The 115,343-nt window shown below is 71.1% G+C and carries 100 protein-coding genes and 2 pseudogenes (2 of these 102 cut by a window edge); 51 read left to right on the forward strand and 51 right to left on the reverse strand.

Annotated elements, in window-relative coordinates; all coding sequences use genetic code 11:
- The 4 genes from QSK18_RS27565 to mraZ form a co-directional block, all read right to left on the reverse strand.
- A protein-coding gene (locus tag QSK18_RS27565; protein ID WP_232812967.1) for a peptidoglycan D,D-transpeptidase FtsI family protein crosses the window boundary here: on the reverse strand, positions 1-1,851 show its 5' portion. It extends 291 nt beyond the left edge of the window; the window shows 1,851 of its 2,142 coding nt (coding positions 1-1,851); the start codon lies at positions 1,849-1,851; the stop codon falls past the left edge of the window.
- Positions 1,848-2,339 (reverse strand): cell division protein FtsL, encoded by a 492-nt coding sequence (gene ftsL, locus QSK18_RS27570; protein ID WP_232812966.1) that lies wholly within the window; start codon positions 2,337-2,339, stop codon positions 1,848-1,850. Before ftsL ends, QSK18_RS27565 begins: the two co-directional genes overlap by 4 nt.
- Positions 2,336-3,418: a 16S rRNA (cytosine(1402)-N(4))-methyltransferase RsmH gene (gene rsmH, locus QSK18_RS27575; RefSeq protein WP_232812965.1), complete on the reverse strand. Its 1,083-nt coding sequence runs from the start codon at positions 3,416-3,418 to the stop codon at positions 2,336-2,338. The genes ftsL and rsmH overlap by 4 nt, the downstream gene beginning before the upstream one ends.
- Before the next feature lie 515 nt (positions 3,419-3,933).
- A complete protein-coding gene (gene mraZ, locus QSK18_RS27580; protein WP_232812964.1) occupies positions 3,934-4,365 on the reverse strand; it encodes a division/cell wall cluster transcriptional repressor MraZ in 432 nt (143 codons plus the stop codon).
- A 585-nt stretch (positions 4,366-4,950) separates the two neighbouring features.
- Between mraZ and QSK18_RS27585 the strand changes: the two genes are divergently transcribed.
- From QSK18_RS27585 to QSK18_RS27595, 3 genes are read left to right on the forward strand one after another with little or no spacing between them, the layout of a single operon-like run.
- Positions 4,951-5,937, forward strand: a complete 987-nt coding sequence (locus tag QSK18_RS27585) for an AAA family ATPase (RefSeq protein WP_269810691.1) — start codon at positions 4,951-4,953, stop codon at positions 5,935-5,937.
- Positions 5,934-7,328: a DUF58 domain-containing protein gene (locus tag QSK18_RS27590; protein ID WP_232812963.1), complete on the forward strand. Its 1,395-nt coding sequence runs from the start codon at positions 5,934-5,936 to the stop codon at positions 7,326-7,328. Before QSK18_RS27585 ends, QSK18_RS27590 begins: the two co-directional genes overlap by 4 nt.
- On the forward strand, positions 7,325-9,736 hold the full coding sequence (locus QSK18_RS27595) for a transglutaminase TgpA family protein (protein ID WP_285624990.1): 2,412 nt from the start codon (positions 7,325-7,327) through the stop codon (positions 9,734-9,736). Before QSK18_RS27590 ends, QSK18_RS27595 begins: the two co-directional genes overlap by 4 nt.
- A 342-nt stretch (positions 9,737-10,078) precedes the next feature.
- On the opposite strand, the gene QSK18_RS27600 is transcribed toward QSK18_RS27595, so the two are convergent.
- The 3 genes from QSK18_RS27600 to dnaE form a co-directional block, all read right to left on the reverse strand.
- Positions 10,079-10,468, reverse strand: coding sequence for an SCO2097 family morphological protein (locus QSK18_RS27600; protein WP_232812961.1), 390 nt, complete (start codon positions 10,466-10,468; stop codon positions 10,079-10,081).
- 115 nt (positions 10,469-10,583) lie between these two features.
- Positions 10,584-11,897 carry a DNA polymerase IV gene (gene dinB, locus QSK18_RS27605; RefSeq protein ID WP_232812960.1) on the reverse strand — a complete coding sequence of 438 codons (1,314 nt, stop codon included), beginning with the start codon at positions 11,895-11,897 and terminating at the stop codon, positions 10,584-10,586.
- Entirely contained in the window at positions 11,894-15,976 is a 4,083-nt protein-coding gene (dnaE, locus tag QSK18_RS27610; RefSeq protein ID WP_285624996.1) for a DNA polymerase III subunit alpha, read from the reverse strand. The genes dinB and dnaE overlap by 4 nt, the downstream gene beginning before the upstream one ends.
- Positions 15,977-16,432: 456 nt before the next feature.
- On the opposite strand from dnaE, the gene QSK18_RS36070 reads away from it, so the two are divergent.
- On the forward strand, positions 16,433-17,017 hold the full coding sequence (locus tag QSK18_RS36070) for a pentapeptide repeat-containing protein (RefSeq protein WP_352396668.1): 585 nt from the start codon (positions 16,433-16,435) through the stop codon (positions 17,015-17,017).
- A 21-nt stretch (positions 17,018-17,038) separates the two neighbouring features.
- Here QSK18_RS36070 and QSK18_RS36075 read toward each other — a convergent pair.
- The 4 genes and pseudogenes from QSK18_RS36075 to QSK18_RS27625 all read right to left on the reverse strand — a co-directional run.
- A pseudogene (locus QSK18_RS36075) lies at positions 17,039-17,242 on the reverse strand (PHP domain-containing protein); the annotation flags it as partial.
- Between the two features lie 7 nt (positions 17,243-17,249).
- Positions 17,250-17,684 carry an SAV_6107 family HEPN domain-containing protein gene (locus tag QSK18_RS27615; protein ID WP_232812958.1) on the reverse strand — a complete coding sequence of 145 codons (435 nt, stop codon included), beginning with the start codon at positions 17,682-17,684 and terminating at the stop codon, positions 17,250-17,252.
- Between the two features lie 250 nt (positions 17,685-17,934).
- Positions 17,935-18,549 carry a DUF6504 family protein gene (locus QSK18_RS27620; protein WP_285625001.1) on the reverse strand — a complete coding sequence of 205 codons (615 nt, stop codon included), beginning with the start codon at positions 18,547-18,549 and terminating at the stop codon, positions 17,935-17,937.
- Positions 18,550-18,985: 436 nt separating this feature from the next.
- Positions 18,986-19,999 (reverse strand): o-succinylbenzoate synthase, encoded by a 1,014-nt coding sequence (locus QSK18_RS27625; RefSeq protein ID WP_285625004.1) that lies wholly within the window; start codon positions 19,997-19,999, stop codon positions 18,986-18,988.
- A 109-nt stretch (positions 20,000-20,108) separates the two neighbouring features.
- On the opposite strand from QSK18_RS27625, the gene QSK18_RS27630 reads away from it, so the two are divergent.
- Genes QSK18_RS27630 through QSK18_RS27645 form a run of 4 tightly spaced genes read left to right on the forward strand, consistent with a single transcriptional unit; the run spans position 20,109 to position 24,901 of the window.
- Positions 20,109-20,873 (forward strand): monooxygenase, encoded by a 765-nt coding sequence (locus QSK18_RS27630; RefSeq protein WP_232812955.1) that lies wholly within the window; start codon positions 20,109-20,111, stop codon positions 20,871-20,873.
- Between the two features lie 5 nt (positions 20,874-20,878).
- A complete protein-coding gene (locus QSK18_RS27635) occupies positions 20,879-22,114 on the forward strand; it encodes a carotenoid biosynthesis protein (protein ID WP_285625009.1) in 1,236 nt (411 codons plus the stop codon).
- A gap of 17 nt (positions 22,115-22,131) precedes the next feature.
- Positions 22,132-23,400: a glycosyltransferase family 2 protein gene (locus tag QSK18_RS27640; protein ID WP_285625012.1), complete on the forward strand. Its 1,269-nt coding sequence runs from the start codon at positions 22,132-22,134 to the stop codon at positions 23,398-23,400.
- A gap of 1 nt (position 23,401) precedes the next feature.
- Positions 23,402-24,901, forward strand: coding sequence for a phytoene desaturase family protein (locus tag QSK18_RS27645; RefSeq protein ID WP_285625015.1), 1,500 nt, complete (start codon positions 23,402-23,404; stop codon positions 24,899-24,901).
- 65 nt (positions 24,902-24,966) lie between these two features.
- Here the strand turns inward: QSK18_RS27645 and QSK18_RS27650 are convergent, their stop codons facing one another.
- From QSK18_RS27650 to metF, 3 genes are all read right to left on the reverse strand, one after another.
- On the reverse strand, positions 24,967-25,845 hold the full coding sequence (locus QSK18_RS27650; RefSeq protein ID WP_285625018.1) for an RpnC/YadD family protein: 879 nt from the start codon (positions 25,843-25,845) through the stop codon (positions 24,967-24,969).
- A gap of 81 nt (positions 25,846-25,926) precedes the next feature.
- Entirely contained in the window at positions 25,927-26,577 is a 651-nt protein-coding gene (locus tag QSK18_RS27655; RefSeq protein WP_232812950.1) for a CDP-alcohol phosphatidyltransferase family protein, read from the reverse strand.
- A 66-nt stretch (positions 26,578-26,643) separates the two neighbouring features.
- The gene (gene metF / locus QSK18_RS27660) at positions 26,644-27,561 is read right to left on the reverse strand and encodes a methylenetetrahydrofolate reductase [NAD(P)H] (RefSeq protein ID WP_232812949.1); all 918 of its coding nucleotides are present in this window, start codon (positions 27,559-27,561) and stop codon (positions 26,644-26,646) included.
- A 294-nt stretch (positions 27,562-27,855) separates the two neighbouring features.
- Between metF and QSK18_RS27665 the strand changes: the two genes are divergently transcribed.
- The 5 genes from QSK18_RS27665 to QSK18_RS27685 all read left to right on the forward strand — a co-directional run bounded on the left by QSK18_RS27665 (position 27,856) and on the right by QSK18_RS27685 (position 34,723).
- Positions 27,856-28,959 (forward strand): polyprenyl synthetase family protein, encoded by a 1,104-nt coding sequence (locus QSK18_RS27665; RefSeq protein ID WP_285625024.1) that lies wholly within the window; start codon positions 27,856-27,858, stop codon positions 28,957-28,959.
- Between the two features lie 50 nt (positions 28,960-29,009).
- Positions 29,010-30,545: a phytoene desaturase family protein gene (crtI, locus tag QSK18_RS27670; protein WP_352396669.1), complete on the forward strand. Its 1,536-nt coding sequence runs from the start codon at positions 29,010-29,012 to the stop codon at positions 30,543-30,545.
- A gap of 105 nt (positions 30,546-30,650) precedes the next feature.
- Positions 30,651-32,114, forward strand: coding sequence for a glycosyltransferase family 29 protein (locus QSK18_RS27675; protein ID WP_285625028.1), 1,464 nt, complete (start codon positions 30,651-30,653; stop codon positions 32,112-32,114).
- Complete coding sequence (locus QSK18_RS27680; RefSeq protein WP_285625031.1) at positions 32,111-33,697, forward strand: polysaccharide pyruvyl transferase family protein; 1,587 nt, start codon at positions 32,111-32,113, stop codon at positions 33,695-33,697. Before QSK18_RS27675 ends, QSK18_RS27680 begins: the two co-directional genes overlap by 4 nt.
- 75 nt (positions 33,698-33,772) lie before the next feature.
- Entirely contained in the window at positions 33,773-34,723 is a 951-nt protein-coding gene (locus QSK18_RS27685; protein WP_285625034.1) for a phytoene/squalene synthase family protein, read from the forward strand.
- Positions 34,724-34,741: 18 nt separating this feature from the next.
- Here QSK18_RS27685 and QSK18_RS27690 read toward each other — a convergent pair whose 3' ends face one another.
- The gene (locus QSK18_RS27690; RefSeq protein ID WP_352396670.1) at positions 34,742-35,098 is read right to left on the reverse strand and encodes an Rv2175c family DNA-binding protein; all 357 of its coding nucleotides are present in this window, start codon (positions 35,096-35,098) and stop codon (positions 34,742-34,744) included.
- Between the two features lie 206 nt (positions 35,099-35,304).
- Between QSK18_RS27690 and QSK18_RS27695 the strand changes: the two genes are divergently transcribed.
- The 3 genes from QSK18_RS27695 to QSK18_RS27705 all read left to right on the forward strand — a co-directional run bounded on the left by QSK18_RS27695 (position 35,305) and on the right by QSK18_RS27705 (position 39,331).
- On the forward strand, positions 35,305-36,528 hold the full coding sequence (locus tag QSK18_RS27695) for a lytic transglycosylase domain-containing protein (protein ID WP_232812942.1): 1,224 nt from the start codon (positions 35,305-35,307) through the stop codon (positions 36,526-36,528).
- 104 nt (positions 36,529-36,632) lie between these two features.
- Positions 36,633-38,807: a Stk1 family PASTA domain-containing Ser/Thr kinase gene (locus QSK18_RS27700; protein WP_232813018.1), complete on the forward strand. Its 2,175-nt coding sequence runs from the start codon at positions 36,633-36,635 to the stop codon at positions 38,805-38,807.
- On the forward strand, positions 38,804-39,331 hold the full coding sequence (locus QSK18_RS27705) for a GNAT family N-acetyltransferase (RefSeq protein WP_232812941.1): 528 nt from the start codon (positions 38,804-38,806) through the stop codon (positions 39,329-39,331). The genes QSK18_RS27700 and QSK18_RS27705 overlap by 4 nt, the downstream gene beginning before the upstream one ends.
- Before the next feature lie 40 nt (positions 39,332-39,371).
- On the opposite strand, the gene QSK18_RS27710 is transcribed toward QSK18_RS27705, so the two are convergent.
- The 3 genes from QSK18_RS27710 to QSK18_RS27720 all read right to left on the reverse strand — a co-directional run bounded on the left by QSK18_RS27710 (position 39,372) and on the right by QSK18_RS27720 (position 42,820).
- On the reverse strand, positions 39,372-40,424 hold the full coding sequence (locus tag QSK18_RS27710) for a threonine aldolase family protein (protein ID WP_285625041.1): 1,053 nt from the start codon (positions 40,422-40,424) through the stop codon (positions 39,372-39,374).
- Entirely contained in the window at positions 40,421-41,857 is a 1,437-nt protein-coding gene (locus tag QSK18_RS27715) for a class II 3-deoxy-7-phosphoheptulonate synthase (RefSeq protein WP_408623801.1), read from the reverse strand. Before QSK18_RS27715 ends, QSK18_RS27710 begins: the two co-directional genes overlap by 4 nt.
- A gap of 105 nt (positions 41,858-41,962) precedes the next feature.
- On the reverse strand, positions 41,963-42,820 hold the full coding sequence (locus QSK18_RS27720; protein ID WP_352396672.1) for a 1-acyl-sn-glycerol-3-phosphate acyltransferase: 858 nt from the start codon (positions 42,818-42,820) through the stop codon (positions 41,963-41,965).
- A 301-nt stretch (positions 42,821-43,121) separates the two neighbouring features.
- Between QSK18_RS27720 and QSK18_RS27725 the strand changes: the two genes are divergently transcribed.
- Entirely contained in the window at positions 43,122-43,928 is an 807-nt protein-coding gene (locus QSK18_RS27725; protein WP_285625047.1) for an alpha/beta hydrolase, read from the forward strand.
- On the forward strand, positions 43,925-44,560 hold the full coding sequence (locus QSK18_RS27730; RefSeq protein WP_232812936.1) for a hypothetical protein: 636 nt from the start codon (positions 43,925-43,927) through the stop codon (positions 44,558-44,560). The genes QSK18_RS27725 and QSK18_RS27730 overlap by 4 nt, the downstream gene beginning before the upstream one ends.
- Positions 44,561-44,573: 13 nt before the next feature.
- On the opposite strand, the gene QSK18_RS27735 is transcribed toward QSK18_RS27730, so the two are convergent.
- From QSK18_RS27735 to QSK18_RS27765, 7 genes are all read right to left on the reverse strand, one after another.
- Positions 44,574-45,269 (reverse strand): endonuclease/exonuclease/phosphatase family protein, encoded by a 696-nt coding sequence (locus tag QSK18_RS27735; RefSeq protein ID WP_285625052.1) that lies wholly within the window; start codon positions 45,267-45,269, stop codon positions 44,574-44,576.
- A 46-nt stretch (positions 45,270-45,315) separates the two neighbouring features.
- Complete coding sequence (locus tag QSK18_RS27740) at positions 45,316-46,299, reverse strand: ROK family glucokinase (protein ID WP_332879924.1); 984 nt, start codon at positions 46,297-46,299, stop codon at positions 45,316-45,318.
- Positions 46,296-47,246 (reverse strand): ROK family glucokinase, encoded by a 951-nt coding sequence (locus tag QSK18_RS27745; protein WP_232812934.1) that lies wholly within the window; start codon positions 47,244-47,246, stop codon positions 46,296-46,298. The genes QSK18_RS27740 and QSK18_RS27745 overlap by 4 nt, the downstream gene beginning before the upstream one ends.
- 89 nt (positions 47,247-47,335) lie before the next feature.
- Positions 47,336-47,695 (reverse strand): hypothetical protein, encoded by a 360-nt coding sequence (locus tag QSK18_RS27750; protein WP_232812933.1) that lies wholly within the window; start codon positions 47,693-47,695, stop codon positions 47,336-47,338.
- Positions 47,695-48,897 carry an ArsA family ATPase gene (locus QSK18_RS27755; RefSeq protein ID WP_232812932.1) on the reverse strand — a complete coding sequence of 401 codons (1,203 nt, stop codon included), beginning with the start codon at positions 48,895-48,897 and terminating at the stop codon, positions 47,695-47,697. The genes QSK18_RS27750 and QSK18_RS27755 overlap by 1 nt, the downstream gene beginning before the upstream one ends.
- 4 nt (positions 48,898-48,901) lie before the next feature.
- Positions 48,902-49,345 carry an SRPBCC family protein gene (locus tag QSK18_RS27760; RefSeq protein WP_232812931.1) on the reverse strand — a complete coding sequence of 148 codons (444 nt, stop codon included), beginning with the start codon at positions 49,343-49,345 and terminating at the stop codon, positions 48,902-48,904.
- 99 nt (positions 49,346-49,444) lie between these two features.
- On the reverse strand, positions 49,445-49,684 hold the full coding sequence (locus tag QSK18_RS27765; protein WP_285625056.1) for a hypothetical protein: 240 nt from the start codon (positions 49,682-49,684) through the stop codon (positions 49,445-49,447).
- A gap of 43 nt (positions 49,685-49,727) precedes the next feature.
- Between QSK18_RS27765 and QSK18_RS27770 the strand changes: the two genes are divergently transcribed.
- The 12 genes and pseudogenes from QSK18_RS27770 (at position 49,728) to QSK18_RS27825 (ending at position 64,806) form a co-directional block, all read left to right on the forward strand.
- Positions 49,728-49,874, forward strand: a complete 147-nt coding sequence (locus QSK18_RS27770; protein WP_285625059.1) for a hypothetical protein — start codon at positions 49,728-49,730, stop codon at positions 49,872-49,874.
- Positions 49,875-50,046: 172 nt separating this feature from the next.
- Complete coding sequence (locus QSK18_RS27775; RefSeq protein ID WP_285625062.1) at positions 50,047-51,831, forward strand: AMP-dependent synthetase/ligase; 1,785 nt, start codon at positions 50,047-50,049, stop codon at positions 51,829-51,831.
- 153 nt (positions 51,832-51,984) lie between these two features.
- A pseudogene (locus QSK18_RS27780) lies at positions 51,985-52,617 on the forward strand (ABC transporter ATP-binding protein); the annotation flags it as partial.
- Positions 52,618-52,733: 116 nt separating this feature from the next.
- Positions 52,734-54,134: a hypothetical protein gene (locus tag QSK18_RS27785; RefSeq protein WP_285625068.1), complete on the forward strand. Its 1,401-nt coding sequence runs from the start codon at positions 52,734-52,736 to the stop codon at positions 54,132-54,134.
- A 177-nt stretch (positions 54,135-54,311) separates the two neighbouring features.
- The gene (locus tag QSK18_RS27790; protein WP_285625071.1) at positions 54,312-54,818 is read left to right on the forward strand and encodes a TadE/TadG family type IV pilus assembly protein; all 507 of its coding nucleotides are present in this window, start codon (positions 54,312-54,314) and stop codon (positions 54,816-54,818) included.
- Entirely contained in the window at positions 54,815-56,551 is a 1,737-nt protein-coding gene (locus QSK18_RS27795) for a pilus assembly protein TadG-related protein (RefSeq protein ID WP_285625073.1), read from the forward strand. Before QSK18_RS27790 ends, QSK18_RS27795 begins: the two co-directional genes overlap by 4 nt.
- Before the next feature lie 129 nt (positions 56,552-56,680).
- Positions 56,681-57,364 carry an SAF domain-containing protein gene (locus QSK18_RS27800; protein ID WP_285625076.1) on the forward strand — a complete coding sequence of 228 codons (684 nt, stop codon included), beginning with the start codon at positions 56,681-56,683 and terminating at the stop codon, positions 57,362-57,364.
- Entirely contained in the window at positions 57,364-58,542 is a 1,179-nt protein-coding gene (locus QSK18_RS27805) for a CpaE/TadZ family protein (RefSeq protein ID WP_232812922.1), read from the forward strand. The genes QSK18_RS27800 and QSK18_RS27805 overlap by 1 nt, the downstream gene beginning before the upstream one ends.
- Positions 58,539-59,945, forward strand: a complete 1,407-nt coding sequence (locus QSK18_RS27810) for a TadA family conjugal transfer-associated ATPase (protein ID WP_285625081.1) — start codon at positions 58,539-58,541, stop codon at positions 59,943-59,945. Before QSK18_RS27805 ends, QSK18_RS27810 begins: the two co-directional genes overlap by 4 nt.
- A 4-nt stretch (positions 59,946-59,949) precedes the next feature.
- Positions 59,950-60,942, forward strand: a complete 993-nt coding sequence (locus QSK18_RS27815) for a type II secretion system F family protein (RefSeq protein WP_232812920.1) — start codon at positions 59,950-59,952, stop codon at positions 60,940-60,942.
- On the forward strand, positions 60,942-61,871 hold the full coding sequence (locus QSK18_RS27820) for a type II secretion system F family protein (protein ID WP_285625084.1): 930 nt from the start codon (positions 60,942-60,944) through the stop codon (positions 61,869-61,871). The genes QSK18_RS27815 and QSK18_RS27820 overlap by 1 nt, the downstream gene beginning before the upstream one ends.
- A gap of 7 nt (positions 61,872-61,878) precedes the next feature.
- On the forward strand, positions 61,879-64,806 hold the full coding sequence (locus QSK18_RS27825) for a hypothetical protein (RefSeq protein ID WP_285625087.1): 2,928 nt from the start codon (positions 61,879-61,881) through the stop codon (positions 64,804-64,806).
- Between the two features lie 28 nt (positions 64,807-64,834).
- Here QSK18_RS27825 and QSK18_RS27830 read toward each other — a convergent pair whose 3' ends face one another.
- Positions 64,835-65,806, reverse strand: a complete 972-nt coding sequence (locus tag QSK18_RS27830; RefSeq protein WP_232812917.1) for a DnaB-like helicase C-terminal domain-containing protein — start codon at positions 65,804-65,806, stop codon at positions 64,835-64,837.
- A gap of 96 nt (positions 65,807-65,902) precedes the next feature.
- Between QSK18_RS27830 and QSK18_RS27835 the strand changes: the two genes are divergently transcribed.
- The 5 genes from QSK18_RS27835 (at position 65,903) to QSK18_RS27855 (ending at position 71,042) form a co-directional block, all read left to right on the forward strand.
- Complete coding sequence (locus tag QSK18_RS27835; RefSeq protein WP_232812916.1) at positions 65,903-67,669, forward strand: sensor histidine kinase; 1,767 nt, start codon at positions 65,903-65,905, stop codon at positions 67,667-67,669.
- Positions 67,666-68,322: a response regulator transcription factor gene (locus QSK18_RS27840; protein WP_232812915.1), complete on the forward strand. Its 657-nt coding sequence runs from the start codon at positions 67,666-67,668 to the stop codon at positions 68,320-68,322. The genes QSK18_RS27835 and QSK18_RS27840 overlap by 4 nt, the downstream gene beginning before the upstream one ends.
- A 192-nt stretch (positions 68,323-68,514) precedes the next feature.
- Positions 68,515-68,742, forward strand: coding sequence for a Flp family type IVb pilin (locus tag QSK18_RS27845; RefSeq protein WP_232812914.1), 228 nt, complete (start codon positions 68,515-68,517; stop codon positions 68,740-68,742).
- Between the two features lie 423 nt (positions 68,743-69,165).
- Entirely contained in the window at positions 69,166-69,381 is a 216-nt protein-coding gene (locus tag QSK18_RS27850; RefSeq protein ID WP_285625098.1) for a Flp family type IVb pilin, read from the forward strand.
- 149 nt (positions 69,382-69,530) lie between these two features.
- Positions 69,531-71,042, forward strand: coding sequence for an ArnT family glycosyltransferase (locus QSK18_RS27855; RefSeq protein ID WP_285625101.1), 1,512 nt, complete (start codon positions 69,531-69,533; stop codon positions 71,040-71,042).
- Positions 71,043-71,056: 14 nt separating this feature from the next.
- On the opposite strand, the gene QSK18_RS27860 is transcribed toward QSK18_RS27855, so the two are convergent.
- A complete protein-coding gene (locus QSK18_RS27860; RefSeq protein ID WP_285625104.1) occupies positions 71,057-72,202 on the reverse strand; it encodes a glycosyltransferase family 4 protein in 1,146 nt (381 codons plus the stop codon).
- Between the two features lie 102 nt (positions 72,203-72,304).
- Positions 72,305-72,976, reverse strand: coding sequence for a gluzincin family metallopeptidase (locus QSK18_RS27865; protein ID WP_285625107.1), 672 nt, complete (start codon positions 72,974-72,976; stop codon positions 72,305-72,307).
- 377 nt (positions 72,977-73,353) lie between these two features.
- Between QSK18_RS27865 and QSK18_RS27870 the strand changes: the two genes are divergently transcribed.
- Complete coding sequence (locus tag QSK18_RS27870) at positions 73,354-74,103, forward strand: metallophosphoesterase family protein (RefSeq protein ID WP_232812909.1); 750 nt, start codon at positions 73,354-73,356, stop codon at positions 74,101-74,103.
- 54 nt (positions 74,104-74,157) lie between these two features.
- Here QSK18_RS27870 and QSK18_RS27875 read toward each other — a convergent pair whose 3' ends face one another.
- Positions 74,158-75,084 carry a C40 family peptidase gene (locus QSK18_RS27875; RefSeq protein ID WP_232812908.1) on the reverse strand — a complete coding sequence of 309 codons (927 nt, stop codon included), beginning with the start codon at positions 75,082-75,084 and terminating at the stop codon, positions 74,158-74,160.
- A gap of 1,687 nt (positions 75,085-76,771) precedes the next feature.
- On the reverse strand, positions 76,772-77,101 hold the full coding sequence (locus QSK18_RS27880; protein ID WP_232812907.1) for a hypothetical protein: 330 nt from the start codon (positions 77,099-77,101) through the stop codon (positions 76,772-76,774).
- A 172-nt stretch (positions 77,102-77,273) separates the two neighbouring features.
- Here QSK18_RS27880 and QSK18_RS27885 point away from each other — a divergent pair, with 172 nt between their 5' ends.
- On the forward strand, positions 77,274-79,031 hold the full coding sequence (locus tag QSK18_RS27885; RefSeq protein ID WP_232812906.1) for a DEDD exonuclease domain-containing protein: 1,758 nt from the start codon (positions 77,274-77,276) through the stop codon (positions 79,029-79,031).
- Positions 79,032-79,120: 89 nt separating this feature from the next.
- On the opposite strand, the gene QSK18_RS27890 is transcribed toward QSK18_RS27885, so the two are convergent.
- The 5 genes from QSK18_RS27890 to ctaE all read right to left on the reverse strand — a co-directional run bounded on the left by QSK18_RS27890 (position 79,121) and on the right by ctaE (position 84,282).
- Positions 79,121-79,903: a phosphotransferase gene (locus QSK18_RS27890; RefSeq protein ID WP_285625113.1), complete on the reverse strand. Its 783-nt coding sequence runs from the start codon at positions 79,901-79,903 to the stop codon at positions 79,121-79,123.
- A 126-nt stretch (positions 79,904-80,029) separates the two neighbouring features.
- Positions 80,030-81,694, reverse strand: a complete 1,665-nt coding sequence (gene qcrB / locus QSK18_RS27895) for a cytochrome bc1 complex cytochrome b subunit (protein ID WP_285625115.1) — start codon at positions 81,692-81,694, stop codon at positions 80,030-80,032.
- A complete protein-coding gene (gene qcrA, locus QSK18_RS27900; RefSeq protein WP_232812903.1) occupies positions 81,691-82,725 on the reverse strand; it encodes a cytochrome bc1 complex Rieske iron-sulfur subunit in 1,035 nt (344 codons plus the stop codon). The genes qcrB and qcrA overlap by 4 nt, the downstream gene beginning before the upstream one ends.
- A gap of 20 nt (positions 82,726-82,745) precedes the next feature.
- Complete coding sequence (gene qcrC / locus QSK18_RS27905; protein WP_232812902.1) at positions 82,746-83,534, reverse strand: cytochrome bc1 complex diheme cytochrome c subunit; 789 nt, start codon at positions 83,532-83,534, stop codon at positions 82,746-82,748.
- 70 nt (positions 83,535-83,604) lie between these two features.
- Complete coding sequence (ctaE, locus tag QSK18_RS27910; protein WP_408623787.1) at positions 83,605-84,282, reverse strand: aa3-type cytochrome oxidase subunit III; 678 nt, start codon at positions 84,280-84,282, stop codon at positions 83,605-83,607.
- 657 nt (positions 84,283-84,939) lie between these two features.
- On the opposite strand from ctaE, the gene QSK18_RS36080 reads away from it, so the two are divergent.
- Positions 84,940-85,338: a response regulator transcription factor gene (locus tag QSK18_RS36080; protein ID WP_408623826.1), complete on the forward strand. Its 399-nt coding sequence runs from the start codon at positions 84,940-84,942 to the stop codon at positions 85,336-85,338.
- A 5-nt stretch (positions 85,339-85,343) separates the two neighbouring features.
- On the forward strand, positions 85,344-86,384 hold the full coding sequence (gene trpD / locus QSK18_RS27920; RefSeq protein ID WP_232812899.1) for an anthranilate phosphoribosyltransferase: 1,041 nt from the start codon (positions 85,344-85,346) through the stop codon (positions 86,382-86,384).
- A gap of 121 nt (positions 86,385-86,505) precedes the next feature.
- Here the strand turns inward: trpD and QSK18_RS27925 are convergent, their stop codons facing one another.
- The 4 genes from QSK18_RS27925 to ctaC all read right to left on the reverse strand — a co-directional run bounded on the left by QSK18_RS27925 (position 86,506) and on the right by ctaC (position 91,203).
- Positions 86,506-87,732, reverse strand: a complete 1,227-nt coding sequence (locus tag QSK18_RS27925; RefSeq protein WP_232812898.1) for a L,D-transpeptidase — start codon at positions 87,730-87,732, stop codon at positions 86,506-86,508.
- A 317-nt stretch (positions 87,733-88,049) separates the two neighbouring features.
- Entirely contained in the window at positions 88,050-88,451 is a 402-nt protein-coding gene (locus QSK18_RS27930; protein ID WP_232812897.1) for a cytochrome c oxidase subunit 4, read from the reverse strand.
- Positions 88,448-90,232, reverse strand: a complete 1,785-nt coding sequence (gene ctaD / locus QSK18_RS27935) for an aa3-type cytochrome oxidase subunit I (protein WP_232812896.1) — start codon at positions 90,230-90,232, stop codon at positions 88,448-88,450. Before ctaD ends, QSK18_RS27930 begins: the two co-directional genes overlap by 4 nt.
- The gene (gene ctaC / locus QSK18_RS27940) at positions 90,229-91,203 is read right to left on the reverse strand and encodes an aa3-type cytochrome oxidase subunit II (protein ID WP_456298977.1); all 975 of its coding nucleotides are present in this window, start codon (positions 91,201-91,203) and stop codon (positions 90,229-90,231) included. Before ctaC ends, ctaD begins: the two co-directional genes overlap by 4 nt.
- 145 nt (positions 91,204-91,348) lie before the next feature.
- Here ctaC and QSK18_RS27945 point away from each other — a divergent pair, with 145 nt between their 5' ends.
- Both QSK18_RS27945 and QSK18_RS27950 read left to right on the forward strand, forming a co-directional pair.
- Positions 91,349-92,530 carry a cysteine desulfurase family protein gene (locus QSK18_RS27945; RefSeq protein ID WP_232812894.1) on the forward strand — a complete coding sequence of 394 codons (1,182 nt, stop codon included), beginning with the start codon at positions 91,349-91,351 and terminating at the stop codon, positions 92,528-92,530.
- Between the two features lie 10 nt (positions 92,531-92,540).
- The gene (locus QSK18_RS27950; protein WP_232812893.1) at positions 92,541-92,795 is read left to right on the forward strand and encodes a sulfurtransferase TusA family protein; all 255 of its coding nucleotides are present in this window, start codon (positions 92,541-92,543) and stop codon (positions 92,793-92,795) included.
- On the opposite strand, the gene aat is transcribed toward QSK18_RS27950, so the two are convergent.
- From aat to QSK18_RS27970, 4 genes are all read right to left on the reverse strand, one after another.
- Positions 92,779-93,471 (reverse strand): leucyl/phenylalanyl-tRNA--protein transferase, encoded by a 693-nt coding sequence (gene aat, locus QSK18_RS27955; protein ID WP_232812892.1) that lies wholly within the window; start codon positions 93,469-93,471, stop codon positions 92,779-92,781. The genes QSK18_RS27950 and aat overlap by 17 nt on opposite strands.
- 84 nt (positions 93,472-93,555) lie before the next feature.
- On the reverse strand, positions 93,556-94,539 hold the full coding sequence (locus tag QSK18_RS27960; RefSeq protein WP_232812891.1) for a carbohydrate kinase family protein: 984 nt from the start codon (positions 94,537-94,539) through the stop codon (positions 93,556-93,558).
- Positions 94,540-94,654: 115 nt separating this feature from the next.
- Positions 94,655-95,032, reverse strand: coding sequence for a HesB/IscA family protein (locus QSK18_RS27965; RefSeq protein WP_232812890.1), 378 nt, complete (start codon positions 95,030-95,032; stop codon positions 94,655-94,657).
- A gap of 115 nt (positions 95,033-95,147) precedes the next feature.
- Positions 95,148-96,302, reverse strand: a complete 1,155-nt coding sequence (locus QSK18_RS27970) for a glycerate kinase family protein (RefSeq protein WP_232812889.1) — start codon at positions 96,300-96,302, stop codon at positions 95,148-95,150.
- A 30-nt stretch (positions 96,303-96,332) separates the two neighbouring features.
- Between QSK18_RS27970 and nadA the strand changes: the two genes are divergently transcribed.
- Positions 96,333-97,574, forward strand: coding sequence for a quinolinate synthase NadA (nadA, locus tag QSK18_RS27975; RefSeq protein WP_285625137.1), 1,242 nt, complete (start codon positions 96,333-96,335; stop codon positions 97,572-97,574).
- A gap of 50 nt (positions 97,575-97,624) precedes the next feature.
- Here nadA and QSK18_RS27980 read toward each other — a convergent pair whose 3' ends face one another.
- Together QSK18_RS27980 and QSK18_RS27985 are read right to left on the reverse strand one after the other, a co-directional pair.
- The gene (locus QSK18_RS27980; protein ID WP_285625140.1) at positions 97,625-99,007 is read right to left on the reverse strand and encodes a dipeptidase; all 1,383 of its coding nucleotides are present in this window, start codon (positions 99,005-99,007) and stop codon (positions 97,625-97,627) included.
- An 80-nt stretch (positions 99,008-99,087) separates the two neighbouring features.
- On the reverse strand, positions 99,088-99,711 hold the full coding sequence (locus tag QSK18_RS27985; protein WP_232812886.1) for a TetR/AcrR family transcriptional regulator: 624 nt from the start codon (positions 99,709-99,711) through the stop codon (positions 99,088-99,090).
- Between the two features lie 602 nt (positions 99,712-100,313).
- Here QSK18_RS27985 and QSK18_RS27990 point away from each other — a divergent pair.
- Entirely contained in the window at positions 100,314-100,937 is a 624-nt protein-coding gene (locus tag QSK18_RS27990; RefSeq protein WP_232812885.1) for a DUF3043 domain-containing protein, read from the forward strand.
- Positions 100,938-100,973: 36 nt separating this feature from the next.
- Positions 100,974-101,999 (forward strand): aldo/keto reductase family protein, encoded by a 1,026-nt coding sequence (locus QSK18_RS27995; protein WP_232812884.1) that lies wholly within the window; start codon positions 100,974-100,976, stop codon positions 101,997-101,999.
- Positions 102,000-102,005: 6 nt separating this feature from the next.
- On the opposite strand, the gene QSK18_RS28000 is transcribed toward QSK18_RS27995, so the two are convergent.
- Positions 102,006-102,218, reverse strand: coding sequence for a hypothetical protein (locus QSK18_RS28000; RefSeq protein ID WP_232812883.1), 213 nt, complete (start codon positions 102,216-102,218; stop codon positions 102,006-102,008).
- An 83-nt stretch (positions 102,219-102,301) separates the two neighbouring features.
- Between QSK18_RS28000 and QSK18_RS28005 the strand changes: the two genes are divergently transcribed.
- Genes QSK18_RS28005 through QSK18_RS28015 form a run of 3 tightly spaced genes read left to right on the forward strand, consistent with a single transcriptional unit; the run spans position 102,302 to position 105,403 of the window.
- Complete coding sequence (locus QSK18_RS28005; RefSeq protein WP_285625146.1) at positions 102,302-103,486, forward strand: bifunctional adenosylcobinamide kinase/adenosylcobinamide-phosphate guanylyltransferase; 1,185 nt, start codon at positions 102,302-102,304, stop codon at positions 103,484-103,486.
- Between the two features lie 52 nt (positions 103,487-103,538).
- Positions 103,539-104,558 carry a nicotinate-nucleotide--dimethylbenzimidazole phosphoribosyltransferase gene (locus QSK18_RS28010; RefSeq protein ID WP_285625150.1) on the forward strand — a complete coding sequence of 340 codons (1,020 nt, stop codon included), beginning with the start codon at positions 103,539-103,541 and terminating at the stop codon, positions 104,556-104,558.
- Complete coding sequence (locus QSK18_RS28015; RefSeq protein WP_269810662.1) at positions 104,558-105,403, forward strand: adenosylcobinamide-GDP ribazoletransferase; 846 nt, start codon at positions 104,558-104,560, stop codon at positions 105,401-105,403. The genes QSK18_RS28010 and QSK18_RS28015 overlap by 1 nt, the downstream gene beginning before the upstream one ends.
- Before the next feature lie 28 nt (positions 105,404-105,431).
- Here the strand turns inward: QSK18_RS28015 and gcvT are convergent, their stop codons facing one another.
- Entirely contained in the window at positions 105,432-106,571 is a 1,140-nt protein-coding gene (gene gcvT / locus QSK18_RS28020) for a glycine cleavage system aminomethyltransferase GcvT (protein ID WP_232812879.1), read from the reverse strand.
- A 189-nt stretch (positions 106,572-106,760) separates the two neighbouring features.
- On the opposite strand from gcvT, the gene QSK18_RS28025 reads away from it, so the two are divergent.
- Entirely contained in the window at positions 106,761-108,269 is a 1,509-nt protein-coding gene (locus QSK18_RS28025) for a leucyl aminopeptidase (RefSeq protein ID WP_232812878.1), read from the forward strand.
- A gap of 72 nt (positions 108,270-108,341) precedes the next feature.
- On the opposite strand, the gene QSK18_RS28030 is transcribed toward QSK18_RS28025, so the two are convergent.
- The 3 genes from QSK18_RS28030 to QSK18_RS28040 are packed head-to-tail and all read right to left on the reverse strand — an operon-like array spanning position 108,342 to position 110,058.
- On the reverse strand, positions 108,342-108,710 hold the full coding sequence (locus QSK18_RS28030) for an oxidoreductase (protein ID WP_232812877.1): 369 nt from the start codon (positions 108,708-108,710) through the stop codon (positions 108,342-108,344).
- A 59-nt stretch (positions 108,711-108,769) separates the two neighbouring features.
- Positions 108,770-109,396 carry a hypothetical protein gene (locus QSK18_RS28035; protein ID WP_232812876.1) on the reverse strand — a complete coding sequence of 209 codons (627 nt, stop codon included), beginning with the start codon at positions 109,394-109,396 and terminating at the stop codon, positions 108,770-108,772.
- Positions 109,393-110,058, reverse strand: coding sequence for a TetR/AcrR family transcriptional regulator (locus QSK18_RS28040; RefSeq protein WP_285625158.1), 666 nt, complete (start codon positions 110,056-110,058; stop codon positions 109,393-109,395). The genes QSK18_RS28035 and QSK18_RS28040 overlap by 4 nt, the downstream gene beginning before the upstream one ends.
- A 214-nt stretch (positions 110,059-110,272) precedes the next feature.
- On the opposite strand from QSK18_RS28040, the gene lpdA reads away from it, so the two are divergent.
- The 3 genes from lpdA (at position 110,273) to QSK18_RS28055 (ending at position 114,745) form a co-directional block, all read left to right on the forward strand.
- Entirely contained in the window at positions 110,273-111,658 is a 1,386-nt protein-coding gene (gene lpdA / locus QSK18_RS28045; protein ID WP_232812874.1) for a dihydrolipoyl dehydrogenase, read from the forward strand.
- A 183-nt stretch (positions 111,659-111,841) separates the two neighbouring features.
- Positions 111,842-113,656, forward strand: coding sequence for a 2-oxoglutarate dehydrogenase, E2 component, dihydrolipoamide succinyltransferase (gene sucB, locus QSK18_RS28050; RefSeq protein WP_285625162.1), 1,815 nt, complete (start codon positions 111,842-111,844; stop codon positions 113,654-113,656).
- A gap of 198 nt (positions 113,657-113,854) precedes the next feature.
- Positions 113,855-114,745, forward strand: coding sequence for a TIGR01777 family oxidoreductase (locus tag QSK18_RS28055; protein WP_285625165.1), 891 nt, complete (start codon positions 113,855-113,857; stop codon positions 114,743-114,745).
- 330 nt (positions 114,746-115,075) lie between these two features.
- Here the strand turns inward: QSK18_RS28055 and QSK18_RS28060 are convergent, their stop codons facing one another.
- Positions 115,076-115,343 carry the 3' end of a serine/threonine-protein kinase gene (locus QSK18_RS28060; RefSeq protein WP_285625168.1) on the reverse strand. 1,517 nt of this gene lie beyond the right edge of the window, so 268 of the gene's 1,785 nt are visible here — the last part of the coding sequence; its start codon lies off the right edge, out of view; it ends in the stop codon at positions 115,076-115,078.

The raw sequence follows: 115,343 nt of genomic DNA on the forward strand, positions 1-115,343 counted from the left end.
CACCGCGGTACCGTCGTCGCTCACCACGCTCTCCAGCATCAGCCTCAGCTCCTGGGCGGTCTTGGCGCTGACCACCCGGGTCTTCTTCCCGTCGGGTTCCGCCTCGAGCCGGCCGTCGGCCCCGGTGACCGCCTTGACCAGCTTGGGCTGCACCCGCACCCCGTCGTTGGCGATGGTGGCGAACACGTCGGCCGACTGCAGCGCGGTCACCGACACACCCTGCCCGAACATCACGTTCAGCCGGGTCCGGCCGTCCCACTCCTCGGGAGTGCCCAGGATGCCGGCCGACTCGACCAGCCCGACGCCGGTCTTGCTGCCCAGGCCGAACTTGGTCAGGTACTCGTACATGGTCTGCGAGCTCATCCGCTCGCCGACCATCACGGTGCCGGTGTTCGACGAGGTGGCCAGCACCCCGGCGAAGGTGAGCTGCTCGGTCGGGTGGTCGTGCGAGTCACTGATCACCCCGGCCGCCCCCCGGTCGAGCTTGTAGGGCACCTTCAGCGGAGTGGTGGGCTTCACCTTGCCCTCTTCCAGCGCCGCTGCGGCGGTGATCACCTTGCTGGTCGAGCCGGGCTCGAACACCTCGTTCAGGGCCCGGTTGCCACGGTTCTCGGTCTTGGCCTTGCCCGGGTTGTTGGCGTCGAAGGTGGGGGCCTCGGCGAGGGCCAGGATCTCCCCGGTCTTCACCTTGGACACCACGATGGTGGCCGACTGCGCCTTCGACTTCTTCACCACCTCGCGCAGCGCCTCCTGCGACTTGTACTGCAGGTCGCGGTCCAGGGTCAGCTGCACGTCCTTGCCGTCCACCGCCTCGGTCACGGTGGTCATGCCGGTGGCGATCTGCTGACCGTCCTTGCCTCGCTCATATTTGAACTCGCCGTCGGTGCCGCGCAGCAGGTCGTCCTGGGTTCTCTCGATCCCGGCCTGGGGCTCGCCCTCACCGTTCATGAAACCCAGCACGTTCGAGGCTACGGTGGTGGCCGGGTAGGTGCGGCGACTGGCCTGCTCGCTGAAGATGCCGGGAATGGCCAGGGCCGAGACATCGCGCCAGACAGTCGGTTCCACGTCCTTGACCACATAGGCGAACGACCGGTTGCCGCCCAGCGCCTGGGCCAGGTCCGTGACCGGCATGTCCAGCACCGGGGCCAGTGCGCGGGCCGCGCCGACCACGCCCCTCTCGTTGTCCGCGACCTTGGCGTAGCGGTTGTACTGGGGCACCAGCGTCTGGTCGACAGTGATGTTGCGACGCTCCACCGTGGTGGCCAGCACACCGCCCTTGGTGTCGAGGATGTCGCCCCGGTGGGCGTACAGAGTGCGGGCCCGCAGCCGGTTCTCCAGGGCCTCGTTCGAAAGCGTCTCGGAGTCGAAGGCCTGCAGCTGCACCAGTCTTCCGGCGAAGATCACGAAGATCAGGACGATGACGACCGCGGTGAGGCGCAGCCGGGTGTCCGGGTTGCCGGCCCGGGCCGGGCCCAGGTTCAGCAGCGGCCCTCGCGGCCCCCGAGGCCCTCCTCCGCCTCGCCTTTTCGGTTGCGCGCGGGCAGATCTCACCGCCGGGCCGAGGGCCGAGCGGGTCAGCGTGCGGGCCGGCCTCGTCTTGGTTCCGGCCTGTTTACGGGCCACCGGCTTGGTTTTGGCCGTCCGCCGCGGTTCGGCCTTCTTGGCCGGGGCGGGTTTGCGGCCCTTCACCGGTTCCGGCCGGGGCTTCTGCGCCGGCGGCTGGGCCCGCTTGACCGCGGTCTTCTTCACCGGCTTGGGCCTCGGGGTGGCGGCGCTGCGGCCGGAACGACCGGTGCCACGCGGATACTCGGCCCCGGACCGGGCGGCCGCGCCGCCACCACTGGGGCTCATCGCGAGGGCTCACCCGTCGTCGGCGCGGTGCTCTTGACGGGAGCCGGCGGGGCGGTCGCGACCTCCGGCTCGCCCTTGACCGTGCCGTCCTTCGGGTCGAAGAAGGCAGGGTTGTCCACCGGGACCATGCCCAGCTCCTCGGCCGCCTCGGCCAGCTTCTGCGGCGCGCTCAGCTCCTGCACCTGCTCGGTCAGGGCCTGCCGCTGCTCGGCGAGTTCCCGCTCCTGGTCGCGCAGTTCGGTGAGTTCGTAGGCCCCCTTGCCGATGCTGATGTTCAGCAGCAGCAGCATGAGCAGACCGGCCCCGAGCAGCCCCACGCACAGCAGCGCCAGACCGGTGGCCGAACGCCGCGGCGTGGGAACCACCCGCAGTCGGGGACGCACAGCACGCGCCGGCGGCCGGGCCGGTTGACGGACCCGGGCCGCGGCCGCGGCCGCTCCCGAAAGATGGTCCGGCGCAACCTTCGCGGTCGCGGTGCTGGTGCTCATCCTGCGTCCCCTCCTCGTGGTCGGCGGTAGCCCGCCCTGCCCGGTGCCGAAGTTCTGCCGGCCGGCCGCAGCCGCTCGGCCGCCCGCAACCGGGCCGAGGCCGCCCGCGGGTTCTCGCCCGTCTCCTCCTCCGGCGGCACCTCGGCCCCTCTGGTCAGCAACCGCATCCGCGGAGCGTGCTCGGCCAGCTCCACCGGCAGGCCGGGCGGTGTGGTGCTGCGGACCTGTTCGGCCAGCACCCGCTTGACGATCCGGTCCTCCAGAGAGTGGTAGGCCAGCACGGCGATCCGGCCGCCCACGGCGAGTGCCTCCACCGCCGCCGGAACCGCCCGCTCGAGCACCTCCAGCTCCTGGTTGACCTCGATCCGCAGCGCCTGGAAGGTGCGCTTGGCCGGGTTGCCGCCGGTGCGCCGGGTCGCCGCCGGCACGTTGTCCCGGACCAGCTCGACCAGCCGGGCGCTGGTGGTGAAGGGCCGGGCCGAGCGCTCACGCACGATCGCCGAGGCGATCCGCTTGGCGAACCGCTCCTCGCCGTAGTCACGCAGGATCCGGGTCAGCTCGGCGGCCTCGTAGGTGTTCAGGACCTCCGCGGCGGGCAGGCCCACGGTCTGGTCCATCCGCATGTCCAGCGGGGCGTCGACCGCGTAGGCGAACCCGCGGTCGGCCTCGTCCAGCTGCAGCGAGGAGACCCCCAGGTCCATCAGGACGCCGTGGACCTCGTCGATCCCCAGGTCCTCGAGGACCTGCGGGATGTCGTCGTAGACCGCGTGCGCGGGCCGGAACCGCTCACCGAAGCCGGCCAGCCGACGGCCGGCCAGCTCCAGGGCCTGCGGGTCGCGGTCGATGCCGATCAGCGTGGCCTCGGGGCAGGCGCGCAGCAGTGCCTCGCTGTGCCCGCCCATCCCGAGCGTGGCGTCGACCACGACCGATCCGGGCCTGCTCAGGGCGGGCGCCAGGAGTTCGACGCAGCGGTCGCGCATGACGGGGACGTGGCGCTCGTGCGCCTGCGCCGTGTCCTGCGCCGGGTGGGACTGGTTCTCGGTGGTCACAGAGCTCTCGGGACGCTCAGGGCGGGTCATCGCGACCTCCCCTCGGGGAAATGGATCGGGCCCGGCCGTCCGTGGCCGGGCAGGTGGACTTCGGGCAGGAAGTCGAGGCTCTGATTCGCTAACCACACTCCGGGACCGACGGCCCGGGCGACCTCACGCGTCCGAGGGCGGAGCCGGGCCTCGACAGTGCGCCGGTGCGACCGGCCCGAGGTCCGCCGATCAGGTCTCCATCCGCTCCGACCGAACTGCGGCCTGACACCGGGGAAGGTGTGTCAGGACGCCTCGGGCGGCTGGAGACCTCATCGTCGGCGAGTCGGGCCGGCCGGTTGTCCAGCAACTGGATGCTCGGATTCGCTCGTCGTCCGCGGCGCCCTACCCGGCCTGTTTCCAGATGGCCGGGCGGGGCTCGGAGGTCGTGCTGGGGTCAGGAGCGCGCGGGGCGCGTCGTCGGGACAGTCGGTCGGGCAGTGGGCCGGCTGGGGCAGCGGCCGGACGGTCACATCGCGTGGTGCTCCTGCGGGGTGGCGTGTGCATCAGACGGGCCATCAGAACAGTCCCGGGACGACTTCCTCGGCCTGCTCGGCGAACGCCTGCTCCTGCTCGTTCAGGTACGACTCCCAGGCCGCCAGGTCCCAGATCTCGATCCGCTCCCCCGCACCGATCACGGCGCAGTCGCGGGTCAGACCGGCGTAGGTACGCAGCATGGCCGGGATGGTGACCCGGCCCTGCTTGTCGACCGCCTCGTCGGACGCCCCGGAGAGGAACACCCGCAGGTAGTCGCGCGCCTGTTTGCTGGTCACCGGGGCCTGCCGCAACTGGCCGGCGATACGGGAGAACTCGTCGACCGGGAAGACGTAGAGACAACGCTCCTGCCCTCTGGTCACGATCACCCCTGCCTCCAGTTGCTCGCGGTACTTCGCCGGAAGGATGAGCCGGCCCTTGTCGTCGAGGCGAGGCGTGTGGGTGCCGAGGAACACCGGCGGTCCCCTCTCCTCGCCCCTCCCTGTTCAGAGCAGCTGGAGCGTGAGGCGTCATCCGTGAAACTCCTCTCCGCTCCAGTGGCCTCCACATTACTCCACTTCCCCCCACACGCAATGGCGGAACGGCGGATTCCACCGCCGCCACCTGCACGAACGTGCAGGTCAGAGGGCCAGGGGCGGAAGTGGGGAAGGTTTGCGGCCGGGTGTCACCGCGACCTTGACAAGAGCCGCCCGATCGGTCATATGTCCCCTTCGAAGCGCCTTGGGCCCGTTCGCGGGGCCCGGCGTGGAGCAGAGTGGGGGATGCGGAAGGCTTGAGGACGCCGGTGGTGGGGGAAGGTGGGGAAGCGTGGCTCCCGCCCGGGTCGGGTCCGATCCGGGAAGGGACGCTTGCTCGGGAAGGAACGCTTACCCGGGAAGGGACGCTGCAGGATGCTTCAGCGTTTGAGAGACTGATCGGCACCAAGCACTGCACTCGTACTTGCTCGATGTAGACGCACGACTTCTGCCGGGCCTACCCGGACGACAGGCACCCCCGGCCGTGAAGGTCCGGGAGGCACGGAGGCTGCACACGTGACGACCATGGCCGGCCCGCGGGAACTGGAGTACCTCGCCGGGGTGACCGGAGCTATCAAGGCAGCGATCGAGTCGGTCATCGAGGGGAAGCCCGACGTGGTCGACCTCGCCGTCACGGTGCTGCTGGCCGAGGGGCACCTCCTGGTGGAGGACGTCCCCGGCGTGGGCAAGACGATGCTGGCCAAGGCGATGGGCCGGGCGGTCGACTGCACGGTCCGGCGCATCCAGTTCACCCCCGACCTGCTGCCCAGCGACATCACCGGGGTCAGCATCTACCGGCAGGAACGGCACGAGTTCGAGTTCAAGCCGGGCGCCGTGTTCGCGAACATCGTGGTCGGCGACGAGATCAACCGGGCCAGCCCGAAGACCCAGTCCGCGCTGCTCGAGTGCATGGAGGAGCACCAGGTCACGGTCGACGGGGTGACCCACCACCTGGAGAGCCCGTTCATCGTGGTGGCCACCCAGAACCCGGTCGAGATGGAGGGCACCTTCCCGCTGCCCGAGGCCCAGCGCGACCGGTTCATGGCCCGGGTCTCGATGGGCTACCCCTCGGCCCACGCCGAGCTGGACATGCTCGGCCACCACGGCGAGCACGACCCGCTGGCCGGCCTGCGCCCGGCCTGCGACGCCAACACGGTGCGCTCGCTGATCGCGGTCAGCCGCTCGGTCTACGCCGCCGACGGCATCAAGGAGTACGTGGTCAACCTGGTCCGGGCCACCCGGGCCAACCCCGAGCTGCGCCTGGGCGCCTCGCCGCGCTCGGCCCTGCAGCTGCTGCGGGCGGCCAAGGCCCGGGCCGCGATGAGCGGGCGCGGCCACGTCATCCCCGACGACGTGCAGGCCCTGACCCCGCTGGTGCTGGCCCACCGCCTGATGCCCAGCGCCGAGGCCCAGCTGGCCCGCCGTACCCCGGCCGACGTCCTGACCACGATCCTCGGCCAGGTACCGGTCCCCGCGCCCCGCGCCTCCACCAGCACCGCCTGGCCGGCATGAGGTCGGTGGTCTCCCGGGCCCGCGCGGCGCTGTCCGGGCTGACCACCCGGGGCCGGTCCTTCCTCTCCGCCGGGGTCGCCTCGGGCATCTGCGCGGTCGTGCTCGGCCGCCAGGACCTGCTGCGGATCGCCGTGCTGCTGCTGGTGCTGCCGCTGGCCTGCGTGTACATGCTGACCCGGGCGCACTACCGGATCGGCCTGACCCGGACCACCACCCCGGCCCGGGTGTCGGTCGGCGCCCCGATGCGGGTCCGGCTGGAGCTGCAGAACCTGGCCTCGATGCGCACCCGGGTGCTGTTGGCCGAGGACCGGGTGCCGCCCGCGCTCGGGGCCCCGCCGCGCTTCGTGCTCGACCGGATGCCCGGCGGCCAGCGCGCCGCCGTCACCTACTCGCTCACCGCCGCCATGCGCGGGCGCTACCCGATCGGGCCGTTGCGGCTACGGGTCACCGACCCGTTCGGGATGTGCGAGCTGACCCGCTCGTTCACCGGCAACGACCACGTCACCGTGGTGCCCCGGCTCTACCCCCTGGTGCCGCTGACCGCCGGCGGCACCTGGGGCGGCGCCGGCGACTCGCTGGCCCGGGCGGCCGCGGTCAGCGGTGAGGACGACATCGCCACCCGGGAGTACCGGGAGGGCGACGACCTGCGCCGGGTGCACTGGCGCTCGACCGCCAAGCGCGGCGAGCTGATGGTGCGGCGCGAGGAGCAGCCCCGGCAGATGCGCGCCACGGTGGTGCTGGACACCCGGGCCCGGGCCCACCGCGGCGAGGGCCCCAGTTCCTCGTTCGAGTGGGCGGTCAGCGCGGCCGCCTCGGTGGCCGTGCACTTCGCCGAGGAGAAGCACGGCATCCGGCTGCTGCTCGACGGCCGGCCCGCGAACTGGTCCAACCCGCACTCCGGCGAGGCCTCCGGCGAGCTGCTCGAGCGGCTGGCCATGGTGCAGACCGGCGGCGACGAGGCCCTCGACGACGCGATCGGGGTGCTGCACCGGGCCGGCGGCGACGGCCTGATCATCGCCGTGCTGGGCGAGATCGACGAGTCCACCGCGCTGCGGCTGGGTGAGCTCGGGCTGGCCGGCCGGGCCGGGATCGCGGTGCTGCTGAACACGCCGGAGTGGTCGGCCGGTGCGGTGCGGGGCTCGGCCCAGAACCGGCAGCGGGTCGCCGGCCTGCTGCGCGAGGGCGGCTGGGCCGTGGTCGAGGCCGGGCCGGAGCAGTCGATCGCCGACCTGTGGAGCGGTGCGGCGGGTACCGCCGCGGCGGCCGGGGCCGAGGTGCATGCACCGCGGGTTCCCGCCGGTGGTGCACACCCCACAGCTTCGGCGTCTACTAATGGCCATGTGAACGGTTCGGGCGGTTCTGGCGACGGCTTTGGGCGGCTGCTGGCATGAGAGACGGATCCGACGAGCGGATGGCGGTGACCGCGGCGGCTGCCAGCCTGGTGGCCGCCCTCACCCTGGCCCCGCTGATCAAGGGCACCACCTGGCTCTTCGCCGCGGCGATCATGGTGCTGACGGTGATGGTGACCGGCATCGTCGCACGCCAGCTGGCCCGCGGCTGGTGGCCGGCCGTGGTCGGGCTGCAGGCGATCACCCTGTTCCTGGCCATCGTGGTGCTGTTCGCCCGGGGCGAGCTGGTCGACCCGCCGGGTGCCGTGCGGCTGCTGTCCGACATGCTCCAGGCCGGCATGCAGGTCACCCAGAGCCAGTCCCCGCCGGTCGACGCCGAGCGCGGCATCGTCCTGCTCGTGGCCGGCGGCGCCGGGCTGGTCGCGCTCGCGGTCGACATCCTGGCCACCTCGTTCCGGCAGCCCGCGCTGGCCGGTCTGCCGCTGCTGGCGATGTACTGCGTGCCCGCCGCCCTGCTCGACGACGGCCTGCCCTGGTACCTGTTCCTGGTGGCGGCGGCCGGTTTCCTGCTGCTGCTGTCGGCCGACGCCGGCGACCGGGTGCGGTCCTGGGGCCGGGTGCTGGCCTCGGCCGGGCAGCGGTCGGCGGCCCGGTCCGGCGGTGACACCGGCCTGGCCCGGGGCGGGCGCCGGGTGGGTCTGGCCGCGGTGGCGATGGCGGTGGCCCTGCCGGCGGTGGTGCCCGGCCTGGACAACCAGCTGCTGGGCGGTTCAGGAGACGGCGACGGCGGCTCCGGCGGCACCGTGATCACCCGGATCAACCCGATCCTGGACATGCGCCGCGACCTGAACGACCCGGTCGACACCCAGCTGCTGCAGTACTCCACCACGGTGCTCAACCCGGAGCCGCTGCGGATCGTCACCGACGACCAGTACGACGGGCGCACCTGGCGGCCCAGCAACAAGGACATCCCCCGGGCCAACAACATCAACAACGGCATGCCGGACGCACCCGGCCTGACCAGCGGGGTGGCCACCACGGAGGAGGAGTCGAGGATCCGGATCTTCCGGCTGCGCGAGACCTACCTCCCCCTGCCCTACCCCACCCGGCAGGTGTCCGGGCTCGACGGCGAGTGGCTGTTCGACAAGGAGACCCTGAACGTCATCGGCAACGAGGTGGACACCACCCAGGCCGAGTACACGGCGAAGTTCCTCAGCGTCTCGCCGACCTCCGAGCAGCTGGCCGGCGCGCCCGAGCCGCCGAAGGACATCGTCGACCGCTACACCGACCTGCCCGACGACATCCCCCAGGTGGTCGAGGACACCGCTCGTGAGGTGGCCGGCAACGGCACCCAGTACGAGCAGGCGGTCCGGCTGCAGGACTACTTCTTCCGCGACGGCGGCTTCCGCTACGACACCCGGGCCCCGCAGAGCGAGGACGGCGACGGCAGCGCCTCGGCGATCGTCGACTTCCTCGACCAGAAGGTCGGGTACTGCGTGCACTACGCCTCGACGATGGCCGTGATGGCCCGTCAGCTGGGCATCCCGGCCCGGGTGGCGGTCGGCTTCCTGCCCGGCAGCGTGCAGACCGAGAACACCCGGATCATCTCCTCCCGCGACGCCCACGCCTGGCCGGAGCTGTACTTCGAGGGCGTCGGCTGGGTGCGCTTCGAGCCCACCCCGCGCAGCGGCCAGGCCCCGCCGTCGTGGACGATCCCGCAGGAGGAGGACGACGACTCGACCACCAGCGAGGACACCAGCACCACGACCGCGCCGGAGACCGACGACGAGGGTGCGAGCAGCTCCTCCGAGGCCGCGGTGCCGGACGAGCAGGAGGTGGCGGCGGGCGCCCAGCAGTCGGACGGGTTCAGCGTGCCGTGGCAGCCGATAGTGGCGCTGCTGGTCGTTCTGCTGGCTCTGGCCTCTCCCCGGGCGGCTTCCTCGCTGGCAACCCGAAAGCGCTGGCGTAGGGCCGGAACCCCGCCCGCTCTGGCAGCGGCCGCCTGGGACGACCTGCGGCTGGGTCTGAGCGATCTCGGCGTGCGCTGGGCGGCGTCCTGGACGCCGCGAGCAGTCCGGCAGCGGCTGAACGACGACTACCAGCTCTCCCCGGAGCAGGCCGAGGCCCTCGACCGGCTGGTGGAGGAGCTGGAGGACGCGTTCTACGCCCCGCCCTCCGATGCTCCGGGCCGTCCGGCTGCGGAGCGCAAGAAGGACGTAGCGCTGATCGTGGGTGCCGTGGCGGTGCAGAAGTCGTCGCAGACCCGGTGGCGGGCGCGCTTGTGGCCGGCGTCGGGAGTGAGTGCCCTGGCCGCCCTGGGGCCCTGGTTCACCTCGAGGTTCCAGCGGGGTTCGTCCGTGGACGACTCCGACGACCTCGATCCGGACACCGATGGCGCTGCCCGCCCGCCGCGCGCACCACAGCAGAAGGCCGGTAGCGGCGCTCGATAGGGCTCAGGAAGAGCTCTCAGTAAGAACTTGAGGACGTCGTCCGGCACCCGAGTCGCTCGGGTGCCGGACGATTCGCGTCCCCGGCAACCCGGGACTGGGCTCTCCAGCCGGCTATGAGGGTGCTCGTGTTCGCCCGTCCATCACCTGCGGTTCGCCCTTACGGGCGGGTGGATCGGGCATGCTCTGGTCGAACAGGCTCCACAGGGCCACTCACGGGCCAAACAGCACTTGGCGGTACCGCGTGCTGCGGTACCGCCCATGAACCCTGCATTCAGCTTGAAGGCCCCGCCAGGCGGGGCCCCTTGCTATCAAGCATCTTTCATGCTGTGCTGCGGCGCCGGGTCAGCGTTCGTCCCGGCGACGATCCCACCGCTGTTCAAGGCGCTGCATGAAGCCCGCCTTGTTGCGGTTGTTGCGTTTCACCGGGGGACGGACCGTACCGGCCGCATTGACAACGCCTACTGGACCTCTGCGCTTGCTGGACACGGCATACGCCGTACCACCCAGCATGCAGACGAAGCCGAGCACCCCGATCGGGATGTTGTTGTTGGCTACGCCAAAGACGAGCACTACGAGCCCGAGCACGATACCCGTGCCCCCAATAGCAAGCCGCCGACCGGCCCCTGGCCGTCGGTTGGCGCCACGCATTGCCGAGGCGAACTTCGGATCCTCGGCATAGAGCGCGCGCTCCATCTGCTCAAGCAGACGCTGCTCGTTATCGGAGAGCGGCACTTCGACCTCCTGACGGTCACACCGGTCGTTCCACATGCGTTCCGGCGATGGTCACAGAATAGGTCGCACTCGCCTACCGCGAAAGCCGATCGGCTATCCCACCCGGATGGTCTCCTCATTCTCGGCCGTCCGGAGGTAGGGCTTGATAGCGGCCGGGAGCACGTGCGGGGGTGGACCGGGGGGCCTGACGTGGTCGCGCAGTGTCCTCCTCCGAGGCAGGTTGCGCCACCAGGCTGGCGGGCCGGACCGCCCCGGCACCGAAGCGGGCGCTGGCCCGGTCGACCGCCCGCTCGGCCTCCCGCCACCCGTGCGACCGCTCGTCCAGGGCCAGCTGGTGGTGCCCCCGGTGGGCCTCGGTGAGCCCTTCCAAACGCACTCCGACCAGCCGTAATCGAGCGCGCTCGAGACCCAGGCGCAGATACAGCTCCAACGCCGTGGAATAGATCACCCGGGCCAGGTCGGTGTGCTCGGGCAGTGTGCGCGAGCGGGTGATCGTGCTGAAGTCGGCGAATCTGACCTTGATCACGACCGTCCGGCCGGCCAGCCCGGCGGACCGGGACCGGGCCGCGACCCGCTCGCTGAGCCGCAGGAGCTCGCGGCCTACCACTTCGGGGTCGTCGACGTCTGTGCGGAAAGTCTCTTCGTTGCCGATGCTCTTTTCGGGTTGCTGGGGCACCACCGGGCGGGGATCAAGCCCCCAGGCGAGGTCGTGGAGCTGCCCGCCCACCGCCTCGCCGAGCGCGCGCCGCAGGGTCGCGGCCGGAGTATGAGCGATGTCGGCCACCGTCAGCAGCCCCAGCCGGCGTAGCGCCTCCTCGGTCTTCTCCCCCACTCCCCACAGTGCGCCGACCGGCAGGCTGTGGAGGAAGGTGACCGTCTCGTCGCGCGGGACCACCAGAACCCCGTCCGGCTTGGCCTGACCGGAAGCCAGCTTGGCCACGAACTTGGTCGAGGCGATCCCGACCGAGCAGGTGATCCGCTGCTCGTCGGCGATCCGGTCGCGGATCAGGCCGGCGATCCGGGTGGGCGGGCCCATCCGCCGGACCGCCCCGGAGACGTCGATGAAGGCCTCGTCCAGGCTCAGCGGCTCCACGAGCGGGGTGACGGCCCGGAAGACCTCCATGACGCCGCGCGAGACCTCCGCGTAGCGGTCGTGGTCGGGTTCGATCACCACGGCCTCGGGACAGAGCCGGCGGGCGCGCCCCATGGGCATGGCCGCATGCACGCCGCTGCGCCGGGCCTCGTAGGTGGCGGAGAGCACGACCGAGCGCCCGCCGCCGCCGACGATGACCGGGAGCCCACGCAGTTCGGGCCGGTCGATCAGCTCCACCGAGGCGTAGAAGGCATCCATGTCGGCGTGCAGGATCATGCAGCCGGAATCGTCGCCGGAGAGGCCGGAGCCGACCCGGCGGAAGGTGCGCCGAGTCATCGGCCGGAGCTCCCGGGGCTGGAGTGCCAGAGCTTGCGGGGAGGCTCACGACGCCGGCGGGCCTCCTCCCCGTGCCGCCCCTCCCCAGGCTGACTCTCCTCAGGCTGGCCCTCCTGGTCTCGGGTGTCCCCATAAGACCGCCAGGCATCCGCACTGCGGCTCTGGGTCCCGCCTCCCCCAAGGCGCCCCGCGTCGTCTTCAGTTCTTCCCTTGCGTTTCTCCTCGCGACGACGGCGCTCCTCCTGGACGGACTCCTGCTCGGCCGCCATCATCCGGCGGGTCTCCTTGGTGTCGCCCCCTGGAGGGCGCAGATCGGCATAGGGCGACTGCCGGAACCCGCTGGGATGCACGAGCACCCTGCGCCCTCTTTCCTCGCCTTGCCCCTGGTTCTCTGCGGCAGGCCGGGACTCGTCCGCGCCACGGAGGCGGCCGGGCGCGCCGGGGATCGGTATTCCTCCCTTGTCCCGGTCTCCACTAGGTAGGCCGCTGGGCGCTTCCCAGTCGATGGGCTCGGCCCCTGGCAGCGCACCGTCGTCGCGGCTGACTCCCAGGACACGGCCGGGAGTCGGCCCACCGGCGTCGGCCGGAACCATCCCGGCGTGAAAAGCGGTAGCCGGCAGTCCGGAAGGCAACGGGCGGCGGGCGTGGCGTTCGGTGGGCTCGTCGGCGTGCAGGATCTGCAGCACGCCCTCCAGCCCGGACTCCACCCAGACCTCCCAGAGCACAGGCAGTTCCCAGGCCCCCGTTGCCCGAAGTGACACCCCCCGTCTTCCGGTCTTACGGAGCACCCCCCGAACCACCAAGAGCCAGGAGTGGAACACCGTGCCCGCGTACGGGCCCTGGACGTCTTCGAAGAAGGTCGCGTCCACCGGGCCGGTCGAGTCGTCCAGGGTGAGGAAGACGACGCGGCGACCGGTCCGGATCGGCGGGGTCTGGGTGGCCACCTTCACACCCGCCACAAGGATCTCCGCCCGGCTCCGGCGCCCTCTGACGTCACGCGCCCGGGTGACTGCGAGCGCGTTCAGCATCGGCTCGTAGAACTCCAGCACATGACGGCTCGCGTCCAGGCCCAGTACCTCCAGCTCGGCCCGGGTGCGCTCGGCGCTGGTCATCTCCGGCAGACCGCTGGGGACGATCCGGTCCGGCGCGTCCCCGAGGTCGAGGGCAAGCTGCACGGACTGGTCCTCGGCCGAGAGCACGGGCGCGGCCGAACGGGACTGCCGGGCTGCTGCGCGGCGGACGCCGCTGCTGTCTCCGTTCTCCGGGTCCTGGGGATCCTGGCCGGCCGGCTCCGGCTCCCGGCCACGTCGCCTGCGGGGCCCACCGTTCTCCACCGAACGGCTCCAGCGTTCGAGGTCGGCGAGCTGGAGCAGGAGGTCACGGCGGGTGCTGCTGTTTCGAGGCTGCACCGGCAGTGCATCGCCCAGGCCGTAGAGGGAGTCGAAGGCGCCGGTGATGACGAGCCGTTCCACGATCGGGCGGGAAATCCTTGCGCGGTGCCAGAAGTCGGACAACGAGTGGTAGGGACGATTGGCCATCACCCGTTCCACCTCGGCGGCGCTGATCCCCTTCACCTCGGCCAGGGCGAGCCGGATGCCGTAGGAACTGCCGTCCGGAAGCGCGACGGCAGACCCTGCCGTGCCCCCCGCCCTGGTGACCTGTGACCCGTCCATCGTTTCCGGGGTTTCTTCGGCGTCCTCTTCCAGACGTTCCACCCGGTAGGTGCCGTCGGAGCGGTTCACGTCGAGCGGGAGCACTTTGATCCCGAAATTACGCGCGTCGTCGAGGATCAGGCGCTTCGGGTACATGCCGGGATCGTGGGTGAGCACGCCGGCCAGGAACGCCGCCGGATGGTGCGCCTTCAGCCAGGCCGACTGGTAGGTGGGCAGGGCGAAGGCCGCGGCGTGCGCCTTGCAGAACCCGAACGAGGCGAAGGCCTTGAGCACGGCCCAGATCCGCTCGACCGCGTCGTCGTCGAAAGTTCGCCCGCCGTCCGGGTCGCGGCGGGCGGCCGCGTAGTGGCGGAACCACCGCTCGTTGCTCTCCGCCTTGGCCGGGACGCCCATCGCCCGCCGGAACTCGTCGGCCTCGGCCAGGTCGCAGCCGGTGGCGATGCTGACGATCTCCAGCACCTGCTCGTGGAAGACGACCACACCGCAGGTGCCCTCGAGCACCGGGCGGAGCGCGGGGTGCAGGTACTCGGGCTCGGTCCAGCCCTGCCGGGCCCGCAGGAAGGGGGTGACCATGTCGGACTTCACCGGGCCGGGCCGGAACAGCGAGATGTCGACGATCAGGTCGTGGAAGGTCTCCGGGGCGAACTTGCCCACCAGCTCACGCTGGCCGGGCGACTCGATCTGGAAGCAGCCGAGCGTACGGGTGCTCTGGATCAGCGCGAACGTGGCCGGGTCGTCGTGCGGCACGGCGTCGAGCTCGATCCGGCCGTCGGCGTCGATGTAGTCCGCGGTCGCGTCATGCCGGCCGGCCGTGACCGCGTCGGCCCCGTCCACCCGGGCGATCTCGGAGACCGCGTAGGACATCGCCGACTGCATGCGGATGCCGAGGATGTCGAGCTTGAGCAGGCCGAGGAACTCGACGTCGTCCTTGTCGAACTGGCTCATCGGGAAGCCCATCCAGCTCGCCTCGACCGGGGTGCGGTCGAGCAGCCCGCGGTCGGAGACCAGCACCCCGCAGGGGTGCAGGGCGATGTGCCGGGGCAGACCGTCGAGCTGTTCGACGAGGTCGAAGAGCATTCCGAGCCGCGGGTGCCCGAGGCCGGAGGCACGGAGTTCGGGCAGTTCGGCGATGGCCGATCGGACGTCACGGGCCCGGATGTGCGGGAAGGACTTGGCGATGGTGTCGACCTCGCCCGGGGGCATGCCCAGGACCGCGCCGACGTCGCGGATGGCGTGACGGGCCCGGTAGGTGTCCATCATCGAGACGCAGCTGACCCGGTCGCCGCCGAAGACCTCGAGCAGCTTCTCGTAGACCTCGGTGCGGCGGTCGGACTCGACGTCCAGGTCGACGTCGGGCAGCTGGACGCGCAGCCGGGTGGCGAACCGTTCCATCAGGAGGTCGTGCCGGAGCGGGTCGACGCCGGAGATGCCGAGCAGGTAGTTGATCAGGCTGCCCGCACCGGAGCCCCGGGCCGCGACGCGTACGCCCATGTCCCGGATCAGGTCGCAGACCTTGGCGATGGTGAGGAAGTAGACGGGGATGCCGAGGAACTGGACCAGGTCGAGCTCCTCCTGCAGCCGCTCCTCGATCCGCTCGGCCTCCCGCCGGCTCGCCCGCGGGTAGCGGGTGCGGACCTGGGCGCGGCAGCGTCGTTCCAGCTCGGCACCGGGGTCCTTGCCGTCCAGGCCGAGCACCTCGGGCTCGGGCAGGTGGGCCGCGTTGAGCCCGAGCTCCTGGAAGGAGTTCGGCATGAGACAGCGTGAGGCCAGCGACTCGGTCAGCGCGAGCAGCTGCCCGGCCAGACCGAGATCTCCTGCGGCCTCGGCGATCTCGTGAGCACGCAGAGCCATCTCGGCCTCCCCGGTGAGGTAGCCCTCGCTGGTGGTGCGGTCGAGGTGACGGGAGTCGATGGCGACCAGCCGGCGGGCCGCGTCGAGCACGTCGACCGTGACCGCGCCGTCGGGGGTGGCGTGCCGGACGGCGTTGGTCAGGACAGTCGGGACACCGACCTGACGGGCCAGGTTGAGCATGCGCACCGCGTGACCGAGGCTGCCCGGAGTCCCTTGCGGGCCACGGTGGTACACGATCTCCACCGCGAGGCAGGCCGGCGGCAGCAGAGCCCGCCAGTGCTCCAGCACGGCCCGGGCAAGATCCGCACGTCCGGCGAGGACCGCGCGCCCGTACTCCGAGTCCGGCCCGAGCAGGACCGTGAGCGCGGGCACGCCCTCGGCCTGGGCGTGCTCGGCGATCAGGGCGGCCGTACTGACCGGCTGCCCCCGCTCGCCCCGCAGGTGGGTGGCCGTGACCAGACGGCAGAGGCGTCCCCAGCCCTGGCCCGGCTGCAGTCCGGTGCCAGGGCCGGAGGCCAGCGCCAGCACGGTGACCCGGGGAAGACGAGGGTCCACGCTGGCACCGCCCCGCACCGGCACCCGGCGAGCGGGTTCCGGTAGTCCTGCTGACGGTAGTAGTCCTGCTGACAGTGTCGGCCTTGCTGACGATGTTCGCCCTGCTGGCGCCAGCAACGTTGCTGGTGCCGTCAGGGTCGTTGGTGCTGTAAGTCCCGCTGGTGCTGTCAGGGTCGTCGGTGCCGTAAGTCCCGCTGATGCCCGCAGTCCGGCTGAGGCTGGCAACCCCGTTGACGCTGGCAGTTCCGCAGGCAGTTCCGCTGACGCCGGCAGTCCTGCTGACGCCGGCAGTCCGGCGAAAGCCGGGTCGAACCGGCTGCCGACGGAGGGCAGCTCACGGGTTAGGCCGGCCAGACGACCCGGGCCAGATCGGCCCGTCGCTTCACCTGCCGCCCATGCCGGTGCCAGGCCGTCTTCGGCCGAGTCGCTCGTTGCCGCGCCCTGCCCATCCGCTTCGTGCTCCGCCGCGCTTTGCCCCAGCACACCTCGGCTTTGGCTCAGCGCACCTTGCCCAGATGCTTCTCTCCCTGCCGCGCCCCGCCCGACCGCGCCCCGCCCCACGCCTTGCCCAGCCGCATTTTTCCACGCCGTTCTTCGTCCCACCGCGCCCAGCACAACCGCGTCTCGCCCTGCCTGGTCATTGCCTGCCAGGCTTTCCCCTGTCCGCTCCTCGCTTGCCCGGCCTTTCCCCGCCAGGCCTTCCCCTTCCGGGTCCCCGCCTGCCCGGCCTTCCCCCGCCAGGCTTCCCTCCGCCAGGCTTCCCTCCGCCAGGCTTCCCTCCGCCAGGCTTCCCTCCGCCAGGCTTCCCTCCGCCAGGTCTCCGCGGCCACCTTCTACCCCGCCGCGCTGACCGCCCTCTCCGAACTGGCCAACCCCCTCGACGGTTGCCTTAGGGTCTTCCAGAACACCAATCCGCCTGCCGATCGCCAAATTTCCGCGGTCGGCAACAGCACCTTGACCAAACCCCTCCGCCGATTTCTCCCAGCTGCCTACCCGCATTCCCCGGCCGTCCTTGGGCGGGTTCCGCTGACTTCCTGGTGACAGCACCGATTCGACGGCCAGGTCCACCCCGAGGGCAGGCGTGATGCCTGCCTCCTGGCACGCCCCGGCGAACTTGATCGCTCCGTACAGCCCGTCGCGATCGGTCAGGGCGAGTGAGGTCAGACCTTCGGCTACGGCCTGGTCGACCAGTTGACGCGGGCTGGAGGCGCCGTAGCGGAGGGAGTACCCCGAGGCGACGTGCAGATGGGTGAAGCGGTGCGGCATCTCGTGGTCATTCGCAGCTCGGCAGGGTCATCGGAAGAACCTGCTGGTAGGGCAGACCGAGCGTGGACTCGACCAGGTGGTGGAAAGCCTCGGCATCACGAAGCAGGTCGTCCGCGTCGGCAGCGCTGACGACGGCGGTACGGCCGGCGTCGATCGCGGCCCGGCGAGAAGCGGTGGCAGCGAAGTACGAGGCCCACTCACCCAGTTCGGGTGCCACGCGGGGCAGCACTTCCCAGACGCTGCGCGGCCCGCCGCGACCACCGGGACGGCTGCGGACCGCCAGCACGGCGGCTGCAGACCTCAGTGCCGCGAGGTGCGCCGTGACGTAGCGCTCCGACGCGGTGCGTGAGGCGCAGGCCTGCGTCAGACCGGAACGGGAACGGTCGAGCAGCATCCGGGCCGCGGTCGAGACGGGCGGCCGGGCCAGAGTGGTCGCCGACATGTCGGCCTCCTCTTGGTCAAGGCGTTCAGGACGTTCGGACGGACGAACGGGTACAACGGGACGATCGGGAACATCACCGGAGCGGATGGGGCGGGGAGACTGCGAAGGAGGCGGCACCGGATCCGGTGCGCTCTCATCCGTTTCTGCCTTCTCGGCCTTCCTGGCCCTGGACTGCGAGGGACCGGATTCCTTCGGCCCCGAACCGCTTCCCGGATCGGTCATGCTGATCAGACCCGGAACCGCGACGTACTCAATCGGCGACCTGGAGCAGACGCCACGAATCCGCCGCCGACGTCGAGGACGGTGTACGGGAGAGGTCGTACACACCGTTGCCGAATGCCCGGCCGGTGCTCGCCTCTACCCGCCACACCTCACACTCGGTGTCGCGCAGGAACTCCTGGGACCGCTCCGCCTTGCCGGTGTCGTCATGACCTCCGGCGCTCTGACGCACTTCACCAACCGGTTCTCCAGCCCCCTGACGTCCGTGCGAACGGCGTTGCCCACCGCCGTAATGCCTTTCGTGCGGCCGGTGCGGATGATCGGACGGCCCCTGCCGCCGTTCAGCCACAGTCCCCCGAGTGCCACCGGGCACCCCGCCGGGCAGTTCCCCCGAGGATCCGCCGGATTCCCCGGACCAGACCGCGAACGACGGCCCTTCCGGGGAGGTGGCCGGCCGATCAGCCGATCGCTCGTCACCGTGCAGGGCCCGCGCGGCGGCGGTGGACCACCAGTCGCGCCGCTCTCGCCAGTGCCCGAGCACTTCACGCACCACATAGAGACGACCGCGCCAGAGGAAGGCCATCGGCGCGTCCCCTGCCTCCTGGACGACCCGGACATCGACCAGTTCGCTCACCCGACGAGCCATTTCGCTCAACACCTGCGCTTCCCGCTACCGCTGCCGACTGGAGTCCGACGTGCCGACTGAAACTGACGCTGAACCGGCGTGCCACGCGAAGGCCACGCGGAACGACCGGGCCCGGGGGAAGACGGGCGATCACCGATCCGAGGTTCCCCGTTCCACGGATCGGTGAGACATGACACCGGGACGGTCGACGACGAGGTGGGGTCGAGTTCACCTCGTCATCGACCTACTCACCAGGGGCAGCCGGCGCGCTGTGATCCCTGGCAAGCCCGTTCGAACAGATGTTCGAACAGTTCGAATGTACACCGGCTTCCCGGGAGTCCGTCAACCGCAACCGGACCATCATTCTGGCGACGCTGAGCATTCGCCTGCTGACTCAGCGTAAGAATTGCAGGCAGCAGTGCGCCCCGCCCCGAACTGCCGGCCGCATTCGGCCAGATCAGGCGCTACGCCACGCCGACGGCGCACCGGCCGGGTCGGGCAGGCCTTCGACCGCCCGGGCCAGCCGGGCCCGCCACCAGTCCCTCCGGGCCCGGTCGGTCATCGCCACCGAGGCCAGGGCGGCCGGGTCCGGAACCGGCGGGCTCGCCGGAACCCGGATGAAACCTCTTTCCGGGCGCAGGGAATCGTCCGGTCGAACGACGTCCTCGACGAACAACGACACCGTGCCGAGCCCGCAGGCGAACGGCAGCTCCGGCAGCGCGGCCGCCAGAGCCACCTGTGCGGCCAGACCGATGCTGGTCTCCAGCGCGGAGGAGACCACGCACGGGAGCCCGGTGGATTCAGCCACCTCGAGCGCCCGCCGCACTCCGCCCAGAGGAGTGCACTTGATCACCGCCACGTCTGCGGCCTCGGCGAGCGGGACCCTCGTCGGGTCGGCCGCCTGCCGGATCGACTCGTCCGCCGCAATCCTGACATCGACCCGCCGGCGTACCTCGGCCAGTTCCTCCACCGTTCGACAGGGCTGCTCGGCGTACTCCAGCTCCCCCGCCGCCCTGATCAGGTGACGCAGCGCGCGCACGGCCTGGTCCGCGTCCCAGCGCGTGTTCGCGTCCACCCGGATCGCACCGTCCGGGCCGAGCGCCGACCGCACCGCCTCCACCCGCGCAACATCCTCGGCCAGCGAGTCCGGCCGGTCCGCCACCTTGACCTTCGCCGTGGCGCAGCCCGAGGCCAGCACCAGTTCGGCAGCGCGTTCAGGGGGGACGGCGGGCACGATGCAGTTGACCGGGATCGCCTCGCGGACAGGGTCCGGCCATCCGACGGTGCACGCCTCGACGGCCGTGGCCAGCCAGCGGGACGCCACCACGTCGTCGTACTCGGGGAAGGGGCAGAACTCCCCCCATCCCCGTGGGCCGGACAACAGGACCCCTTCTCGCACCGTGATGCCTCTGAACCGGTCGGTCATCCCGATCGCGTAGGGCACCACCTGCACGTCCGTCGCTGCCTGCACCTGGGCAGATTACGCCCGTCGCAAGACTGTCGGTCCCTCCGCGTAGGGTTGCGGCAGGTGATGGAGAGGGCAGGATGACGACTCCGGCGGAACAGGTGGTGAGGCGGCCATGACGTATGTAGTGCTCACTGTCTGGGGTGTTTCACTCGCCCGGGTGCCGTCGGCCCTGCTCCGGATGGGTCTCGACCGCCTTCCACTGCGCGGTGTCCCCGGGCTGCGTTTCGCCAAGCTCCTCGGTACCGGCGACGGGCGCACCTTCACCGTGCGCGACGCCGACCCGCGGCACTGGGGGCTCCTGACCGTCTGGGAAAGCCCCGTCCAGGCTGCCGCGTTCGAGAAGAGCCGGGTGCACCGGGGGTGGAACGACATCGCCACCGAGCGCCTGGAGATCACGATGAGCCCGCTCTCCAGCAGAGGGCGCTGGGCCCGCACCGAGCCTTTCGGGTCACCGCAGCAGAAGCCCGGAACGGACACTGCAGTGGCCTCGATCACCCGAGCCCGCCTACGGCCCAGCCGGGCACTTTCGTTCTGGCGGGCGGTACCGCCGGTCTCCACAGATCTGGCCACGGTCTCCGGACTGCGCCTGGCGTTCGGCATCGGGGAGGCACCGATCGGCCTGCAGGGCACCTTCTCCCTGTGGGACTCGTCGTCCGCCTTGAACGATTTCGCCTACCGCCGCCCGGTCCACGTCGATGTGGTCCGCCGTACCGAACCTGAGCGTTGGTACTCGGAAGAGCTTTTCGCCCGGTTCGCCGTTCACTCGGTGAGCGGAACCCTGGGTGGCTTCCAAGGCGACACGATCGTCTCCACCTCTCCGGTCCCGGGCAGCCCTTCGCCCGGACCTACCACGACTCACGATCCGAGCGGGCGGTGAAAGCAGTGAGCAAGCAACCGACGGCACCCGAGACCCCCACGGCCGGGCCCGCCGGGGTTCGGGTCCCGGGGGCCGACCGGGCCGACCGGGCCGAGCGGGCCGAGCGGGGCCGGCGAGCAGGGTGGCCGGGCCGGGCCAGGGGAACGGGGACTTCCGATCTCCCCGGGCGTATCGTCGCCGCGCTGCTGGTGGCCGGCATCCTCACCCAGATCAGCTACCCGCTCACCTCCGGCACCGTTCTTCGCGTGGTCACGGTGGTCAGCGTGGTGCTGCTGACCTCGGCCGGGGTGCTGCACGCCGCGCTCCGGTGGAGCGCGGCGCACGCCGCGGTCCTGTTCCTGGTCGCCGGTGGCATCGGCCTGCTGGCCGAGGCCGTGGGAGTCAGGACCGGTTATCCGTTCGGCGAGTACGTGTACACCGGCCAGCTGGGCCTGAAACTTGCCGAAGTGCCGCTGCTGGTACCGATCGCCTGGACGATGATCGCCTATCCGGCGCTCCTGCTCGGCCGTCGACTGGCTGCCCGTCCGGACGGGAGTACCAGCCGGATCCGTACCGTCCTGCTCGGCGGAATCACGCTTGCTTCCTGGGACCTGTACCTCGACCCGCAGATGATCGCCCAGGACGCCTGGCGTTTCGCTCACCCCACTCCGCATCTGCCTGGGGTGCCCGGCATCCCACTGACCAACTTCGCGGGCTGGGTGCTGGTCGCGCTGGTGATGATCGCCGCCCTGGACCGGGCGCTGCCCGACCGGCCGCGCCACCACCCCACCTGGGAATGGCCCGCAGCCGCCGTACTCACCTGGACCTGGCTGGGTTCGGCAGTGGGCAATCTGCTCTTCTTCGGCCGTCCCTGGGTGGCGCTCTACGGCGGGCTCGTGATGGGCCTGACCATGCTGCCCTATCTGCGCCGACTGGCCGCTGCCAGCCCGCCGGGGCAAGAGCGGCAACAGCTCTCTGAGAAATCGGCGCCCGACACGGCTCCGGGCTCGCCGGGCGCCACCTCCGCAAGAACCAGCGCCTTTTCCACCGGCACCAGTTCCACCGGCACCAGTTCCACCGGCACCAGTTCCACCGGCACCAGTTCCACCGGCACCAGTTCCACCGGCATCAGTTCCACCGGCATCAGTTCCACCGGCACCTCCACCAGTGACAGCTCCACCCGCACCAGTTCCACCAGCGACAGCCCCACCAGCACAGACAATCTCACCGCAGGATCAGCGCGGAACGGCGGGCACGAGTGACTCTGACCGACCTTCAGGTGCGGAACCGGACCTCCGCCCGGGTGTCCAACACGCCAGGGCCCGAGCGGAACGAGACCCGCTCCGGCCGTCGTGGCCCCCAGAAAAGCCGTCGTGCCCCCGAGAAGATCTGGCGAGGGCTCGTGCGCGCCGGGAGCCTGGCCGCGGTGGGTCTCACCGTCCACACTGCGTTCAATCTGCGCGCCCTGCGACGTCCCACCTGCGATCCCACCGAAGTCCGCGAGCGGGTCTCGGTGGTGCTGCCCGTCCGTGACGAGGCCGACCGGGTCGCGCCCTGCCTGGCCTCCCTTCTCGACCAGATCCGGATCCCCGACCTGGAGATCGTCGTCGTCGACGACGGCTCCACCGACGGCACCGCCGACATCGTGCGGCGGACCGCGGCCGGTGACCCACGCGTTCGCCTGATCGAGGCCGGTGAGCTGTCACCGGGATGGCTGGGCAAGTCCCACGCCTGCGCCGCCGGGGCCCAGGCGGCCTCCGGATCGGTGCTCGTCTTCGTGGATGCCGACGTCCGGTTCGCCCCGCACGCCCTTGCCGCGGCCGTGGATCTGCTCCGGGAGTCCGGCCTGCAACTCGTCTCCCCCTACCCCCGGCAGCTGACCGACACCCCCGCCGAGCGTCTGGTTCAGCCGCTCCTGCAGTGGTCCTGGCTCACCACCCTGCCCTTGGGCCTGGCCGAGCGCTCGCCCCGCGGCAGCCTGGCCGCGGCCAACGGCCAGTTCCTCGTGCTCGACGCCAACGCCTATCGCGACAGCGGCGGGCACGCTGCGGATTCCGTACGCAGCGCCGTGCTGGACGACATTGCCCTGCTTCGCGCGGTCAAGGCGGCCGGCGGCCACGGCGGGGTGGTCGACGGCACCGGGCTCGCGGTCTGCCGGATGTACGGCAGCTGGCCGGAACTGCGCGACGGCTACACCAAATCACTGTGGTCGGCGTTCGGGTCCAGGGCCGGGGCCGGGGCGGTGGTCGCCGGGCTCGGCGTGGTCTATCTGGTCCCGCCGGTGGCCGCGCTCACCGGATCCCTCACCGGCTTCGGTGGGTACCTGGCCGGCGTGGTCGGCCGTTATCTCGTCGCCGAACGCACCGGCGGACGGTCCTTGCCCGACGCCTTCGCCCACCCGGCATCGATCGCGGTGTTCGGCTCGCTGGTCGCCCGGTCGCTCAGGGCACAGGGCCGGGGCGAACTGTCCTGGCGCGGCCGGTCCATCGCCCCGGCCCGGCGCCGAGCGCACGAGGTGGAACCGGCCGACCCGGCCGAGGAGTACTGACGTGGCCAAGGTGGTGGTGATCGGCGCCGGGCTCGGCGGGCTCTCGGCCGCGGCCCGGCTCGGGGCGCTGGGGCACCAGGTGACCGTGGTGGAGCAGGCCGCGCAGGTCGGCGGCAAGCTCGGGCTGCTACGCCGCGAAGGCTTCGCCTTCGACACCGGCCCCAGCCTGGTCACGCTGCCCGCGGTCTATCGGGACCTCTTCCTCAAGACCGGCCGCCCGCTGGACGACGAGCTCGAACTGGTTCCGCTCGACCCGACCTGCCACTACCGCTTCCCCGGCGGTCTGGAGTTCGACCTGCCGAACACCGGCCCGGCCGGAGTCTCCCGGGCCTGGGCCGCAGCCCTGGGTGAGAAGGCGGGGCGGGACTGGAGCGCTTTCCATCAGCGCTCCGCCCGGATCTGGGACCTGACGCGCGACCCCTTCCTGGAGTCCCCGCTCGAGGGCGTGCGCACCCTGCTCGGCCTGGCCCGCAATCCGGCCGACGTGCGCACGGTCGCGCCCTGGCTCAGCCTCCGCGACCTCGGCCGTAAGTACCTGCAGGCACCCGAGCAGCGGATGTTCCTCGACCGCTACGCCACCTACACCGGGTCCGACCCCCGGCGGGCACCGGCGGCCCTGGCCACGATTCCTTTCGTGGAACACGCTTTCGGCGCCTGGTACATCCCTGGTGGCCTCTGGCGTCTCGGGGCCGCCATCACCGACCGGGCGGTTTCACGCGGGGTCAAGATCCGCACCTCGGCGCCGGTCTCCCGGGTGCTCGCCGCACCGAAGGTGGAGGGCGTGCAACTGGAGAGCGGTGAGACCCTGCCGGCCGACGTGGTGGTCTCCGGCGTCGAGGCCGCCCACCTCTATCGCGATCTGCTGCCCGGGTCCGAAGGCGATCGGGGCCGCCGCGCGCTCGCCAAGGCCTCGCCTTCGCTCTCCGGATTCGTCATGCTCCTGGCGCTGCGCGGGCGCACCCCGGGGCTCCGGCATCACACCGTGCTCTTCCCGTCCGACTACGACGCCGAGTTCGACCACGTGTTCGGCACCGGCCGGCAGTCCGGCAGACCTTCTCCGGTGCCCGATCCCACGGTCTACATCAGCGCACCGGACGATCCGGAGCTTCGCCCGGACGACGACCACGAAGCCTGGTTCGTCCTCGTCAACGCTCCCCGGCACGACCCGGGATCGGGGATGGACTGGGACCAACCCGGTCTGGCCGCCTCCTACGCCGAGAAGATCCTCGACGTGATGGCCCGGCGTGGTCTGGACGTACGGGAACGCCTGCTCTGGAAAGAGATCCGGACCCCGGCCGACCTGGAGCGGAACACCCGCTCGACCGGAGGGGCGATCTACGGCTCCAGCAGCAACGGCGCCCGCTCGGCCTTCCTGCGCCCCGCCAACCGCAGCCCCGTTCCCGGGCTCTTCCTGGTCGGAGGCTCGTCGCACCCGGGCGGCGGCCTGCCCCTGGTCGGGCTGTCGGCCGCCATCGTCGCCGACCTCATCGGAAAGGCCTGATCAGAAAGACCTCATCGGACAGGCCTGATCGGAAGCACCTGATCGGCGGGCCTGCCGGAAAGGCTCTAGCCGAGCATGCGGTGAGCCACGTCCTCCGGCTCGGCCGCCTCGCCGATCGCCCGCACCACGGCTTCCACCGAGCCGGACCGGGCCAGTTCGTCCGCCAGGTCCGGCAGGCCCGGCCGGTCACCGAAACGGCTGCTCAACAACGCCAGCAGAGTCTGGGCGACACCCTGTTCCCGGCCCTGCTCCCGACCTTGTTCCCGGCCACGCGCCTTCAGCGCCTCGCCGATCACGGTGTCGTCGTAGAAGCTGACCACCTCGTCGATGCTCACACCCATCTCCTTCCCGATGTTTCCGATCGTAGCCCGGTCCAGCGTGATCGCCGCCAATGTCACCGCGGCCTCGTACAGCCCGGCCTGCCGCTCCTCCGGCTGCTTGCGGATCAGCTCCAGTGTCTGCGCGAACCGGCTTCCCCGCTCGGCCCGGCTCCCCCGCGCCAGCACCGCCAGGGGTGCGAGATCAGGAATCGCCAGGAGCTGCTCCGGGTCGGTCTCCCGCAGGTAGATCGTGCGGATCCCGGCCGAGAACCCGTTCTCCGGGTCGTCGGCCGACCGCAGCCGCCCCTCCCCCAGCACCACCGCCACCTGAGTGAGCCGAACCCCCGGGTAGCGGCGCATGATCTGAGCCCGGTAGAGCATCATCCGGCCCGGCACGTCGGGCGTGGGGGTTCTCATGTACTCGGTGTGCAGCATGCGTTCGGCGCCGGTCCGGACCAGCAGGTCCACACTCAGCGTCTCGGCTGCGAAAACCCCCGGCAGCACAGCGGGTATCCCCTCCCACGGCACCCCGATCCAGTCGCAGAATCCCCGCAGATCGTTCTCGACGAGCCGCCGCATCACCCGGTCGTAGATCGGGCCGGGGCGGGCCGGTTCCTTCTCCATGCAACCGAGCCTGGCCAGAACCCACCGGCTGAAGCCCGCCCAGAGCGTCTTCTGTGGACAAATCCCGCTTCGTACAGACCGCTACTCCGAGAAAGCCCGCCGCATAGCCAGAATCAGCTGCCCCAGCCCTAGAAGCCCCGCCCCCGTAAGCACGATCCCGCCCATGGTCGCCCAGTCTGCCGCCGACTCCGGATACACCCCGGCGGCCAGCACGAACATGGCCGAGACCAGAACTCGCGTAGGGCGTTCGGACACCGTGACCACCCCGATCGAGGTCACCCCCCGGCTACGCGCCCACGACCGCACGCCCTCATGAATCAGAGCGAGCAGGGCCCCGGCGAGGGACCAGGGCAGCAGACCGCCGGCCAGCCAGAGGCATACGGCGAAGCCGACTTCCGTGGTGCGGTCGCAGACGTGGTCCAGACGTCTGCCCAGCTCGGTGACCTTGTCCGAAAGCACCGCGACAGCGCCGTCCAGACCGTCGAGGAGCGCAGAGACACCGATCAGAGCCGCAGCCAGCAGGGGCCAGCGGGATCCGGCACCGGCCGGCCACAGCGCGCCTACGCCCAGCACGAGTCCCGCCAGGGTGACCGCGTTCGGCGAGACCCCCAACCGGACCAGGGGCCTGGCCACCATGTACACGAAACGCAGCCAGGCACCCACGATCCCGGTGGGCGAGGCATCACCGTGCAGGGAGGACCAGTCACCGAACTCCGGCTCGGGATCAGTCATCCGCTACCCCCGCAACCGCCGACCTACGCACCGCACAGGCCCACCGACGTCTTCAGACAAAGGCAGCTAGACCCGCGCCGTCAGCCCCAAAGCCTCCGCCACCTCGAGCGTCGCCGTCGAGCGGTTCATCGTGATGAAGTGCAGCCCGGGCGCGCCACCCTGCAACAGCTCCTGGCACAGCTCGGTAGCGATCTCCACGCCCACCTGCCGCACCGCGGCCGGCTCGTCCGCCACCGCGTGCAGCCGCTCGACCACCTCGGCGGGCAGGGCCACCCCGGTGAGCTCGGCGATCCGCTCCACCTGGCGCACGTTCGTCACCGGCATGACCCCCGGGATGATCGGCATCGTGCAGCCCAGCGAGGCCGCCCGCTCGACCAGGTCGAAGTAGGCCTGCGGGCGGAAGAACATCTGGGTGATCGCGAACTGCGCCCCCGCCTCCGCCTTCATCGCGAGCACCCGGGCGTCGGCGTCGAGGTCGGCGCTGGCCGGGTGGATGTCCGGGAACGCAGCCACCCCCACACTGAAGTTGCCCAGCTCACGGACCAGTTTCACGAGTTCGACCGCGTAGCGCGGCCCGCCCTCGTGCTGCACCCACTCGGCCCGCGGGCCGCCCGCCGGGTCGCCCCGCACCACCAGCACGTTCTTCACCCCGGCGGCCGCGTAGTCGGCGATCACCCCGCGCAGGTCGGCCAGGCTGGCGCCGACACAGGTCAGGTGCGCCATCGGGGTCAGCGTGGTGTCCTGCGCGATGCGCTGGGTGACCCGCGTGGTGCGGTCCCGGCTCGAGCCGCCGGCCCCGTAGGTGACCGACACGAAGGTCGGGTTGAGCGGTTCCAGCCGGCGGATCGACTGCCAGAGCACCGCCTCCGCCTCGTCGGTCTTCGGCGGGAAGAACTCGAACGAGATCGACGGGCGCTTCGCCGCGATGAGTGCCTGCAGCTGCTCGTGCAACGGGGAGCCAGCTGCCGATCGGTCCTGAGCCATGGGTACGAGTTTACGGGTCCGGGGCACCACAGCCGGGTACCGATCCGATCTCTTAGGGCCCAGACCGAACAATGGACGTCGGTGACCTCCTCGGTCACGGACGTCCGGCTCGTGCGAGCCGGTCGTTTTGGGACGGTCCGGGACGGAAGGCGGCGTTGTTCCGGGGCTGTCGCCCCTACCGACGCGCAACCGGTCGTCAGACCTGAGAAGGTGGGCTCCCGGCCACCACGGACCGGGCCCGAACCCGGTACGGACACCGGGTCGCCAGCAGGAACGAAACGAGGTCCCGTCAGCATGACGTCGCTCGCCCCGGCCCCCGGCCGCCATCCCCTGCAGGCCGAGGACCTGCGGGAGCGGGTGGACATGGCGCTGAGGGAGTTCCTCGCCCTGCGCTCGGCCGCCCTCGCCGACATCGCCCCGGAGTGCGTCCAGGTCCTCGACCGGATCACCTCGATGACCAGCGCCGGCAAACGCCTGCGCCCGGCCTTCCTCTACTGGGGCTGGCGTGGCGCCGGCGGCGAGAACTGCCCCGCCGCGGTGAACGCGGCCGCCTCGCTGGAGCTGTTCCAGGCCGCCGCGCTGATCCACGACGACCTGATCGACGCCTCCGACCTGCGCCGGGGGATGCCCGCGGTGCACAAGCAGTTCGAGAGCCTGCACACCGAGCAGGGCTGGCAGGGCGACCCGGCGGCCTTCGGCCTGGCCGGCGCCGTGCTGACCGGCGACCTGTGCCTGGTCTGGACCGAGGAGCTGTTCACCGCCAGCGGCCTGTCCGCGGAGCAGCTCGGCCGGGCCCGGCCGATGTTCGACCAGATGCGCACCGAACTGCTGGGCGGCCAGTACCTGGACGTGCTCAGCCAGGTGGCCCCCCAGAGCGACCCGCAGGCGATGGTCGAGCGCGCGCTGCGGGTGGTGCGGTTCAAGAGCGCGAAGTACTCGGTGGAGCACCCGCTGCTGATCGGCGCGAGCGCGGCCGGGGCCGACGAGCGCCTGCTGGCCGTGTACTCGGAGTTCGGCCTGGCCCTGGGCGAGGCCTTTCAGCTGCGCGACGACGTGCTGGGCGTGTTCGGCGACCCGGGCACGACCGGCAAGCCGGCCGGCGACGACCTGCGTGAGGGCAAGCGCACCGTCCTGGTCGGCCGCACCCTGCAGCACGCCACCGCGGCGCAGACCGCCACCGTGAACCGGCTGCTGGGGGATCCGGGCCTGGACGAGACCGGGGTGGAGACGCTGCGCGAGATCATCGTCGGCACCGGCGCGCTCGCCGGGATCGAGGAGATGATCGCCCGCTCCTCCGCCCGGGCCGAGGAGGCGCTGGCCGGGGCCGAACTGGCCGACGGCCCGGCCCGTGACGTGCTGACCGGCCTCGTGGTCGCCGCGACCACCCGGGTACGGTGATCCGGGTGCCGGTGACCAACTCTCTGGGCCAGCGTTTCGCCCCTGCCGCTCTGCTCGCCGGCCGTAAGGGCCCGCGTACCGTTTCCGGGCCGACCGACACCGTGGTGATCGTCGGCGCCGGCCTGGCCGGCCTGTCCACCGCGATGCGGCTGGCCCGCACCGGGCGCCGCATCATCGTGCTGGAACGTGACCTGGTGCCGGGCGGGCGGGCCGCGGTGCGCTCGATCCAGGCGCCCGGCGGCAACGGGGAGTACCGCTTCGACCCGGGCCCGACCGTGCTGACCATGCCCGACCTGATCGCCGACTGCTTCGACGCGCTCGGCGAGGACATGGCCGACTGGCTCAACCTGAAGCCGATCGACCCGCTCTACCGGACCAGCTTCGCCGACGGCACCACGATCGACGTGCACTCCGACGTCGACGCGATGACCGAGGAGATCGAGAACAAGATCGGGCCGGACGAGGCCGGCGGCTTCCGGCAGTACGTGAAGTTCGTCTCCCGGCTGTACAAGTACGAGATGCGGGACTTCATCGACCGCAACATCGACTCCCCGCTGGACCTGGTCACCCTGAACCTGGCCAAGCTGGCCGCGATCGGCGGGTTCCGGCGGATGGCGCCCAAGGTCGGGCAGTACCTGAAGGACGACCGCACCCAGCGGATCTACTCGTTCCAGGCTCTGTACGCGGGTCTGTCGCCCTACGACGCGATGGCGTTGTACTCGGTGATCGCCTACATGGACTCGGTGGCGGGGGTCTTCACCGCGGCCGGGGGTATGGCCGCGGTGCCCACCGCCATGGCGGCCGCGGCCCAGCGGCACGGGGTGGAGTTCCGCTACGGCACCGAGGTCACCAAGGTCGAGCACAAGGGCGGCCGGGCCGTCGCCGTGCTCACCGCCGACGGCGAGCGCATCCCGGCCGACGTCGTGGTGCTCAACCCCGACCTGCCGGTCGCCTACCGCGACCTGCTGGGCAAGACCCCGCTGACCGTGCGCCGGCTGAAGTACTCGCCGTCGTGCTACCTGATGCTGGCCGGCACCCGGCAGTCCTGGCCCGGCGCGGCCCACCACAACGTGCACTTCGGCGGTTCCTGGAAGGGCACTTTCGAGGAGCTGACCTCCGGCCGGCTGATGAGCGACCCGTCGTTCCTGGTCAGCAATCCCACGATCTCGGACGCCCGGCTGGCCCCGGCGAACCGGCACATCCACTACGTGCTGTTCCCGACGCCGAACCTGGACGCCCCGATCGACTGGAAGCGGGTCGGGCCGGTCTACCGCGAGCACGTCCTGTCGATGCTCGACTCGCGCGGCTACAGCGGTTTCGCCGACTCGATCGAGGTGGAGGACGTCACCACGCCCCTGGAGTGGGCCGAGCGCGGGATGGAGCGCGGGGCGCCGTTCGCCTCCGCCCACTCGTTCTTCCAGACCGGCCCGTTCCGCCCGGGCAACCTCTGGGGCGAGAACGTGGTGTTCACCGGTTCGGGCACACAGCCCGGGGTCGGTGTGCCGATGGTGCTGGTCTCCGGGCGCCTGGCGGCGGAGCGGATCACCGGGCCCGATCCGGTGTACGCCTCCCGGGCCTGGCGCTGAGAGGCGTCACCCTCGGCCACGGAAAGTGACTGTCCGGTCACACCGGTAGTCTCTGCGCGTGCGCCCGACCGCCTGCTCCCACCAGACCCGTTCCGGAGGTCGCCGATGACCCTCCTCGGCAAGCTCGAGAAGCTCGAGAAGCTGACGCCGCGCGCCCTGGCCGAGGCCCGGGCGCAGGCCCGGGCCGAACGCCGGGCCGCCCAGCTCGAGGCGGCCCGGCTGGCCCGGGAAGAGGCCGAGATCCGGGCCCTGCAGGCCCATGTGGCGCGGAAGCTGAACGCGCCGTTCCTGGCCGCCGTCGCGAGCTGGACCGAGTCCGGGGGGCGGGACGACCTGCCCGAGCACGTCCGCACCCAGCTCGACGCGATCGGCGAGTCGGTGCAGGCCCTGATGCGGGCGCCGGGCTCGGCCGCGATCACCTCCGGCGAGCGGGCCTGGGCCGACGCCGTGCCCGGCCTGGTCGAGCAGCTGCTGCGCTGCGCCGAGGCCGCCCGGGCCCGGGCCCCGCAGCTCACCCTGGAGATCACCGAGGTGATCGTGGCGTCCCGGCCGGGTTCCCGGGCCGCCTGGCGGCAGCGGGCCCTGGCCGCCGAGGGCACCGGCGACCTGGCCACCGCGGTGCAGGCCCACCAGTCCTACCTGAACATCACCCACGGCGACCGGCTCGGCGTGGTCGAGCGGGTCCGGCGGCTGCAGGAGCGCGACGACCAGCGGGCCCGGCTGGCCGCCCGGCTGAACGCGGCGCGCAAGGCCCGGGTGCCCCTGCCGGACGAGGCCGGGCCGACGCTGGAGCTGCTGGAACGGCCCACCCCGCGGCGCCGGCTGGACGATGCCGTGGCCCGGCTCGCCGCCGCGACCAGTGCGCTGCCGATGGCCGAGCTGGCCCGGCCCGAGACGCAGGACGTGCTGCACCACGCGATCCGCTGGCGCCGCGAGGCCCGGCTGCAGCCCGCCCCGCTCGACGAGGACGCCGCCCGCAACCTGGTCGTGCTGCGGCTCAACGACCTGCGCCAGCGCCTCACCGGCAGCCGGGTCTGCCTGGTCACCCCGGTGCGGCACCGTCTGCTGGACACCGGCCTGGGCGAGCGGGTCGACGGCTACGACGTGGTGGTGCGGTTCGGGGCGGCCGGCAACGTGCCCGGTGACGGCGGCAGCCGCACCGACTTCCAGGTCATCCGGCACGACGCCACCGACGGCTGGGACACCCCGGCCTGGCTGCGGATGATCCTGGCCGACGACCCGCGCGACTGGGTCACCGGGCTGCGGACCCACCTGGTCCCGGGCAAGCAGCACGCGGTGGCCGAGAAGGTGCTGCGCCGGCCGGTGCGCCATCCGGTCGCCGAGCTCCCCCGGCCCGCCGAGGCCGCCGCCGCGCCGGCGCCGGGCGAGGCCCCGACCGACGACGTCACCGACGCCTACCAGCTGATCCGTCTGCTCGACGTCCTGGCCGTGTGCGAGAGCGTCGACCTGGTCGGTTTCCACCCCGAGGAAGACTTCGGCCGGACCGAGCTCTCCTGGCTCACCCCCCGCCTGGAGCGGCTCGACGAGCACGCGATCGGAGTCCGATGACCACCCGCTCCACCGACGAGCTCCCGGCTCCCCTGACCGTGGCCGAGACCCCGCTGAACGTCCGCCTGGCCCGGCTGCGCAAGGAGGGCCGGTTCGGGGAGGCGGCCGAGCTGGCCCGCACCGGCCTGCCCGACTCCCCGCCGGCCGGCGTCCCCGCCGCGGTGCACCTGGAAGCCGGGCTCAGCCTGGCCGCAGTGTCCGACTACCCGGCCGCCTGCGCCCACCTGCACCTGGCGGCCGCCGACCCGGTCCAGGCGCCCGGCGCCCTGGCCAAGCTCTCCGAGATCGCCTGGGTGCGGCACGACCACGTGCGGGGCCGGGAGTACGCCCTTGAGGGTCTGGGCCTGGACCCGTCCAACCGGGGCTGCCGGATCCAGCTGCGCCGCAACGAGCGGGCCGAGACGACGGCGAACGCGGTGGGCGACACCAGCGGCATGCTGGCGCACGCCGCGTTCCACGCCGACCCGCACGGCAACGCCGGCGACCTGGGCCTGGTCGACTCGGTCCGGCGCGGGTTCGACCTGGAGTACGAACCGCAGCCCCGCGCCGGTCTGGCCAAGCGGGCCCTGAAGAAGCCGCAGTCCTTCCCGCGCTGGTGGGACGTGCACGTGCACCAGCTCTTCGACGAGCAGCGGCTGGCCCAGGTCAACGCGGGCGACGGGCTGGTGCTCGGCGGCGGCGGGCTGTTCCTGCCGGACACCGCGCCGAACGGCAACTCCGGCTGGCAGTGGAACGTCACCGACGAGATGCTGCGCCGGATCCGGGTGCCGCTGGTGGTCTGGGCGGTCGGCTACAACACGTTCCAGGGTCAGGGTTTCCACGGCGACCGGTTCGCCGGTTCGCTGCGCACCCTGGTGGAGAAGGCCTCGTTCGTCGGGCTGCGCAACTCCGGCTCGATCGAGCGGGTGCGCGAGATGCTGCCGGCCGAACTGGCCGCGAAGGTGCGCTGGCAGCCCTGCCCGACCACGGTCACCGCACACCTGGGCGGCCCGGCCTGGGAGACGCCCGGCGACCTCGGCGAGTCCGGGCCGGTGCTGCTGAACTGTGCCTACGACCGGTCCGAGCGGCGCTTCGGCGAGGGCTACGCCCGGTTCCTGGAGGGCATCCGCGACTGGGTCCTGGCCACCCGGCACCGGGCCGAGGTGCACTACGCGGCGCACTGCGTGGACGACGAGAACCTGGTCGTCGACCTGCGTCGCGAGCACGGCCTGACCCTGCCGGTGATCCCGATGTACAACATGACGGTCGCCCAGATCCACACCACCTACCGGCGGGCCGCGCTGGTGGTCGGGATGCGGGGGCACGCCGGGATGATCCCGTTCGGCTGCGGGACCCCGATCGTCAGCCTGGTCTCGCACCCCAAGCTCACCTACTTCCTGGCCGACATCGAGCGGCCGCAGTGGGGCGTCGCGGTGGACGAGCCGGCCCTGGCCGAGCGTCTCGGCGAGGTCAGCGGGCAGATCCTCGACGACCGGGCGGCCGTGGTGGCCGACATCCGGCAGCTGCAGCAGCGGCTCTTCGACGTGACGCTGGAGAACCTGGCCGCCCTGCCGGAACCGTTGCGGGTCGTGCCCCGGGGGTGAGCCGGTTAGTCTCCGGTCCAGTGAATCTTGTGACTTCGGGGGAACGATGAGACAGGTGAGGTACAGATGCCACGGATGACCGACCGGGCCCTGGACGCCGCGAAGATCGGCGACCAGAAGCTGCGAGCGGCCTACGAGGCGTGCCGCCGGGTCAACGCGGAGCACGGCAAGACGTACTACCTGGCGTCGATGCTGCTGCCGCCGGAGAAGCGCCCCTACGTCTGGGCGCTGTACGCGTTCGCCCGCTCCGCGGACGAGTTCGTCGACTCGCTCACCGCACCGGACCCGGCCGCCCTGCAGACCTGGGGCGAGGAGTTCCTCGAGGCCCTCTCCGGCGGCCCGGTGCCGCAGGACCCGGCGGCGGTGGCGACCCTGCACACCGTGCGGCGCTGGAACATCCCGCGGGCACACATCGAGGCGTTCCTGGAGTCCATGCAGATGGACGCCACGATCACCGGCTACCAGACGTACGCCGACCTGGAGCACTACATGTACGGGTCGGCGGCGGTGATCGGCCTGCAGATGCTGCCGATCCTGGAGCCGCAGTCGCCGGAGGCGACGGCCCGGGCCCGCGCCCTGGGTGAGGCCTTCCAGATGTCGAACTTCATCCGCGACGTCGGCGAGGACCTCCAGCGCGGCCGGGTCTACCTGCCGCAGGAGGACCTGGACAGCTTCGGGGTGACCCGGGAGTCGCTCGGCGGCGGCGTGGTCACGCCGATGATCCGGGAACTGCTGAAGTTCGAGATCGAGCGCACCCGGCGGCTCTACGCGTTCGCCGAGCCGGGCATCGACATGCTGCACCCCACCTCGCGGGACTGCATGTACACCGCGTTCACTCTGTACGGCGAGATCCTCGACGCGGTCGAGCGGATCGACTACCAGGTGCTGTCCCGGCGGGCGTCGGTGCCGATCACCCGCCGGCTGGCGGTGGCCCTGCCGGCCGCCCGCCGGGCCAAGAAGGCCCGGAAGGCGAACCGGCAGATCGTGCTGCCCGGGGCCGAGGACCCCGAACGAGCGAGCGTCTAGAACGCGCTCACCACACGCTCAGAACGCCAGAGCCTGCGCCCGGCGCCGCACCTCGGTCTTGCGGTGTCCGGAGCGCAGGGCGTCGACCGGGGTACCGGGGTAGTCGTCCTCGGTGAACAGCCAGCGCAGGGCCTCCTCGTCGGAGAAGCCCGAGTCGGCCAGCACCACGAGGGTGCCCTGCAGGTCGGGCAGCGGGGCCCCGTCCTTGATCAGCTCCGCGGGCACGCACATGATCTTGCGTTCCCCGCGGCGCATCCCGATCAGGACGCGTTCCTGCAGCATGCGGCGGACCTTGCCGAAATCCGTGCCGATCAGCTCGGCGACATCGGGCAGGGGCAACCAGACCCGCTCGCCGTCCGGGCCGTGGCTGAGCACGTCGTTGTTTTCCTGGGGTGTGTCTGACACGTCCCCAGCGTGCCACGTCCGGCGCCCCGGGCGCGGCCGAAGACATGCCCACATCACAGGTCGTCGCTAATTGCCTACTCTCTGTTGCACAATGGCCCCCGACGGACCGCTGATCCCGGCCGTCCCGGTGAGAGGACGAAGCACGGGCAACGCGAGACCGAGAGGATGCCTGGCCCATGACCGACCCGACCGCAGCCCTTCTCGGCCTGCCCGGACCGCCCGGACCGGCCCGGGGCCAGCAGGTCCCCGAGCGGGCGCCCGGGGTCATCCCGTCGGCGACCCCCAGAACCGCCAAGCAGACTGAGGACGTCTCCCGAGTCACCACTGCGGTCACGAGCAGTGCGACGATCCCCGCCGCCCGGCACCGGGCCCGGCGGCCCGGGCCCGGCCTGCAGATGCTGCTGCGCCGCACCCGGCTGGCCTCACTCGTCGGCCTGGGGCCACCCCGTCCGGTGCCGACGCCCCCACCTCTGGTGCTGCTCGGCCGCCCGGGCACCACCCCGGACTCGATCCCCCACCTGGCCGCCGCGCCCGCGCCCGGCCCTACGGCCGCTCTGCGGACAGCCGGTCTGCAGGTCCTTTTCGACGCACTGGTGGCGGCCGACCCGGACGAGGACAGCCGGGCCCGGCGCCGGGCCGCGGCCACCGGGCTGCATCCGATCGACACCAGCGGCGCCCCCACCCTCGCCTACCGGGTGAAGCCGGGCGACGACCTGCAGAGCGTGGCCCGGACGACCGGGTGTTCGGGTCGTTCGGTCCTGGCCGCCAACAACCTGCGGCCCGGCGCCGTCCTGAAGACCGGTCAGCTGATCCGGCTGCCCGCCCTCCCGGCCGAACCGGAACGAAGACGGCCTCAGCCCCCCGACACCACCCGGGAGCAGGCCGCCCGCCGGCGCCGCACCCGCCGCGGGGAGGTGATCCCGGCCGGTGATCTTCCCCACCGTTCCTACCCGGCCGCCGTCACCCGCGCCGCCGCCACCAACCGGGAGGCGCTGCGCCGGGCCGACGTGCCCGACCGGGCCACCGTGCGCGGGCTGGTCCGCGCGACCGCGGTGCACCTGGGCCTCGACCCGGCCCTGGCCCTGGCCGTGGCCTCGATGGAGTCGGCTTTCGACCAGCGCCTGGTCTCCCCGGCCAACGCGATCGGCACCATGCAGGTGCAGCCCTCGGCCGGGGCCTGGGCCGGCGAGCTGCTCGGACGCCCGCTCGACCTGCTCGACGCCCGGGACAACATCACCGCCGGGGTAGTGCTCCTGCTGGCCCTCGGCCACCGCGCCGACGAGCAGACCGCCCTGGCCGGCTACTACCAGGGCCTGGCCTCGGTGCGGCGCCACGGCACCTTCCCCGACACCCGGCGCTACGTCGCCACCGTGCGCACGCTGAAACTGCGATTCCGCTGATGGCCGACCGCCCGGCCAGTAGTCTGCGATGCACCTGTGACCTGTGGTTCACGCGGTATGTGGACTGAGCCCGCGCTGTCGGCCTTAGACTGCCGGACGTGGACATGACACTCCAGGATCCACTGGTCGGCCGGCTGGTCGACGGGCGGTACCTGGTCCGGTCCCGGATCGCCCGCGGCGGAATGGCAACGGTCTACCTCGCGGTCGACCGGCGGCTCGACCGGGAGGTCGCCCTCAAGGTCATGCACGAGAACCTGGCCGACGACCCCGAGTTCGTCTCCCGGTTCGTGCACGAGGCCCGGTCGGCGGCCAAGCTCTCGCACCCCAACGTGGTCGGCGTGTTCGACCAGGGCACCGACGAGACCTCGGGCGTGCTCTACCTGGCCATGGAGTACCTGCCCGGGCGCACGCTGCGCGACGTTCTGTCGCAGCGCGGTGCGCTCACCCCCCGCGAGAGCGTCTCGGTGCTGGAGCCGGTGCTCAGCGCGCTCGGCGCCGCCCACCGGGCGGGTTTCGTGCACCGCGACGTGAAGCCCGAGAACGTCATTCTCACCGACGACGGCCGGATCAAGGTCGCGGACTTCGGCCTCGCCGCCGCGGTCACCGCGCCGATCGCCAGCGCCGCCACCGACGAACTGCTGGGCACCGTCGCCTACCTCTCCCCCGAACTGGTGGCCAACGGCCACGCCGACGCCCGGGCCGACGTCTACGCGGCCGGCATCATCCTGTTCGAGCTGCTCACCGGTCGTCAGCCGTACACCGGCGACGACCCGATCCAGGTGGCCTACCGGCACGTCTACGAGCGGGTGCCCACCCCCAGCTCGATCGCGCCCAACCTGACCGACGGCTTCGACCAGCTGGTGCTGCGGCTGACCGACCCGAACCCGGACCGTCGCCCGGCCACCTGCGACGCCGCGCTCAGTGAGCTGCGGGCCGCCCGGGCCGCGGTGCCGCCGCACCTGCTCGACGAGCGCGCCGCCGACGCGGACGACCTGCGCAGCGCCCAGACCGTCGCGATGGGTGACTCCACGCAGGAGTTCGGCGCCGTGCCGCCCTCCGCCGCGGTCAACGCCACCGCCGTCTACTCCCGCTCCGACCGGCCCGACCTGAGCCCGGCCGGGCCCACCCGGATCGTCACGCCGAGCAGCGCCGGTCTGGCGCTGTCCCAGCAGAACGCCGACGACCAGGCCACCGCCCTCTACCAGCCGGCCGTGGACGACCAGGCCACCGCGCTGTACCAGCCCGCGCCCGGTCCGGCCCCGGCCACCGGCCCGCAGCCCACCCGCACGATGTCGCGGCGGGAGGGCCGGCTGGCCAGCAAGGAGACGATGGTCCCGCGGCTGCGGGTGCACGACGAGGACGAGGCGCCGCCCGGCTTCTTCGGCAACCGCCGCCGGGCCGCGATCACCACCGGTCTGGGCATCGTGGTGGTGCTGGCCCTGGTCTTCACCGGCATCTGGTGGTTCACCGGCGGCCCGGGCTCCTACGTGCGTACCCCCGCGGTCACCGCGATGCGGGTGGCCGACGCCCAGCGCGTGGTCGTGCTGCAGGGGCTGCAGGCCGAGGTCCGCGAGGAGTTCAGCGACAGCGTCGCCGAGGGCACGGTGATCGGCTCCAGCCCGGCCGGCGGCGAGGACGTGAAGAAGGACGGCACCGTCACGCTGATCGTCAGCAAGGGCCGCGAGATGGTGGCCGTGCCGAACGTGAAGGGCAAGACGCTCGAGGAGGCCACCGCCGAGCTCGAGGGCGTCGGCCTGGCCGTCGGGGACACCTCGGAGAAGTTCAGCGCCGACGTGGAGAAGGGCAAGGTGATCTCCTCCACGCCCAAGGCCGAGAACGAGGTCACCCCCGGCCGCGAGATCAAGCTGGTGATCAGCAAGGGCATCGAGCCGGTCGCCCTCGACAACGTGGTGGGCCAGCACATCGACCAGGCCAAACCGCTGCTGGAGAGCCGGGGCCTGAAGGTCGAGATCGTGAACCAGCCCTTCCAGGCCGGGGGCGCGGCGCCGGGCACGGTCACCGCCATGGACCCGGCGGCCACCGGCCAGCAGGTGCCCAAGGGCAGCACGGTCAAGCTCACCGTGGTCGAGCAGCCGCCCCAGGTGGCGGTGCCGAACGTGCAGGGTCAGGACTTCGAGCAGGCCAAGGCCACGCTCGAGGGCCTGGGACTGCGGGTGAAGGAGGAGAAGTACAACCCGTTCTCCAACACCGTGCAGGAGCAGACGCCCAACTCCGGCAACGTCGACGTGGGCACCGAGATCGTCCTGAAGATCTGGTGACCGGGCAGCCGCAGGTCACGTTGCGCGCGGTCGGGCCGGAAGACCTGGCCCTGCTCGGCCGGTGGCGCAACGACACCGAGCACGGCTCGGCGTTCGGCGACTTCCTGCCGATGATCCGGCGGCAGAACAGCTATCAGGAGCGCTGGGACGTCAACGGCCTGCTCGGCGAGGACGAGGGCACGCTGCTGGTCTGTCTTTCCGGCGAGCCGGTGGGCACGATCAGCTGGCATCCGGTGCACTACGGGCCCAACCGCGGCAGTCAGGCGCTGAACCTGGGCATCGCGATCGCCCCGGGCGCCCGCGGGCAGGGCGTCGGCACGCTCGCGCAGCGCCTGGCCTATGAGTGGCTGTTCCGGCACACCACGGTCAACCGGGTGGAGGCGAGCACCGACGTGGAGAACGTCGCCGAGCAGAAGGCTCTGGAGAAGGCCGGTTACACGCGCGAGGGGGTGCTGCGGGGCACGCAGTTCCGCCGCGGCCACTGGCACGACCTGGTGCAGTACAGCCGCCTGCGCAACGACTGACCTGCTGCCGGGCTGCGAAACCCGGCAGCAGGTGTGCAGTTCAGGCGGTGAGAGCCTGCTTGGCGATGCCCGGGAGCACGTCGGCCGCCCGGCCCGCCGCCGCCTCGTCGATGTCCAGGTGGGTGACCAGCCGGACCACCCGGGACCCGACCGCACCGACCCGGATCCCCTCGGCCGTGCAGCCGGCGATGAACGCCTGCGCCGCCGTGGCCGACGGCCAGGTGGTGGCCACGATGTTGGTCTGCACCAGTTCCGGCTCGATGATCGAGGAGTCCACCCCGGCCAGCGCGGTGGCGATGGCGTGGGCGTGCGCGTGATCCTCGGCCAGCCGCTCGATGTGGTGCTTCAGCGCGTAACGCCCGGCGGCCGCGAGGATCCCGGCCTGACGCATGCCGCCACCCAGCCGCTTACGCCAGATCCGCGCCTCGGCGATCCGCTCGGCGCTGCTCACCAGCACCGAGCCGACCGGTGCACCGAGGCCCTTGGACAGGCAGACCGAGATCGTGTCGGCGAACGAGCCGTACTCCTGGAACGACACCCCGGTGACGACGTGCGCGTTCCACAGCCGGGCCCCGTCCAGGTGCACCGAGAGCCCGAGCGCCTGCGCACCGGCCCGCAGCCGGCGCAGCTCGTCGACCGACTGCACCGTGCCGCCGCCGAAGTTGTGCGTGTCCTCGATCGCGATCGCCGCGGTGGAGACGAAGTACGGCCCCGCGTCGGGCACGGCCATCGCCAGCGCGACGTCGGCCTCGAACGCACCGCGGGCGGCCTGCCAGGTCCGGGTGGTGACCTGCCCGACCACGGCGTGACTGCCGAGCTCGGCCCGCACGATGTGGGCCATCGAGTCGCACAGCACCTCCTGGCCGGCCGGCACCACCGCGCGCACGCCCAGGACGTTGGCCATCGAGCCGGTCGGGCAGAACAGCGCCGCCTCGTGCCCGAACAGCGCCGCGACCTCGGACTCCAGCGCGTTGACCTCCGGGTCCTCGCCGTAGACGTCGTCGCCCACCTCGGCCGCGGCGATCGCCTCGAGCATGCCCGGGGTCGGCCTGGTCAGCGTGTCGCTGCGCAGGTCGACGACGGCGGCGCTCATCGGCCGGTCAGCATCTCGGTGACGAGGTAGGCCATCTCCAGCGACTGCTGGTGGTTCAGCCGCGGGTCGCAGAGCGTCTCGTAGCGCATGGCCAGGTCGGCGTCGTCGATGTGCTCGGCGCCGCCCAGGCACTCGGTCACGTCGTCGCCGGTCAGCTCGACGTGCAGGCCGCCGGGGATGGTGCCGACGCCGTTGTGCACCTCGAAGAAGCCGCGCACCTCGTCCATCACGTCGTCGAACCGGCGCGTCTTGTAGCCCGAGGCCGACTCGAAGGTGTTGCCGTGCATCGGGTCACAGATCCACAGGACCGGCAGACCCTCCTTCTTCGTGGTCTCGGCCAGGGCGGGCAGGTTCTCCCGGATCTTGCCCGCACCCATCCGGCTGACCAGCGTCAGCCGGCCCGGCTCACGCTCCGGGTCGAGCTTGTCGACCAGGGCCATCAGGTCGTCCGGGGTGGTCTTCGGGCCGATCTTCACGCCGATCGGGTTGCGCACCCGGGACATCAGGTCGACGTGCGCGCCGTCGAGCTGACGGGTGCGCTCACCGATCCAGATGAAGTGGCCGGAGACGTTGTAGGGCGAGCCGGTGCGCGAGTCGATCCGGGTGAGGGCGCGCTCGTAGTCCAGCAGCAGACCCTCGTGGCTGGACCAGAAGTCGACGGTGCGCAGCGCGTCCGAGTCGCCGCCGGCCGCGATCATGAACTTCATCGCCCGGTCGATGTCGCGGGCGATCGCCTCGTAGCGGGCGTTGGCCGGGCTGGAGACGAAACCGCGGTTCCACTCGTGCACCTGGCGCAGGTCGGCGAAACCGCCCTTGGTGAACGCCCGGATCAGGTTCAGCGTCGAGGCGGAGGTGTGGTACGCCTTCAGCAGCCGGTCGGGGTCGGGGATGCGCGAGGCCTCGTCGAACGGGAAGCCGTTGATCGCGTCGCCGCGGTAGGCCGGCAGCGTGACCCCCTGCCGGGTCTCGGTGGTGCTGCTGCGCGGCTTGGAGTACTGCCCGGCCATCCGGCCCAGCTTGATCACCGGCATGCTGGCGCCGTAGGTCAGCACCACCGCCATCTGCAGCATCGTCTTGATCTTGTTGCGGATGCGGTCGGCCGTCGCCTCGGCGAAGGTCTCGGCGCAGTCACCGCCCTGGAGCAGGAACGCCTCGCCCCGGGCCGCGGCGGCCAGCTGACCACGCAGCAGGTCGCACTCGCCCGCGAACACCAGCGGCGGGACCGAGGCCAGTTCGGCCGCCACCGCCTCCAGTTTGGCCCGGTCGGGCCACTCCGGCTGCTGCGCGGCGGGCTTGTCCCGCCACAGGTCGAGACCGGCCTCGAGAGCCGCGGCCGCCGTGTCCGGAGTGCTCGTGGGGTACAGGTCGGCACTGGTGATGGGATGCAGTGGGGCGCTCACGTCGACAAGAGTACGGGCAGGACGCAAGCCCATTCCGGGAGATCGGACTTCCTCCGGCGCACGAGTCCCCGGCCGCAGATCTTCCGGGCAAAGGCCGGGCCCGGCGTGCATCGCACACCGGGCCCGGCACCAAGAGCATCAGGCGGCGTCGCCGTCCTCCGCCTTCTTCTTGTCCTTCTCCTCACCCGCGGCCGGGTTACCGGCGTCGGACTCCCCGGCCGGGGGCGGCGCGGCGGCGTGACCGCCGGGGGTGACCTGGAGCTCGGCGTGCCCGGAGGGCAGCCGGCCCTCCGCACCACCGCGCCGGGCCGAGGCCAGGCGCTCCTTCATGGTCGCCGCGTAGATGTCCACGTACTCCTGGTCGGACAGCACCATGAGCTGGTACATGATCTCGTCGGTGACCGAGCGGAGCACGAACCGGTCGGTGCTCATCCCCTCGTAGCGGGAGAAGTCCAGCGGCTCGCCGATCACCACCCCGACCTCGCCCTTGGGCAGCAGCTTGGGGATCAGCCGGCCGGCCGGCTGCACCTCGAAGGTTGAGATCATCGCCACCGGGATCACCGGCACCCCGGACTCCAGCGCCATCCGGGCCACCCCGGTCCGGCCGCGGTACAGCCGCCCGTCCGGTGAGCGGGTGCCCTCCGGGTAGATCCCCAGCAGCTGCCCCTTCTCCAGCACCTTCATCCCGGTGCGCAGGGCCGCCTCGGAGGCCCGGCCGCCGGAGCGCTCGATCGGGATCTGCCCGACGCCCCGGAAGAACGAGGCGGTCAGCCGGCCCTTGATCCCGCGGCCGTTGAAGTACTCGGCCTTCGCCAGGAAGGTGATCCTCCGGTCGACGTGCATCGGCAGGAAGAAGTGGTCCGAGAACGACAGGTGATTGCTGGCCAGGATCGCCGGACCGTCGACCGGGATGTTCTCCAGGCCTTTCACCCACGGCCTGTACAGCACTCGGATCAGTGGTCCGAGAAGAATGCGCCGCAGCAGCCAGTAGAGCATCGCCACCTCCTTGACCGCGCGCGCACGTGTGCGCAACAGACGAAACGACGGCCGCCTCCAACACCACGCGGCCGACGCGCAGACTACCCATTGTCGGCGGCCCCACCGTCACGATGCACCATCCGTCCGCCCGCTTCCTGGTGAAAAGACCACGGATCGGCCGGTGCGGCGGCAGGCGTGCCGGCTTGACGCGAACGGTCGGCCCCCGGTTCCGGCGATCCCCTCGATAAGTACGCGGGCGCGTGTAACGATGGCGGCCTGGCGACGAACCGCCCGGAGCCACGATCCCCGAGGAGCCGCCGTGACCGTCCGCCCGGGAGCCGAGGCCTTCGCCCGGGACGGCGACGACGTCGGAGTCCTGCTCCTGCACGGCTTCACCGGCAATCCCAGCAGCCTGCGCCCCTGGGCCGAGGGCCTGGCGGCGGCCGGGCGCACGGTCCGCCTGCCGCGCCTGCCCGGGCACGGCACCTCGGTGCGGGACATGGCCCGCACCGGCTGGCCCGACTGGCTCGCCGAGGCCGAGACCACCTTCCGGGACCTGCGCCGGCGCTGCCGGGTGGTGGCGGTCGGCGGGCTCTCGATGGGCGGCGCCCTGGCCCTGGCGCTGGCCCAGAAGTACGGCCCGGCGCACAATCCCGGGCCGCTGCCCGGGGTCGACGGGGTGATCCTGGTCAACCCCGCGGTGCGGCTGACCGATCCCAGACTGGGCGCCCTTCCGGTGCTGCGCTGGGTGCTGCCGTGGCTCCCGCCGGTCGGCAACGACGTCAAGAGGCCAGGGGTGAAGGAGGATGCCTATGACCGGATCCCGTCCCACGCCTTACACTCGATGCTGCGTGGCTACCGCACGGTGGTCGCGGACCTGCCCGCGGTGAGCCAGCCCCTGCTGGTCCTCCGCTCGACCGAGGACCACGTCGTGCCGGCCAGCAGCAGTGCCCTCATCCTCGACCGGGTGACCTCTTCCCGCGCCGACGAGGTGATCCTGCGAGACAGTTATCACGTGGCGACGATCGACAACGACGCGGGCGAGATCCTGCGGCGCAGTCTGAGCTTCCTCGCCGACCTCGCCGGTGCGCCGCCGGCCGTCGGCGTGGCGGGGAGAACACGATGAGCACCGCCGGCGACCCGCCCGACCGCGACGGCGACACCGACGCCGAGCGCAGCGCGGGCGACGAGCAGCCCGACCGGCTCGACATCGACGCGCGCTTCGCCGCGATCGTGGCCAACTGGGGCGACGAGCCGCCCCGGGCCTGGCCCACGCCCGACGAGGCGGCCGAGGCCCGCCGGCACTACGAGGACGAGGACCCGGACGCCGCTCCCTCGCCGGGCCGGATGCGCGGCTCCGAGTGGGGCAACGACTGGGAGTTCGCCGGCGAGGAACCGCCGCAGCCGGTCGGTGCGGGTGGGCGCGACCTCGGCCCGCTCGGCTTCGACGACCCGGACGAACTGCCGGACGAGCTGCGCGGCGCCGGCCCGCGCGACTACTCCCCCACCGCCGAGCCGGAGCGCGGTTACGAGCCGCCCGAGCCCCCGCCGCTGCCCCGGGGTGACCTGGTCGGCCGCCTGGCCTGGGCCGCGGTCATCGGTGGCCCGCTGTTCATGCTGATGTCGGTGCTCGTCTGGCGCCCGCCGCAGCTGTACATCCTCGTCGCGCTGGCCGCCTTCGCCGGCGGCTTCGTCACCCTCGTCGCCCGGATGCCCAAGCACCGGGACGACGACGGTGACGACGGCGCCGTGGTCTGACCGCCCGTAACGGCTACCCGCGCACCTGGATGTCGGCCACCACCGGCAGGTGGTCGCTGGCCAGCCGGGCGTCCCGGGGATCCGGGGTCCAGACGCCGTACTCGAGCACCTCGATGCCCCGGCCGGTGAGGATCGCGTCGATCCGCCGCCGCGGGGAGACGGTGGAGAAGGTCAGCGGCGCCTTCGGGGCCGGATCGGCCACCAGCGGCTCCAGCGCCTTCCAGGACTCCCCGCCGGGAGCCTCGTTCAGGTCACCGGCCAGCACCGCGGGCAGCCCGAAGTCGGCCAGCTGACGGCTCAGCGACCGCACGTGCCCCAGCCGCTGGGCCTGGTCGAGCGGCAGGTGCACCGAGGCGATCCGCAACGCCGGCCCACCCTCCAGCAGCTGCACACTGGCCAGCACCGCACCCCGCCGGTTGTCCCGCCAGTGCCCCAGCGGGAAGGTGAAGGCGGCCACGTCCTTCGCCCGGATCCGCCCGGAGACGAACACCGCGTTGCTGCCCGCCGTCCGGCCCCCGGCCAGGTGGTGCATCCCGCAGGCCCGGGCCAGCCGCTGGAACTGCCCCTGCGTCCCCGGAAGGCGCGGGCCCTCCTGCAGACAGAACACGTCCGGGTCGGCGGCCCGCACCACCCGGTGCACGGCCAGCGGATCCCCCTGCAGATGCCGCACGTTCCAGCTCAAGATCCTGATCCGCGACGACGGCTCCATGCCCTCTCCTCGCCAACGATCCAACGACTTTCCGAACACCGGACGATCAGGAAAGGGTCACGGCCTCGCGCCGGGCCAGGTCGGCGGCCCCGACCAGCCCGGCCTCGGGCCCCAGGGCCGCCTTGACGATCGAGGCGAACGGCCGGAACCCGCGCCCGGTCAGGGTGCGGCGGAACGACTCCCGGGCCGGGGCCAGCAGCAGGTCCCCGGCGTCGGAGACCCCGCCGCCGATCACGAACAGACCCGGGTCCAAAGCCGCGGCCAGGTTGGCGAGCCCGATCCCGAGCCAGTGCCCGACCTCGTGGAACAGCTCCACCGCGGCCGGGTCGCCGTCCATCGCGGCCTCGGTGATCAGCGGCCCGACCAGCGCCGAGTGGTCCCCCTTGACCCGCTGCACCAGCGGCACCGTGACCGGTGAGCCGGCCGCCGCCATCTCCCGGGCCTCGCGCCCCAGCACGTTGCCCGAGGCGTACTGCTCCAGGCAGCCCCGGTTGCCGCACTCGCAACGGCGCCCGTCCGGCACCACCACCATGTGCCCGAACTCCCCGGCCATGCCGTACCGGCCGCGCTGGATCGCCCCGTCGGTGACGATCCCGCCGCCGATCCCGGTGCCGAGCGTGACCATCACCAGCCGCGACTCGGCCCGCCCGGCCCCGAACCGCCACTCGGCCCAGGCTGCGGCGTTGGCGTCGTTCTCGACGATCACCGGCAGCCCCACGGCCGCCGCCACCCCGTCCCGCAGCGGCTCGTTGCGCCAGGACAGGTGCGGGGCGAACAGCACCCGGGCCCGGTCGGCGTCGACGAAACCGGCCGCGCCGATGCCCACCCCGAGGATCTCCCGGCCCTCGCGCAGCTCGGCCACCACCTCGGCGATGGTGGCCTCGACCACCCGCGCCGAGGCGTGCCGCGACGGGGTGGCCCGCCGGGCGCGGGCGATCACCGCCCCGCTGGCGTCGACCACTCCGGCGGCCACCTTCGTGCCCCCGATGTCGACCCCGATCGCGAGGCCGCGCGGGTCCGGTCCGGTCATCGCGTGCGGGCCAGGTCGGCGGCGCCGATGATGCCCGCGTCGTTGCCCATCTCGGCCAGGCGCAGCTGCAGGTGCGGACGGTTGGCGGCGCCGGAGAGGTGCTCGGCGAAGGCCTCGCGGGCCGGCACCATCAGCAGGTCGCCGGCGTCGGCCACGCCGCCGCCGATCACCACCACGGCCGGGTCGAGCAGGTTGGCCAGGGAGGCCACCCCCTCGCCGAGCCAGCGGCCGAGCTGGGCGAACAGGCCGACCGCGGCCGGGTCACCGGCCAGCGCGACCTCGGTGATCATGCTGCCGACCAGCCGGTCCACCTGGCCGCCGGCCGCCGCCAGCAGCGGGGCGGCCGCCTCCGGGTCGCTGATCGCCAGGTCCCGGGCCGCGCGCACCAGGGCCCGGCCGGAGGCGTACTGCTCCCAGCAGCCGAGCTGGCCGCAGCCGCAGGGCCGGCCGTTCGGCGCCACCCGCAGGTGCCCGATCTCGGCGGCGATCCCGAAGGCACCGCGCACCAGCTTGCCGTCCAGCACGATGCCGCCGCCCACGCCGGTGCCGACGGTGACCATGACCATGTCGGAGACGTCCAGGCCGGCCCCGAACCGGAACTCGGCCCAGGCCGCGGCGTTGGCGTCGTTCTCCACCACGACCGGCAGCCCGACCCGCCCGCCCACCGCCTCGGCCAGCGGGTGTTCCCGCCAGGCGATGTTGGGGGCGAAGCGGACGGTGGTGCGGTGCTCGTTCACGAAGCCGGCCGCGGCCACGCCCACGGCCGAGACCTGGGCGCCAGGGGCCGTGCCCTTCAGCTTCTCGACGGCCTCGGCGATGCTCGCGTCGATCAGCTCGACGGTCTCGGGAGTCGGTACCCGTAGGCGCTCGAGAATCCGCCCGTCGGCGTCAACCACACCGGCGGCGATCTTGGTGCCGCCGACGTCCACCCCGATGGTGAGTTCCACTCCGAGGATCCCCTTACCCGTTCGAGTCCCTGTCCGGGACAGTCGTCAGTGCTGTCCGGAAGAGGCCTTCCCCGCAGGTGCCGGGGCGCTCAGTCCGAGACGTTGATCGGAACGGTAGTGGGCGGCGGGGGGCGGTGGGTCGGCGCGGTACCCCGGACGCAGTCGCGGGAGGCCGGAGTGCCCGTTTCACCCGCATTGTCCGGCGCGTTCTCCGGAGTGAATTCCCGTATCGTCCGCGCCAGCCCGGTCGCGAGTTCGGCCAGGCGGTCGAGCAGGACCGGGCCGTGGTCGCAGATTGCTGTGACCCCCGCGCACACGGGGCAGGGTGTCTCTTCGGTTTCGGGGGTGAGCGCGTCCTGCAGTGCGGTCAGGGCCAGGCGTGCGTCGTCGGCCCACTCCCCCGGGAGCGCCGCGGCCAGCGCCTCAGCATCCAGGTGACGGTGCTCCATCACAGCCACCGGGAGGGAAACTCGTCGGGGTCCGGCACGAACTCCACGGAAAGCACTCCTTCTCGCAGTCGGGCTCCCTGCACCTGACACCGCCGCAGCACACTGGGCAACGCCAGCACACTGCGGTAACCGTCCACGGCGATCACCAGCTCGTCCCCCCTCCGCCCCAGGTCCAGCTCCTCGCGGCGGGCCAGGGGCATGGGCAGCCGAAGCGTGAAGCCGCTCTCGCTGCGGTCTATCTCGAAGCGCGGCATCGGGGGCAGCGGCTCGTCGAGCACCGGAGACAACTCCGCCCCCAGGGCAGAGAGCTGACCCAGCCCCCGTGGCTCCTGCGCCGCGTGCTCGATCCTCACCACCGGCACAGACCCGAAAGACTCAGCAAGGTCGTTCAGCACGGTTTCCTGCCGGCGTACCCGTTCGCCCATCCAACCAATGGTGGACGTCGGTGCCGACTCGCTCACAGACGTCTTCAATTGGGGCCCGAAAGTTGGGAGAACCCGGTTGGCGACCACAGCGTCCACTGCGAAACCGGCCATGCTCAGGGCGGTGAACAGCCGTCGGCACCCGGCCACCACCCCCGCCTCCGGCGTGAGCACCAGACGCACCGACGTACTGTCGGCGCTCAGCACGGCCCCCACCGAAGTGAGCTCCCCGGCCAGCCGGTCCACCGCCTCAACGAGCGGGTCGCCGGTGCGCCCGGGATCCAGGAGTCGCCCGATCCGGCGCTCGATCGGCAGCAACCGCTGCAGCAACCGGCCCAGCGCCTGCGGCGCCGAGAGCAGCCGGAAGGCCGGCACCGAGGGCGGGCAGTCGAGCACCACCAGGTCCCACCGTCCCGACCGCACCTGCTCGGCCACGGCGAGCAGGGCGAACAGCTCGTCCAGCCCGGGCAGCCCGGCCAGGTCCTCGGCCGACACCGGGTCGACCCCCAGCTCCTCCAGCGCGTCCTGGGCGATCTCCTGCACCGGGGCCCAGATCCGGGCGGCCGTGGCCGGCGCGTCGACCTGCACGGCCCACAGTCCGGCGGCCACCTCGACCGGCTCCGGCCCCAGAGCTGCATCCAGACCGTCGGCCAGCGACTGCGCCGGATCCAGCGACGCCACCAGTACTTTCGATCCGAGCTGCGCCGCCTGGACACCGGTCGCGGCGGCGACGGTGGTCTTGCCCACCCCACCCGGACCGGTGATCACCAGCAGGCGCACCGGCTCAGGACTCCACGTGCTTCTTCAGCTCGGTGAGGGCGGTGTCGACGATCGCCTTCTCGGCCTTGCGCCGCAGCATGCCCAGCATCGGGATGCGCAGATCGATGGCCAGCGTGTAGGTGACCTTGGTGCCCGGGCCGCTGGGAGTCAGCCGGTAGCTGCCGTCCATCGCCCGCATCACCCCGGACTCGTCCAGCTTCCAGGAGAGCTCGCCGACCCCGTCCGCGTCGAAGTCCCAGCTGTAGTCCAGCGAGTAGGTGTCGCGTACGGCACCGGCGTCGAGGGTGAACCGCACCCGGGCCGCCCGTCCGTCCGCCTGCCGGTCGAGGATCTCGACCTCTTTGACGGCGCCGGCCCACTGCGGGTAGCGCTCGAAGTCGGCGATCACCGCGAGGACGTTCCCCGGCGCGGAGTCGATCACGACGCTCGACTCGGTCTGGTCGGCCATGCGGGCCTCTCTCTGGCTCTGACGGGGGCTGCCCGGCGAACGTTACCGCCAACTCCCCGCGGCACCAGACGCCGTGTCCGGGCAGACCTCGGACCAGATTCAGACCAGCAGGCCGAGCAGGGTCAGGCCGACCATCAGGACCACCAGCAGCAGCACTCCCCCGCCGAACGCCACCGCGTACTTCCCCCCGGGCAGCTGCCCCAGTGCGAGGTGCGCCTTGAGCACGGTGAACGACGAACTGGCGGCCGACTCGTGCGCCGCCAGCCCGGCCAGAAACTCGCCGGCCCGGGCCTCGTCCTCCGGCCCCCGCAGGTGCCGGCCCTTCTTCAAGCCGGGCACCGCGACCACCGGCTCGGGCTCGGGTTCGGGCTCGGAGGTGGGGGTGAAACAGAGGGAGCACCACTCGTCCGCCGGCTTCAGTCGCGCGCCGCATTCCCGGCACCGCCGGGAATCACCGGTCGACGGCGGGCTGGACGACGAGGGTGAGCCGGTCACCGCGCATCTGTCGGCCGCCGGACGCCGTTCCTGAGCCGCTCGGGTGAACTATCGGCCGTCCGGGTGACAGAAACTGCCCCCGCTGGTCGAGGCCGACCGCAGCTTTCGCGGATTTCTCAGGTTTTTCATCGGATTTGCGCCGTCCGGTCGTCAGGAGCGTGATCCATCACTCGGAATTACCCGGTTCCGCGGCATAGGCTCAACGAGTGCGCGAGATCATCGTCCCCAGGTCTTTTCCCCTCGACGCCGAGGAGAGCCTCTGCGACATCGTGGTGGGAAATGCGGAGAAACGGCCCCACCACGTCTCGTTCCGCCGGCCGGTAGCGGCCGGCTGGCAGGACGTCACCGCCGCCGAGTTCCTCGGCGAGGTCGTGAGCTGCGCCAAGGGCCTGGTCGCCCTCGGGGTGCAGCCCGGTGACCGGGTGGCCCTGATGGCCCGCACCCGCTACGAGTGGACGCTGCTGGACGTGGCGATCTGGTTCGCCGGCGGGATCTCGGTCCCGGTCTACGAGACCTCCTCGGCCGAGCAGGTGCGCTGGATCCTGGCCGACTCCGGCGCGGTCGCGATCGTGGTCGAGACCGCCGCCCACCGCGAGACGGTCGGGCAGGTCCGCGGCGAGGTGAGCGGTCTGCGCGAGGTCCTGACCATCGACGACGGCGCGATCGCGACGCTCGGCGAACTGGGCTCCGAGGTCGGCGACGAGGTGATCCACGAGCGCCGGGCGATCGCCACGCTCGACACCGTGGCCACGCTGATCTACACCTCCGGCACCACCGGCCGGCCCAAGGGCTGCGAGCTCACCCACGGCAACTTCGTGGGCGGCGCCCGGGCGGCCGGGGTGGGCTTCGGCGACCTGGTCAACGACCAGGCCAGCACCCTGCTGTTCCTTCCCCTGGCGCACGTGTTCGCCCGCTACATCCAGGCGCTGTGCATCGTCAACGGCTCGGTCCTGGGGCACACCCCGACCACCGCGAACCTCCTGGCCGACCTGGACGGTTTCAAGCCCACCTTCCTGCTGGCCGTGCCCCGGGTGTTCGAGAAGATCTACAACGGGGCCGAGGCCAAGGCGATGGCCGGCGGGCGGGGCAAGATCTTCGCCCGGGCCGCCCAGGTGGCGATCCGGTACAGCCAGTCGCTCGACGCCGGCGGCCCGGGGCTGGGTCTGCGCCTGCAGCACGGCCTGTTCGACAAGCTGGTCTACGCCAAGCTGCGCACGGCCACCGGTGGCCGCCTGAATGCCTCGGTCTCCGGCGGCGCCCCGCTCGGCAAGGATCTGAGCCACTTCTTCCGCGGTGTCGGCCTGCCGGTGCTGGAGGGCTGGGGCCTGACCGAGACCACCGCGCCGGTCAGCTGCAACACCCTCGCGGTCAACCGGATCGGCACAGTCGGGCGGCCGTTGCAGGGCATGGGGGTGCGGATCGGCGACGACGGCGAGATCGAGGCGTACGGCATCGGTGTGATGCGCGGTTACGCCAACAACTCCCAGGCCACCGCCGAGGCCCTGCACGACGGCTGGTTCGCCACCGGCGACCTGGGCTCGCTCGACGAGGACGGCTTCCTGTCGATCACCGGGCGCAAGAAGGAGATCCTGGTCACCGCCAACGGCAAGAACGTGATCCCGACGGTGCTGGAGGACGGGATGCGCGGTCACCCGCTGATCTCGCAGTGCATCGTGGTGGGCGACCAGAAGCCCTACGTGGCCGCGCTGATCACGCTGGACGCCGAGATGCTGCCGACCTGGCTGGCCAACCGGGGCAAGCCGGCCCTGGACGTGAGTGCGGCGGCCGCCGACCCGGACGTGCTGGCCGAGCTGCAGACCGCCGTGGACAAGGCGAACACCCTGGTCAGCCGGGCTGAGTCGGTGCGCCGGTTCCGGGTGCTCAGCACCGACTTCACCGAGCAGTCGGGGCATTTGACGCCCAAGCAGAGCCTGAAGCGCTCGGTCATCCTGAAGGACTTCGCGGACGACGTGGAGAAGCTGTACGGCTGAGCGGCCCTTCTCACCGTGGGGTGAGATTCGCCCGTCGTCCCCCGCACCGGGGACGGCCTTGGTCAGACTGGAGAGGTGAACGGGGACATCTCAGTCCGCGCCCGGGATCTGGTGGTCGGCTTCGGGCCGGTGACCGCGGTCGCCGGGCTCGACCTGACCGTCCGCCCCGGGCAGGCGCTGGCTCTGGTCGGGCGCAACGGCGCAGGCAAGTCCACCGCGATGCGGGTTCTGGCCGGGGTGCTGCCGGCCACCGCGGGCGAGGTCCGGGTGGGAGGGATCGACGTACGTACCGATCCGCTGGCCGCCCGCCGGGTCACCGGCTACTGCCCGGACGTGGGTGGGCTGGTGCCCCGCGCCAGTCCCTGGGAGCACCTGCAACTCTCCGCCCGGCTGCGCGGCCTACAGGGCTGGGAGTCGCGGGCCCGCGATCTTCTGGAGCGTTTCGACCTGGCGGCCCAGTCGCACCGGATCACCGCGGGTTTCTCCCACGGCATGGGCCGGCGGCTCTCCGTGGTGCTGGCCGCGCTGCACTCCCCTGCGGTGCTTCTGCTCGACGAGCCGTTCGACGGGGTCGACCCCCTGGGGGTGGATGCGACCGTCGATCTGATCGAGGAACTGCGCGCGGCCGGTAGTGCGGTGCTGGTCTCCACGCATCTGCTCGACCTGGCCGGGCGGGTCTGCACCGACGCAGTGGTGCTGCGCGGTGGGCGGTCGGTCGCTTCCGGCCCCATCGCCGACCTGTCGGGGCCGGAAGGTGCCCGGCGGTACAAGGCCCTGTTGTCGTGACCGGATTTCCCGCAGCGGCGGCCGAGGTTCGCGCCCTGGTCGCCTTTCGTCTCGGGGCGGTGCCGGCCGGTGCGCGTTGGCGCACAAGAGCGGGATTAGGGACGCTTCCACTCGCCGTGGCCGTCGCGGTCGCCATTGGTCTGTGGTTGCCTGCCGGGGGACGTCAGGACGCGGCGCTCCTGCTGCCCAGCGCCTGGCTGGGTTTCGCGGTGGCCACCGTCCTGGCCACCGCCGGCAACGGGCCGCGCACCCTGCTGCCGCGCGCTCAGACGGTCGCCTTCCCGGTCAGCCCGGGGGCCGAGCACTTGGGCGCCCTGCTGCTGGCCCCGCTGAACGTGGCCTGGATGCTGCCCACCCTGACCCTGGTCGCGGTCTCGGCCTGGGGCTTCGGCGCCGCCCCCGGGCCGGCTGCAGCTGTACTGCTGGCCGGCCTGGCCTGGGTTCTCACCGTCACGGTGGTGGCTCAGGCGGCGGGCTGGCTGGTCGAGCTGGCCCGCACCACGCGAGGCGGCACGATGCTGGTCCGCGCGGTCTTCGCGGCGGCGATCGTGGCGCTGGCGGCCCTGCTGCTCACCGGGCGGATGGCCGACGTGCTCGACGCCGCCCCCACCCGGCACCTGCTGGTCCGGGCGGTACAGGCCGGTTCCGGAGACCTCGTCGCGGGCGTTCAGCTCCTTCTCTTCCTGGCCGCCGTCACGATGACCGGGCTCGTGCTGGGGCGGCGCTGCTGCGAGGCCGTAATGCTCGCCCCGGAGCGCGACCGCACGCGTCTGGAGAGCCGCACCGTGCGCCCCCGGCCGGCGGCCCGCACCGCGCTCGGCGCCGCCCTGCGACTCGACCGCGCCGGTGTCTGGCGTTCGCCCCCGCTACGCCGGGGCATGATCGCGCTGACAGCCGCCCCGGCCCTGGCCGCCGTCGCCGCCGGGCTGGACTGGCCGATGCTCGTGCTCCTGCCCAGTCTCGCCGCCTCCGGCGCCGGCCTGCTCTTCGGGGTCAACGCTCTGGCGCTCGACGGGCCGGGCGCCCTCTGGCGGGAAAGCCTGCCCTGCCCGCCGAGAATCATGCTGCTGGCCCGGATCCTCGTGATCGCCGAGGTCTGTCTGGTCGCGGCCGGGCTGGTGGCCGTGCTCGGCGCCGCCCGGGCGCCCGGCCCGCCGGGCGTGGCCGCGGTGGTGGCCGTGATCGGGGCGGTGGTCGCGACCACCGCCCAGGTGACCGGGCTGTGCACCCTCTGGTCGGTGCGCAACCCCTACCCGGCCGGGTTGCGCGAGACTCGTGACCAGCCCGCCCCACCGCTGGCCATGGCCAGGTACGCCGCCTCCTTGGCCGTACGCACCACCGTTGTCGCAGTGTTCTTCTCGTTGTGCGCCGAACCTGGCATGGCCCCGGCCGGCGCCGCCCTCACCGTCGCCGTCACGGCACTCGGCCTGCGCCGCATCTACCGTGCACTGCACGAGTGGGACGAGGACCCGGCCCTGCGAGCGCGGGCCCTGAGCACCGTCTCGACGCCTGCCTGATGGGGAAACCCCCAGTCACAGTCGATGATTTCACCGACAGTCCCCCATAAATAGGACAGGTTTCGCCCCGATCTCGGCATTCTGCCCTGACTGCGCCCCAGATGATGCAGACTGTGCGGGACCAGAGGGCTGCAGAGCGTGAGTCACCTGGTGCTGACCGTAGCGAGGAGGTGCCTGGTGCTCGTCCGGCGAGCCACCGCTGCCCCGATCGCCGTACCCACCTGCTCGCGGGCGCCGGACCGGGGCGCCGTCGCCGTCGAGTTCGCTCTGGTGCTGCCCCTTCTCATGCTCTTCCTGTGCGGTGTGATCCAGTACGGCTACGGCCTGTTCCAGTTGCAGTCGTTCAGCGCGGCGCTCGACCAGGCCGGCCGCGACGCCGCCACCGGGATCGGCGACTGCGCCTCGTTCGACCGGCTGCTCGGCTCGGCGGTCACCGAGAACGGGCTCAGCCCGGCCGATGTCGCCACCTCCCGGCTGGAATGGCTGGATCACGAGGGGCGAGTCACCCAGACTCCGCAGCGGGTCCTCGGCCAGGTCCGGATCACCGCCACCTACCGGGCCTTCGACCTCGGCATCCCGCTGGTCCCCTTCCCCGACACGATCACCCGCAGCTCCACCGCCTCGGTGCAGAGCGTGCTGGGCTCCGGCCTGACCGGCTGCCTGGGCTCGGCGAAGCCGTCGTGAGACACGAGGCGCGCAGCGAGGCCGGGGTGGTGGCGATCGTGACCACACTGGCGATCTCGACCTTCCTGCTCGGGGTGGCCGCCCTGGCGGTCGATCTCGGCCGGGCCTACCTGCGGCAGAACGACCTGCAGGCCCTGGCCGACCGGCTGGCCCTGGCCGCGGCGAAGGGGCTGCCCACGATCGTCGAGCCCGAGGGCGCGATCGACCAGCTGACCACCACGCTCACCGCGATCTGCACCCATCGCGAGGAGAGCGGCGAACTCTGCCGCTCCCGCACCGGTATCGACCCGCAGCAGTGGACGGACGGTGATCCCGGCAACGGCGAGGTCACCTTCTTCACCGACTCCGACACCGACGGCCGGGTCGGGCTCGCCGACGCGGTGAGCGACCTGTCCACCCCGAGCCAGGCGCTGCGGGTGCTGCTTCCCCCCACCACCGTGGAGTTCGGCCTGGCCGGGGCCCTCGGTTTCGAGAAGGCAAGCATCCAGCGCTCGGCCACCGCCCGGATCGGCACCCCGCTCGGCTCCGGCATCCTGCCCTTCGCCCTCACCCCGGAAGAGGTCACCTCCGGGCGGTTCTGCGTCCAGGAGCCGGAAACCCCGCCTGTCACTCCCCTTTCTACTGCCCCATCGACATCAGGGCGTTACTCCGCAACCGATGTCCCCGCGGGTACCGTCCGGCTGCGCGCACTGAGTGGTGAGGGCATTCCGGTGAGCGGGGCGACCGCCTCCTTCCGGCTGGCCGTGTACAGCCTGTGGCAGTGGCCGAGCGACGTCCGGTTCCGCTGGAAGACGCCGGACGGCACCACGACACCCCTGCCCAGTGAGCGAACCGGGCTGCGCACCTTCCGCATCACTCTTCCCCCAGGCCAGGCCGGCTCCACTGCCCAACTCTGGGCGACCGGAAGGCTCTATCGAGACTCCTTCACCACAAACGTCCTCAATCTGACTTATGCAGGCACCCCACCCGCCACCGACCCGCCACCGACCCCCGGAACCTGTGAAAGCAGCGCACCAGTGGTGCAACTGGCTCGCCAGGACACCGGCGACCCGGCGACGGCACTGGAGAACAACGTCCGCTCGGGGCCTCAGGTGAACCTGCGACCCCATTCGGGAACGCTCGTCGGGGGCACCCTCGCGTGCGTCGGGTCGATCCTCACCGGATCCACCGACTGCCTGAACCTGGGCACACCGAGCCAGTTCTCGGAGTCGCTGCGCCGCGGGTTGCTCGAATCCGGTGGTGGGCGGCCAGGGCGGCTGATCGGCGACACCGGCAACGGGGTCGAGTCCGCCAACGGCTACCAGGTCGACGCCACCAGTCTGTTCGAGAGCCCACACCTGCTCGACCCCCGCTACACGGGCGGCTCGTCCCAGTCGCTGAGAACCCTTCTCGCCCAGGGGGTGGCGGCCGGGCCGGCGAACCAGGGCTGGATCACCTCGGCCGCCGTGCGCAGTCACCGCCTGGCCGTGGTGCCGGTGATCGATCCGGAACCGCTCGGCCTCGGGAACGACTACCGGATCACGTCTTTCCGCTACGTCTGGATCGACGGCGACACCAGCGGGCGCGGCCTGCTCTGGCGCAACGGGCGTCTCACCGGTCTCGAGGGTTACGTGGTGGACCCCGGTTACCTGCCCGCGGTGACCTCGGGATCAGCCACCGTCGGCCCCTTCCTGGGCGCCGGTATGCCCAAAGAGGCCCTGCTGGTAGCGGATCCGGACGGTGCCCGGCCGTGACCGTTCACACATCGATCAGGTAACAACGACCACTCTGCGCGCCCGTGATGCGACAGAATGCAGTCCCGGACGGGTACACCGCCGGTGCAGATCCGAGAATGCTTCTACCAGAACGGCGGACAGGCAGGGATGGGACGACGCACGGTTCTCCTGATCACTTCCGTCCTGCTGGCCGCGGTCGGCACCGCGATCGTCGCGCTCTACGTACGCGGCGCCGACGACCGGGCCACCGAGGGGCAGGCGCTGGGCACCTACGTGGTGGCGCTGCGGGACATCGAGACCGGGGTGGAGATCACCGCGCAGGATGTGCAGACGCAGCAGATGCGGGCCGGCGACCAGCCCACCACCACCGCCACCCGGATCGACGCAGTGGTCGGGCGCCGGGCGCAGGTCCGGGTCCTGCAGGGCACCACCATCGACGAGCGGGTCCTCAGCCTGCCGGGCGCCGAGGTGGACGAGGAGTCCGCGGTCCGGGCCGACGAACTCGGGGTCACCGTGCAACTGGAAGACCCGAACCGGGCGGCCGCGCTGCTCGGGGTGGGTTCCTGGGTGCGGATCTTCACCCTGCGCGACGAGAAGGCCACCGAGATCGTGGAGAAGGCCCGGGTGATCTCGATCGGCGCCACGGTCCAGACGGTGGGGGCCGCCGGGCCGGACGGGAAGAACGCGGTCGGCTCCACCGCAATACCGCCTGGACTGATAGGCCTTTCCGTGCCGCCACCGGCCGCCCGCGCGATCCTCGGGGTCCAGATGCAGCAGCAGCCGCTGTACTTCGCGGTCATCCCCACGGCCGACGCCCGGGATGACAGCTGATGGGCGCGGCAGTCTTCTTCGACCCGCACCCCCCGGTCGGCGCCGCCCTGTGCGCCCAGACCGGCGGCACCGGGCCGGTGTTCAGCGACCTCGACGGCCTGCGTGCGCACCTGGAACGGATGAGCGACGAGGACACCCTGGTACTCGGCCCCGACCTGGACGACCGGGAGGCCTTCGACGTGGCCCACCTGGCCCGGTCCCACCGGCCCGGGGTCGACCTGATCCTGGTCCGCCGCGAGATCACCACCACCCTGCTGCAGGAGGCCCTGCGCACCCGGATGTCGGCGGTCGTCGACCACCGCGACACCCTGCAGCTGCGGGCCGAGGTGAAGCGCAGCCTGAACCGGGCGCCGCAGCGTGAGACCCCGGCCGATCCGGCCCCCGCCCCCGCCGCCCGGCGCGGCCGGGTGCTCACCGTGTTCTCGGCCAAGGGCGGCTCCGGGAAGACCGTGCTGGCGGTCAATCTCGCCGCCGTCCTGGCCGACCGCGGGCACCGTAAGGTCTGCATCCTCGACCTCGACCTGGCCTTCGGCGACGTGGCCATCGCGATGCAGCTCTTCCCGGCGCACACCATCGCCGACGCAGTGCCGCTGGGCGGCGAGATCGACTCCTCCGCCGTCGCCGCCATGCTCACCCAGCACTCGGCCGGGCTCAGCGCGATCGTCGCGCCGACCGAGCCGGGCACCGCCGAGTCGATCCGCCCGCAGCTCATCTCGCACCTGCTGGACGTGCTGCGCGAGGAGTTCGACTACGTGGTGGTGGACACTCCCCCGGCGTTCGACGACCAGGTGATGGCCGCCCTGGACGTCTCCGACCTGATCACCCTGGTGGTCACCCCGGACGTGCCGGCCCTGAAGACGCTGAAGATCACCGTGGAGACGCTGATCGAGCTGGGCTACCCGCGCGATCGGCTGCGGCTGGTGCTCAACCGCAGCGACTCCCGGGTCGGGATCAGCCACGCCGAGGTGGAGAAGACCGCCGTGATGCCGCTGTCCGGGCTGATCCCCAGCTCACGCGACGTGCCGAGCTCGGTGAACCGGGGTGTCCCGCTGGTCCAGGACGACCCGGGTCACCCGGTCAGCCTGGGCATCGCGCAGTTCGCCCAGGACGAGGTGATCGGCGCCGGTCTGGCCGGCGGCCGACGGCGGCCGCCGCGCCGGCGCAGGTTCCGGCGATGAGCCTGGCCGACCGGCTCGCCCAGGCCCGGCTCGACCGGGTCGACTTCGGCGACCTCACCGCCGCCGGGGCACGCACGGCCCCGCCCGGTCCGGCCCTGGGGGCCCGGGCCCGGCGGCGGTCGCAACCGGCCGGCGACCCATTCGCCGACCTGCGCCGCACCGTGCACCAGACACTGCTCGAGAACCTCGGCCCCAAGCTCTACGACTCCCGTCTCAGCCAGTCCGAGCTGGAGCAGCGGGTCCGGCACACCCTGCAGGAGGTGCTGCAGGCCGACCAGGTGCCGCTGACCGTGGCCGACCGCACCCGGATCGCCCAGGAGATCGCCGACGACATCCTCGGTTACGGGCCGGTCGAGCCGTACCTGCGCGATCCCGAGGTCACCGAGATCATGGTGAACGGGCCGGACCAGATCTACGTGGAGCGGCACGGGCGGATCTTCCCGGTGGACGGCCGGTTCGCCGACGAGGCGCACCTGCGGCGCACGATCGACAAGATCGTCGGCCGGGTCGGGCGGCGGGTCGACGAGGCCAGCCCGATGGTCGACGCCCGGCTCCAGGACGGCAGCCGGATCAACGCGATCATCCCGCCCCTGGCCGTCGACGGTTCCCTGCTGACCATCCGCAAGTTCTCCGCCGACCCGTTCGAGGTGGACGACCTGATCCAGCTCGGGACGGTGTCCCGGGCGGTCGCCGACGTGCTCGCCGCCTGTGTCCGGGGGCGGCTGAACATCCTGGTCAGCGGGGGCACCGGGGCCGGGAAGACGACCACCCTGAACGTGCTGTCGGGGTTCATCCCGCCGGACGAGCGGGTGGTCACCATCGAGGACGCGGCCGAGCTGCAGCTGCACCAGGAGCACGTGCTGCGCCTGGAGGCCCGGCCGCCGAACATCGAGGGCCGGGGCGAGATCTCGATCCGCCAGCTGGTACGCAACGCGCTGCGGATGCGCCCCGACCGGATCATCGTCGGCGAGATCCGGGACGCCGCGGCCCTGGACATGCTGCAGGCGATGAACGTCGGCCACGACGGCTCGATCTGCACCGTGCACGCCAACGGCCCGCGGGACGTGCTCTCCCGGGTCGAGACCATGGTGCTGATGGCCGGCCTGGACCTGCCGGTCCGGGCGATCCGTGAGCAGGTCTCGAGCGCGCTGGACCTGATCATCCAGCAGGCCCGGTTCCCGGACGGCGCCCGTCGGGTCACCGCGGTGACCGAGGTGATCGGCATGGAGGGTGACGTGATCACGCTGCAGGACATCTTCGTCTTCGACTACCAGGGCACCGGGGGCACCGCCGGTCAGCTGCGCTGGACCGGCCTGCGCCCGGCCTTCCTGGAGAAACTGGCCCGCAACGGCGTCCCGGTCGATCCGCGGGCGTTCGGTTCCTACCAGCGGCACGTGCGGTGACCGGATGCTGACGGCCGGACTGCTCCTGCTGTTCATCGCCCTCGCGGTGCTGGTCTTCCTCGCCACCGGAGCCCTGACCGGCGCCGACCGCGAGGAGTCGGACGTGGTCCGGCGGATCGCGGTGTACTCGGTCCGGTCCCGTACGCCGGAACAGATCCGGCTCACCGAGGAGACGGCGTCCCGGCTGGGCGACAGCCCGATCACCCGGTCCGCGGTCGGCCTGATGAGCCAGGTGGCCCGCCGGGGGAAGGTCGACCGCGCACTGGATGCCCGGCTGGAACAGGCCGGATTTCCGCTGCGCCCCGGCGAGTGGATGCTGCTGCACGTCAGCGCCGCCGTCGGGGCAGCGCTGCTGCTCGCCCTGATCGCCCGGGGTAGGCCGGCCGCGGTCGCGCTGGGGCTGCTGCTCGGGCTGGCCGCTCCCTGGGGCGTGCTGCTGGCGGCCCGGGCCCGGCGCGAGGCCAAGTTCCTTGCCCAGTTGCCCGACACGCTGCAACTGCTGGCCGGCAGCCTGGCGGTGGGCTATTCGCTGCCCCAGGCCATGGATTCGGTGGTGCACGAGTCGCACCCGCCGATCCGGGGCGAGTTCAACCGGGCGCTGGTGGAGACCCGGCTGGGCATGCTGGCCGAGGACGCGCTGGACGGCATCGCCCAGCGCACCGGGAGCAAGGACTTCTCCTGGGTGGTGGTCGCCATCCGGATCCAGCGCGAGGTCGGCGGCAATCTGGCCGAGTTGCTCACCTCGGTGGCGGGCACGCTGCGCGAGCGGGAGCGGCTGCGCCGGCAGGTGGCGGCCCTCTCGGCCGAGGGCCGGCTGTCCGGGATCATCCTGGCCGCGCTGCCCGTGGTGTTCGCGTTCTACCTGATGCTGGCCCGGCCCGAGTACATCGATCCGCTGTTCACCACGCCCCTGGGGCTGGGACTGCTCGCCTTCGGGGTGATGTCGCTGGCGGCCGGGGGCTTCTGGATGGCGAAGGTGATCCGGGTGGACGTCTGATGCTCCTGGCCGCCGGCATCACCGTGCTCTTCCTCGGGCTCAGCGGTGTGTTCGCCGTACTGCTGCTGGCCAACCGGCAGCGTCTGGACGCCCGGGCCCGGCAGGCCCTGCTGGAGAACTTCCACGCCGGCCCGGTACCGCTGCGCCAGAGCGAGCTGCAGATCCCGTTCACGGAGCGTGTCCTCGTTCCGCTGATCGGGCATTTCTCGGCGGCCGGCCGCCGGCTCACCACGCAGGAGCGGATCGACCGGATCCGCGCCCGGCTCGACCTGGCCGGCAACCCGCGGGGCTGGGACGTCGACCGGGTCCTGGGCGCCAAGGCCCTCGGGCTCGTGACCGGAGCGTTACTGGGGCTGGCCCTGCCTCCCCTGTTCGGAGCAGGGCCACGTGGGATGGTTCTCACATTCAGCGGGCTCTCAGCTCTGGGCTGGTTCGGGCCGTCGCTGTGGGTCTACCAGGTCGGCTACGACCGCACCGAGCTGATCCGGCGCGAGCTGCCGGACGCGATCGACCTGCTCACGATCTCGGTCGAGGCCGGTCTGGCCTTCGACGCGGCGCTCGCCCAGGTGGCCCGCAGCAGCGAAGGACCGCTGGCCAAGGAGCTTTTCCGGGTGCTCCAGGAGATGCAGCTGGGCACCGGACGGCTGCCCGCGCTGCGCGCCTTAGCAGATCGCACCGACGTGGAGGAACTGAGGATCTTTGTCGCGGCCATGGTCCAGGCCGATACGTTTGGCATCCCCATAGCCGGAGTGCTGCGGGTGCAGTCGAGGGAGATGCGGGTGAAGCGCAGTCAGCGGGCGGAGGAGAAGGCTCAGCAGGTGCCGGTGAAAATTCTCTTCCCACTGATTTTCTGCATCCTGCCGGCCTTGTTTATCGTGGTCATGGGGCCGGCCGGCATCAAGATCTTCCAACAGTTCTCAGGCATGTGAGGGGCGGATGGCGCGACTGCTGATCATCTCGCGTTCCCTCGCGCTGGGGATGCGGCTGACCGACCTGCACGAGGTCGACGAGCGCTCGGCCGACGACCTCGAGCAGCACCTGCCCGAGGTCGAGGGCTTCGACGTGCTGGTGCTCGACGTGGGCGACCCGGTGCTGGCCGTGAACACGGTCAACTCGCTGCGGGAAGACGAGCAGGCCGTCCCGGTGATGCTGATCTCGGGCTACCAGCCCGAGTGGGAGCAGGTCGAGGCGCAGCAGGTCGAGGGCGTGCACGTGGTCCCGCTGCCGATCACCCGGCAGGCGCTGCTGCGCGGCGTGGCGATCCTGCTCGACGAGGACCCGGACCTGATCACGGTCGAGCCGACCGGCGCGGTGCCGATGATCGAGATGGGCACGGCCGACACCTCCGACGACGCGACGGTGATCGCGACGCAACCGCTGCCGGCCGGCCGACGGCCCGGCGCGAACGTCGCCACCTCCAAGAGCTCAGAAACTGAAGACGTCCGTCAGCTCGCCTCCGGTGGTTCGAAGGCCGGTGCGGCTCAGCCGGGTTCGGAAGGTTCCGCGGCCGAGAAGCCCACGGTGACCGACGCGGCCCCGGCCGCCCGGTCGGGTAAGGCGCAGTCCGGCGCGGCCAAGGCAGGCACCGCGAAGCCCAGTGCTGCCAAGCCCAGCGCCGCGGGGGCCGCCACCGGTACGCGCGGCCCCGCCACGCCTGGCGCCGACCAGTCCGAGGCCTCTGGCCCGGGCTCGGCCAAGGGTGGGTCGGGGGCGGCTCAGCCCAAGAACAGCAGGCCGGACGCGGCCCCGTCGGCCGACGGCAGGCCGGGTGCGGCCAGGCCGACCTCTGCTCAGCCGGGCGGTGCCACGGAAGCCGCCGGAGCGGCCAGGGCCTCAGCCCCGGGCCAGGCGGGGACGGCCGCCGCAGGATCCAACGGTGCCGGGTCCGCCCCGGCGAGTTCAGCCAAGGGCGGGTCGGCCTCGACAGCCACAGACAACTCGGGGGCCCGATCGGCCCAGCCCGGTGTCGCCAAGCCCGGTGCGGCCAAGTCCGCCGACGCCCGGGCTGGTGCCGCGACGTCCGGTGCCGGGTCTGCCGGAGCCGGATCTGCCGGAGCCGGGTCTGGCACTGCCGGGTCTGGAGCTACTGGTTCCGCCTCTGCGGGTTCTGTCGCTGCCGGTTCTGCCGGAGCCGGCTCTGCTGGAGCTAGCGCCGCCTCTGCGGGTTCGGTTGCTGCTGGTTCTGCTGGAGCGGGTGCTGCCGGAGCCGGATCCACTCCTGCTGGTTCTGCCGGGTCTGCCGGAGCTGGATCTGCTGGAGCCGGCGCCGCCTCTGCGGGTTCGGTTGCTACTGGTTCAGCCGGTTCCGCCGGGGCCGGATCTGCCACCACCGGTTCCGCCGGAGCCGGATCTGCCGCTGCCCGATCCTCTGCTGCGGGTTCTGCTGCTGCGGGTTCTGCTGCTGCCGGTTCTGCTGCTGCCGGTTCCGCCCGAGCCAGATCCGCCGCTCCCGGATCTGCTTCCACCGGATCCGGCGCTGCTGGTTCCGGCACTGCCGGATCTGCTGCTGCTGGATCTGCCGCCGCGGGTTCTGCCAGAGCCGGTTCCGCCGCTGCTGGTTCCGCCGCCACGGGCTCTGCCGCCGCGGGGTCTGCTGGAGCCGGATCCGCCGCCGTCGGATCTGCCGACGGTAGGCCGGCCGGACCCGCCGACGTCGCTGCAGCGAAGGCCGTGCAGAAGGCGGCCGAGCAGGGGCAGCGACCGACTGGGCAGTCGGCTCCGGGCTCGGGCCAAAGAGACCTGGGCCCCTCCACCGGCACGCTCGGTCAGCAGATCGCGGCCCGGCGGATGGGCCAGAAGCTGGGGCCGCAGCACGACCGCGCCCGGCGTCCGGGCGCCCGCCCCGAGCCCGAACCGATCCAGGTCAAACCCTCCCCGGTTGCCGGTCTCTCGTATTCCACCCCCGTGGTGCGCCCGTTCTCCGAGCAGCCTCCCACCGGGCAGTTCCCGTTCGAGCGGGCTCCGCAGCGCGAGGAGACTCCCCCGGCCGCGCCGCCCGTTCCCCCGGCGAGCTCTCCGCTCGGCAGCCGGCAGAACCGGTGGCGCAGCAACCCCGCGCCGGAGACCGGCAGCGTCCCGATGAACAGCAGCAACATCGCGGCCAACCGGCGGCTGGGCCGGATCGGCGACCGGCCGCGCAAGTTCCAGCGCCGCGCCGACCCGGCCGACAACACGCCGCGGACCCCGAGCCGGGGTCTGGTCACCGACCCGTTGGGGCCGCGCACCGATCCCTACGGGTTCCCGGTCAGCGCGCTCGAACGTCGCTTGGACGCCGAGGCCGCTGCGGCGGTCACCGGCCGCCCCGGGGTCGACGGCGAGCCCGCGCTGCGCACGGCCGACCTGATCCGGGCGCTGCACGAGCGTTCCGGTGAGCTGTACGGCGTCAGCGACACCGCGCAGGTACTGGCCGACGACGTGATCGAGCGGGCCTCCGCCGACGCGGCCGCGATCCTGGTGCCCGACGGCCCGGTGTGGCGGGTCAGCGGCGGGGTGGGCCTGCGCCCGCTGGAGCGCCGGCTGGAGCTGAACGCCGAGCACTGGCTGATCACCGAGGTGGGCGGACCCGGGCGGGCGGTGCTGGTGGACGACACCGACATCGTGCGGCAGCAGCTGGCCGGGGCGCCCCTGGCGGCCTGGCGGCACCTGATGGCGGTGCCGGTGCCGGACGTGCGGGTGATCGTGGTGCTGGCCCGCAACGAGGAGGGTGGCGCCTTCGCCGCCCACGACCTGAACGCGGTGCATCAGCCCGTGCGCGAGTCGGCGGCCCTGCTGGCCCAGGCCATCGAGACGCGTCGGCTGGCCCGGGCCCTGGCTCCGCTGCGTGAACCGGCTCCCGAGTCCGGCCGCCCCAGCACCAAGGGCTGACACACCGGCCACCGCGGGGAACCGGCCGCTACGAGTCTCTCACCGGCTCGTCGGCCAGTTCCTCGCGCAGCACCCCGGCCTCCGGCTCGAACCGGCTCTGCTCCAGCCGTTTGCGCAACTGCACCCCGATCCCGGTGGGCCCGGACCGGTTCTTCTCGACGGTCAGCACCAGCCAGTCACCGAACTCCTCACCCACCCTCGGGTCGTAGACCAGGTGCCGGCGCGCCACCGCGTCCACCTTCTCGTTCAGCATCAGCACCAGGTCCGGTTCCGAGACCGAAGATGCCGCCCCGCGAAGGTGACCGGTGCGACGGCGCCGCACCGACCCGTCCTCAATCGGATCAGTGACGGCGACCGCGAGCACCGGCAACCCCGTCTCCCGGGCCAGTTCCCGCAGGCCCGCGGCGGTCTCGCCGGCCCGTTCCCCGAAGCCGGACACCCCCTGAAGGTGATCCACAACGACCAGAGGCGGGACCCCCGTCCTCAATCGGGCCTCGGAGACCACCTCACGGATGTCCACCACGTCGGCATCGGCCGGAGCGTGCAGCAGAAGGCGTTCTCCGTAGTCGGCCAGCGCGGCCAGCGCGCTCGTTCCGCCCGCCACCCGCTCCAGGCGCTCGGCCAGACCGGCGCCCTGCCCGTCGGCCAGGAAGGCGTCACGGACCTGACGCAGCGTGGCCCCCTCGAGGCCATGCCGCTCACCCGCCTCGAGCGCGATCAGCCGCTGCAGCAAGACGGCAGTTTCCTGCTGGTAGGACAGGAAGACCGCGGACCCGCCGGACCGGGCCGCGTGCCGGGCGATCTGGAGAACGAGCGCGGTCTTGCCCACTCCGGACGGGCCACCGATCAGCGTCAGCTCGCCGGATCTCAGGCCACCGGCCAGATATCCGTCGAGCAGCGGGAAGCCGGTCGGCACGGGCCGGGGCGTTCCGCCACCCGGTTGTGTCAGAGAGTTGTCGGCCGCGGACAGCGCGTCGATCACGGAGTACAAATCGTCCACCTCAGGACCTAACCCATCAGATCGGTTCGTCGCATTCCTAAAACCTTGGGGGATCTAACGGTCGTATTGGACGATCCCAAGCCACGAGTATCCCTCGTGTGGCAGATTGTCACCGTGGCCGTGCTGGAACTACGAGCGAAGAGCATCTTCGTGCCCCTCGTGATCCGCGCCGGAATCATCTTGATCTTCGCCAGCGCCGCCGTCGCCATGAGCGCGGTGGCCGAGAGCGGGGGCGTGACCCCCCGCGAAGCGGTGATCCCGGCCCTGATGCTTTTCTGCGTCGCGGCGCTGGCCTCCCTGCCGTTGCCCGGAGCCGTGCCACCGATCATCCCCACCCTCGCCGAAACCCTCACCGCGTCAGTGATCATCGGCGGCGTGGGCGGCAGCGGGGTGCTCTTCCTGCCCTACCTGACGGTTCCGCTGTTCATGGCCGGCCTCACCTCCGGCCTGGTGCTGGGCCTGGCCACGGCGGCCACCGCAGCGGTCGCCCTGGGCGGGATGATCCTGACCTCCTCGGAGATCGGGGTGGCCAAGCTGAACCAGAGCAACGCTCTGGTGGCCTGGGTCTTCATCCTGGTCGCGGTGCCCACGGTGGGTGCCTGGATCCGGCGGCTGCGGGCCGACGTGGCCCCCGACAGCGAGCCCGCCTACGCCGACGCGCACCGACTGCTGTCCGAACTGCACGTCGTGGCGCGGCAACTCAGCCTGGGTCTCGACCCGCGCACCCTGGCCGCCGCGCTGGCCGAGGACATCCGTTCCGTGGTGCCACAGGCCGATGCCATCGTGCTGGTGCGTTCCACCGGCGGGCGGTTCGTCTCGCTGTCGGGACTGGAACCGCCGGAGGCCTCGGAACTGGCCATCGAGGACGCCTGGGTCAGCGCCCAGCCGGTGAAACGCGAGGCGCAGGGCCGTTCCTTCGCCGCGATCCCGGTGCTGATGGGTGAGCGGGTGGTGGCCCTGGTGCTGGTGATCACCGCGACCGGGCTGGACGCGGCGTCGCTGCGCAGCTGCCGCAGCGTGATCGAGCAGTCCGGGCCCCGGCTGGCCTCGGCCATGCTGTTCGACGACGTGCGCCGGCTGGCCACCACCGACGAGCGGATGCGCCTGGCCCGCGAGATCCACGACGGCATCGCCCAGGACCTGGCCTCGGTCGGCTACGCGCTGGACGACATCCGGCAGAACTCCGACCCGGAGGTGGCCCAGCAGGTGCTCACCGTGCGCGAGCAGCTCCAGGCGATGGTGGCCGATCTGCGGATGAGCATCTTCGACCTGCGGCACGGGGTGAACGACACGGTCGGCCTGGGGGCCGCGCTGAGCGAGCACGCCCAGCGCATCGCCGCCCAGTCCGACCTGGCGATCCACCTGTCCATGGACGAGTCGCCCAAGCGGCTCCCGATCACCGTCGAGGTGGAACTGCTGAGGATCGTCCAGGAGGCGATCACCAACGTCCGGCGGCACGCGCAGGCCACCAACCTCTGGCTGACCGTGGCCGTCGAACCACCTCGGGCCCACATCACCGTCATCGACGACGGCCGTGGGCTGAAACCCGGCCGGGCCGACAGTTTCGGCATCCAGGGGATGCGCGAACGCGCCCGCCGGATCGGCGCCAATCTCCGGGTCGGTCCCGGCCCGGAAGGCGGGGGCACCCTGGTCGAGGTCGGGCTCGGCACCGAGACCTCCGCACCCCTGGAGCCCCGGCACCTGGCCCGCCCGGCGGTCACCCGCGTGGCTCTCACCGATCCGCACGGGATACCCACCATCGTTCCTTCCACTCAGAGCAGTCAGTCCAACCAGGCCAACCGGCCGGCAGACAGGACCCGGGCGGCCTCACACGCCCGGGCCGACCAGGAGGTGACTAATTGACCAGCGCAACGGCGAACCTCCGGGTTGTGCTCGTCGACGACCATCAGCTGATCCGGGAGGGCCTTCGACGGGCCTTCGACCGGGCAGGTGATATCGAGGTGGTCGGCGAGGCGGCCTCGGTCGCGGACGCGCTCAATGCCCTGGAACGGCTCCGGCCGGACGTTCTCGTGACCGACGTGCGTCTTCCGGACGGCGACGGGATCACGCTGACCACCCAGGTGCGGGCGAGCAGTCCGACGATGGGCATCGTCGTCCTCACGATGTACGCCGGGGACGAGCAGGTCTTCGCCGCTCTGGACGCGGGCGCGTCCGGTTTCGTGGGGAAAGACGCCCCGGCCGAGGAGGTCGTCGCCGCCGCCCGGCACGCGGCGGCCAACCCGCGAGCCTTCACGGCGCGAGACCTGGCCGGCGCCATGCAGCGCCGGATGAGCGCCCCGGCAGGGCCGAAACTGTCTCCGCGAGAACGGGAAGTGCTCGATCTCCTGGTCGACGGCCTGGCCATCGCGCAGATCGCCCGCCGGCTCTACATCAGCGAGTCGACGGCAAAGACGCACGTGGCCAACATCTACGAGAAGCTGGGGGCCGGAAACCGGGCCCAGGCGGTGATGGCCGCCGTCCGGCTCGGCCTGGTGGACGACGCGAAGCGCCGCTAGGTGCTCGTATGTCGTTGCCGGTAAACGTCTTTCAGTAACACCAGCCCCATTCCTCGGCCGAACGGCCGAGGAATGGGGCTCTCTCTTTGCTTGATCCCTTATGCACCTTGGGTACACACCGCTACCCGAGTGGCACGCTGAGCATGTCTTCGGGGGGAAACAACCCACCGAGCACCCACGAAAGGGATCCGCATGCTCAACCACCTCCGCAGGGTGTTGTCCACCGCGAAGGACCGCGGCGCCTCCGCGGTCGAGTACGGCCTGATGGTCGCCGCCATCGCCGCCGTGATCGTCGCTGTCGTCTTCGGTCTCGGCACGATCGTGTCGAAGACGTTCAGCGACACCTGCAGCTCGTTCACCACCAAGACGACCACGAACACGACGGCGGCAGAGGGCTGCAAGACCACCACGACGCCCTGATCCGCATCCTTCCGGTCGGCTGCGCGGACCGGCCGGTCAAGCCTTTCGAAAAGACCCGGAAACCCCCTGAGGTTTCCGGGTCTTTCGATGTCTGTGCACTGATCACCGGTTGTCCAGCAGACAGTTTCGGGACGCGGCAGCAACGTGTGACTGCAGTGGCGGGCAGAGAGTGACAGCAGCCACGAACTTACCCATTCCCCCTCATCGAGGGCGTGCGCGACGGCAGAATGACTGAGCAGTAGGAAGACTTCCCGGCCGGTCCCTTCCGCCGGGAGCCACCGGCACCGGCTACTGATCAGGTGTTCAGCCGATCATCGTCGAGATGACCGAACGTCACGGGCGGCTTGTGTAAGGGTGGGGAGCAGTGACGGGGGGCAACACCCGGTGTGGTCCGCAGCCACGCCGGAACCGAAGGAGGAACGGATGATTTCCCGGACCCGCCGGGTTGTACCCTCGGCCGGCGACCGAGGTGCCTCCGCCGTCGAGTACGCCCTGATGGTGGCCGCCATCGCCGCGGTGATCGTCGCCGTGGTGTTCGGTTTCGGGAGCCTCATCGAGAGCACCTTCCAGGGCACTTCGGACTGCATCGAGAACCGGCAGTCGATGCCGCACTGCGACCCGAGCGATCCCAACAAGTAGGGATACCGGTCCAAGGCCCCCGTGCGGGCCGGCCGAAAACGTACTGATCGGGCGTTGACCGGCAACCGGGGTAACGGGTGGGTACCGGGGGCGTCGCGGTTGTCCACAGGCGTCAGAACCGGACCGGCCCGGCCTCTATGGTGGAGCGCATGGTCCCGCCCAGCCTCCCGGATCAGGCCGATCCGCAGCCCCGCCCCGCACTGCGCCGCAGCTCCCCGATCGCTACCGGCGTCGTTCTGGTGCTGCTGACCATCGGCATGGCGGTGGCTACGCACAGTGTTGTTCGTTACCGGCTGTGGATCGTGGTGATCTACGTGGTCCTGGCCGTGGCCCTCGGCCTGTGGGTGGTCGCCGGCAGCGCCCGTAAGCCGTTCACCGGGTCGGCCGGGTCGTTCCTCGAGTCGGCCCAGCGATCACCTCTGCAGTGGATCGGCTACTCGCTCGCCGCCACTCTCGTGCTGGTGGCGGTCATCCACGTCACCATGCGGCCTTACACCTACCTCACGCCCGGCCAGGGCTGGCTCACCCGCTGGGTCTTCGCGGCCGCGGCGCTCGTGTTGGCCGCGGGCATCGCCCTTTCCACGCTCCGCCGCCGGCTGGGCCCGGCCTACGTCGCCCTGGGGCTCACCGCCGTGGGCTACGTCACCGCCGCGGCCATGCTCATCCACTGGGATCCCGAGCCGAAGATCGACGTCTGGATCACCCTGCAGCAGGCCGCCGACGGCATGCTCGAGGGCAAGAACATGTACGCGCAGAACTGGACCAACTCTCCGGGTGTGCAGGACGCGTTCACCTATCTGCCGTTCACCGCGCTGCTCCTGGCTCCCGGGCGCTGGCTGGCCGGAGACGTGCGCTGGGCGCTGACGCTGATCACGCTGCTCGGGGCCCTGGCCGTGTTCCTGCTCGGCCGTCCGGGCAGGCGCACCACCGAGTCGGCCCCGGCCGAGGCCACCCACTCTCCGATGACCGTCCGCGCCCTGGTCGCCACCGGTGCCGCCGGTCTGCTGCTGGTCCTGCCGGGTACCGCCACCCAGGTCGAGCAGGCCTGGACCGAGCCGCTGCTCATGGCCTGCCTGGCCGGCTGGGCGCTCGCGGTGCGCCGCCGGCAGATGGTCCTGGCCATGATCTGCCTGGCTCTCGGGCTGGCCAGCAAACAGCACCTGGCCGTGCTGCTGCCGGTGCTCGCGGTCTGGCCGGTCTTCGGCTGGCGCCGGGCGATCGGCACGGCCGGCCTGGCCGGGGTGTTCGTGCTGCCCTGGTTCATCGCCTCGCCGTCGGACATGCTGCACGACACGGTGACCATGCTGATCGACTTCCAGCCCCTGATCTTCGCCAACACCGTCTTCATCGCCGCGATCAACGAGCTGAGCTGGACCCCGCCGTTCTACCTGACCGGCGCCGCCGTGCTGTTCACGCTGGGCTCGGCGATCCGCCGCGTGCACCGGCAGCAGCCCGACCTGGCCAACGTGCTGCGCTGGGCCGCGATGGTGCTCCTGGTCGCGAACCTGGTGAACAAGCAGGCGTTCTACAACCAGTACTGGCTGGTGGCCGCGCTGATCGTGATCTCCCTGGCGGCCGCTCGCTACCCAGCGGCCGAGGAGTCTGGGCCCGATGCCGACACCGACTCCGAAGCGGTCGAACCGGTGCCCCAGGGCTCGTAGCTCGCTGCCTCAGTTCACGGCGCTGAGCGACCGCTGCCGAGCATGCGCTGCAACTGCACGGCCAGGTCGTCCCAGCGCCACTTCTGCAGCACCCACTCCCGGCCGCGCTGCCCGAACTTGGCGGCCAGTTCCTTGTCCAGCAGCAGGTCGGCGCACCGGTCGGCCACCGCCCGGGCGTCGGTCCCGCTGACCACGAACCCGTTCTCGCCCTCCAGCACGGCGTCGGGCGCCCCGCCCGAATCGCCCGCCACCACCGGCAGACCGGTCGCCGCGGCCTCCAGGTAACAGATGCCCAGGCCTTCCAGATCGAACCCGCCCATCCGGGTGCGCGCGGGCATGCAGAACATGTCGCCGGCGGCGAAGTACTCCGGGATCCGGGTCCAGGACACCCGCCCGGTGACGAAGACGTGCTCGTCCAGCCCGGCCCGGGCGATCCGCCGCTCCACCTCGGAGCGGTAGGGGCCGTCCCCGACCAGAAGCAGCGCAGCGTCCGGAACCCGCTCGCGGATCCGCGGCAACGCCTCGACCAGCGTGTCCTGCCCTTTACGAGCCACCATGCGGGAGACACAGACCACCACCGGCCGGTTGCCCAGCCCCAGCTCGGCCCGCACCTGCGCCCCGTCGACGGTGGGGTTGAACACCGAGTCGTCCACTCCCGGCGTCAGCTGCACGAAGCGCGTCAGAGCAGCCGGATCGAGCGCCGGAGCGATCCGGCTACGGGTGTACTCGCCCAGATAGGTCAGCACGTCCACGTGACGCCCGATGCGCCGCATCAACCCCCGGGCCCCGGGCACCACCGACCACCACACCTCGTGCCCGTGCGTGGTGGCAACGATTCGCTCGATGCCGGCCGCGCGCAGCCTGGGCGCCATCAGTCCCAGCGGCGCCGCTGCCCCGAACCAGACCCGGTCGCAGCCCTCGGCCTTGGCGATCTCGATGGACCGCCGCGTGATGGCCGGGGTGGGAAGCATGATCGGCGACTTGTCCCGGACCACCGGGAAATCCAGCCCGGCGTCGAACTCGGCATCGCCCTTCTGCCGCTTGGTGTGCACGACGACCTGCCCGGGCGGGAAGCGCCGGGCCATGGCCAGGACGAACGACTCGATGCCACCGGTACGCGGGGGGAAGTCGTTGGTGATGATGAGCGTGCGTCCGCTCACGGGGTTACCACTTCGGCCTGGTCCTTCCGGTCGTGCAAGATCATGCGGCCTGTTGGGCGCTCTTCAACTCTCCCACCCCGAGCCTGCCCGCCCCAATCCCCTTCAGCCCAACCTGAGTTCCTGGATCTCCTCCCGCCACGCCTGCACGAACGCTGCCTCGTCCTCGAACCCTGCCGACCCCCACGCGTCCTCGATACCCCTGTGAGCCGTCCTCTCGTAAAAGCTCTTCATCGCGGCATCCCCGCCCAGGCGCTCGGCGAGCAGCATTACCGCTACCCACGACCGTCCGTACGAAACCGCAGCGTTCGAGCCCGCGGCGTCGAAATCGTCCTTAGTTGGAAGAGCTTGTGGCAGGGGGGCATCAAGAGCAGCCTCAGCGATCTGACGCGGGGTGAGATCGGTGTGGCGATAGGCCACGTAGTCGGCGAAGCCCTCTTCGAGCCAGGTAGGAGCATCCCAGTCCCCCGTTGCGCGGGACGCGACGTGAACCAGCTCGTGCGTAAGGACGACCTCGCGCCCTAGGTCACTCAGCTCCACGAACGCGGGGCCATTGATATAGACCGCGTCTGCCTGGGAGTGCTTCGGGCCTACGGTGACGGCCGCCGTCTTGGCCAGCCCATCTGTGTTCGCGCGTTTCAACAGCCCCGCCAGCGCCTGGATGTCACCGGCGACAACCAGGCGAGTTTGCTGCCCGGCGCCGTCGGCCCAGGTACTCCCCCAGATCGCATCAACCGTCTGGGCCGACGGTTCACACAGGGCGGCCAGCTGCTCCACGAGTTTCTGCAGCTCTGTAGGCCCGGTTACGCGGCATCGGTCGGAGACAGCCGCAGCCCCCGACGTCTTTTTGTTTGAAGACGTGGAAGAGCCTGGGCCCGAATCCGGCGCCGGGGAAGCTGTGGGGGGCGTCGCCGACCCGAGGGACGCGGTGGCGGCGGCACCGGGACTGGTCGCTGGGGCGTCTACGAGCGCGACGGTGAGAACGGCGAGGAGCAGCAGGGCGCCGAAGACCAGGACCCGCCGCATCGGGTCAGATTACCCAGCGCGGTCAATGCTCCATGCCGTTCCTCGCCGCCGGCTTCGCGGAAAGCAGATGTCCTTGCCCGGGCTGCGGCGGCGCTGGATTCTCGTGGCTTACCCATGGGGAGGCACGCATGCGAGTAGCAGTTCTGGCCGACGTCCACGGAAATCTGCCCGCGCTCGAAGCTGTACTGCGGGACGCGGAACTGGCAGGGGTAGATGCGTTCGTCCTCAACGGCGACATCACCACCGGCCCAATGCCCGCGCAGACCTTGGACAGACTCGCTGCGCTCGGCGATCGGGTGGTCTGGGTCCACGGCAACTGCGAACGCGAGGTGTTGCGGGCCTACGACACCGGAACAGCGGACGAGTCGCTGCCGCCGGATGTACAGGCCACCACCGCGTACACGGCGGCTGCGCTCTCCCGCGCACAACGCGACCTGATAGACGACCTCCCATTATCGGTGCGGCTGGAGATCGACGACCTGGGACCGGTGCGCTTCTGCCACGCCACCACCCGCAGCGACACGGAGATCGTGCTCGTGGACTCTGCGATGAGTACCTACGCCGAGGCCTTCGCGGAGTTCGACGAGCCGACAGTGGTGCTCGGTCACACGCACATGCCGTTCGACCGCCTCGCCGACCGTCGGCGTTTCGTCAATCCCGGCAGCGTGGGCATGCCCTACGCCGGTGTTCCCGGTGCCTACTGGGCTCTGCTGGGCCCATCGGTCGTGCTGCGGCACAGCGAGTACGACCTGGATGCGGCCGCCGAGCTGTTCCGGGCCGAGGCCGGCGGCTACCCCGGGCTGGACGAGTTCATCGAGGAGAACGTGCGGTCCATCCCGTCCGACGCGGAGGCCCTGGCGGTGTTCAGCAAAATGTGAAACGGCCTCGCCCTCAGCAGATCGCTGGGGGCGAGGCCGTTCCGGGCGGTTCTGCTAGCCGAGGCGGGCCGCGGCGACCGGGGCGGAGTAGAGCTTGGCCACCTTCACCACGTCACCGCTCGAGGGCGCATGCACCATCGTGTTGTTGCCCAGGTAGATGCCCACGTGGCTGATCGGCGAGTTGAAGAACACCAGGTCGCCGGGGGCCATCGAGCTGGTGCTGACCGAGGTGCCGTAGCCGGCCTGCATCCGCGAGCTGTGCGGCAGCGAGACACCGGCAGCCGCGTAGGCCTTCATGGTCAGACCGGAGCAGTCGTAGGAGCTGGGACCGTCCGCGGCCCAGACGTACGGCTTGCCCTGCTCACCGCAGGCGAACTGGATGGCCGTGCGGGCTGCGGCCGAAGGCGCCGCCGCGGCCGCACTGTTGCACGTTCCGGCCGTCTGGTCGGTGGGCATGCCGCCGGCACCGGTGGCGTTGTTGACGGCTGCGCGCTCACTGGCCTGGAGAGTGCTGAGTTCGGACTCGGCAGCGGCCAGCCGCTGCTTCGCCTTCTTCTCGTCCTTCTCCATCTTGACCTTGGCCTTCTCGATGGACTTGACCTGCTCCTCCATCGACTTCTGGGTGTCCAGAAGCTTCTTCTGAGCGTCGGCCAGGTTGTTCAGCGCACCGCTCTGCCGCTCCGACAGCGAGGGCAGGTAGCCGGCCTTGGAGAGCGCGGACTCCGGGTCGTCCGAGAGCATCAGGTCGAGCGCGGACAGCTCACCGCGACGGTAGCTCTCGGCCGCGAGCAGGCCGACCTGCTCCTTGAGGACCTGGACCCGGCCCTCCTGCTCCTTGAGCTCCTTCTTCGCCGCCTTCAGCTTGACCTTGGTCGACTTCAGCTTCTCGCGGGTCTCGGCGTGGTCCTCCGCGGCCTGGTCGGCCTCCTCGCGGAGCTTCTCGACCTTCTTCTTGACGTCGCCGACGCTCGGGTTCGGCACCGCGCTGGCCGTGGGCGAGGCGAAGACGACGCCTCCGGCCAGGGCGAGCGGAAGCAGAACACCGGCGAAACGACGCCAGCCGGTCAGACGCAGACCGTGGGAGCGACTTCTCGTGAAGGCACTGCCGGCTCTTCTCGACTCATCACCGACAACGAGCTGCGACCCGGGCGCGGCGTCGCGCGACTGGGAGTGCTGGACATCAGACCGCTGTTCTGCAGGCTGGCCGGGTTTCGGTCCGTCCGATCGCAAGCGCGAGCTCTCCGTTCTGGCGCCCGCACGACGGGAAACTCGCCGTGACGGAAACTGAGCCGTGCCGCAGAAAAAGGCTCCAGGCCTCGGGTGCGGCGACGGTCTGTGAACGGAGGAAAGATATCGGGCAGGGACACCCCTACCAAAGTCAGCGCTTAGCCGCACGAAGTGTGCGGAGGGTAATCCTGGCTGCTAGATGCCTATATCGACACCCCATCCTTAACTTGAGTCATAAAATTTTAACGTTCCCCGAAGCGTGCCTTAGAGAGGTTTCGCCCGATTCGCGGCAATGACACCGGGGGCTGTCACGGTGATTGAGCGGTGAGGGACGTGAGACGCAGGGTGACGAAGGCAGTACGAGTGCCGAAGGGACTCCTGAAGCCGGTCCAAGCGGGCAGCATCCGGAGCACCCCTTGGGTTTTGCGATATGCGGTCGGCCCACGAACCGAGGGACCGCAGCTTGGCCAATTTCTTTCACCCGCGTTGCAATTTAGGTCGCCGAGGCAATCATTTCCGTCTCGGCCAATCCGTGAGCGTTGCCTACCACGTCGAGTAGGCCGACAGGCCACGACGCCGGCTTTCCCTTCCGCAGGCTGCATCAGGCCGAACCATGGATCGAACGCGGCAACCGCCCTCGCTGGCGAGGCACCGATGCCGATCAAGCCCACCAGCCAGGCCTCAGCCCAGCTCACCAGCCGGGCCCACCGTGAAACCGCTGAATGCTGTCCGTGCTGTCGGGTCGAAGCGCCAGGTCATCCGGTCGAAACGCCCGGTCAAGGCGCCCGGCCAAGTTGCCGGGTGGCGACGCCCGGTCGAGACGCCCGGCCAAGTTGCCGGGTGGCGACGCCCGGTCGAGACGCCCGGTCGAGACGCCCGGTCAAGGCATCCGGCCAGGTTGCCAGGTCAATACGCCCGGCCATCCGATCGAGACGCCCGATCGAGACGCCCAGTCGAGACGCCCAGTCGAGACGCCCAGTCGAGACGCCCGGTCGAGACGCCGACGACAGTTGCACTGCAGACTCGCTCTACGCCGGGCTTGCGGGTATAGGCCTGCACTACGCCCAATTCGGGCCACAGACCTGCAGAGCCAAGGAGCCAAGGAGCCAAGGAGCCAAGGAGCCAAGGAGCCAAGGAGCCAAGGAGCCAAGGACAACGCATTCCGCTGCCCACCAGGACCAGGCATCCGCTCCACTGAAACTTGACACCTGCCGACGGGTGCTGGATCACCTGCCTACTGGAACTAGGCACTCGTCCCACTGGAACTAGGCACTCGTCCCACTGGAACTAGGCACTCGTCCCACTGGAACTAGGCACTCGTCCCACTGGAACTAGGCACTCGTCCCACTGGAACTAGGCACTCGTCCCACGAGAAGTAGGCACTCGTCCCACTAGAACTACGCACCTGCCCCACCGCAGCAAGGCACCTGCCTTACTGAAACTAGGCCGCGCCCTCGCGGCGCTCCGGCCTGCGGTTGTGCTCACGGTGCGGCTCACGGCCACCTTCCCGCCCGGCGGGCTCGTGGTCCCAGTTCAGGACTCCGGCCTCGTCCGGGTCGACCGGCCGGGCCACGAGGCGCAGCGGCGGGACCAGCCCGGAGCCGGCCAGGACGGCGATCGCCGCCTGCTCCTTACCGTCCAGGTCGATTCCGGTGCCCGGGAGCCGGTCGCGCCCGGTGCGCCGCACCGTGGGGGCCCCGAGCAGCACGGTGACCACGCAGTCACGGCAGGCCGGGCCACGAACGGCGCAGGAGTCGCAGTCAATCAACATGGTGCCCCTCCGAGAATGCTCACGGGCCTGTGGATCACGATCGATCGTGCTGCCCGGACGGCGCGGTGCCGATGAGGAGAACGCTAGGGGTGACCACCGACAGTCTTGGCGTGAGCGCGGCGGGGACAGGGCCGACGCCAAGACTGTCGGTGGGCTGACATACGGTCCTCGCATGAGCAGTACCGAGTCGGCGGTCGCCACCCAGGAGGCGCTCTGGCCCGAAGAAATAGTTGTCACCGGGGCCGGGAAGAACGATGCCCAGGCCCTGTCCGAAGTCACGTTCGTGGTGTTCGACCTGGAGACCACCGGTGGCGCCCCGGCCGACGCCGGCATCACCGAGTTCGGCGCGGTCAAGGTGCGCGGCGGTGAGGTGCTGGGTGAGTTCCAGACCCTGGTCCGGCCGGAGAGCCCGATCCCGGCGTTCATCTCGCTGCTCACCGGCATCACCGACTCGATGGTCTCCGGTGCCCCCTCCCTCGGCGCCGTGCTGCCCTCGTTCCTGGAGTTCTGCTCCGGCAGCGTGCTGGTCGCCCACAACGCCCCCTACGACGTGGGTTTCGTCAAGGCCGCCTGCGAGCGGTTCGGGCACCCCTGGCCCTCCCCCACGGTGATCGACACCGTGAAACTGGCGCGGCACATCGTCAGCCGCGACGAGGCGCCCAACCGCAAGCTGCACACCCTGGCCACGCTGTTCGGCTCCCCCGTCGAGCCCGATCACCGGGCGCTGCACGATGCCCGGGCCACCGTGCACGTGCTGCACGCCCTTCTCAGCCGGATCGGCACGCTCGGCGTCACCACCCTCGGCGAACTGCGCGGGTTCTCCGCCAAGGTGCCCGAGAGCACCCGCCGCAAGCGCCATCTGGCCGACGGTATGCCCACCGGTCCCGGCGTCTACATGTTCCGCGACGAGAAGGGCGAGGTGCTCTACGTCGGCACCTCGGTCAACATCCGTACCCGGGTGCGTAACTACTTCACCGCGGCCGAGCAACGCAGCCGCATGCGCGAGATGGTCGCCCGGGCCGCCAAAGTCACGCCCGTGCCCTGCGCCACCACGCTCGAGGCCAAAGTGCGCGAGATCCGCCTGATCGCCGAGCACGCCCCGCCCTACAACCGCCGTTCCAAGGCTCCCGAACGCAAGCCGTGGCTCAAACTGACCGCGGAGGCCTACCCCCGGCTCTCCGTGGTGCGCGAGGTGGTGGCCGACGGCGCCACCTACACCGGCCCTTTCCCCTCGCAGGAGCAGGCCGAGCTGGCCGTGGCCGCCATCCACGAGGCCTACCCCCTGCGCCGCTGCACGCCCAAACTGCCTCGGCGCCCGTCCAAGAACGCCAGCGCCTGCATCCTCGCCGAGATCGGCCGCTGCGGAGCCCCCTGCATCGGCGGCATCGACATCCCGGCCTACAACGAGGTCGTCGAACAGGTCCGCGCGGCCCTGCTCACCGACGCCGGCCCGGTGGTGGAGGCGTCGCTGCGCCGAGCCACGTCCCTGTCGGAGCTGCAACGCTACGAAGAAGCCGCCCAGCACCGGGATCGGCTGCTGTCGTACCTGCGCGGCGCCGCCCGGGCCCAGCGCCTGGCCCCGATCGCCGCCGTGCCCCACCTGATCGGCGCCCGCCGCCTCGAACGGGGCGGCTGGGAGTTCGCCCTGGTCCGTCACGGCCGTCTGGCCGGCACGAGCGTGTCGCCGCCCGGAGCCGACCCGATGCCCTATGTGGACGCACTGAACCTCACCGGCGAGGTCGTCCAGCCTCGCGACGTGCCCTACCCCTCCGCGCACCCGGAAGAGACCGAGATCGTCCTGAACTGGCTGGAGCAGCCCGGTACCCGTCTGGTCGAACTGGAGGGCACGTGGGCCTGGCCGGTGAAGGGGGCGGCCCAGGCCCGATTCGGGCTACCGAAAGAGGTGCACCGCACGATCCAGCTTCCGTAGGAGCAGCCTGTGGCCCGCACGTACAAAGACCGCTGTTCGCAGTAGGCCGCACACATACCGTTGAAGGACGAACGCGAGCAGACGAAAGCTCAACCCCCGGCCAGCAACTCCCGCTCCAGCGCCGCCCGGTGACCGAGCACATGTTCTACGTCCGCCAGGTAGAGCCGGTCGTGCCCGTCCGCCACGTGCGAGGCGAACGCCGCCGAACCGGCCTGCGCCTGAGCCCTCATGAAGTCGACCAGGGCATGCAACCGCGTCACCACCATGTCGATCAGCCCGGCCCGACCGGCCCCGTCCAGACCATAGGCGTCGCAGAATTGCCGGGCCCGCAACGCCTGCTCCGCCACCGCGCCGAACCCGGAGTCGTTGGCCGGGGCGGTCAGTGGCGCCCAGCGGTACACGGCGTAGGCCACGTCCCAGAGCCGAGGGCCGGGGTGGGCCGTGTCGAAGTCGATGATCCCCACAACCTCTTCGCCGCTCAGCACACAGTTGTGCGGCGCGTAGTCGCTGTGGCAGATCACCTCCACCGGTGAGCGTGCGGGCAGCATCCAGCCGTCGCCCGCCGCAGCCGCGTAGTCCACCGTGCAGTCGTGATACGCCCTCAGCAGCCGGGCCGCACTCGTCAGCGCCTGGGCCGAACGCGCGGCCGGGGTCGGCGGGTAGTTGCTCACCTCGCCGGGGATGAAGTCCAGAACCTCATGCCCGTCGTCGGTGACACCGTGCACGGCCGGGGCTGCAGTGAACCCTTGCTCCCGCAGGTGCTGCAGGAGCCCGTGGACCGCGGGCGTCCACGGGCCGGTCGGGCGGCGCACCGTGTTCCCGATGCGCACTACCTCGTTCACGCCGCCGGTCAGAACTTCCTCTGCGCTCACCCGACCACCCTGCCAGGAAAGCACTCAGCGCAACCCCGGCACGCACGTCCAAAAGCAGAAGGGCCGGCCCCGATCCCCGAAGGATCGGCGCCGGCCCTCACGGGTCCTGCTGTGATCAGCCTGCGATCAGTGGCCGGATTCGACCTCGGGCCGCGCGCCCCCGCTGGCCGAGACCTCTTCGTGCTCACCGTGGTGGTGGGCGGCGGCGAGCTCGGCCGGCGTCACCGGAGCGACCCGGTCCTCGAAGTAGAACCGGCTGACCTTCTGGCGCAGCTTCTCCAGCGCGCCGCCCGGACGGCGGACCCCCGAGGCGTCGGTGGCCGGAAGGGCCCGCGCCGGCTCGGGCGAGTCGAAGCCGACGAGCAGCCAGCGGTCCTCGGCCGACAGCGGGGCGTGCAGCTCGAACACCTCGCCCTCCTCGGTCCGGAACACCCGGCCGGTCTCCCGGCCGTGCAGCACCTTCTCGCGGTCCTTGCGCTGCAGGCCGATGCAGATCCGCTTGGTGATCACGTAGGCCAGGGCGGGCAGGACGAACACGCCGCCCCGCAGGAAGTACGTGATGTCGCTGATCGACAGGTGCAGGTGGGTGGCGATGATGTCGTTACCACCACTGATCCACAGCAGAACGTAGGCCGTGATCGCCATGACGCCCAGGGCGGTGCGGGTCGGCGCGTTGCGCGGGCGGTCGAGCAGGTGGTGCTCGCGCTTGTCACCGGTGACCCACTGCTCGATCCACGGGTACAGCAGCGCCGGCGTCACCATCAGGCCCGGTACCACCAGGGTCGGGATGAAGATGTTCGGCGAGACCGTGTGGCCCCAGATCTCGAACTCCACGAACCCGGGCATTATTCGGACCGCGCCGTCGAGGAAGCCCATGTAGAAGTCGGGCTGCGCGCCGGCTCCGATCGGTGACGGGTCGTACGGGCCGTAGATCCACACCGGGTTGATCTGGAACAACGCGCCCATCAGGGCGATCACGCCGAAGACGATGAAGAAGAACCCGCCGGCCTTCGCCGTGTAGATCGGGAACAGCGGGAACCCGACCACGTTGTTGTTGGTCCGGCCCGGGCCGGGGTACTGGGTGTGCTTGTGCACGACCACCAGGATCAGGTGGACCGTGATCAGCACGAGCATGATCGCCGGGATCAGCAGCACGTGCAGGACGAAGAACCGCGGGATGAAGGCCTCACCCGGGAACTCGCCGCCGAACAGGAAGAAGCTGACGTACGAGCCGACCACCGGGATACCCAGAATGATGGCCTGGGCGATCCGCAGACCGTTGCCGGACAGCAGGTCGTCCACCATCGAGTAACCGAGGAAACCCTCGATCAGTGCCAGCAGCGCCAGCACCATGCCGATGACCCAGTTGAGCTCACGCGGCTTGCGGAACGCGCCGGTGAAGAAGATCCGGAACATGTGCACGATCATCGAGACCACGAAGACCAGCGCCGCCCAGTGGTGGACCTGCCGCATCAGCAGACCACCACGGACCTCGAACGACAGGTGCAGCGTGGAGTCGAACGCCTCGGAGACGTGCTGCCCGGCGAGCGGGGCGTAGGGACCGTTGTAGGTGGTCTCGGCCGCGCTCGGGATGAACCAGAAGGTCAGGAAGGTGCCGCTCAGCAGCAGGATGACGAAGCTGTAGAGCGCGACCTCACCGAGCATGAACGACCAGTGGTCGGGGAAGATCTTGCGGGAGAAACCCCGGACGACCTTGGAGGCCCCGACGCGTTCGTCGAGCCAGTTCCCGGTCGTGGCACCGGCCTTCTCGAGAGGACTGGTGGTGCTCATGAACGCTCCCAGTAGCTCGGGCCGACGGGCTCACCGAACGGCGCTGCTGCCACCAAGTATCCCTCGTCGTCCACGGTGATCGGAAGCTGGGGCAGCGCCCGCTTCGCCGGACCGAAGATGACCTTGCAGTTCTGCGTGAGGTCGAAGGTCGACTGGTGGCACGGGCAGAGCAGGTGGTGCGTGCGCTGCTCGTACAGAGCCACCGGGCAGCCCATGTGGGTGCAGATCTTCGAGTACGCGACGATGCCGCCGTAGGAGCCGGGCAGCGACTCGGGCGCCAGCTGGTCCTCCTCGAGACGGATCAGCAGCACCGCTGCCTTGGCCTTCTCGTTGAGGACGTGGTCGGCCTCCTCGATGCCCTCCGGCATGATGTGCGCGACGGCCCCCAGGACCATGTCGGATGCCTTGATCGGGCCACCCTCCGGGTCAAGGACGAGCCGGTCGCCCTTCTTCCAGATGGTGGTGGTCAGGGTCTTGCCCGGCAGCGGCCCGGTGTCGCGGAACAGCAGGACACCCGGCAGCGGGAACAGCGCCAGCGCACCGATCAGCGTGTTGCGGATCAGCGGGCGGCGGCCGAAACCGGACTCCTCCACGCCGGTCTTCAGCATCTCGACGGCCTCGGCGCGCTCCTCGTCGGTGCCGCGCTGCAGGTGCCGGTAGTCGATCCGCTCCTCGTCGGACATCAGCGTCTTGGCCCAGTGGACCGCGCCGACGCCGATACCGAGCAGCGAGACCGCCATGCCGACGCCGAGGACCTGGTTCGACAGCGCGAGGCGGTCGAGATAGTCCAGGAAGCCCAGACCGTGGTCCATCTTGACCACGAAGTAGCCGACGATCATCACCAGCGTGCCGACGATCGACAGCAGGAACAGCAGGGCTACCTGCCGCTCGGCGCGCTTGGCGGCCTTCGGGTCGGTGTCGGCCAGCCGGTGCTTGTGCTCCGGCAGGCCGGGGTTCTCGAACCTGGCCGGGAGGTCACCGTCGTGGACGGCGACGTCGGACCCACCGTGGTCCGGTTCGTGCGTGCTCATCGTCCCACCCGTTTCCTTGCTCACGAGGACTTCGCCCCCAGCCAGACCGCGAAACCGATCAGCATCGTGAGACCGACGACCCAGGCCACCAGGCCCTCGGTCACCGGGCCGAGCCGGCCCAGCGACATGCCGCCCGGGTCCGGGGACTCACTGATCGTGGTCAGGAAGGCGATGACGTCCCGCTTCTCCTCCGGGCCGATGGTCTGGTCCGGGAAGACCGGCATCGACTGGGGGCCGCTGATCATGGCTTCGTAGATGTACTTCGGCTCGACGTCGGTCAGCGGCGGGGCGAACTTGCCCCGGGTCAGCGCACCGCGGGAACCGGCCGCGTTGTGGCACATGGCGCAGTTGGTGCGGAAGATCGCGGCACCCTTGGAGACGTCGCCCTGGGCGGGGTCGAGCAGCTCCTCGTCCGGGATGGCCGGGCCGGCGCCGAGGCTGGCGACGTAGGCGGACAGCTGGGCCGTCTGCTCGTCGCTGAGCTCGACGGTGGCCTCGGGGGCCTGCGGGCCGCTCATGGCCAGCGGCATGCGGCCGGTGCCGACCTGGAAGTCGACCGAGGCCGCGCCGACGCCGATCAGCGAGGGGGCCTCGTTGCGGCCCTCCGCGTCGAGGCCGTGGCAGGTGGAGCAGTTGGCGAGGAAGAGCTTGCGGCCCTCCTCGATGTCGTCGGCCGAGGCTGTGCTGGTCGAGGCATCCGCCGTGCTGGGCATCACGGCGGCGTAGGCCACGCCCGTCACGAGCAGGCCGAGCAGCACGATCAGTGCTGTGGCCAACGGGTGCCGCCGCCGGGCAGCGAGTGCGCTCACGATGTAGAACTCCTACGTTCCGAGGTAGGTACAGGCGAAACGGCCTGCGTCGTAGCGGTCATCGGGTTTCTCACTTGATGACGTAGATGACGAAGAAGAGACCGATCCAGACCACGTCCACGAAGTGCCAGTAGTACGACGTGACGATGGCGCTGGTGGCCTCCGCATGGCCGAAGCGCTTGGCCGCGAAACTGCGGCCGATGATCAGCAGGAAGGCGATGAGCCCACCGGTGACGTGCATACCGTGGAAACCGGTGGTCATGTAGAAGACCGAGCCGTACCCGTTGGTGCCGAGGGTCAGGCCCTCCGCGATCAGGTGTGCGTACTCGTACACCTGGCCGCAGATGAAGACGGCGCCCGCGACGTACGTCAGCAGGTACCACTCCCGCATGCCCCAGTTGCGCCACTTGTGCTCGCGGGTCCAGGGGGCCCACCAGGTGCCGAGGGCGCTCGGCTGGAAACGCTCGGCGGCGAACACGCCCATCTGGCACCAGACGGAACTGAGCACCAGGTTGATCGTGTTGATCGTCGAGAAAGGGATGTCGAGCTTGAGCGGCTCGGTCGCCCACAGTTCGGGCTGGACGGCACGGATCGTGAAGTACATCGCGAAGAGACCCGCGAAGAACATCAGCTCGCTGGAGAGCCAAACGATCGTGCCGACCTGAACCATGTTGGGTCGGTTGAGAGTCGCATGAACGTTCGGCCCTGCCGGGCCGTCTACTGCCGCTACGGATGCCACGGGCGTCATTATGGCCTCACGCCGATCCGGATGTAGGACGGGGGGCACTTGTCTGCCCCTCGCCGTGTCCTAACTGTTGCCTGAGCGGGTTTCCCGCAGGTGGTGGAGGGTTTCGAAAGGCTCGTATCACGTAATTCGGCAGAGCCTTCCGGACCGCGGTCACCACCCGCCGGTCGCTGCTCGTCATAGGCCGTCACGTGAGGCTTCATCGGCTCACCGAACGCCTTCCTGTTGCCTTCACCCCACGTTCGCCGGGCAATTCCCTCCGACACGCGGAGTCGTTCACCCGGTATCCCGACGACTTTCCCGTCTCCCGGCGTGTCGGCACTTCGAGACCTCCGGGAGGGCTCGGTCGAACGGGGCCGGCCGTCGCTTTCGGTCACTGCCGGCCGACCATCCGGGTGGGGGCACGATCCGGCCCTTCGGTACGATCACGCTCGACACGCAGGCATCCGTCGGACCCATCGGATCGAGAACCGCGAGCGGGCCGGGCGGGGGCACGTGAGGGAATGAATCACGCCTCCAGGAGAGCGATCGATGACGACGACCTCGGCCCATCGCGGCGCCACTGCTTCCACCGGTGACCACTCGGGCGACGCACTGGTGCCGCTGCCGCCCAGCGAGCCCGACGCCCACGAGGACCCACGGCTGAGCGGCGCCCAGCCGGTGTCCGGGCCCAAGCCGGTCTCGGTGCTGCTGTACAGCGACGACTCGGACGTGCGCACCAAGGTGCGGATGGCCATCGGCAAGCGACTCGCGGTCGACCTGCCCCCGGTGCAGTGGACCGAGTGCGCCACTCCGGCGGCCGTGATCAGCGCGGTGGACAACGGTGGTTTCGACGTCCTGGTGCTGGACGGCGAGGCGGTCCCGGCCGGTGGCATGGGGGTCTGCCGTCAGCTCAAGGAAGAGATCTTCGAGTGCCCGCCGATCCTGGTGCTCACCGGCCGCCCGCAGGACGCCTGGCTGGCCACCTGGTCCCGGGCCGACGCCGCGGTGCCGCACCCGCTCGACCCCCGTGCCCTGGCCGAGGCGGTCACCGTCCTGGCCCGACGTCGCAGAGGCTGATTCTGATGTCGACCACCGCCGGCCTGACCTGGCCGCACCTGATCACCGCCCTCATCTCGGGGCAGGACCTCTCCCGGGAGGACACCGAGTGGGCGATGGAGCAGGTCATGACCGACCGCTCGAACCCGGTCCAGCTGGCCGCCTTCCTGGTCGCCCTGCGGGCCAAGGGTGAGACGGTGCAGGAGCTCGCCGGGCTGGTCGAGGTCATGCTCCGGCACGCGGTCCGGATCGAGATCCCGGGCCCGGCCGTGGACATCGTCGGCACCGGTGGCGACATGCACAAGACGGTGAACATCTCGACCATGTCCTCGCTGGTCGCGGCCGGCGCCGGGGTCCGGGTGATCAAGCACGGCAACCGGGCCGCGTCCTCCTCCTCCGGCGCCGCCGACGTGCTGGAGGCCCTGGGGCTGCGTCTGGACCTGCCCACCGAGCGGGTGGTCGAGGTGGCGGGCGAGGTCGGGATCACCTTCCTGTTCGCCATGAAGTTCCACCCCGCGCTGCGTTTCGCCGGTCCCACCCGGGCCGAGCTCAAGGTGCCCACGGCGTTCAACTTCCTCGGGCCGCTGACCAACCCGGCCCAGCCCGGCATCTCGGCGATCGGCTGCGCCAACCTGCGGATGGCCCCGATCATGGCCGGGGTGCTGGCCGAACGGGGCGACTCGGCGCTGGTCTTCCGGGGCGAGGACGGCCTGGACGAGCTCTCCACCACCGGCCCCTCGCGGGTCTGGCAGGTGCGCGACGGCCAGGTCGACGAGACCCTGTTCGATCCGGCCGATCTCGGTCTCCCCCGGGCCACGCTGGAAGATCTGCGCGGTGGCGACCCGCAGCACAACGCCGACGTGGTGCGCTCGCTGCTGGCCGGCGAGCCGGGTCCGGTGCGTGATGCGGTGGTGCTCAACGCGGGGGCCGCGCTGGCCGCTGCCGGCAACGGCGACGGTGACCTGGTCAAGCAGATCAGCGAGGGTGTGCAGAAGGCCACCCAGTCGATCGACAGCGGCGCCGCGGCCGACGTGCTCGAGCGCTGGGTCGCCGCCACCAACGCCTGATTTCCTGCTTTAAGACGTCCGAACCGGCGAACGCTGGACCCGCACCTATTGGTGCGGGCCCGGGTGAACGAAAGAGCCCCTGGTCCGTGGACCAGGGGCTCTTCTCGCTTCAAGAGGCGGATCAGGCCTTCCAGTCCGCGAACGACTCGTTCCAGACGGTGTACCCGTTGCCCCACTCCAGCTTGCGGTCGCTGTTCTCGTAGACCACCACGTCACCGACCTTGGAGTGGTCGAACAGCCACTTGGCCGCCTCGGTGGTCATGCCCGTGCAGCCGTGGCTGACGTTCGCGCTGCCCTGCTGACCGGCCGACCAGGGCGCGGCGTGGATGAACTCGCCGCTGTAGGTGAGGCGCATCGCGTACTTCGCCTCGATGTCGTAGTAGTCGGCGTCGCCCTTCTCGATCCCGATCGTGGAAGAACGCATCCGGTGCGACGTCTCGCGGCTCATGATCACCTTGATCCCGTTGCGGGTGGCCATCGAGGCCTTCCCCGTGGTCACCGGGATGGTGCGGACGACCTTGCCGTTCTTGCGGACCGTCATCTTGTGACCGGCCACGTCGACGGTGCTGATCATCTCGTCGCCGATGGTGAAGTCGGACTGCGACTTCTGCTTCTTGCCGTAGACGCCCTTGGCCACCTCGACCCCGGCCAGGTCGGCGGTCACCTTCACGTCGGTGCCGGGCTCCCAGTACTTCGCCGGGCGCCACCACACCTGGGTGCCGCTCATCCACTGCCAGGCGCCCTCGACCTTGTCGTCGCCGGTGTCGACCTCGAGGGCCTCTTCGACGCCCGCCCGCCTGCTCTCGCTGACCGACTGGGACAGCTCGACCACGACCGGCATGCCCACGCCGACGGTCCAGCCGTCACCGGGCACCACGTAGGCGGAGACCGTGCCCTCGGGGGTCAGGGTGGAGAAGGAGGACCGCTCCTCGGTGGCCACCCCGTCCGCGTTCGAGGCCTTGACCTGGACCGTGTAGCCCATCGCGGCCTTCAGCGCGGTCTTGCTGGTCCACTCGGTCTGGTCCTCGTTTAGCTTGCCCTTGACCTTCTTGCCGGTCGCGGTGGAGACGTTGACCTCGGAGATCGTGCCGTCCTCGACCGCCACCTTGATCTTCTTGGCAAGCTTGACCTTCTTCGTGCCGTCGCCCGGCGTGATCGTCACCGCGGCCGGGGCCGCCGCCGGCGTCTCCTCGACCTGGTTCTGCGAGCCCCCGGAGCCGCCCGCGCCACCCGGTCCGGCACTGTCGGAATCGCCGGACTGGCACCCGGCCAGGGCGATCAGCGCGGCCAGGGCCGCGGCCACCACCCCGGCTCTGCGCGTCCTTCTTGCGCCGACGACACGACTCATCACTTCTACCCACCTGATTCAGACAGATTCCGACTGCACCCGTTCATGCAGCGACGCCCCTAAGACGCGTCGAAGGCGGGCATCGGTTGCAATGTTTCGCTTAAGGGAGTGTATCGGCCGCACTTGAGAACCACCTGAAACATCATGGATCTCTCAAGCATTCCTCCCCTATCGGTCTGCTGAGCGCACCCTGGACCCGCCGGGACCACCCAGACGGCCCACTCCCGGGCCTGCTCGTCCCGCTCGGCCCACTCGGGCCGGGCAAAACGACGGCGCCCACGGTCCGGGGACCGTGGGCGCCGAGTGGTGCGGGTGGATCAGTGGGCGTGCTCGCCCCGGTAGAACTCGTAGACCCAGCCGACGAGGCCGATGCCGAGCATCAGGACACCCATCGCGACCAGCCAGAAGCCGACCGCCAGACCGGCGAAGATCACGGCAGCGGCGGCCGAGACGGCCAGCGGCCACCACGAGTGCGGCGCGAACTCACCGAGCTCGCCGGCGCCCTCGGCGATCTCACCGTAGGGGTTGTCCTCCGGGCGGGCGTCGATGTGCCGGGCCGTGTAGGCCAGGTACGCACCGATCATGACCGACAGGCCGCCGGTGAGGAACAGGCAGGACGTGCCGACCCACTCGTTCCAGTCGGTGACCACGCCGTAGACGATGCCGAAGGCGAAGAACAGAGGCGTCCCGCCGATGAAGATCCAGCTCTCTACCTTCACTTCTGCACCCCCTGGTTACCGGAGCCGTTACCGGGCTCGTCCGGGGCGTTCAGGCCCGGACCGCGTTCGTGGACGTCACCCTCGCCGTAGATCTTCTGGAGGAGACCCTTGTCCGGCGTGGGGTGATCGGCTGCCGCGATCTCCGGGTGGTGCAGGTCGAGCGCCGGGCGCTCGGACCGGATCCGGGGCAGCGAGTTGAAGTTGTGCCGCGGCGGCGGGCAGGACGTGGCCCACTCCAGGGTGTTGGCGAAGCCCCAGGGGTCGTCCACCGTGATCAGCGGCGCGCTCTTCCAGGTCTTGTAGACGTTCCAGGCGAACGGGACCACCGAGAGCGCCAGGATCACCGAGAACACCGTGGAGATCTGGTTGTAGAGCGTGAAGCCGTCTTCCGGCAGGTAGTCGGCGTAACGGCGGGGCATGCCCTCGACCCCCAGCCAGTGCTGGATCAGGAAGGTGCCGTGGAAGCCGATGAAGGTCAGCCAGAAGTGCACCTGGCCGAGCCGGTCGTCGAGCATCCGGCCGGTGAGCTTGGGCCACCAGAAGTAGAATCCGCCGTACATCGCGAACACCACGGTCCCGAACACCACGTAGTGGAAGTGCGCCACCACGAAGTAGGAGTCGGACAGCTGGAAGTCCAGCGGCGGGGAGCTCAGGATGATGCCGGTGAGACCACCGAAGAGGAAGGTCACCAGGAAGCCGATGGCCCAGACCATCGGGGCCTCGAAGGTGATCGACCCGCCCCACATGGTGCCGACCCAGTTGAAGAACTTCACCCCGGTGGGCACCGCGATCAGCATCGTCATGAAGGCGAAGAACGGCAGCGCGACCTGACCGGTGACGTACATGTGGTGGGCCCACACCGACACCGACAGGGCGGCGATGGCGATGGTGGCGAACACCAGCGTCTTGTAACCGAAGATCGGCTTGCGGCTGAAGACCGGCAGGATCTCGCTGATGATGCCGAAGAACGGCAGGGCGATGATGTAGACCTCGGGGTGACCGAAGAACCAGAACAGGTGCTGCCACAGCAGCGCCCCGCCGTTCTCCGGGTCGAAGATCGTTGCCCCGAACCGCCGGTCGGCGCCCAGCGCCATCAGCGCCGCGGCCAGCGGCGGGAAGGCCATGATCACCAGGATCGAGGTGATCAGCACGTTCCAGGTGAACAGGCCCATCCGGAACATGGTCATGCCGGGGGCACGCATGCAGATGATGGTGGTGATGAAGTTGACCGCACCGAGGATGGTGCCCAGACCGCTCAGCGCCAGGCCGAACACCCACAGGTCACCGCCGAGCCCCGGCGAGTACACCGAGTTGGACAGCGGCGCGTAGGCGAACCAGCCGAACGAGGCCGCACCCTGCGGGGTGAGGAAGCCGGAGACCGCGATCAGGCTGCCGAACAGGTAGAGCCAGTACGACAGCATGTTCAGCCGCGGGAACGCCACGTCGGGCGCGCCGATCTGCAGCGGCATGATCGCGTTGGCGAAACCGGCGAACAGCGGCGTCGCGAACATCAGGAGCATGATCGTGCCGTGCATCGTGAAGAGCTGGTTGTACTGCTCTTTCGTGCTGGCGATCTGCATGCCCGGGGTGAACAGCTCGAGGCGGATCAGCACCGCCATCAGGCCACCGAGCAGGAAGAACATGAAGGACGAGATCAGGTAGAGATTCCCGATCACCTTGTGGTCGGTGCTGGTCAGCCACTTGACCACGGTGCGGCCCTTGACGGCCGGCACGGGCCGGGCGACGTACTCCGGCTCCCCGACGTTGAACGTAGCTGTCATCGCTGGACCTCTGCCGTCTTCGATTCGGTCGAGAAGGACTGGGCGTCGCTGTTGCCCGCCTCCTCGGCGTCCGAGCTCTCCGGGGCCATCTCGCTACGGCCGAGCTCGGTCTCGAGCTGACCGGTCTGGCCGCGCGCCTCGAGGTCGGCCATGTGCTGGTCGTACTCGGCCTGGCTGACCACCTCGACGTTGAACAGCATCTCGGAGTGGTACTCGCCGCACAGCTCCGCGCACTTGCCCTTGAAGCTGCCCTCGACGGCCGGGGTGACCTGGAACTTGTTCTCGATCCCGGGGATCATGTCCATCTTCATCAGGAAGGCGGGGATCCAGAACGAGTGGATGACGTCGCGTGAGGTGAGGTCGAACTGGACGCGCTTGCCGACCGGCAGGTACAGCGTCGGCAGCTCGGCCTCCGCGCCCTCGTTGCCGTCGAGCTGGCCCATCACGCCGGACTCGTAGACGTCGCTGTCCTTGTAGTTGAAGTCCCACGACCACTGCTTGCCCACGACGCCGATGGTGACGTCGGGCTTCTCGCTGGTGTCGAGGATCTCCGACTGGTCACGGGCCGTGTACCCGAAGAGCACCGCGATCATCATGACCGGGATGACCGTGTACATGACCTCCAGCGGGAGGTGGTAGCGGATCTGCGCGGGCACACCGGTCTCGCCCTTACGGCGCCGGTACGCGATCATGCACCAGATCACCAGGCCCCAGACGATCGCACCGACGATCAGTGCGGCGATCCAGGAACCACGCCACAGATCGCTGATCCGCTCGGTGTGGTCGGTGGCCCCCACGCTGTCTTCGGGGAACCACCCTCGCTGCACCGCATCGGTGCAGCCGGACAAAGTCAGTAGAGCAGCGCCGGCCAAACCCACGGCAACTGCACGGGCGCGCCGACGCGCCTTGCCAAACCCCTCGTGCGAACGCAACGGCGGCCTTCCCACGGTCTCGTCCCGGTGCCCGGTCATCGCCTGTGACCCCGAGTGCTTTTGCTGAATTTTCATGCTCCCGATTTCTCGTTCGTGAGCAGGGTAGCGGGTGCCTCCGACAGCGCCCGCGATGGGTCGGACTTGGTATCGGCGTGGCGTGCCAGGGACGAGAGACACTGCGGGGATGACTTACGGTCCCCCGGCTCGACCAGGCGTTCCTCACCCGGAAGGAGTACGGGCGCAACGGACTTATCTGGACGCATCCACTGTCGCACCGCTTCACCCGTCCGGACGGGAAGCCTGGCACACAGCGGTCGCGGAGGGTTGGGCGGACCCGCGCCGGCTGCACCGGGAAGGGCGTTCGGCCCGTCTCCTGCTCGAGGGCGCGCGCGAGTCGATCGCCGCTGACCTGGGCGCCCGCACCGAGGAGCTGGTGTTCACCGGCTCCCACACCGAGGCCGTGCACGCAGCCGTGCTGGGCACCCTGCACGCCCGGCGCCGGGTGGGGCGCCGGGTGGTGATGTCGGCGGTCGAGCACTCCGCGGTCCTGCACGCCGCCGAGTTCTCCGGCGAGCCCGTCCTGATTCCGGTCGACCGGCTCGGGCGTGTCGAACTGCCGGCCTTCGGCGAGGCCGTGTCGGGCGAAGGTGTCGCGCTGGCCTGTCTCCAGGCGGCGAACGGTGAGGTGGGCACGCTGCAGCCGGTGGGTGCGGCGGCCGAGGCGACCAAGAAGGCCGGTGTCCCCTTACTGGTCGATGCAGCGGCCGCGGCCGGACACACGTCCATAGATCCGAACTGGGACCTGCTGACGGCCGACCCGCGATCCTGGGGCGCGCCGGACGGGCTGGGGGTGCTGGCGATCCGCGCCAACACCCGCTGGCTCTCGCCCTATCCCGCCGACGAGGGAACCGAGAAGGTCCCCGGCTCGGTCTCGGTTCCGAGTGCGCTGGCCGCGGCGGTCGTGCTGCGGGCGGTCACCGCGCAGCGGGCCGAACTGAGCCGGGTGCGGCGTGAGCTCACCGACCGGATCCGGGCGGCGGCGGCCGCGGTCCCCGACACCGAGGTGGTGGGCGACCCGGACGAGCGACTGCCCCACCTGGTCACTTTCTCCAGCCTGTACGTGGACGGCGAAGCAATCGTGAACGACCTGGACCGTCGGGGGTTCGCGGTGGGTTCCGGGTCGGCCTGCACGGCGTCCACCCTGGAACCCAGTCACGTACTGGCCGCCATGGGCGTACTCACCCACGGGAACGTGCGCGTGGGGCTGCCGGTGGACGTACGGCCCGAGGCCGTGGAGCGCTTCTGCGCCGCCCTTCCCGAGGCGGTGGCCCAGGTGCGTTCGCTGCTGGGCGCCGAGGATCTGTAGCTTTCCACCAATGGACGATGGTGGTCAGTCGGTCGTGGACGCTCGGGGACTGCGGTGCCCCCTGCCGATCATCCGCCTGGCCGCCGCCGCGAAGCTGGCCGTGCCGGGCAGTGTGGTCACCGTGCTGAGTACTGATCCGGCGGCCGAGCCGGACATCGCGGCCTGGTGCCGGCTGCGCGGCGCGGAGGTGGTCGATCAGGAATGGACGATCGACGAGACCGGTCGTTTCCTGCGCAGCGAGGTACGGGTCAGACCGGGCGACTGAACACGGCCGGGCGGGGTAGGAGCAGCGCTTCTTCCAGGCGGGCGCGGTACTCCTGACGGCCGATCTCCACCACCCCGAGGCTGGCCAGGTGGTCTGTACGCCACTGCACATCGAGCAGCCGGCGCTCGTCACCGTCTTCCATCAGCATCCGGACCAGAGCCACCAGCGCGACCTTCGAGGCGTCGGTCTCGCGGTGGAACATCGACTCCCCCGCGAACAGACCGCCGATACCCACGCCGTACAGGCCGCCCGCGAGCCGGCCGTCGCGCCAGCACTCGACCGAGTGTGCCCACCCCAGGTCGTGCAGCCGACGGTAGGCCTCGGCGATCCGCGGGGTGATCCAGCGACCTGGCCGGCGCACGTCCGCGCAACCGGCCAGGACCTCCTCGAACGCCGTGTCCACCCGGACCTCGAAGGTGTTCAGGGCCTTGCGGAGCGAGCGGCTGACCTTGAGCCCGCCCAGCGGCAGGACGCCGCGCGGATCGGGCGACCACCAGCCGAGCGGGCCCCGGCCGTGCCGGCCGAGGCCCATCGGGAAGACCGCCGAGCGGTAGCCGGCCAGCAGCGTGCCGGGTTCCAGGTCGGCGCCCACCCCGATCAGGTCCTCACCCGGCACGGCCACCGACAGGTCGAAGGCGTACCGGCTGGCCAGCGGCTCCACCGGTTGCGCAGTCATTCCGGTCGACCCTCCGAAGCCCGCCTCGTCCCGCCGGTGCCGCTCGTCTTCTCCCCGCACGCCGTCTCGCACTGGCCCTCGGCGCTACGGGCGGAAGGTGACGAGGTGCGGCTCCAGTTCGGCCGCCGCGGCCTCGCCGTAGACGGAGGTGAAGCGCTCGACGAAACCGGCCCGGGACAGGTTGTACTCCTGCGGCCCGACCGTCTCCAGCACCAGCGTGGCCAGCGTGGCCCCGACCTGGGCGCTGCGCTCGGGGCTGAGGCCCCAGGCGATACCGGCCAGGAAGCCGGCCCGGAAGGCGTCGCCGATACCCGTCGGGTCGGCCAGGCGGGTGGCCGGGACGATCGGCACGTGGATCGTCTCCTCGCCCTTGACCTCGATGAACACGCCCTTCTCGCCGTGCGTGGTGACCCGCATGCCGACCCGGCCGAGGATCTCCTCGGCGCTCCAGCCGGTCTTGGACTCGATCAGCCCGGCCTCGTAGTCGTTGCTGAACAGGTAGGTCGCGCCGTCGATGTACTGGCGGATCAGCGGGCCGTCGGCCCAGGCCAGCTGCTGGGAGGGGTCGGCCGCGAACGGGATGCCGCGCGAGCGGCACTCCTCGGTGTGCCGGAGCATCGCCTCGGGGTCGTTGGGGCTGACCACGACCAGGTCGAGCGGGCCCTCGGCGGACAGCGGGCCGAGCTCGATCTGGCTGGCCTCGGACATCGCCCCCGGGTAGAAGGAGGCGATCTGGGCCTGCTCGGAGTCGGTGGTGCAGATGAACCGGGCGGTGTGCAGGGTCTGCGAGATCCGCACTCCGGAGCAGTCCACGTTGTGCCGCTCCAGCCAGGACCGGTACTCGGCGAAGTCCTCACCGGCCGAGCCCACCAGCAGCGGCCGCAGCCCGAGGTTGCCCAGGCCGAAGGAGATGTTGCAGCCGACGCCACCGCGCCGGATCTGCAGGTCCCCGACGAGGAAGGAGAGGGAGACCTTCTCCAGCTGCTCCTTGAGCAGACTGTCGGCGAAACGCCCGTCGAAGGTCATGAGGTGGTCGGTCGCGATGGATCCGGTAACGGCGATACGCACGACTGGGAAGCCTACCGGTGACTGCGCTCCGGGGAACCGACCAACCGCCCGCGAGTGCCCACAAAACCGAACAGGCCGCACCCGGTGGGTGCGGCCTGTTCGAAGGCGGTGCGGATCAGTGGAAGCTGTCTCCACAGGCGCAGCTGCCCTGGGCGTTCGGGTTGTCGATGGTGAAGCCCTGCTTCGCGATCGTGTCGGCGAAGTCGATCGAGGCACCCTCGAGGTACGGGGCGCTCATCCGGTCGACGACGACACCGACGCCGTCGAAGTCGCGGACCAGGTCACCGTCGAGCGTGCGCTCGTCGAAGTACAGCTCGTAGATCAGACCGGAGCAGCCACCCGGCTGGACTGCGATGCGCAGCCGCAGGTCGTCGCGGCCCTCCTGCTCGAGCAGGCTCTTCACCTTGCTGGTGGCGACGTCGGTGAGCAGCACGCCGTGCGCCGGCTTCGCCTCGGTCGCGACGGTGCTCTGCTCGGTCTCGTTGACGGTCATGCGTAGATCTCCTGCTCGTTGAACGGTCAGGTCGGCCAGTTCTGCGTACCGGTCAGCAGCGATCAGGCCCGGGTAATTCCCGGTTCTGCCGACGAATCCGTGCCTTCAGCGTACGTCACCTGCGGGGCGACCAGGTGCGGGCCACTCGCTGGGCCCGGTCGGCCAGGCGCCCGGCCGGATCGGCCAGCGAGGCCTGCACCTCGGCGGCGTTACGGGCCACCGGGTAGGCCGACTCGACGCCGACCGACAGCAGCTCGCGCCGCCCGACCAGGACCTGACCGGCCACCGCCACCGTGGGTACGGCGGCCTCCTGGGCCAGCCGGGCCACCGCGGTGACCACCTTCCCGCGCAGCGACTGCCAGTCCAGGCTGCCCTCACCGGTGACCACCAGGCCCGCTCCCTGGAGCCGTTCGGCCAGGCCCACCGCCTCGGTGACCAGGGCGGCGCCGATCTGCCGGGTGGCGCCGAGCAGGAGCAGCCCGAAGGCCAGGCCCCCTCCGGCGCCGGAACCGGCCTCGGCGACCAGCCGCTGCGGCTGCCCGAGGGCGTCCACCGCCGCCCGGGCGAAGTCGCCCAGGGCCAGGTCGAGCTCCTGGGCCTGTTGCGGGCTCGCCCCCTTCTCCTTGGCGTGCAGCGCACTGACGCCCTTGAAGCCGAGCAGGACCACGTCGGAGTCGGTGGCCGCGATCAGCTCGACCCCGCTCAGGCGCTCGCGCAACTGGTTGAGGGAGGTCAGTCGCTCGGCCGTAATGCCCTTGAGCGCCAGGCCGCCCGCCCGCAGCCCTTCGGGTACCGGCAGCCCCAGGGAGGTGGCCAGGCCGGCCAGCATCCCGGCCCCGCCGTCGTTGGTGACCACTCCCCCGACGCCGACCACGATGCGGGTGGCGCCGGTCTGCACCGCCGCGCCGATCAGGGTGCCCAGCCCGAAGCTGGTGGCCGTGCCCGGGTCGCGCCCACCGGGCGGCACCAGCTCCGGCCCGCAGGCCTGGGCCGCCTCGAGATATGCGGTGTTCTGCACGCTTTCGCCAGGCGTGACGAAGATAACGGCCAGCGCCGGGCCGTCGGCCGGACCGGTGACCTCGACCGGGACCAGACGGCCGGGCAGCCCCGCCGCCAGCGCGTCCACGAATCCCTGCGCGCCGTCCGACAGCGGGCAAAGATCCAGGTCATCGGTGGGTGCATGACGTTGCCAGCCCTCGGCCAGGGCCTGCGCCGCGGCCGGCGCGGTGAGGGTGCCGGAGAAGCTGTCGGGGGCGATTACCACACGCACTGCGAAATCATGTCATGGGATGATGACCGAATGACTACGAGGACCGAAGGACCGGTCGAGTCCCTCCCCGAGAGCAGGCCTTCCGGCGTGTCCTCGTTCGCCGAGCCGGCCTCCTCCCCCACCGCCCTGCTGCTCCTGGGCCAGGCCCAGGACCTGGGCAGCGAGCGCGGGGTCGAGTGCCCCGGAGACCTGCCGGTGGCCTCCGACCCGGACCTGGTGGCCCGGGCCCACGCCGCCCGCCAGAAGCTCGGCAGCAACGCCTTCGTGCTGGGCCACCACTACCAGCGCGACGAGGTGATCGACTTCGCCGACGTCACCGGCGACTCGTTCAAGCTCGCCCGCGACGCCGCCAACCGCCCCGACGCCGAGTTCATCGTGTTCTGCGGCGTGCACTTCATGGCCGAGAGCGCCGACATCCTGACCGCGAGCCACCAGCAGGTCGTGCTGCCGGACCTGGCCGCGGGCTGCTCGATGGCCGACATGGCCGCGATCGGGCAGGTCGAGGAGGCCTGGGACGCGCTGGTCGAGGCCGGGGTGGCCGAGGACGTGGTGCCCATCACCTACATGAACTCCTCGGCCGCGATCAAGGCCTTCACCGGCCGGCACGGCGGCACGGTGTGCACCTCCTCGAACGCGCGGGTGGCGCTGGACTGGGCCTTCGAGCAGCGCCCGGCCGGCCGGGGCAAGGTGTTCTTCCTGCCCGACCAGCACCTGGGCCGCAACACCGCGGTGCGGGACCTGGGTTTCTCGCCGGACGACTGCGTGGTCTACAACCCGCACAAGCCGATGGGCGGGCTCACCGTCGAGCAGCTGAAGAACGCCCGGATGATCCTCTGGCGGGGGCACTGCTCGGTGCACGGCCGTTTCACCGCCGACAACGTGGCGACCGTGCGTCGCCGGGTGCCGGACGTGAACGTGCTGGTCCACCCCGAGTGCAAGTACGAGGTGGTCTCGCAGGCCGACCAGGTCGGCTCCACCGAGTACATCATCCGCACGATCGAGTCGGCTCCGGCCGGCAGCGCCTGGGCGATCGGCACCGAGCTGAACCTGGTGCGGCGCCTGGCCAAGGCGCACCCGGAGCTGAAGATCAGCTACCTCGACCGCACGGTCTGCTTCTGCTCCACGATGAACCGGATCGACCTGCCGCACCTGGTCTGGTCCCTGGAGTCGCTGGCGGCCGGGCGCCCGGTCAACCGGATCGTGGTCGACCCGGAGGTGGCCCACTGGGCCCGGGTGGCGCTCGACCAGATGCTGGCACTGCCCGGTATCTGAGGGCTGGACCCGAAGAGGGGACGCATGAGGCGTCCCCTCTTCGATCGTCCCTAGTTCTCTGAGTTCGGCGGGGTCGGTGATCCGAGCGCGGTCAGCATCAGCGCCTCGGCCAGGCAGGCCCGCTCGAACTCGGCCAGGTGCAGCGACTCGTTGGCGCCGTGGGCCCGGGAGTCCGGGTCCTCCACACCGGTGAGCAGCACGGTCGCCTTCGGGTAGACCTCGAGCAGGTCGGCGATGAACGGGATCGAGCCGCCGATCCCGATGCCCACCGGCGCCGTGCCCCACGCCTGTTCCATCGCCCAGCGGGCCACGTCGTAGACCGGCCCGCTGACGTCGGCCTGGAACGCGTGCCCGGCCTCCCCCTGCGCCACCTGCACCTGGGCGCCGAACGGCGCGTTGGCCCGCACGTGCGCCTCGATCGCGGTGAACGCCTCGGCCGGGTCCTGACCGGGCGCGATCCGCATCGAGAACTTGACCCGGACCTCGGGGATCAGGGTGTTCGAGGCCTGCGCCACGGTGGGTGCGTCGATCCCGATGATGCTCAGCGCCGGACGGGTCCAGATCCGCGAGGTCAGCGACCCCGCCCCGATCAGCTCCACCCCCTCGAGCAGCCCCGAGTCGGCCCGGAAGTCGGCCTCCGGGTAGTCGAGCGGGTCGCTCTCGCCCGACTTCAGCCCGGCGATCGCCAGCGTGCCGTCCTCGGTCCAGAAGGAGTTGAGCAGACGGGTGGTGGCCATCATGGCGTCCGGCACCGGGCCGCCGTACATGCCCGAGTGCACCGCGTGCCCGAGCGTGCGCACCGTGATCGTGCCGTCGACCAGACCGCGCAGCGTGGTGGTCAGGCCGGGCACGCCGATCTTCCAGTTCGCCGAGTCGGCCACCACGATCACGTCGGCGGCCAGCCGCTCGCGGTACTCGTTGAGGAACGGGGTGAAGGTGGGGGAACCGATCTCCTCCTCGCCCTCCACGAAGACGACCAGGCCCACTCCCAGTTCGTCGCCAAGCAGCCGTAGCGCCGCGACGTGGGCCATCACTCCGGCCTTGTCGTCGGCGGCACCGCGCGCGTACAGGCGACCGTCGCGCTCCGTAGGCTCGAATGCCGGGGTCTGCCAGTGCTGCTCGCCCCCTGGGGGCTGCACGTCGTGGTGTGCGTAGAGCATGACGGTGGGGGCGCCCTCGGGACCGGGACGCCGGCCGACCACGGCCGGGCGTCCTCCTTCGACCCGGAGGATCTCGACGTCGTCGATCCCGGCTCCGCGCAGCAGTTCGGCGACCGCCTCGGCGCTGACTTCCAGCGTGGACTGGTCGAAGGCGTCGGCGGAGACGCTGGGGATCCGGACGAGCCGCTCCAGATCGGCCCGCACCCCGGGCATCAGCTCGGACAGGCGCAGGCGGAGGGCTTCGACATCGGGGGTACGACTGTGCTGACTCATGGTCCGAAAACTATCCAGCAGCGACGGTGTGGCGCGAAACACCGTCGCCGCTTTGTGCGTACTGCCTGCCTACTGCCTACCTAGCTGGGCTGTTCGGCCAGGTCCCGCTCGCGTTCGGCCCCGGGCCGGCAGAGCCGGTCCAGCATGCCCACCACGTCCTCGGTGAAGGCCGCGGCGGCGAGCGAGTCGGGCTGGTTGGTGACCTCCCGGGCCCCGGCCGCGATGACCGACCCGATGACCAGCAGGTGGGCGTGGTTCAGCGGACGGCCGTCGGCCGTGCGCAGACTCGTCCCGCTACGCTGCGCCCAGCCGGTGAAGCCGTCGCGCAGCACCTGGTCGAACCCGGGCGGGCCGTCGCCGGTCAGGAACAACCGGGCCAGGTCCCGCTCGGCCCAGGCGCCCTGGAGGAACGCCCGGGAGCCGGCGGCGGTGAGCCGGACCGGATCCCACTCGCCCTCGGCCATGGCCTCCCGCACCGCACCGTCGGCGCGGGCGTCCTGCCTGGTCTGGAAACCGTCGTAGAGCGCGGTGTACAGATCGGCCTTACCACCGAAGTGGTGGTACATGCTGCCCACGCTGGACCCGGCCCGCGACACCACCTCGGCAACGCTCGCGTCGCTGTAACCCACGTCGGCGAACACCTGCCGGGCCGCGTGGAGCAGCGCAGAGCGGGTGTCCTGGGCACGCCGCTGGATGACCGGCATCTCGACCCCCCAATGCTGTTGTTGCTCGGATACGGACAGTGCACGACACAGTGAATTCCAACGAGTCGGGTCACCGAATGGTTCGGACCCGCCGACCGGTTCCCTTACGGCCGTGGCTAGGCCGGGACGCGGTCTCCCCGTTGTGCGACGCCGTGTCGTTTGACGCTGATGCCCGTGAGGACAGGCCCGGTGCCGACGCGGTCCCTCCACGCGCCGTTCCGTTGCCACTCCGTATTCGCCGGTCCTGTTCATCGACCCGACCGGCTACCTCACGCACGGCGCACCGTGCACCCATCCCGGACCCCTGAGGGCCGGGTGGTGCTCCCAGCTGCCTACCCGCCCGGCGGGCTGCGGAAGCACGATGACCGCAGGACAACGCTCCCACGTCAGGGGTGCCCTTGTCCGCTTCTTCGCACAGCCGGTTCCGCTCCGATTCCGCTCCGTTGCCGTTCGAAGGGCGCTCAGGCCGGTCTCGGTGGTGTCTCAGGCAGGCTCGGGCGGCGTCCGGGCGAGGTCCGGGCGAGGTCCGGGCGACCTGATCGGTACCAGGCGGTGACCTGTGGGTGAGCACAGCACGTGTCCGCGGCGGTTACCCTGATGTGGTGTTCGGACGTGACAAGGCCGCAGCGACCGCCGCCCCCCAGGAGACCGAGGCCGAGCGCCCGGTGAAGGTCGGGGGCAAGGGGCGCCCCACGCCCTCCCGGCGTGAGTCCCAGGCGCGCAACAAGCGCCCGCTGATCGGCGCGCCGCCGGCCCCCAAGGGCGCCACCCGGGCCGAGCGCAAGGCCGCCCGCCAGGCGCGCAACGCGGTCGCCCGGGAAGAGCGGGTGAAGGCCCGTCAGGCGATGGCCGACGGCGACGACCGCTACCTGCCCGCCCGGGACAAGGGCCCGGCCCGCCGGTTCGCCCGCGACTACATCGACTCGCGCCGCAACCTGGGCGAGTACTTCCTGCCGATCGCGCTGTTCTCGCTGCTGCTCGGGGTGGTCAACGTGCCCGCCCTGCGGTTGTTCTCGCTGGTCCTGCTCTACGGCTTCGTGCTGGTCATCGCGGTCGACTCGTACCTGCTGCGGCGTCGTGTGCAGCGCGCGGTCGACGCCAAGTTCGAGGGCCGCAACGTGCCCGGCGTGGCCGGCTCGGGCACCTACGGCATGATGCGCGCGCTGCAGTTCCGCCGTGGCCGCATGCCCAAGCCGATGGTCGCCCGGGGCCAGAAGCCCTCCTGAGGCGAGATTGTCGGGGGTGCCCAATAGAGTCCCCGCATGGAGTATCGGTATCTCGGCCGTAGCGGCCTGAAAATCAGTGAGCTGACCTACGGCAACTGGATCACGCACGGGCTCCAGGTGGAGAACGACGTGGCCTCCCAGTGTGTGCGGGCGGCGCTCGACGTGGGCATCACCTCCTTCGACACGGCCGACGGCTACGCGAACGGGGCCGCCGAGTCGGTCCTGGGCGAGGCCCTGGCCGGCGAGCGCCGCGAGAGCCTGGAGATCTTCACCAAGGTCTACTGGGCCACCGGGCCCAAGGGCGCGAACGACGCGGGCCTGTCGCGCAAGCACATCACCGAGTCGATCAACGCGTCGCTGCGCCGGCTGCGGACCGACTACGTGGACGTGTACCAGGCGCACCGGTTCGACGTCGAGACGCCGCTGGAAGAGACCATGCTGGCCTTCGCCGACGTGGTGCGCTCGGGCAAGGCCCTGTACATCGGGGTCAGCGAGTGGACGGCCGACCAGCTCCGGGCCGGTCGGGTGCTGGCCGACGACCTGGGCATCCACCTGATCTCCAACCAGCCGGAGTACTCCATGCTGTGGCGGGTGATCGAGCCCGAGGTGGTCCCGGCCAGCCAGGACCTGGGTATCTCGCAGGTCGTCTTCTCCCCGCTGGCGCAGGGCATCCTGACCGGGAAGTACCAGCCGGGTCAGGCTCCCCCGGCGGGCTCGCGGGCCACCGACACCAAGGGCGGCGCCGACTTCATCTCCCGCTGGATGAAGGACGAGGTGCTCGAGCGGGTCCAGGGGCTGAAGGCGGTCGCCGACGAGGCGGGCCTGAGCATGGCCCAGCTCGGGGTGGCCTGGGTGCTGCAGAACCCGAACGTCGCCTCGGCCATCATCGGCGCCTCCCGGCCTGAGCAGGTCAAGGAGAACGTGGCTGCGGTCGGCGTGAAGCTCGAGCCGGAGCTGCTGGCCCGGATCGACGAGGCGCTGGGCGACGCGGTCAACACCGACCCCACGTGGACGAGCCGGCGGGCCCCGAAGGGCCGTCCGCCGGTACAGCCGCGGGTCTGAGCCGGCTCAGGCCAGGGGGCGCAGGCTCATCGGGCCGTAGACCTTCTCGCCGGAGTTGAGCAGGGTGACCTGCTCGACTCCGGCGGCGAGCAGGTCGTGCCAGCTCTCGCCGACCCAGCTCTCCGCGTCGGCCTGATTCGGGAAACCGGTGCGGGGCAGTTCGGTGCCCGCCAGGGTCGAGCCGTCCGCTGCCTCGTACTGCCAGGTCCAGGAGTTCACCCGCCCTACGGTAATTGAAAGTGCCTTCCCGGCCAGTGGTTCGCCGGCCCTTTCCTCCCCTTTTTGACCATGAGAGGTCAGCGATGAGGCTTACGCTCACCGGAATCGGCCCAGCAGCAGGTTTCCCCCTGCCGGACTGCCCCTGCGCGACCTGTTCCCGGGCTCGGCGCGATGGGGTGGTCTCCCGGCCCGCGCAGCTGGAGTCGTCCGACGGGTGGGCGCTCGGGGTCGACGGGGAGGTAGAGCTTTCCAACGATCGTCTCGACTCGGTGGCGGCCGGCGAGGGTGTGCGGGTGGTCCGGTTGCCAGAACTAGGGACGATTGTCTGGGCCCCCCAGGGCGGCGAACCGGAAGAGGCGGTGGTCGGGTCGCTGGTCGAACTGCTGGCCGGTGAACCGGCCCGGGCCGTCTACCTCGGCCCGGCGGCCGAGCCGGCCACAGAAGACGGCGAGATGCCTTCGGTGGGCTGCGCTCGCACCCTCGCCCGGCTGCGGGCGAAGGGCGTGATCGGCCCGCAGACCCGCAGCATCCTGCTGGGCTTCGGCCATGAGGAGTCGCACCCGGGCCGGCTGGCCGCCTGTCTGCCGGTGTGGGGGGCCGAACTGGGTCGCAGCGGGCTGGTCCTCGATCTGAGCGAGAGCGAACCGGCCGTCCCGCCACTGGGCGGGCGGGTACTGGTGCTCGGCGGGTCCGGCTCGGGCAAGTCTGCCTTCGCGGAGCAGATGCTGTCGGCCGCACCCGAGGTGGTCTACATCGCCACCGGGCCGAAGCCCCTGGACGAGACCGACGCCGCCGACAGTTCGGCGCCGGACAGTCAGCCCGGCGACGAGCCCCTGCCCACCGAGCACCCGGAGGACGACGAGTGGGCGGCCCGGGTCGAGAAGCACAAGAACCGGCGCCCCGACTGGTGGGGCACGCTCGAGACGATCGAGGTGGCCGGGCCCCTGGCCGACGACCGCCGGGCCGTTCTGCTCGACTCGGTCGGCACCTGGCTCAGCGGTGTGCTGGACGCCTGCGGAGCCTGGGAGGAGCGGGAGGGCTGGCGGGAGGCGCTCGACGCGCAGATCGAGGAGCTGCTGCGGGTCTGGCGTGAGCGCCCCTTCCCCTTGGTGGCGGTGTCCGACGAGGTGGGCTGGTCGATCGTGCCGGCCACCGAGTCCGGCCGGCTGTTCCGCGACCAGCTCGGGCGCCTGAACGCGAAGCTGGCCGACGCCAGCGAGGACGTGTTCGTGGTGGTGGCCGGGCGTCTGGTGCGCACCGAGCCGTAGGTTCGCCCACCCCGTTCGGCGGCTCCCGCCGCGGGCCGTCATGATGGGCGCCGTGCTGGAGGATGAACTCACCCGGATCGCTGCCCTCGTCACCACGCCGGACGGTTCCTCGGGCAGCCTGCGGGCGCGGCCGAAGAACGGTGTGCCGACTCCCGGCGGAGACCGGCTGGACGAGCTGACCCGGTGGTGGAGCGGGGTGGTCGGCGGGCAGCTCCCCCAGCGGGTCGAGCACTTCTGGCTGCCCCACACCGGCGCGGCCGGACCGGTGCGCTCGGAGGTGGTGCTGCACCGCTTCACCGCGCCGCGCGATCCGGAGGACGCCCTGGACTGGGGTGTGGCCACGGCCGACGACGCGGTCGACGACGGCACCGACCTGGTGCTGTTCAGCGTGCCGGTCCCCGAGAACGACGTCACCTGGCAGGTGGCGGCCGCCCAGGTGCTCGGGCTGGACGCGGTCGAGGCAGCCGGCTGGCCGGTGCCGGGGCAGACCGACAGCGAGTGGATCGCCCGGGTGGCGTTGATCCGCGACGGTCTGAAAGTGGTGCGGGGTAACCGCAAGAACCCCTACCGGGTCCTAGAACTGCTGGAGCATCGCGAACTGCGCGCGGGGACGGGTCTGCTGCTGCAGCTGGCGGCTCGGCGTACCCCGGCGATTCTGGACGGCCCGGTCGCCATCGCCTGTGCGCTGCTGGCGGCGCGGCTGGCTCCCGCTACGCGTAGTTGGTGGCTGGCAGCCGATTCAGGGCGTGCAGTGCTGACCCGGCGGATGCTCGAAGAACTTCGGCTTACGGCGGTCACCGACCTGGGATTGGACGACGGGGACGGCACCGCGGCCCGGTTCGCGCTGCAGTTGCTGGAGACGGCGGTGCTGAGGGCGCAGGAGCGGAACGACAACGAGGCGGTGGAAGCGGCGCCGGTTCCGGTGGACGATGCCACCGCTGACGACCCGGCGCTCGCCCCCGATGCAGACGCTGCGGCGCTCGACGGATTCGACGCCCGCGAATCCGCCTTCGAGGCCGTGCTTCCGGAAGAAGACGCAGCTCCGGACTCCGACAGCGGCGAGCGACGCTGATGAGCTCGTCCCAGGGCGAAGGAGTCCTGGGCTCTTCCCCGTCTGCAGTTGACGCTCTACGGCTGGCCTTCGGAACTCTCACCGCGTTCCCCGTGCCCGCCCCCACGAGCGTCGCGCCGCCGGTGCCGGGCCGGGCCATGGCGCTGGCACCACTGGCCGGGGTGGTGCCCGGTCTGGCCGGCGGGCTGGCGGCGTTCGCCGCCCTGCGGCTCGGACTCGCCCCCCTGATCGCAGCGGTCCTCGTCGTCGCGGCCTTCGCCCTGGCCACCCGCGCGCTGCATCTGGACGGCCTGGCCGACACCGCAGACGGGTTCACGGCGAGCTTCGACCGGGGTAAGGCGCTGGACGTGATGCGGCGCGGCGACAGCGGCCCAGCCGGCGTGGTGATGCTTGTGGTGGTGCTGATGCTGCAGGTCACGGCACTGAACCAGGTGCTGGTCGAGACCCGGTGGGAGCACGCGGAGGGCTGGCTCGGCGACCTGGCCGCGGCCTGCGCGGTGGTCACGGTGGCCCTGGCCGCGCGAGTCGCCATCCCGATGCTCTGTCGTTCCGGCGTGCCGTCGGCCCGGCCTGATGGGCTGGGCGCAATGGTGGCGGAGTCGGTGCCAAAGCTGTTGCTGGGGGCCTGCATCGTGGTGACGGTCGGGGTCACCGCGCTTACGGGCCGAGCGGCCGGGCTGACGTGGTGGGCCGGACCGCTGGCCGTTGCCGCCGTTGTCGGGGCGGCTCAGATACTGGCGCACCGGGCGACGAAGCGGCTGGGTGGGATAACCGGGGACATCATCGGTGCGGGGGTCGAACTCGGCACCGCTGTAGCGCTACTTGCCCTGGCCGCCGCGGCCTGATCGAGACCACGGCGACCAGACCCGTCCTTCAATTTTCTCTGGTGGTCGCCCCGACGAACGGCGGGCGTACCACCTTGCAGGCCAGCGGACGTCCTCGGACCGAGACCGTGACCTCGTCGCCCTCCGGCACCGAGGGATCGAGCAGGGCCAGCGCGATGCCCTGTTTGAGGGTGGGCGAGAAGGTGCCCGAGGTGGTGCGGCCGACCACGTTCTGCTGAGCATCCAGCACGTCCATCTCGGCGCGGGGCACTCCGCGGCCGAGCGCCACCAGCCCCCGGGAAACCCGGCGGGGACCGGCCTCCTTCTCGGCCAGCAGCGCCTCACGCCCCCAGAACCGGGGCTTCTTCCAGCCCACCGCCCAGCCCAGCCGGGCCTGGACCGGGGTGATCTGCATCGTCAGCTCGTGGCCGTGCAGCGCGTAGCCCATCTCGGTACGAAGTGTGTCGCGGGCCCCCAGCCCACAGGGCAGCCCGTCCCATTCCTGCGCCGCCTCCACCAGCCTGTCCCAGAGCGCAGGCGTGACCTCCCAAGCGGGCAGGAGCTCGTACCCCCGCTCGCCGGTGTACCCCGTACGGCAGACGATCAGCGGCAGCCCCTGCCAGATCACGTCCACGAAACTCATGTACTCCTGCCCGGCCGGCAGCCCCAGAGCCGCGAGCGTCTGGTCCGCCTTGGGGCCCTGCACCGCGATCACGCCGTACCCGTCGTGGCGGTCGCTGACCTCCAGCTCCGGCGGCGCGGCCGCCGTGAGGCGCCGGGCGACCTCCGCACAGTTGGCCGCGTTGGGCACCAGCAGGACGTCGTCCTCCGAGCGGATGTAGACGATCAGGTCGTCCACCACACCGCCGGACTGCGGGTCACAGCACACCGTGTACTGCGCCTGACCAGGCCCGATCCGGTGCAGGTCGTTGGTCAGACAATCGTTGACGAAGTCCACCGCGCCCTGGCCGCGGACCTCGATCTTGCCCAGGTGGCTGACGTCGAACACGCCGACCCGTTCGCGGACCGCCTCGTGCTCCTTCAGCACGCCGCCCGCCGCGTACTCGATCGGCATCTCCCAGCCGCCGAAGTCGGCCAGCTTCGCGCCGAGCGCCCGGTGCCGTTCGTACAGCGGGGTCCGCCGCAGGTTCGTTCCCCCGACCTCGAATGCCTGCGGTGCCTCGGGCATGCGTGCTTCCCCTCCCCCTCGCGCGTACGAGCGCGGCCAAACGTACCGGGGCCGATTGTGGACCTGTCCGAGGCGCTGGTCACGTGAGCGGGGCAAACCGGTGCGGCGTGCGGGGGACTCCCTTCTGCAGGCCGGCCCGGGGCGGGCCTAGGATTCGTCGGTCAGCCCGTTGACCTCAAAGGATTCCTGTTGCCCACGCTCAGTGTCACAGCCAAAGAAGCCGTCAGTCAGTCCGCCGATGCCCTGGTGGTCGGGATCGGCACCAACAAGTCCGGCGCGGTCCTGGCCGGGGCGCAGGCGCTGCCTACCCCCGTGCGTACTGCGCTGACCCAGGCGCTGAAGGCGGTGGGGGCGAGCGGGGCCAAGAACACCCTGCACCGGATCCCGACGGTGGCCGGGGTTTCCGCCAAGTCGGTGGTCCTGGTCGGCCTGGGGCCGGTTCGCGAGGTGGACCACGAAACGCTGCGGCGGGCCGCCGGTGCGGCCACCCGTGAGCTCGCCGGTCTGGGCAAGGTCGTTCTCGGCCTGCCCGCCACCACCGGCGAAGAGGTCACCGCGATCGCCGAGGGTGCCCTGTTCGGCGCCTACTCCTACAACCGCTACCGCAGCAACGGTGGCGGTAAGACGCCCGTCGGCGCGATCGTGGTCTCCGCCCCCGCCACCGCGAACGCTGCTGCGCGCGCCGGGATCCGCCGGGCGAAGGTTCTGGCCGATGCGGTGCACGGCACCCGCGACCTGATCAACACGGCGCCGCTCGACCTCTTCCCGGCCCAGTTCGCCGAGGACGCCCAGCAGGTGGTCAAGGACCTGCCGGTCACGGTCACCGTGCTGGACGAGAAGAAGCTGGGCAAGGGCGGCTACGGCGGTCTGATCGCGGTGGGCCAGGGCTCCTCGCGCCCGCCGCGCCTGGTCAAGCTGGAGTACCGGCCGGCCGGGGCCACCACGCACGTCGCGCTGGTCGGCAAGGGCATCACGTTCGACTCCGGCGGCCTGTCGATCAAGCCGGCCGCGAACATGGACGAGATGAAGAGCGACATGTCCGGCGCCGCGGCCGTGCTGCACGCCGTCGCCGCGGTCGCCGAGCTGGGTCTGCCGGTGCAGGTCACCGGCTGGCTGGCGCTGGCCGAGAACATGCCCTCGGGCACCGCCCAGCGGCCCTCCGACGTGATCACGATCCGCGGCGGGCGCACCGTCGAGGTGCTGAACACCGACGCCGAGGGCCGGCTGGTCCTGGCCGACGCGATCGTCGCCGCCGGTGAGGCCAAGGCCGACGTGATCGTCGACATCGCCACGCTGACCGGCGCCCAGATGGTGGCGCTGGGCTCGCGGACGTCGGCGGTCATGTCGAACGACGACGACCTGCGCAGCCTGGTGCACGAAGTCGCCGAGGAGGCCGGTGAGGCGTTCTGGCCGATGCCGCTGCCGACCGAGCTGCGCTCCAGCATGGACTCCAAGGTCGCCGACATCGCGAACATCGGCGAGCGGTTCGGCGGGATGCTGGTGGCCGGGCTGTTCCTGAAGGAGTTCGTGCCGGCCAAGGACGACGACGGCCAGGTTCCGTGGGCGCACCTGGACATCGCGGGTCCCGCCTACAACCCCGGCTCGGCGTACGGCTACACGCCGGTCGGGGGCACCGGGCACGGGGTGCGCACCCTGGTGGCGCTGTGCGAGTCGCTGGCGGCCCGTCCGCTGCGCTGATCGTCTTTCGGGGCTGATCGTCTTTCGGGCAAGAAGCCCCGGCCGGAGGTCTCCGGCCGGGGCTTCGGCGTTCTACGTGGGCCAGGGCGGCAGCTCGGTGTCTTCCACCGGTTGCGGCTCGCCCCGCTTCTCCCGCGCGTCCCAGTCCCGCTTCCGCTGGGGGTAGCCCACCAGCTGGATGTCGTAGACCGGGATCATCAGCCGCTCCGAGAGTTCGCGCAGGACCCCGGGGTGCGGGACGCGACGTCTTGTCCACTCCCCCGTCGAGGCCACCAGCAGCACCGTCGGCGGGTTCATCGTCGTGGCGGGCTCGACGAACGCCTCCACTCCGCGCCGGGTCCGGACGAACTCCTCCAGGTGCTCACGCACCCGGTTCACCTCGGCCCGCTGCTCCGCACGCCCCTCGGTCGGCGAGGACTTACGTCGTGAGAACCAGCCCATCCGCCACCTCCCTCACCGGCCGCAGTCGCATCGACCACTCGCCACCATTTCTCCCAGCATCAACGATGCCCTGTCCCGGGGCGTTCCCGCACGGGTGGGTCATCGACCACGGGACCGGTGAAGTCCGTTTCACCGGCCGGCTCGTCCCGGCCGCGGCCCGCGAAGGCGGGCCCGGCCAGGAACCAGATGAGGACGATCATGCCGAGCAGAAGCATCGTCGACCAGTAGGGGTGCTGGGAGGCCTCCTCCGGGGAGCTCGGCACGCCGTGCCCCTCGACCGCGATCATCAGCCCGAGCCCGGCCACCGAGACCGCCGCGGTGACCACCACCCGGAACCACTCCACCCAGAGCGCCCGGACCGCGGCCCGCGACCCCTTGGCCGGTTTGACCGGCCGCGGCCCGCCGGCGAAACGATGGTGGAACCAGCCGTCGGCCCAGCGGATCGTGTGATGCCCGAAGGCGACGGTGAAGCCCAGGTAGACGGCGGCGAGAGCGTGCGCCCGGGACGGTTCCGCCCCGTTCGCGACGTCGACGCTGACCAGGACCAGCAAGGTCAGGTCGATCAGCGGCACACAGGCCAGGACCACGCTGCTCAGGGTCTGGGCCCGCGCGAGGTAGCGCAGGGCCAGGCCACCGAACAGCACCACCCAGAAGGTGATGTCGGCGACGAGGATGGCGATGATCACGGCTGGTCCCCCCGGAGGTTCTCGACGAAGGCGGTGACGGTGTCGCGGATGTCCTCGACCGCCAGCAGGTGCGGGGCGGTGAGCCGGCGCAGGGCCAGCCCGTCCAGGACGACGCCGAGGTCGGAGGCGGTCCGCCCGACGTCCAGATCCGCAGGTGCGGCCCCGGTCTGCACCAGGAACCCGATCAGTTGCAGGTAGGTGTCGTGCAGCAGGTCGGCCGTCTCCTTGGCGACCGGGGCGAGCGCCGGCTGCAGCATCGCCTTGATCACGAACTGCGTGCTGACCAGGAACAGCTCGGACTGCTCGACGGTCATCGGCTGGGTCTCCAGGAGCACCGCGACCACCCGGGCCCGGGCCTGTCCGGGCCCCCACTCCCCCGCTTCGCCGGACCCGCCCGCTCCCCCGTCGGGCCCGAACTCGGCGGGCCCGCGGGTCAGCACCTCCTGCACCCGTTCGGTGACGATCCGGAAGAGCTCGCGCATCGCGAAGACGTGCAGTTCGTCCTGCGAGGCGAAGAAGTGCCGGACCGACCCGGTGGCCAGTCCCGCCTCGGCGGCCACGGCCCGGACCGAGGCGGCCTCCAGACCGCCCCGGCGCATCAGTCGCCACACCGCGTCGGCCAGCAGCCGGCGGCGGGCCTCACCGTCGATGGATCGCACCACGAATCCAAACTAGCACGGGCGTGCTAGTTCGAATTTGCGTCTCCGGACCACCGCAGAACGCAGAATTTGTGTCCCAGGACTCATTGACGTGACGAATGACGCTGTCAGGGCGCGCCGGATCCGACGTGACCCCCCACTGCAGTGATGACAGGATGGCCGCAGGCTCACCGGCAACCAGGGCGCCGGTGGCGTGTGAACGCGAGGGAGCACCCAGGTGTCCGAATCCGGCCCCGGACAGACCCATGACGTCGTGATCCTCGGAGGCGGCAGCGGCGGGTACGCCGCAGCGCTGCGCGCTTCCCAGCTCGGCCTCGACGTGGTCCTCGTCGAGCGGGACAAGGTCGGTGGTACCTGCCTGCACCGGGGGTGCATCCCGACCAAGGCACTGCTGCACGCCGCCGAGGTCGCCGACTCCGCCCGGGACAGCGAGCGCTACGGGGTCAAGGCGTCGTTCGAGTCGATCGACATGCCCGGTGTGAACAAGTACAAGGACGGCGTGATCGGCCGTCTGTACAAGGGCCTGCAGGGCCTGATCGGCGCCTCGAAGATCACCTACGTCGAGGGTGAGGGGCGGCTGGTCGCCAGGGACACGGTCGAGGTGGGCGGTACCCGCTACACCGGCCGCAACGTCGTGCTGGCCACCGGCTCCTACGCCCGCACCCTGCCCGGCCTGGAGATCGGCGGCCGGATCATCACCAGTGACCAGGCACTGACCCTCGACACGGTGCCGAAGAGCGTGATCGTGCTCGGCGGCGGCGTGATCGGGGTCGAGTTCGCCAGTGTCTGGCGCTCGTTCGGGGCCGACGTGACCATCGTCGAGGCCCTGCCCCGGCTCGTCCCGGCCGAGGACGCGGCGGCTTCGAAGGCCCTGGAGCGAGCGTTCCGCAAGCGTGGCATAGCGTTCAGGACGGGGATCCGGTTCGCCGGCGCCCAGCAGGACGACGAGGGAGTCACCGTCTCGCTGGAGTCCGGGGACACCCTGCGGGCAGATCTTCTGCTGGTCGCGGTCGGGCGTGGCCCGAACGCGGACGGCTTCGGCTACCAGGAGGCGGGGGTGACGATGGACCGGGGCTTCGTGCCCACCGACGAGCGCCTGCGCACGAACGTGGAGGGCGTGTTCGCGGTCGGCGACATCGTGCCCGGCCTGCAGCTCGCCCACCGGGGCTTCGCCCAGGGCATCTTCGTCGCCGAGGAGATCGCCGGCCTGAACCCGGCCCCGCTGGTGGAGTCGGGCATCCCGAGGGTCACGTACTGCGACCCGGAGGTCGCCTCGGTCGGCCTGACCGAGGCCCAGGCCCGTGAGCAGCACGGTGACCAGGTGCAGACCTACGAGTACAACCTCGGCGGCAACGGCAAGAGCCAGATCCTGGGCACCGCCGGTTTCGTCAAGCTGGTCCGCCGGGTGGACGGGCCGGTCCTAGGTGTACACATGGTCGGCGCACGGGTCGGCGAGCTCATCGGCGAGAGCCAGCTGATCGTCAACTGGGAAGCCCTCCCGGAAGAGGTCGCGCAGCTGGTGCACGCCCACCCCACCCAGAACGAGGCGCTCGGCGAGGCTCACCTCGCGCTCGCCGGGAAGCCCCTGCACGCTCATGCCTGACCGCCCCGGCACGAACGCGGCCGGGAGGACGGTGCCGGAACCTCCGGCATAGTTCCAGCCGGCGCGATCCGGTGAACCAGCACCAACAGATGTACCCGCTCTCCAGCACGCCGAGCGGTTGACCGAAAGCCAGCGCCACGGCGGCCATGACGCCGACGAACCACGAAGGAGAGCGGAGAGCAGATGTCGGACTCCGTGCAGATGCCCGCACTGGGCGAGAGCGTCACCGAGGGGACCGTCACCCGGTGGCTCAAGCAGGTCGGTGACCAGATCGAGGTCGACGAGCCGCTGCTGGAGGTGTCCACCGACAAGGTCGACACCGAGATCCCCTCCCCGTTCGCGGGGGTGCTCGAGCAGATCCTGGTCTCGGAGGACGAGACCGTGGAGATCGGCGCGCAGCTCGCGATCATCGGCGACGGCTCCGGCGGCGGTTCCGCGCCCGAGCAGGAGGCCCCGGCCGAGTCCCGGCCCGAGCCGCAGTCCCAGCCCGAGCCGCAGGCCCAGCCCGAGCAGCAGGAGCAGTCCCGGCCGACGCCGGAAGACGTCCCCACCGCTTCGGCCGGCGACGACGAGGGCACCACCGTCTCCATGCCGGCCCTGGGTGAGAGCGTCACCGAGGGCACCGTCACGCGCTGGCTGAAGCAGCAGGGCGAGTCGGTCGAGGTGGACGAGCCGCTGCTCGAGGTCTCGACCGACAAGGTCGACACCGAGATCCCCTCGCCGGTCGCCGGTGTGGTGCAGAAGATCCTGGTCAACGAGGACGAGACGGTCGAGGTCGGCGCTCCGCTGGCGATCGTCGGCTCGGGTGCCCCGGCCGCTCAGGAGGCCCCGGCCGAACCCGAGCCGGCTCCCGCCCAGGCTGCTGCCCCGGCCCCGCAGGCGGCTCCGGCTCCCGCGGCTGCTCCCGCCCCCGCTCCGAAGGCGGCCCCGGCTCCGCAGGCGGCCCCCGCGGCTGCCCCCGCTCCGGCTGCTGCCCCGGCTCCGGCGGGTTCCCCCGCCGCCGCCAACCCGGCTGCCGCCGCCCCGTCGAACGGTTCTTCCGACAACGGCCCGGGGTACGTCACCCCGCTGGTCCGCCGGATGGCCGCCGAGCAGGGTGTGGACCTGTCCTCGATCACCGGTACCGGGGTCGGCGGCCGGATCCGCAAGCAGGACGTGATCGACGCGGCCAAGGCCAAGCAGGCCGAACAGCCTGCCGCCGCCCCGGCCGCTCCGGTCGCCGCCGCTGCTCCGTCGGGTCAGGCCGCTCCGGCCGCCCCGAAGCAGATCAAGGTCTCGGAGCTGCGCGGCACCACCGAGAAGATGTCGCGCCTGCGCAAGGTGCTGGCCAAGCGCATGGTGGAGTCGCTGCAGACCTCCGCCCAGCTGACCAGCGTGGTCGAGGTGGACGTCACTAAGATCGCGCGGCTGCGGGACCGGGCCAAGGGCGCGTTCCTGGCCCGGGAGGGCGTGAAGCTCTCGTTCATGCCGTTCTTCGCCCTGGCCGCGGTCGAGGCGCTGAAGCAGCACCCGAAGCTGAACGCCAGCATCGACGGCGAGAACGTGGTCTACCACGCCCAGGAGAACCTGGCCATCGCCGTGGACGCCGAGCGCGGTCTGACCGCCCCGGTCATCCCGAACGCCGGTGACCTGAACATCGCCGGGCTCGCCCGCAAGATCGTCGACGTGGCCGAGCGCACCCGCACGAACAAGCTCAGCCCGGACGACCTGTCCGGCGGCACGTTCACGCTGACCAACACCGGCAGCCGCGGCGCCCTGTTCGACACGCCGATCCTGTTCCCGCCGCAGACCGGCATCCTCGGCACCGGTGTCGTGGTCAAGCGCCCGGTCGTGGTGAAGGACGAGGACGGCGCCGAGAGCATCGGCATCCGCTCGATCGTCTACCTGGCGCTGTCCTACGACCACCGCCTGGTCGACGGTGCCGACGCCGCGCGGTTCCTGGGCACGATCAAGGCCCGCCTCGAAGAGGGCGCGTTCGAGGGCGACCTCGGTCTCTGAGAAAGCCTCTTCGGCGAGTTCGGCGTGCGGCCGGCGCCACCCCCACCGGGGTGGCGCCGGCCGCACGGCGTTTGTGGGGATAAAGACGTTCCAACTGAGGACGCTCGTGGTCACCATCGTTTCGGCGGGCGAGGAGATCACGGACACGGCAGGCTGGGCAGGCAACGTCCTGCCCCCCAGAACGGAGATGACACCGTCATGAAGGTCGCGGTGACCGGCTCGAACGGCCTGATCGGCTCGGCCCTGGTGGAACGCCTCACCGCCCGGGGCGACGAAGTGGTCCGGCTGGTGCGCCGGGCCCCGTCGGCGCCGGACGAGATCCGCTGGGACCCGGCCGGCGGCAGCGTGGACCTGGAGGGGCTGGCGGGCATCGATGCGGCCGTGCACCTGGCCGGTGCCGGGGTGGGCGACCGCAGGTGGTCGGAGGCCTACAAGCGCGAGATCCGCGACTCCCGGGCCCTGGGCACCCGCACCCTGGTGCGAGCGCTGACGGCCCTCGAGGCACCGCCGAAGGTCCTGGTCAGCGGTTCGGCGATCGGGTACTACGGCGAGCGCGGCGACCAGATCCTGACCGAGCAGTCGGGCCCGGGCGACACCTTCCTGACCAGCGTGGTCCAGGCTTGGGAGGGCGAGGCGGGGCCGGCCGCCGAGGCCGGGATCCGGGTCGTGCACCCGCGGACGGGCCTGGTCATGGCGCAGCAGGGCGGCGCTTTCCAGCCCCTGCGCCTGCTGGCCAAGCTGGGTCTGGCCGGGCCGGTGGGGAGCGGGCGCCAGTGGTGGAGCTGGGTGACCCTGCCCGACACCCTGGCGATCCTGGAGCTGATGCTGGACAGCGAGCTCAGCGGACCGGTGAACGTGGTCGGCCCGGAGCCCGCCCGCAACATCGACGTGATGAAGGCCCTGGCCTCCGCCGCCCACCGCCCCGCCCTGGTTCCGGCGCCCGCCTTCGCCGTGCGCGCGGCAGTCGGTGAGTTCGCCGGGGAGATCCTGGCGAGCCAGCGTGTGGACCCGGGCAAGCTCCGCGCGGCAGGATTCCGCTGGGAACACGACACCCTGGCGAAGGCCGCGGCCTGGGCGACCAACCGCTGACCGTCTCGGCGCGGAAAGCACAGTCGGCGAAGCGCTTTCTGCGCTGTTGAGAAGGTCACTCGGCCGAGCCGACGCACAACGCTCACCGGCTCTTCGTGGAGGCCGGTAAACCGACCAACATCAGCGCCACTGCACAACCAGCACGGGCCAGCACGGCCAGCACGGCGGTGGGGTCAGCACGGCCGTGGGGGCCAGCCCGGCTGGCAGAGCGGTGGGCGGTGGGCGGTGGGCGGTGGGCCCTCCACCGGGCGGTTCGTAACAGGACAGCGCCCGGTCGGAGACCCGAAGCGGGCCCATCCCAGCTCCTTGGGCTGATGTCCACCAGCCTCATCACGTTGGGGCCCGGATGTCGCGAACCCGCCACCGCCCCGCTCCTTCGCCTGGCTCACCGACGGCCCGAAGCGTGAAGATCATGACCGCCGGCTCAGTGGCCGGCACTCCGGCTGCATAGTCACCACCGATACGGGCCTGCCGGTGGGCCGCGGTACTGACCCGGGCCGATACCTCCGCAGTGCGCCCCTTGCTCTGCAGCACCCGGACCCGGTCGATGCGGAAAGCCACGTCTTCCAGCCGGTATCCCGTGGTCTGCAGACGCTTC

Origin of the sequence: Kineosporia sp. NBRC 101677 (assembly GCF_030269265.1) — a bacterium.
Lineage (GTDB): Bacteria > Actinomycetota > Actinomycetes > Actinomycetales > Kineosporiaceae > Kineosporia > Kineosporia rhizophila.

Excerpts from the sequence above, each read along its gene's own strand:
- QSK18_RS27820 (WP_285625084.1), top strand. The coding sequence starts at position 60,942 with ATGCTCCTGGCCGCCGGCATCACCGTGCTCTTCCTCGGGCTCAGCGGT.
- QSK18_RS28030 (WP_232812877.1), bottom strand. The coding sequence starts at position 108,710 with ATGGGCTGGTTCTCACGACGTAAGTCCTCGCCGACCGAGGGGCGTGCG.
- QSK18_RS27720 (WP_352396672.1), bottom strand. The coding sequence starts at position 42,820 with ATGCTCTACTGGCTGCTGCGGCGCATTCTTCTCGGACCACTGATCCGA.
- QSK18_RS27630 (WP_232812955.1), top strand. The coding sequence starts at position 20,109 with ATGACGTATGTAGTGCTCACTGTCTGGGGTGTTTCACTCGCCCGGGTG.
- QSK18_RS27880 (WP_232812907.1), bottom strand. The coding sequence starts at position 77,101 with ATGTTGATTGACTGCGACTCCTGCGCCGTTCGTGGCCCGGCCTGCCGT.
- QSK18_RS27885 (WP_232812906.1), top strand. The coding sequence starts at position 77,274 with ATGAGCAGTACCGAGTCGGCGGTCGCCACCCAGGAGGCGCTCTGGCCC.
- QSK18_RS27615 (WP_232812958.1), bottom strand. The coding sequence starts at position 17,684 with ATGTCGGCGACCACTCTGGCCCGGCCGCCCGTCTCGACCGCGGCCCGG.
- ctaC (WP_456298977.1), bottom strand. The coding sequence starts at position 91,203 with ATGACCGGGCACCGGGACGAGACCGTGGGAAGGCCGCCGTTGCGTTCG.
- ctaD (WP_232812896.1), bottom strand. The coding sequence starts at position 90,232 with ATGACAGCTACGTTCAACGTCGGGGAGCCGGAGTACGTCGCCCGGCCC.
- QSK18_RS27850 (WP_285625098.1), top strand. The coding sequence starts at position 69,166 with ATGATTTCCCGGACCCGCCGGGTTGTACCCTCGGCCGGCGACCGAGGT.
- QSK18_RS27680 (WP_285625031.1), top strand. The coding sequence starts at position 32,111 with ATGACCACCCGCTCCACCGACGAGCTCCCGGCTCCCCTGACCGTGGCC.
- QSK18_RS27715 (WP_408623801.1), bottom strand. The coding sequence starts at position 41,857 with ATGGGCTTGCGTCCTGCCCGTACTCTTGTCGACGTGAGCGCCCCACTG.
- QSK18_RS27730 (WP_232812936.1), top strand. The coding sequence starts at position 43,925 with ATGAGCACCGCCGGCGACCCGCCCGACCGCGACGGCGACACCGACGCC.
- QSK18_RS27980 (WP_285625140.1), bottom strand. The coding sequence starts at position 99,007 with ATGAGTCAGCACAGTCGTACCCCCGATGTCGAAGCCCTCCGCCTGCGC.
- QSK18_RS27945 (WP_232812894.1), top strand. The coding sequence starts at position 91,349 with ATGACTTACGGTCCCCCGGCTCGACCAGGCGTTCCTCACCCGGAAGGA.
- dinB (WP_232812960.1), bottom strand. The coding sequence starts at position 11,897 with ATGACTCGGCGCACCTTCCGCCGGGTCGGCTCCGGCCTCTCCGGCGAC.
- gcvT (WP_232812879.1), bottom strand. The coding sequence starts at position 106,571 with ATGCCCGAGGCACCGCAGGCATTCGAGGTCGGGGGAACGAACCTGCGG.
- QSK18_RS27855 (WP_285625101.1), top strand. The coding sequence starts at position 69,531 with ATGGTCCCGCCCAGCCTCCCGGATCAGGCCGATCCGCAGCCCCGCCCC.
- metF (WP_232812949.1), bottom strand. The coding sequence starts at position 27,561 with ATGGCTCAGGACCGATCGGCAGCTGGCTCCCCGTTGCACGAGCAGCTG.
- QSK18_RS27965 (WP_232812890.1), bottom strand. The coding sequence starts at position 95,032 with ATGACCGTCAACGAGACCGAGCAGAGCACCGTCGCGACCGAGGCGAAG.
- QSK18_RS27685 (WP_285625034.1), top strand. The coding sequence starts at position 33,773 with ATGACCGACCGGGCCCTGGACGCCGCGAAGATCGGCGACCAGAAGCTG.
- QSK18_RS27675 (WP_285625028.1), top strand. The coding sequence starts at position 30,651 with ATGACCCTCCTCGGCAAGCTCGAGAAGCTCGAGAAGCTGACGCCGCGC.
- nadA (WP_285625137.1), top strand. The coding sequence starts at position 96,333 with ATGACTACGAGGACCGAAGGACCGGTCGAGTCCCTCCCCGAGAGCAGG.
- QSK18_RS28055 (WP_285625165.1), top strand. The coding sequence starts at position 113,855 with ATGAAGGTCGCGGTGACCGGCTCGAACGGCCTGATCGGCTCGGCCCTG.
- QSK18_RS27735 (WP_285625052.1), bottom strand. The coding sequence starts at position 45,269 with ATGGAGCCGTCGTCGCGGATCAGGATCTTGAGCTGGAACGTGCGGCAT.
- QSK18_RS27695 (WP_232812942.1), top strand. The coding sequence starts at position 35,305 with ATGACCGACCCGACCGCAGCCCTTCTCGGCCTGCCCGGACCGCCCGGA.
- QSK18_RS27805 (WP_232812922.1), top strand. The coding sequence starts at position 57,364 with ATGGGCGCGGCAGTCTTCTTCGACCCGCACCCCCCGGTCGGCGCCGCC.
- ctaE (WP_408623787.1), bottom strand. The coding sequence starts at position 84,282 with ATGACGCCCGTGGCATCCGTAGCGGCAGTAGACGGCCCGGCAGGGCCG.
- QSK18_RS27620 (WP_285625001.1), bottom strand. The coding sequence starts at position 18,549 with ATGGCTCGTCGGGTGAGCGAACTGGTCGATGTCCGGGTCGTCCAGGAG.
- qcrA (WP_232812903.1), bottom strand. The coding sequence starts at position 82,725 with ATGAGCACGCACGAACCGGACCACGGTGGGTCCGACGTCGCCGTCCAC.
- qcrB (WP_285625115.1), bottom strand. The coding sequence starts at position 81,694 with ATGAGCACCACCAGTCCTCTCGAGAAGGCCGGTGCCACGACCGGGAAC.
- QSK18_RS27950 (WP_232812893.1), top strand. The coding sequence starts at position 92,541 with ATGGACGATGGTGGTCAGTCGGTCGTGGACGCTCGGGGACTGCGGTGC.
- QSK18_RS27710 (WP_285625041.1), bottom strand. The coding sequence starts at position 40,424 with ATGAGCGCCGCCGTCGTCGACCTGCGCAGCGACACGCTGACCAGGCCG.
- QSK18_RS27650 (WP_285625018.1), bottom strand. The coding sequence starts at position 25,845 with ATGGAGAAGGAACCGGCCCGCCCCGGCCCGATCTACGACCGGGTGATG.
- QSK18_RS28005 (WP_285625146.1), top strand. The coding sequence starts at position 102,302 with ATGAGGCTTACGCTCACCGGAATCGGCCCAGCAGCAGGTTTCCCCCTG.
- QSK18_RS27665 (WP_285625024.1), top strand. The coding sequence starts at position 27,856 with ATGACGTCGCTCGCCCCGGCCCCCGGCCGCCATCCCCTGCAGGCCGAG.
- QSK18_RS28015 (WP_269810662.1), top strand. The coding sequence starts at position 104,558 with ATGAGCTCGTCCCAGGGCGAAGGAGTCCTGGGCTCTTCCCCGTCTGCA.
- QSK18_RS27655 (WP_232812950.1), bottom strand. The coding sequence starts at position 26,577 with ATGACTGATCCCGAGCCGGAGTTCGGTGACTGGTCCTCCCTGCACGGT.
- sucB (WP_285625162.1), top strand. The coding sequence starts at position 111,842 with ATGTCGGACTCCGTGCAGATGCCCGCACTGGGCGAGAGCGTCACCGAG.
- QSK18_RS27700 (WP_232813018.1), top strand. The coding sequence starts at position 36,633 with ATGACACTCCAGGATCCACTGGTCGGCCGGCTGGTCGACGGGCGGTAC.
- rsmH (WP_232812965.1), bottom strand. The coding sequence starts at position 3,418 with ATGACCCGCCCTGAGCGTCCCGAGAGCTCTGTGACCACCGAGAACCAG.
- QSK18_RS27585 (WP_269810691.1), top strand. The coding sequence starts at position 4,951 with ATGGCCGGCCCGCGGGAACTGGAGTACCTCGCCGGGGTGACCGGAGCT.
- QSK18_RS27800 (WP_285625076.1), top strand. The coding sequence starts at position 56,681 with ATGGGACGACGCACGGTTCTCCTGATCACTTCCGTCCTGCTGGCCGCG.
- QSK18_RS27995 (WP_232812884.1), top strand. The coding sequence starts at position 100,974 with ATGGAGTATCGGTATCTCGGCCGTAGCGGCCTGAAAATCAGTGAGCTG.
- QSK18_RS27845 (WP_232812914.1), top strand. The coding sequence starts at position 68,515 with ATGCTCAACCACCTCCGCAGGGTGTTGTCCACCGCGAAGGACCGCGGC.
- ftsL (WP_232812966.1), bottom strand. The coding sequence starts at position 2,339 with ATGAGCACCAGCACCGCGACCGCGAAGGTTGCGCCGGACCATCTTTCG.
- QSK18_RS27925 (WP_232812898.1), bottom strand. The coding sequence starts at position 87,732 with ATGAGTCGTGTCGTCGGCGCAAGAAGGACGCGCAGAGCCGGGGTGGTG.
- aat (WP_232812892.1), bottom strand. The coding sequence starts at position 93,471 with ATGACTGCGCAACCGGTGGAGCCGCTGGCCAGCCGGTACGCCTTCGAC.
- QSK18_RS27595 (WP_285624990.1), top strand. The coding sequence starts at position 7,325 with ATGAGAGACGGATCCGACGAGCGGATGGCGGTGACCGCGGCGGCTGCC.
- QSK18_RS27825 (WP_285625087.1), top strand. The coding sequence starts at position 61,879 with ATGGCGCGACTGCTGATCATCTCGCGTTCCCTCGCGCTGGGGATGCGG.
- trpD (WP_232812899.1), top strand. The coding sequence starts at position 85,344 with ATGTCGACCACCGCCGGCCTGACCTGGCCGCACCTGATCACCGCCCTC.
- QSK18_RS27815 (WP_232812920.1), top strand. The coding sequence starts at position 59,950 with ATGCTGACGGCCGGACTGCTCCTGCTGTTCATCGCCCTCGCGGTGCTG.
- QSK18_RS27810 (WP_285625081.1), top strand. The coding sequence starts at position 58,539 with ATGAGCCTGGCCGACCGGCTCGCCCAGGCCCGGCTCGACCGGGTCGAC.
- QSK18_RS27760 (WP_232812931.1), bottom strand. The coding sequence starts at position 49,345 with ATGGCCGACCAGACCGAGTCGAGCGTCGTGATCGACTCCGCGCCGGGG.
- QSK18_RS27985 (WP_232812886.1), bottom strand. The coding sequence starts at position 99,711 with ATGCCGGTCATCCAGCGGCGTGCCCAGGACACCCGCTCTGCGCTGCTC.
- QSK18_RS27590 (WP_232812963.1), top strand. The coding sequence starts at position 5,934 with ATGAGGTCGGTGGTCTCCCGGGCCCGCGCGGCGCTGTCCGGGCTGACC.
- QSK18_RS27740 (WP_332879924.1), bottom strand. The coding sequence starts at position 46,299 with ATGACCGGACCGGACCCGCGCGGCCTCGCGATCGGGGTCGACATCGGG.
- QSK18_RS27750 (WP_232812933.1), bottom strand. The coding sequence starts at position 47,695 with ATGGAGCACCGTCACCTGGATGCTGAGGCGCTGGCCGCGGCGCTCCCG.
- QSK18_RS27870 (WP_232812909.1), top strand. The coding sequence starts at position 73,354 with ATGCGAGTAGCAGTTCTGGCCGACGTCCACGGAAATCTGCCCGCGCTC.